The sequence below is a fragment of the Caldimonas brevitalea genome, assembly GCF_001017435.1.
GTDB classification, from domain to species: Bacteria; Pseudomonadota; Gammaproteobacteria; order Burkholderiales; family Burkholderiaceae_C; genus Caldimonas; species Caldimonas brevitalea.
The window spans coordinates 2,345,318-2,452,231 of record NZ_CP011371.1; the positions used below are offsets into that span (position 1 = coordinate 2,345,318).

Sequence of the window (106,914 nt, forward strand, 5' to 3'; positions counted from 1 at the left end):
CTTCGGTCGGCATGCCATCTTCCAGGTACTGGATCGCGTCGCCCATGTTCTCGGCTTCGACTTCGTACTGGTTGTACTCGGAGTCCATGAAGACGTACATCGGATCGGCGAAATAGGAGTAGGTGCACTCCTTCTTGTCCAGCACGATCTGGTCCATCTTGTCGTCGGCCTTGAACACCACCTCGGTGCCGGAGTTGTTCAGCAGGCTCTTGAGCTTCATGCGCACGGTCGCTGCATTGCGGCCGCCGCGGCTGTATTCGGTCTTCAGCACGACCATCGGGTCTTTGCCCTGCATGATCACGTTACCGGCGCGAATTTCCTGTGCGATCTTCATAACACTGTCCCTTGTGGGTGTCCCTTGCGGGCTCGTCGAGAAAGGAGAGATGGGGGCGCGCACCCTCCGATGCAAGCGCCGGGTCGGTGACTTTTGACTTCACTGCCAGGCTGGCTGCTGGATCATTCAATGGCTGGCCCCGGATAGACCGCCAGGATCGCGCGCAAAACCCGGCATTCTAGTGGGTTTCAGAGACAAAACCGATCAGCTGGGCAGAAAGATCGGCCTGGGCGAGAAGCGCTTCACGCCAGCGCTCACTGTGTGTCTGCCACGCTGCCGGCGCGCTGCCTGCGGGCGCGGTGTCGCCCAGGCCGTTCCAGAAATACCAGGCGGCCCGCACCTCGGCCGCGAGCGGGGCGGGCGCCCCGTCCAGGTAACGGCGCAGAAAGGCCAGCAGCTTGGCGACGTGCGCGTCGTCGTCTTGCGGATAGATGTGCCAGACGAAGGGTTTGCCGGCCCATTGCGCCCGGACGAAGGAGTCTTCGCCGCGCACGAAATTCAGGTCCGAGGCCCACAACAGGCGGTCGAACTCCGTCTGGGGCAGGGCCGGCAGCCAGCCGACGCGCAAGGCGCCGCGCGCGAGCACTGTGCCGGGCTGGGGCACGGCTTTCAGCGCCTGCCCGAGCGCCTCGCTGGCGGCTCCCGGCGTTGCCAGCAGCAGGGTGGGGCGCTCCGCCCAGGCGGCCAGCAGGGCGGGCAGCGGCGCGCCGGCATAGCAGAACAGGCTGACCACCTGCTCACCGGCCCGCGGGGCCAGGCCCAGGCGGTGCAGCCAGGCGGCGCCGTCGAAGCCCGCTTGCTGCTCGAGCAGGCCCGGCTCCCGCAGCAGGCCGCCGGTTCGAGGCGTGAACCCCGGGTAGAAAAAGCGCTTCTCGAGTCCGGCGCCAGGCCCTGACATCTGCGGCGACGGCAGGCCGTGGCTGCGCTCGACGTAGTCCTCGGCGCTGAGGTATTCGAGGTTGACCCAGCGGGGCGCCGGCGAGCGCGCCGCCATGGCGGCGAGAAAGGCGGGCGGCAGCTCGCAGCCGAAGGCCTCGATCACGACGTCGCCCGGGGTGGCGCCACCGGATTGCGGCCAGGGCTGGACCGCCACGCCCGGCGCTCCGGCAGGCGCCATCCATTGCAGCGGCGCCGGGTCGTCGATCCACAACCGCACGGCATGGCCACGCGACGCCAGATCGGCCGCCAAACGCCAGCAGACGCCGGCATCGCCGTAGTTGTCGATCACGCGGCAAAACAAATCCCACAACATGCTCGGATTATTGAAGATGCCCGACAAGCCCGCGCCCGGACCGCCGGGCGCGCGCCCTTGGCACAATTTGGGCATGAGCGATGTTGTCGATGTTGTGTCCCCCGAGCCGCCCGCCGACCCGGTGCGCGAGAAGCTGCTGGCCGAAGTGGCGGCGCTGCCGGCGCTGCCGGGGGTGTATCGCTATTTCGACGCCGACGACCAGGTGCTGTACGTCGGCAAGGCGCGCAACCTGAAGAAGCGGGTGTCGAGCTACTTCCAGAAGAACCACGGCGGCACCCGCATCGGGCACATGATCTCGAAGATCGTGCGGATGCAGACGACGGTGGTGCGCTCTGAAGCCGAGGCGCTGCTGCTCGAGAACAACCTGATCAAGACGCTCAATCCGCGCTTCAACATCCTGTTCCGCGACGACAAGAGCTACCCCTATCTGAAGATCGCGTCGCACGACTTCCCGCGCATGGCGTACTACCGCGGTTCGGTCGACAAGAAACACCGCTACTTCGGGCCCTACCCGAGCGCCTGGGCCGTGAAGGAATCGATTCAGCTGTTGCAGAAGGTGTTCCGGTTGCGCACCTGCGAAGACACGGTGTTCAACAACCGCACCCGGCCTTGTTTGCTGTACCAGATCAAGCGCTGCTCCGGCCCCTGCGTGCACTACGTCACCGCCGAAGAGTACGGCCGCGACGTCGCCAACGCCGAGCGCTTTCTGCTGGGCGGCCAGCAGGAGGTGATGGACACCCTGCAGGCGCAGATGATGGCGCACGCCGAGCGACTCGAGTTCGAGAAGGCGGCCGAGATCCGCAACCAGCTCGGCGCGCTGTCGCGCGTGCTGCACCAGCAGGCGGTCGACACCGGGTCCGACAAGGACGCCGACGTGCTGGCGGTGCGCGTGCAGGGCGGCAAGGCCTGCGTCAACCTCGCGATGGTGCGCGGTGGGCGGCACCTGGGCGACCGGCCGTACTTCCCGGCGCATGTCGAAGATGCCACCGCGATCGGCGCCGACGAGGCCGACGAGGGCGCGCCGGTCGAGGTGCAGGTGCTGGAAGCCTTCATCGCGCAGCATTATCTCGAAGGCGGCGTGCCGCCCTTGCTGGTCCTCAGTCATGCAGTCGACAAGGCCCTGATCGAAGCCCTGTCGGAGCAGGCCGGGGTGAAGGTCACCGCCTTGCACCAGCCGCGCGAGCAACGCCGGGCCTGGTTGGAGATGGCGATCAAGGGCGCCGAACTGGCGCTGGCGCGTCTGCTGGCCGAAGAAGGATCGCAGCAGGCGCGCACCCGGGCACTGGTCGAAGCGCTCGATCTCTCGCCTGAGAACCTCGACACCTTCCGCATCGAATGTTTCGACGTCAGCCACACCGCAGGCGAGGCGACGCAGGCATCCTGCGTGGTGTTCGACAGCCACAAGATGCAGCCGTCGCAGTACCGTCGCTACAACATCGAGGGTGTCACCCCGGGCGACGACTACGCGGCGATGCGCCAGGTGCTGACGCGGCGCTACGCCAAGCTGGCGGAAGCCGCCGAGAAAGGCGAAGCGCGCCTGCCGGACTTGGTGCTCGTCGATGGCGGGCGCGGCCAGGTGTCGATGGCGCGCGAGGTGTTCGAAGAGCTGGGGCTCGACCTCGGCTTGATCGTGGGTGTCGAGAAGGGCGAGGGCCGCAAGGTGGGCCTCGAGGAACTGGTGTTCGCCGATGGCCGTGACAAGGTCTGGCTCGGCAAGGATTCGGCCGCCTTGATGTTGGTGGCGCAGATCCGCGACGAGGCGCACCGGTTCGCGATCACGGGAATGCGGGCGCGGCGTGCATCAGTTCGCACTGGCGGCTCCCGATTGGAGGAAATCCCCGGTGTCGGGCCGAAGAAGCGGGCTAGACTTCTTCAACGCTTCGGCGGCCTGCGCGGTGTGACGAGTGCGAGTGTCGAAGACTTGCTGTCGGTCGAAGGCATCTCGCGGGAACTGGCAGAAGAAATCTATCGGGCCTTGCACTAGTGAGACAGTCGGGCCCACGGAGAGGGTCGGATGATGTCGGAATACAAGCGTGTGCGCGGCTTTGCCGCGTTGCCTGCGCTCGCGGGCCTGGCGGTGATCGCCGCGGCGGCGGGCGCTCTGGTCGGCTGTGCCCAGCAGGGCGGTGCCGGGTCGAAGGGTGAGGGCACGCCGCCCGGCGCCTCGAGCTCGGCGGGCCGCGGCTCACCTGGGGTCCAAGGCAGCGTGCGCAGCTGGGACCAATACCGGGAACGCGCGGGCCAACGTATTGCTCAGGTCAACGCCGACCGCGTCTACCTCGACACCCCGCCCGACATCCTGCTGGCGATCCCGGTGCTCGAGATCGACCTCAACGCCGATGGCAGCATCCGCCGCATCAACGTGCTGCGCTATCCGCGCCAGGCGCGCGACACCACCCAGCTGGCGATCGACGCGGTCAAACGGGCGGCGCCTTTCGGCGACGTGTCCAACCTGCCCAAGCCGTGGCGGTTCGCTGAAACCTTCTTGTACCGCGACGACCGCAAGTTCAAGCCGCGCTCGCTGGACTGACGCGACGCATGGCGGGCCCCGCGCGGCCCGCCGTGGCTGCAGCGAGAGGGTGGCCGGCCGCGCCACCTGAAACGCCTGCCGCTGCGCGCCTGAGGCACCGCCGCTGCCACGCCGGGCCCCGCCTTCAGGGCCGAAAGCCGGCGCCTGACGCTCGCGCCGAGGGCCTCCGGATCACCCCGGGCCCGGGCCTACACATCGTTGCGCTGGCGGCTGTCATGCGACTTGCGCCACAATCGTGCGCATGTTCTTCAATCTCCCCACGCTGCTGACCTGGGCGCGCATCGTCGCCATCCCCCTGATCGTGGGCGTGTTCTACCTGCCGCTCGAACGGCCGGTCGGCAACCTGGCGGCCACGGTGATGTTCATCGTCTTCGCGCTGACGGACTGGGCCGACGGCTGGCTCGCGCGGCGGCTCAACCAGACCTCGGCCTTCGGCGCTTTCCTCGATCCGGTGGCCGACAAGTTCTTGGTCTGTGCGTCCTTGCTGATCCTGGTGCAGCTCGACCGGGTCAACGCGCTGGTCGCACTGGTCATCATCGGCCGCGAGATCGCCATTTCGGCGCTGCGCGAGTGGATGGCCCAGATCGGTGCGCTGAAAAGCGTCGCCGTGCACATGCTGGGCAAGCTGAAGACGACCACCCAGATGATCGCCATCCCGTTCCTGCTCTACGACGGGCTGGTGTTCGGCATCGTCGACACCAAGATCTGGGGCACCGTGCTGCTCTACCTGGCGGCCGTGCTGACGATCTGGTCGATGGTGTACTACCTGCAGAAGGCGCTACCCGAGATCCGCTCGAAGGCGCGCTGACCCGGCACGTCCTGCTGCCCCAGCTGCTGCGCTCGCATGCCGGCCTGTCCGGCTGACCGGCCCCTCTGTTGTTCCGGTGGTTCCCGATGTCCGACCGTTCCCGCGCGCTGCTGCGCGCCGTGCCCTTGGTGTTCGTGCTCATCTGGAGCACCGGCTTCATCGTCGCGCGCTACGGCATGCCGTACGCGCCGCCGCTCACCTTCCTGTCGCTGCGATACGCGCTGTCGATCCTCTGTTTCCTGCCCTGGATCGTGCTCGCGCGCGCCGCGTGGCCACAGGGGTGGGCGCAATGGTGGCACCTGGGCGTCACTGGCGCGTTGATGCATGCGGGCTACCTCGGCGGCGTGTGGGCAGCCGTCAAGGCGGGCATGGGCGCGGGCACCATCGCCTTGATCGTCGGGCTGCAACCCGTGCTCACCGCGGTCTGGCTTGCGGTGCGCGCCCAAGACGCGTCGGCCAAGGCCAGCGCGAGGCAATGGGGCGGGCTGGCGGTCGGCTTCGTCGGTCTGGCCTTGGTGGTGTGGCACAAGCTGGGCGCTGGCGAGTTGAACCGGCTCAACCTGGGGCTGGCGGTCGCGGCGCTGTTGGCGATCACCGTCGGCACGCTGTATCAGAAGCGCCACGTCGCGCCTTGCGATGTGCGCACCGCCAACACGGTGCAGCTGATGGCCGCCTTGGTGGTGTCGCTGCCGCTGGTGGCCCTGGAGTCGGAGTCGGTCGTCACCCACCCGCATTTCATCGGCGCACTGGCCTGGTCGGTGGTCGGCCTGACGCTGGGTGGCAGCTCGCTGTTCTACCTGCTGATCCAGCGCGGGGCCGCCACCAGCGTCACCAGCTTGCTCTATCTGGTGCCGCCGTGTACGGCGGTGATGGCATGGGCGCTGTTCGACGAAACCCTCGCTCCCAGCACGCTGGCCGGCATGGCGCTGACGGCGTTCGGTGTGTGGCTGGTGGTTCAGCCTCGCTCAAGTCGGGTTGGTTAGCCACGGCGGCGTGGCAAACCACTGCAGCAAGTGGTCTTGCAGCAGCCGCAGCCGCAGCGGCGCGCTGTCGGCCTGTGCGCGCTGTGGGGCCACCCAGTGCACGTCGGCGTCCAGCATCGCGTAGCCCGGCAGCAACTGCACCAGGCGGCCGGCGGCCAGCGCTTCGTGCACGTCCCACAGACTGCGCAGCATGATGCCGTGCCCGGCCAGCGCCCAGTCCCGCACCACCTCGCCGCTGTTGCTCGACAACGGGCCTTGCACCCGCACGGTGACGGGCCGCGCGTCGCGCTTGCGCCCGAGCGGCGTCAAGCGCCATTGTGCGTAGCGGCTGTCGTGCTCGCGCACCACCAGGCAGTCGTGCTGCGCCAGATCGGCCGGCAGCCTGGGGGCGCCCCGTCGGGCCACGTAGTCCGGCGAGGCGACCAGCACGCGGCGGTTTGCCGCCAGCTTGCGCGTCACCGCTTGCCCATGCCGAGGTGTCCACAGCCACACGGCGCAGTCGATGCCGCCGCTCGTCAGGTCCGGCAGCTGCTCCATCAGGTGCAGTTGCAACTCCACCTGCGGGTGGCGTTGCTGGAAGGCTGACAGCGCCGGGGCGACCCAGCGCCGGCCGAATCCGAACGACGAGGCGATGCGCACGCTGCCGCGTGGCTCCACGCGCCGCGCCTGCAACCCGTCTTCGAGCGCCTGCAATCCGGCCAACAGGGTTTGCGCCTGCGCGCAGAACAACTCGCCTTCGTCGGTGAGCGCCAGGCGCCGCGTGGTGCGGTGGAACAGCCGCACGCCGAGCTGCGCTTCGAGTGCCGCCAGCCGTTTGCTGACGGCGGGTGGCTCGAGGTCGAGCTGCCGAGCGGCGGCGGCAAGGCTGCCCTGGGCTGCGACCTGGGTCACCAGCAACAGGTCCGGCCGGTCGATCATCAGTTCCTCCAAGGAAATAGTCGCTTGCCGGATTATTGCTTGCCGAGCCCAGCCCGATTCGCACAATGGCGCCATGTTCGAAGGCTACGTATCGCGCCACGTCGAGGTCGACGGCGCCCGCCTGCACTTGCGCCTCGGCGGCCGCGGGCCGGCCCTGTTGCTGTTGCATGGCCATCCGCAGACCCACGTGATGTGGCACCGAGTGGCCCACGCGCTTGCCGCCCGCTACACCGTGGTCGCGCTTGACCTGCCTGGTTACGGGGACTCCTGCCGCCCGAGCGCGGATGCCGAGCACGTGCACCACAGCAAGCGGCAGATGGCGCGGTGGATCGCGGCCGCCATGGTGCAGCTAGGCTTCGACCGTTATGGCGTGTGTGCGCACGATCGCGGCGCACGGGTGGCCCACCGTCTCGCCGTCGACGCGGCCGAGCAGGTGTCGCGGCTGATGCTGCTCGACATCGCGCCGACGCTGGCGATGTACGAAGGCACCACCGATGCGTTCGCACGGGCCTATTGGCATTGGTTCTTCCTGATCCAGCCACCGCCCTTGCCCGAAGCGCTGATCGAGCGTGACAGCCGCGCCTACCTGCACCAGGTGATCGGGCGTCGCCACGCCGGCCTGGCCGCGTTCGACCCGGTCGCCCTGGCCGAGTACGAGCGCTGCCTGGCGCTGCCCGGCACCGCCACCTCGATCTGTGAGGACTACCGCGCGTCAGCCGGCATCGACCTGCAGCACGACCGCCACGACGTCGCCCAGGGTGTGCGTCTGACGCAACCGCTGCGGGTGCTGTGGGGTAGCCACGGCACCGTGGGTCGTTGCTTCGACGTGCTGCGGCTGTGGCGCGAGCGGGCCGACGACGTCAGTGGGCGGGCGCTGGATTGCGGCCACTACATCGCCGAGGAATGCCCGGAGGCACTGCTCGGCGAAATGCTGGAGTACTTCTGAAGGCTGGAGTACTTCTGAAGGCTCGAATACTTTTGATGTGAAGTGAAGGAGTGAACATGACCACCGGCAAGTTGCGCATCGCAGTGATCGCAGGTGATGGCATCGGCAAAGAGGTGATGCCCGAGGGGCTGCGCGTGCTCGACGAAGCCGCGCGCCGCTATGGCATCGACCTGCAGTTCGACGAGTTCGATTTCTCGAGCTGGGACTACTACGAGCGCCACGGCAAGATGCTGCCCGACGACTGGCAGGACCGCATCGGCTCGCACGATGCCATCTTCTTCGGCGCGGTGGGATGGCCCGACAAGATTCCCGACCACGTTTCGCTGTGGGGCTCCTTGCTGCGTTTCCGGCGCGAGTTCGACCAGTACGTCAACCTGCGTCCGGCCCGGCTGATGCCCGGCGTGCGCTCTCCGCTGGTGCGCCGTGACGGCTCGCCGCGCCAGCCGGGCGAGATCGACATGATGATCGTGCGCGAGAACACCGAGGGCGAGTACTCGAGCATCGGCGGTCGCATGTTCGAAGGGACCGAGCGCGAGGTGGTGATCCAGGAGACGGTGATGACCCGCACCGGCGTCGATCGGGTCCTCAAGTTCGCCTTCGAACTGGCCCAGTCGCGCGGGCGCAAGCGATTGACCTCGGCCACCAAGTCGAACGGCATCTCGATCACGATGCCCTATTGGGACGAGCGGGTCGAAGCGATGGCACGGCACTACCCCGAGGTCGCGGTCGACAAATTCCACATCGACATCCTGACGGCGCATTTCGTGCAGCGGCCCGAGCATTTCGACGTCGTTGTCGCCAGCAATTTGTTCGGCGACATCCTGAGCGACCTCGGCCCGGCCTGTACCGGCACCATCGGCATCGCGCCGTCGGCCAACCTCAACCCCGATGGCCGCTTCCCGTCGCTGTTCGAACCGGTCCACGGCTCGGCGCCCGACATTGCCGGGCGCGCCATCGCCAACCCGATCGGGCAGATCTGGTCGGGCGCGCTGATGCTCGACTTCCTCGGCCACCGCGCCGCGCACGACGCCATCCTGAAGGCCATCGAGACCGTGCTCGATCCCTCGAACGGGGGGCCTCGCACGCCTGATCTCGGCGGCAATGCCCGCACGTCGGACCTCGGTCGGGCCATCGTGCAAGCCCTACGCTGACGCGGCGTTTGACCCGTCGCGCAAGCGAGGACCAGCGTCGCCGGCTGCGAACTTGTTCACTCTTTAACAACTTCGATTGGGCATAGAATCCGCAACCGCGCTTGACACCGAGTAGGGCGGTGGCTGTAATTGGTCGCGCAGTAAATCACACAAGCGCGCGGCCCTTACCAAGCGGTTTTCACCAGGCGTATTTCATGGGTCGCGCCAAGACCAATCGACACCTTTGAGAGGGGGTACTTCGTGAACAAGACCGAGTTGATCGAGCATATCGCCAAGCAGGCCGACATCTCCAAGGCCGCGGCAACGCGAGCGCTCGAGGCGGTGATCGGCGGTGTGCGCACCACGCTCAAGAAGGGCGGCACCGTCTCGCTCGTGGGCTTCGGTACCTTCGCCGTTGGCAAGCGTGCCGCGCGCAGCGGCCGCAACCCCCGCACCGGTGCGGCGATCAAGATCAAGGCGGCCAAGGTGCCGAAGTTCCGCCCCGGCAAGGCGCTCAAAGACGCACTAAACTAACGGCTGTGTTTTCTCGGGTGCTTAGCTCAGTTGGTAGAGCGGCGCCCTTACAAGGCGTAGGTCGGGAGTTCGAGCCTCTCAGCACCCACCACGAGAAATCCACCGCCGATATCCCGGGCAGCGCATCCAGCTCACGCAGACCGGCTGCCCGACACGACTCCCGAGCCCGAACAGACTTCAGCCGCCACCCGCGGTGGGACGTACACAACCGGTAGCTCGACGCGCCCGGCAGCACTGCCGGCGTCAGCTAGAATATCGGTCTGTCACGCCGGGGGGCGCGGATCGGAACCCAGATCGAGTCCAGCTTGCCGCAAGCGAGAGAGACATCGGCTGCGAGGAGTGTTCCGGCGGTCCCAACGCTAGCGATAGCACCATGACGAAGGCGAACCTAGGTTCGCCTTTTTGCTTTTCAGGTGTGCCGCTGGCGGGGTGGGGCAGGACGTGGCTACGGCCCGCGCTTGCGCGGTTCACCCTCATCGACTCTGAGACCGAGGTTCGTTCGATGTTTGATTTCGTTCGCAACAACACGCGCATCCTGTTCTTCGTGCTGCTGTTGCTGATCATTCCTTCCTTCGTCTTCTTCGGCGTCGAGGGCTACAGCCAGTTCCGCGAGGGCGCCAAGACGGTCGCCGAGGTCGCGGGCCAGGACATCACGGAAGCTGAACTGGAGGCCGCACACCGCAACCAGGTCGAGCGCATGCGGGCACAGATGCCCGGCATCGACAGCAAGATGTTCGACACGCCCGAGATGCGCCGCCAGACGCTCGAAGCGCTGGTCCGCGAGCGGGTAATGCTGACCGCGGCCGACAAGCAGCACCTGGTCACGTCGGACGAGCGCTTGCAGCGCATCTTCGCGACCGACCCTCAACTGGCGTTCCTGCGCAAACCGGACGGCACGCTCAACCGCGACATCCTCGCCGCCCAAGGCATGAGCCCGCAGGGTTTCGAACAGCGCTTGCGCCAGGACTTGTCGCTGCGCCAGGTGATGCTGGGTGTCAGCGACAGCACGATGGCATCGAAGACGGTCACCGAGACTGCACTAGACGCCTTCATGCAGCAGCGTGACGTGCAGGTCGCCCGCTTCGAGGCCAAGGACTACCTCGCCAAGGTGAACCCCACCGATGCCGACCTCGAGGCCTATTACAAAGACCCGAAGAACGTCGCGCAATTCCAGACCCAGGAGCAGGTGAAGATCGAATACGTCGTGCTCGATCTCGAGTCGGTGAAGAAGGGCATCACGGTGCCCGAAGACGAACTCCGCAACTACTACAAGGAAAACGAGGCGCGTTATTCGACGCCCGAGGAGCGACGCGCCAGCCACATCCTGATCAAGGCCGACAAGGGCGCCCCGGCAGCCCAGCGCGACGCCGCCAAGGCCAAGGCCGAGAAACTGCTGGCCGAGCTCAAGCAGAACCCCGACCGGTTTGCCGAACTGGCGAAGCAGAACTCGGAGGACCCGGGTTCGGCCGCGAATGGCGGCGACCTCGAGTTCTTCGGCCGCGGCGCGATGGTCAAGCCCTTCGAGGAGGCCGCCTTCACGCTGAAGCAGGGTGAGATCAGCCCGGTGGTGGAGACCGACTTCGGCTTCCACATCATCCGCGTCACCGGTGCGCGCGGCGGCGACAAGAAGTCTTTCGAGGCGGTCAAGGCCGAGATCGAAGACGAAGTGCGCACGCAGCAGGCGCAAAAGCGGTACGCCGAGGTGGCCGAGCAGTTCAGCAACATGGTCTACGAGCAGACCGATGCCTTGAAGCCGGTCGCCGACAAGCTGCAATTGCCGCTGCAGACCGCCGACAAGGTCACCCGCACCCCCGGCCCCGGCGCACAAGGTGTGCTGGCCAACCCCAAGTTGCTGGCGGCCTTGTTCACGACCGAGGCGATCAGTTCGAAGCGCAACACCGAGGCCCTGGAGGTCGCACCGAGCCAGTTGGTTGCCGCCCGGGTGGTTGAGCACCAACCGGCACGCACGCTGCCGCTGGAAGAGGTGAAGCCGCGGGTGCGCGAAGCGTTGGTGGCACGCCAGGCGGCGGAAATGGCCCGCAAGGAAGGCGAGGCGAAGCTGGCGGCGTGGCAGAAGGCCCCCGCGGAAGCGAACCTCCCCCCGGCGGTGAAAGTGTCGCGCCTGCAGCCGGGCGGCCAAAGCCGCGAGGTGGTCGAGGCGGCCCTGAAGGCCAAGACCGACAAATTGCCCAGCTGGGTCGGCGTCGATCTCGGCCCTCAGGGTTATGCCGTCGTCCGGATCAATTCCGTCGCGGGCCGGGCCGAGGTGCCGGCGGCCGACCAATTGCCGCGTCAGTACGCGCAGGCCTGGGGCGCCGCCGAGGCGCAGGCCTATTACGAGGCCTTGAAGAAGCGCTACAAGACCGAGATCACGTACGACCCGAAGGCGGCGCCCGCGCCCTGATCGTGACGGCCGCGACGCGATGTTTTTTGTCGCTGGCGCCGAAAGCGGCGGCAGTTGTGCAAAAGACGCAGAAGTTGTGGCTATAATCTCAGGCTCTGCGGTGGCTGTAGCTCAGTTGGTAGAGTCCCAGATTGTGATTCTGGTCGTCGTGGGTTCGAGTCCCATCAGCCACCCCACAAAACATCAGGCCCTCCAAGTGAGGGCCTGTTTACTTTGCGGGTTCTGAATTCCCAATTTGGGAATATTCATAGCGCCCGGCGTTTCACTTCCTTGTTCCGGTCGTAGACCCGTGCCGTGGTGGCCGGGTTCGCGTGCAGGTCGGGCAGCTTGCCTTGCTCACGCTTGTGCACCGTGGTGTAGTAGGCCCGCAGATCATGGAAGGTGAACCGCGTCTCCTCGGTGATGACCTTCTCCTCGATCGCCAGCAGCACGCTTCGTTGCCACAGCGTCTTGAAGCCGCGTGCGCTGTAGGCGTTGTTGTCTCGCGTCGGGAAGACGTAGAGGCAATCGACGCCTCGCTCCTCGCGCAGCGCCTCCAGTCGATCAAGGAGGGCGTCCAGCTGCGGTGTGATCTCGATAACCTCGATCACCTCGCCGCGCTTCTTGCCACGCTGCTTTGCCCGCTTTACGCGGATCTCGCCCAGGCTGAGCTTGACCCGCCCGGCCAAAATCTCCCGGCGGATCTCGGCGGGCGGCCGGTCGACCTGAGGCCAGCACAGGTCGAGGAATTCCACCTTTCGGTTGCCGGCCAGGCTGGCGTACTCCGCTCCCATGCCGATGATCCGCCGCTGGGGCGTCTGCTTCTCCAGCCACTCGAGGAACCGGCGCAAGACGCCAGGATCAGGCGCCTCCGTTCTGGGCTCGGTGGGAGGGGTTTCGACGCCAATCGTGGGGTTGGTCTTGCACACGCCCAGCGTGATACCGTGACGGCACAGGTTGGAAAGTAGGGACTTCTCGATGGCAGCGCGACGCGGCGCAGCAGCTCGCTCGATGTTGACGTAGCGGGCGACCATCGGGCTGTCAATCCGCGCGATCTGCATCTTCCCGAATGTCTTGTCGAGCTCCTTCCAAGCAAGCCGGTAGTCGTCTCGCGTTCCGTCTGCCATCTTCTTCCAGCGCGGCGCCGGCCGGTCCGGGTCGGTGAAGCGGTCCCACACCCATTTGACCGTTCCCATCGCATCGTTCTGGCCGATCATGTCCAGCACCTGGCGGCAGGCGTTTGCGTAGTCGCGCCCCAGGGGGATGGGCTTCCCGCCGAGTGGGTGATAGCGGTAGGAGAATCCTCCGTTCTTGAGCGGGCGGGCCTCCATGCGCGGGAGCAACTTCATCGAACTCAGCCGATCGCGTGGGCGACCCGGCCGTCCCATCAGTGCACCCCCCAGACCGGCCCGGCCCCGACTTCTGCCATGGGGAAGTCGCGCATACCGCCGCGCACTTCGTTGTAGTGCGCCCGGTTGACCAACGGGCGGCCGTTCGGCTTGCGTTCGACGTGCAGCCCGAGACTGCGGAGGTATCGAACCTTGGCGGCGTTCTGCGTGAGGCCGGCGCAGATGCGGTCGATTTCCTCGTCGGTGAGGTCCAGGTCCGGGTGTGGCAGGGTACTTCTCATGCCGTCTTCGTGGAATGTCGCGCTCATACAACAGAGTTTCAAAACGGAACGGGGGAGCAGGAATAGGGGAGCATCAGGGGGTGTGCCGGGATGCCGCCGGCGGCGACGCGCAGGGCCATGGGTTCGCAGCCCCAGGCCGCCAGCATGCGCAGCACGTCGACGGGGCGCTGCAGGCCTTTCGCGTTGGCACCCCACGCGCAGATCACCATCGGCGCCCATCGACACGCCGATTCGATGTGGCCGTTGTTGTCGGGCCCGACTGGATAGCCGGCGGCGCGGAGGTCGCACGGGTCGGTGGCACGGAACGCGAACAGGTTGACCACCTCGATCGCGTTGTAGCCCAGGCGCGTCGCGAAGCCGATGCACTTGCGGATGGTCGGATCGTCCTCGGTGCCATCGGCCGTCGACGGGTTGAGCATGACGAAGGCCAGCGGCTGGCCATCGCCCCATCGGCGGCCGAGCCGGTACCGGTAGCGCGAGCAGTCGGAAAGCATGGCGGTGCGTTGAATGTTGGCCATCTCTCACTCCGCACGATTGAACTGGACCACCCACACCCAAGGATTCGCATCCCAGCTGCAGGCGCCGTTGATCTGCTCCCACAGCCAGCGGTACTCGACGCGCGGGTCGTTCATGGTCGAGTGCTCGATGCCCTCGGCGAGGGCGTCCTCGGCGCTGATGTCCTGCAGCCGCTCGACGCGCACGCCTCTCACCTCCAGGGTGATGCGGCTGGCCGCCCGCGGCATGTGAATGCTCGGCCGCCACTTCAGGCCGTAGTCCTTCCGGCACTCGTCACCGTAGCTGCCGGGAGGTGTGTCCGCGGCGTAGGCGTAGCGGCTGAGGTCACCGGTCTGACGCTCGATGCGCACGCAGCCAAGGTCCATCCAGGTCTCCCGCACCCACAGTCGCTGCCCCGTCACGCCGTAGGGGCACTCAGCCTCCCAGCCCTCTATGTCCGAAGTCGTGTAGAGGTGCATGCCACGCCGGTACACATCCAGCAGCATCGCGCTCGGAGGCAGGTAGTCGGTATGGCAGGCAATGTCGTGACCGTTGAAATGGAACCCGTTCGAATAAGGCTGCAGCTTCATGGCCCGCCGCGTCTGCGTCTTCGTGCCGGCGAGCAAAGCTCTGACCATGGGCCCTGAGAAAATAATGGGTCGCTCCTTCATTGCTCGCACTCCGTCTCCACGATCCCGAACCGTTCCCGGATGGCGTCGGCGATCTGCTGGGGGTCGGCGTAGTTGCCGCCGGGCAGGAGGGCGATGCATTCGCGGGCGGTGGCCTCGGCGCATTGCCGGCCGTATTCGCGCGCGTAGGCTTCCGCGTACCGTCTTGCGTGGCTTCTATCCCACGGCTGGATGGCCAGGATCTCACGGCTCGACCAGTGATCCGGCAGCTTGATCTCTTCCATCACTTCTCTCCTCGTGCGCGGATGGTGGCGACCGCGGATGCATCGGCGTAGTTGCTCGGATCGCTCTCGTCTGTCGTGGCGGCCGGTATGTGTTCGAGTAGTTCCTCGATGCGCCTGACACCCAGGAAGCCGGTCCCGTATTCCGCTGCGTCGGCGCAGTTCTCCCGCAGGAGGTCAATCGCTTCGCGTGCCGCAAGGCATTCACGATGCCAATACTGGGCGGCCTGCCGCTCTGCCCCCTGGGCGAGCCGGGCGAACTGCAGAACTTGGGATTCAGTCGGCTGCCAGGGTGACCCGTACCCGATCCCGCAGATTGCAGCCCAATACTTGATCTGTTCATCCGTCGCCATCACTGCTCCTCGTACTCCACTGCCTCAACCCTCGGCCTGAAGCTAAGCCCCAAGTACCGAGACCCACCCGGAACCCGCATGTCGTTCTCCGGCAGCTGCGGCTCGACTGGCTTGCGCAGCTGATCCCAGGGGATGCCGTCGGTCTCCACTTCGCCGGCAAGCCAGGGCCGGGCGTTCTCTCGTGCTCGTGCTCGCCTAGACATTGCCGCCCCCTCCGCTTTTGGTGCCGCGCTCCCGGATATACGCCCGGACAATGCTTTCAAGCGACCATGCCACGGTGTAGTGCTCCTGCGCGTCCAGGCGGTCGAAGACGCATTGCCATTGGCCGTTCTTCGTCTTGACTTGCAAGACCTGGAATTCACCGCGCGGCGGGCGGTGCTCAATGCCCGCCTGATCTAGCCAGGCCTTGAAAGCGTCAAGCTTGGACTTGTGCAGCAGGTTCCTGCTCATGCCAGCCCCTTTGCGGCTTTCCAGCCCAGCCACGCGACCAAACGGGCATTGATGTTCGTGCAGTCGGCGGCTTCCGCCCACGCCTTGAACTTCGCCCGCTCGTCTTCCTCGCTCGGCTCTGCCTGCGGTGCGGCAGGAGCGGCGGCGAGCATGGCGCGGTAGACGGCCGCCGTCTTGTCGGTGCACGGCTCGTCATCGTCGGCCGATTGGCGCACCCACTCTGCCGTGCCGGCGATCCGTTGAGACGGGAAGGGCTCCGCCGGCACCAGCTTCCACCCCTCGGGCGCCTTCGCTGCTGGCGGGTGGGGGTAGAGGGGCGTCACGCATTCTGAAGAATCCGGCCGCTCCTCTGTCAGGTAGTGGCCAAGCTCGGGCTCGCCAGCAAACTCGACAAGCCACGCCACCGGCTCCCCCTGCTGTGCGACGTCCACGGGCCGCCAATGCGTCATCATCCCAAGGGGTTCGCGTTCGTTGAACGTTTCTTCCCACTCACCATTTGGCGCACGCCCGCGGATGCGCTGGCCATGGCTCGGCAGGCGGTCGCTAATGCTCACCCACATCTCCCCCTGCTGCGCGCCAGTCCCGCCCGAGCCTGTCGGTGCGCTGGCTGCGAGGGTGCGGAGCAGGGCTGCCGCCGCGCGCGGCTGCGACCTGTCCTCTACGTACACTCGCCGTCCCAAGGCTTCCAACTCATCAGCCAGCCGCTGCGCCTCCTTCACTTGTTCCGGTGTCATGCCCGCTCCTTGGCGTACTGCAGTGCCGCGTTGACTGCATCCTCCAGCGTTCCGTCGACGGCAAACTCCTCCGCGACTCCAAACCCGTCCGGGTTGTAGAGAGAGACGCCGCAGTAGCCCTGCTCGATTCCGATGTCGATCCACCAGCCCTCGGGGATCTCGCGTGCTACCTTGTTCGCCAGCTCGTTAAGGCTGAACTGGGTGGCGCTTGCCGTGTGTCGTTCCAGAGCTTCGAGCGCCTCCTTGACCCCGTCGAAGCCGAGGTTCAGTGCACGCTCCTGGATCTGTCGTAGCAACTCGACCGCATGGGCCAGTTGTGCTGCGGAGGGGGTCCCGTGCATAGATCCGCCCTCGGTCATCACTGCTCGAGAACGTGCTTCCGCACGACTTCGATCACCTGAGCAACGGTCTCGACGCCCTCCAGTTCCTCGTCGGGAATCTCGATAAGGAACTCGTGCTCGACGGCCATGCATAGTTCGACCAAGTCGAGGCTGTCGCAGCCGAAGTCCTCGCGGAGCTTTGACGTCGGCTGCAGGCTGCCGATCGGAACGCCAAGCTGCTGCTCCATTGCTTCAGTGGTGCGCTTCGCGATGTCGTCGGTCGTGGTGTTGTTGGCTGCGGTCATGTTCTTCTCCAATGCGCCCCGTTCGATGAGGGGCAGGGTGGTCAGCTTTGCGCTTCGAGGAAGGTGTCGGTCGCGTCCTTGGTGCCGAACCAGTCGCCGTCGCTGCTGGCGTCGATGGCTGCGCCAGGCTCACCAACTTCATTCGGAGGGAGCAGCGTGATCTCGACCTCACGGCCGATCAGAGAAGCGACCTTGCCGAGCACCGACGGCTGAAGCCCAGATGCCTGCACCCGGAACTTCAGGGTTACGCTGCCGCCTTCCTTGCAGTCGACAACGAAGTTGTTGACCTCGCACTGGCCCAGCTCGATGCAGCTGGTGTCGCTGATGCCCTGGTCAACCGTCAGCGTGTAGCCGGCGTACTCCTTCTTCAGCTTGAGCGGCTCGAGAATCGAGGTACGCAGCAGCGGCAGGTCGGTGACCGGCTCCACGCCATCGACGTAGGCTTGGCGATCCGCTTCCTCGTCGCGCTTGTAGAGCATCGACTTCAGCGCGCCATCAAACTCAGAGAGGATGTTGTTCGAGGTCGTCAGTTCGAACTTGATGTCGGCCGCCGGAACCTGATCGGGGCCGTGATGCTCGGCGCGGACGTTGACACCGGTGACCGTGACGGCGGTGAAATCTTCGAGGGAGAACTGGCTCATGATTGCCTTTCTTGGGGGGGGATCAGTCCGCGTCCGGCAGGTCCATCTGCTCGGCCTTGATCGTTTCGACCGGTATGCCCTTCAGCGTCAGTTCGATGCACTCGTCCTGACTGGCGACGGTCACGGTGAAGCTGTCCTGCGCGACGTGGCGCAGTGCATGGGAGGGATGGGTCGCGCGCACCAGGCGGGCCATGCCGGCGTCGTTGCTCACGAGGTAGATTCGGTTGTTGCTTGCCATGTGGCGTTCACGATTTGTTGTCGAAGTCGACGCCGAGATCGCTCGCGGCGTAGGCTTGGATCTTGTGCAGGTACTCGGTCATCTCTTCGACGTCGAGGTCCGTGGTGCTCATCTGAAGTCGGCGCTGGCCGTTGGGCAGGATTTGCCACTTCTTCTTGCCCTTTGAGTTCTCCTCCGGGAGGTACTCCTCCTTCAGCATCTCGTTCCAGGCTTCGGGGCTGAACCGCTTGCCCAGCACGTTCACCTGCTTCGAGATCGGCGTGAGTACCGCGACCCACATGAAGCGGTTCTGTGCGTCCGTTCGGTCTTCGACATGCGGAGCTATCACCACGCGCAGAGGCTTCCCCGCCTTGATCTGCGGCCCGGCGTTCTGATCGATGAAGCCGTGCACACGGGCTGCAATCGTCTCGTCGCGAACGATGAAGGTGCGCGGCATCATGTTCAGCCTCCAAATGCAAGGTCCATGAACCAGACCTGATCAACCTTGCGCAGGTCAACGAAACCCGGGTTGGACGCCAGCCATCGACGAAGCCCATTCCGCTTGATGACCCAGATGTCGCCTTGGTCCTCGGACCGGCGGGTACCGGCGCGGCTGGCAGGCAGACTGCGCCGCTCAATCCAGTCGACGACGGTTTTTCCCGTCACGCCGAGTAGGCCGCCAAGTTCGCGTGCGGACCATGTGTCCGGGTCCGTGCGGTCGATGTGGTTCCGCTTCAGCGCATTGCCGACAGCCGAAGGCGTGCGGCTGAAGCCAGCATCGCGGAGCTTCTTTGCGATATGCGTCACACTCATGTGACCGCACGCTTCCAGGATGGCAAGCTCCTCGGTCGACCAGGGCGGCTGCCTCAGCGGTGGTTTTGCGATTCCCAGTTCGGCAGCTCTTTTGCTGACCCACCATCGCGGACGACCAACCCTGGCTGCGATCTTGGCGACGTCTCCTCGCCCCTTGCACGCGGCATAGCCTTCACGGATTGCCGTGTCTACCGCATCATTGGGCGGGTACTTCGTTGCGAACCTCTTGCCGGCGGTCGGAGGTACCTTCGGTGCCCTCAGCCCGAGCAGCCGGGCCTTGGCGTAGATGGAGTAGAGGTTTCTCTTGGGCAGCAGCTCCACGCACTTGCGCGGGCCATCGACTGGATAGTGGAGCCGGAGAGTGGTCTCTTCGACCGTGGTCCAGGGCGCGAGTCGGTTCATCATGCTGCCTCCTTCCGCAGTTCCTTCTCGAACTGAGCGACCAGTCGGGCAAAGGTCATGAGGTCGTCTTCGAGAGCTTGGATGGCTGCCTCGTCGCGCACGACGCGTCGAATCGTCAGGTGCTTGCCGAGCGGCTCCAGATCCGGCGCCCACAGCACGAGGTCGACCCACTTGCGGCCGAGCAGCCACATTTCCCCGTTGATCTGGTCGATGTATTCGCTAATGTCGCCCTGGACGACGGCGCGGAAGAGGGTGTCGGACGACACCATCGTCTTGATCTCGATGACTCCGTCGGCGCCGACGAAGCCATCAACTGAGCAACCGAAGAGCCGGTCGTCGGTCGTGATGAAGCCAGCTTCCTCGACCAGATGGCCGGTCTCGGCCTCATACGCGATCCGTGCGGGCGGCTCTTCCTCCGTGCCGGCGCGCATGGCATGGGTCACGAACTTCGACGGCGCAATGCCGCCTACCCGCTCGCGCGCCACGTCCATGGCATACGCAAGCAGCGTCTTCGAAGGCTTGCCGCGGGTCTCGCCGGCCTTTTTCTCGGCCGCGGTCGGCTGGTTGTAGTCGCGGCAGTCCTTGAAGCGTGATCCGGTGATCACTCCGCGCCGGGCGGCGAGCCATTCGAGCGAGCCTTGGGGATCGGTGTAGACGATCATTCCCGATCCTCCGTGGCTTCGATCTCGTCGCCGACGTCGTTGCCGCCATCGCTGCCCGCACCATCCCGGGTCTGCGCGTCGATCGTTCGGTCGGCGTCGGCCTTTGCCGCCTGCTCCTTGAGGCTCGCGTGGTGGGGCGCGAGCAGTTTGCGGTTTGCAGCGCCGGTGGCTTGCCAGAACTCCTGGTAGGCTTGCACCCCCTTCGAGGCAGCGGCTTTCGCTGCCTCGACCAGTTCGGCCGGGACCTGCGAGGGCGGTGGATCGAGCGGCTCGTCGCTCTGCAGCGATTTGCCCTCCATCTCTTCCGCGGTCGCTTGCGATGCGATCTCGGGGAAGGCGATGCGCAGAGCCTGTGCGGCCGCGCACTTCGCAAGCTGCCCGCGTGGCCGCTTCTGCCACATGGCGTTGGGTGCCGTCGACTTCTCCTGCCCACCCTTCACCGCGTAGTTCTCGATCCAATACTCGCGCGCGGTGAACTCCGCGATGCGGCCATCAGCTAGCGCGCGTTTCACAGTCACCCGGCACCAGTCCGGGAAAGTGATCGTCACCCCGCCGACGTTCTGCGTTACGTCAGGCCCGAACTCGGGCTCCGACATGCCGGCGAACTGGCCGGATCTCGCAGCCTGGGTGCGATACAGGTTGATGCCTGGCATCACCACGTCACGCATCCGCTTGGCCTTGCCGTCCCACATGGGAACGATGTGCACCGGCTTTTGCATCGGGTCGAGGCCCGCTGCCTTGCAGTAGCCGATTACGAGCTTGATCGACTCGGGCGCGGCGCCCGGGTACAGCGACGAGGCGAGCACGTTCAGCAGTTCAGCCTCGGACAGCGCGAGTGCGCCGCCCTCTTGTTTCGTGAGGGCGTTGGTCATTCCTGCTCCCCCGTGGCGGCAAAGATGGACTGAATGACCTGCGCCTGCAGAGCACCGGGCAGGGCGTTGGCCGCGCGATCCCAGCGGTTCACCGCGCGCAGGGTGGTAAGCAGTTGGTGAGCGACGTCGCGCACACGCTTGTCGGCCTCGCTGCGCGCTTGCTCGTCGCGCAGGCGGGCTTCCTCCGCTTCTCGGGCCAGGCGCTCCTGTTCAGCGCGCACCGCGGCAAGCCGGCGCTCTTCGGCCTCGCGCGCCTCCTTGACGAGGCGCTCGGCTTCGGCGCGCGCCGCTGCGGCCTGGCGATCGGCTTCCTCCTGCGCCGCTCGCGCAGCGGCCTTCTCGCGCTCGAACACCTCTCGCAGGGCCCGCAGCTCGGCCTCCTGCTTCGCTCGCTCGACGGCCAAGCGGTCGGCTTCAGCCTTCTGCTCGGCCGCGATCCGGGCACGCTCCTCGGCTTCGCGTCGCGCCTGCTCGGCCCGCAGGCGCTCCAGTTCCTCTCGTTCGGCCTTCAAGCGAGCCTGCTCCGCTTCGTAGGCAACGGCCGCCGGGTGCATCTCACGCAGCCTTGTCAGCGTCTCGTCCTTGGCGCGCTGGGCGGCCGTGGCGTACTCTTCGAACGCGTCGGGGCCGACGACCCACGCCTCAAGTCGGTTGATCAGGGTCTGGATGCACGGCGCGGTTGCATTGACGGCGATCGACAGGAGCGCCCGAATCTCGCCGATCCGCACCTGATGCGCCTCGATGCGCGCGAGCTCCGCCAGCCGCTTCGCCTCCTTCTCAGCCTCTTTGCGTGCCTCCTCAGCCTTGATTTGCCGGTCGATCGGCTCTTCCAGCTGGAGCAGCTCGGCCGTGATGTAAGCGGCACGGGCGTCGATGTCCCGGCCGAGCGCCAGCACCGGAGCCTTGGCGGCCTTGCGCACCTTCTCGACCGCGTACCGGGGCGCACGAATCGCGGCGCGAGCGTCCGTCGCCTCCCGCAGCCCCTTCGGGCTGGCCACGTCGAAGGCCACGTTCGAATACTTCTCGCGGAGGTCGCGCAGACCGGCCGACACCTTGTCGAACTCCGTGATTGCGGACTGCACCTCTTCGATGCTGCTGAGGATCGCAACTGCTGTTGCGTCCTGGTCTTGCTCGACCGGTTTGAGGATGGCGTTCACGTGTTCTCCTTGTTCGTCAGTTCAACTTCGCCGGCTGCGACAGCAGCACGTCCTGAATCCACTCGCCGTACTTGGACGCCGGCCCGGTGGACTGCGGTTGGTGGCGCAGGCCGATGGCAACCCGGCCGGTCCAGTAGATGCGGCGGCCGCAGGGAAGCTGCATGGGACCGCGGTAGCCGGCGGGGGCCGGGATGTGTTCAAAACCAAGTGAAAGCAAACCAGTTCCCCGGATAGAAGATGGAACCAATCACGCCCACGGCGAACGTCGCGAGGTACAGCAGCCAGGTTTTCAGACTCTCGCGCTGCTCTTTACGGAAGCGGTCGGCGTCGTACAGGCGGGCCGGCTCGCTGGGCATCTCGCTCAGCTCCACCGCGTCGTCATATGAGGTGGTCATGTGGTCAAGCTCCGAACGATGCGAGCGACGAGGAAGAGGACGAAGCCAGCGATTCCGACCATCCCAACGGCCGCGACGATGCAGCCGGGGAGGGAGCGCAGCAGGTGCTCCTCGGTGTCCTCACCTCCCGCGCCTTCGAGACGGTCATCGTTCATACGAGCCACCTTGCAATCGTTCCGCTCAGGCAGCAGAGGGCGATATAGAGCCACATGCACCAGCCCAAAGGGGAGGGGTTGAACTTCATTCGCTGCTCCCGGCGGCGTCAAGTCGGCCCCGCGCGTCGTTTCTGCGACGCAGTAGCACGAAGTAGCCTTCGACATAGGGCCCTTGAAGTTCGCGGTTGTCGAGGGCGTCCTGCGCCTCAAGGAAGTCGGCTACCGCCTCCTCGAGATCGCCAAGCGTGTGTTTCGCGTCGCCCATCTCGGCCATCCTGTGCGGCGAAATGCCGCCGTGGTTTTCGCAGTGAGAGAACCCGTGGTCCCCCGGCCCGAAGTAGCGGCCGCACTGCGAGCAGCCGACGTTGCTGTACATGCTCATCCCCTTGTTCTCCCAACGACGCCCGTGCGTCGGTTCGCTTTGTCGAACTACTGGCCGGCGCTGGCGCGGATCAACGCCAGCGACGCGACTTGTTCTGTGGTCGGCAGCTGGGCCCCGAACGCGCACAGCTCTCGGCAAGCCAGGCGCTTGGCGTAGGCCTGCCGCACTTCGAGCACGATCTCGCCGATCGCTCTCGCGTTGCCTGCCTCAATCGCCAGCGTGAGGGGCCCCTCGGCGTCACACAGTTCGTCCAGCACGTCCGTCGTATTCAATTGCCGTAGCCAGCGGTCGGTTTCCGCCTGCAGTTCATGCTCGGTCAGTGGTTCGCTCATCAGGCCCATCAGAAGCTCCGCTCGACCATCAGGTGCACAAGATGGCTGCCGGCCTTCGGGTCGAAGCGAGGGCCGTAGGCGATGCGAACTCGGAACTCGTCGCCGACGACAACCGACGGCAGCAGGAGAGGGCGCACACCGGCCTTGTTCTTCTGCGTGCGGTAGCCGGTGACAGCTCCCAGCGTCAGGTCGAGGGAGACCGGGCCAGCCTCGGCCAGCGTCCAGGTCTTGCCGGCGTACACGGACAGCTTTCGCCAGCTGTTGCGGTACCCGCCAACGGTCCAGCCGCTGTCCGTGATCGCGTACAAGCCGGGGTTCACGTTGCTCTGGTCGCGCTGCGGAACGTGCTTCGAGGCGACATGGAGCCCGAAGGTCGTCTCCGCGCTGGCGGTGCCGCACAGGAGCGCGAGGATCACTGCTGCTGCTTTCACTGCTGTGCTCCCTCTGCGGCCTGGCCGTTCATGATCGAATCCGCGACTCGCGCGACGACCTCGCACTCGGTGCTGATCAGCTTCCGGTACATGGCCCGCTCAGCCGGGGAAGACTTCGGCGTGCAGGCGGTGCGGTAGCGCACCACGCGTTTCGCGCACTCGATGGCTGCGAGGTAATCGGGGAGGAGGACGACGTTGCTCATCGCGTGCTCCTAACGTCCATCGCCAAGTCAGCGAGGGCGAACGCCTGGAGCAATCGCACGTGTCCGTGCTGCCCAGCATCCGTATCGCTGGCAAGCAGGCCTTTCAGGGCGGCCATCGCGTATTCGTCGTGCAGGCCTCGGCGCTGAGCGCGGAGGGAGGCCACTTCGGCGCGCAGGGTGCGGCACTCGGCGTCGAATGCGCTTCGCTCCTTGAGCGCCGCCTCGATTACGGCGTAGTCCTTTCCGAGCTTGCGGCCGTGCTTCGTGAGCACCTCCAGCGCTGTCTCCGGCAGCCGGTCCATGGGGGTGCTCATACGCGACCCCCTGTCATTGCGGCCACAACGCGCTCCATAAAGGAGGCGCGAGGCTTCATCTGCATGACCTGCACGTAGTGACGAATGGCGACACGGCTCGGCTCCGCATACAGCGGCCGTGGCCGCGGCTCGAGCACCATGTTGGGAGGGAACTCGCTGCGGTTACGCTCGCTTGGGGCTGCGATCCGCTGTAGCCCGTGCTTGATGTCCATCTCTCTGCCTCCGTCGCGTTCGTTGATGCGATGGATAAAGCATAAAGCAATGATGGATGTTCATCAAGCGTTACTTGATGCGAAGCGGTGGAAAAAATACAGCAACGCTGTATTTTTCGGGGCCGTCGGCTCGCTCTTGGCTATCCTGTCAATATTGACAGTTGACTGAAAGTTGACGAGCGGCGTGAAAAAACCCGCACGAAGCGGGTTTCAGTGGGGAACGAAGGGCGCTTACAGTTGGCCTGCGGCGTCTCTGACCGTGTTCGCTTGCGTTGCTGCCTTCTTCGCGGATATCCCCGCGTCGGAGAACTTGACGTAGGACGTGCCGGCTCTCCCCGCCCTCTCGATCGCCACGATCGTCGTGGCGCTTCCGGCCCACTGCAGAGTTTGCGACGAGATCACGGCGCCGCTGCCCGTGGTGACGGGACCAACGGTCTCCTTGGTGGCGGGGCCGTAGCGTTCTACAAGGATCGCTTTAAGGCGCGCCCAATCTGCTTGCCGAGCCTCAATGCCGACGGCCTCGACGGCTCCCTCGTGCAGGTGAATGCTCGCGGAATACGGCAGCCCGAGGTCTGGAAGCCCTTGCAGTCCCATGATTCTGTCGGCGTACGGCCCGTTCCGCTGCAAGCAGAGTCCCCGCGAGGCGCCGCCGCCGGGGGCGGGGGGCGGGCACGATGGCAGGTCGAGCTGGTCGACGCGCGCGCCGAGTCGCACACCGAGCACCGCGGCCGGTTCTTCCGCCCACTCGGTGGCAACTGCCGCCCCCGCCAGCAGCAGCCCTGCGGCGCAAAGCGCGGGCCGGATCATGCTGCCCGGTGGGCGTGGCGGTCCATCCAGCCCATTACCGGGTAGAAAAACGCGATGTCCTCGCACAAGATTGTCACCCTGTTGGTGCGATGCCAGGTCTCCACCACGACGCTATCGCCGCGATCAAACAACAGCTTCATCAGCAGCATCTGTCCGTCCTTCTTGACGATCACTACACGCTGCTCCGGCAGAGGCTTTACGCCCGGCGCCACGATGAGGTAATGCCCGTCGCTGACGAGCGGCTCGAGGCTGTCACCTCGCACCTTCACGGCCTTGTAGCCAGAGCCACCACCCCACTCGACGAAACCACCTTCGTTGTTCTCGTATTTTTTTTCCGAGAAGCTACCGTCAGACTGCACGAACCACTCCCCCACTACCGCCACGTTCTTGGCGTGGAAGCGAGGATACCCCGCACTTGAGGGGGGTAATTCCCCATTTAGGGGGAATTCATGCCCCATTTCGGGGCTTCCGCTGAATCCGAGTGACTGTCCCGTGACTTTTTCCACGACTCCCAGCCAGGCCTTGTCCATCCGGCCGGTCGAGAACCAACCGCTCACAGTCTGCGGCGTGCACTTCTGACCAGACAGCGCTTCGCACTGACGCGCCAGTTCCGCCTTGGTGTGATTCCGAGGATCTTGGCTGTTCCAGACGTCGAACGCGCGCTGAAGCGCAATGCGCGTGCGTTCTCTAGTCGTGACTGACTTATCAAGCATCGCTGTATTTTCGGCGCGATGCTTGTCATCTACCAATGCTTGATCTACCATACAGCAATGACGTATGAGATCAGGCAATGAGCAAGCACCCACAGCCGCCACAGGCTCCCGCTAACGCTCACATCGAGCGAGCAATCCAGCTGCTTGGAAGCGGTGTTGAACTGGCGTCGGTGCTCGATCGAAGCCCTCAGTTCGTGAGCCAGCTTCGCAAGGGAGAGCGGCCCGTTCCGCAAGACCTTTGCCCGCTGATCGAGAAGGCCACCAAAGGCGAGGTTACCTGCGAGCAGCTGCTCGGCAATGTGCAGTGGTACCGGGTTCGAGACAAATCGTGGCCCCATCCCGCCGGGCGTCCGCTCGTCGACGTCGCCGCTTCTGCCCAACAGGCCTGAGTTATGAGCGCTGCAGCTGTCATCCATCAGCTTGTAGTAGGGCGGCCGGTCTATCGGCTGCAGCGCTCGCCCCTTTCCTCCGCTCGCATCAACACCCGTTCTGCGTTCAGCACCACCCTCCCTCACCTCATTACGCAGGGCGGGGCGGGCGGGGGCCTTTATGTCTCCTCCGTGGGCGCCGCAAGGCGCTTTCCGGCTCTCGCGAGCCGGCTTTTTGAAGGGCCCCTCCATGAGGCCCGTGCCGTCGAATCCTCCCATCGCTGCATGGGCGGATTGGGTGGGGCCCTTCAACAAGCCTGAAACCTTTTCTTCAACAAAAGCGATGGGAGTTGCTATGTCCATGTCCGCCAGTGTCGCGGCACCCGAATGGAAACCACAAGACAGCGTTGGAATGCATTCGCAAGGCGAGATGCCGTTCCTCGGTCAAGTCGGTGAATTCCACCAGTTGCCCCAAGCCTTGATCCACAAGGCGTCCTTCTCGGCCTGCCTCGGAAAGGCAGCACTTCACAGCGGCATGGATGACCACGAGATCGCTGACCAGATCCCGATCAGCCACGGCTACATGAGCAAGTTCATGAGGAACGTCGGCCAGCAATGGGCGAAGCGTCTCGTGAAGTTCATGCACATCACGCAAAGCCTGGCGCCGCTCCAGTGGATAGCCGAACAGATGGGCTGCGACGTGGTGTTGCGGTCCAGCAAGGAAGCCCGCATCCGCGCCCTCGAGGCCGAGCTGCAGGCAGCAAGGAGAGCAGCATGAGCAAGAACCCCTTCCAGGCGGCCGCTCGGCCGTCAGCCTTCCTCGTCACCTACGGCGACACGTCCAAGCATCAGTTCGCGATGCTGGACCGGGCTCGTGCCGAGCACCAGGCAGCGACCGTGCATGGCGTCCTGGACCCGCTGTCCCGCATGCCCGACTTGCGCGCTCTTTACGAGTGGGCGGCGGACCCAAAGCGCCAGCCCTACGGGGCCGCGTTCCCAGCCGGCAGCATCGAGCAAGACATCGCCATGGTGTTCACCCTGGCCGAAGAGCGGCGCCATCTGGAAGAGGTGTCCTCATGAACTGCCAGCAAGGAGACCTGGCCGTCATCGTGGGCGGGCAGTACGCCGAGAACTGGGGGCGCCTCGTCATGGTGAGGGAGGCCTACAACTTCCAAGGCATCTGGGATGGCGACTGCGGCCCCGCGTGGTACGTCGAGTCAGAGGGCGACAAGCTCTACACCGAGACCGTATCTGGCCGACCCTTCCGCATGTACCGGGTAGTTGTCCGCGATAGCGCGCTGCGTCCGATCCGAAACGACGATGGTATTGACGAGATGGTTCGGATCGCTGGACGTCCGAACTACGCGGACGCCGAGCCTGCGACGCGCCTGCAGCAACTCCGGCAGGCCGTCGAGGAGTTCAAGCGCAGCCAGGGGGCGACACGATGAACCGTATCGCCGCGGGCAGCGCCTTCGACCGCGAAGGGTACGTGAGCCAGGCCGACTGGGAGGGGAAGGGTGCACGCGAGGGGCTCGAGGCCTCCGAGCGTTCAAGCCGACTGCGCGCGCGTCTGCTGCAAAGCAGTGACCCGGTGCAGGTCGCTATCGCCCGCGGCACGGTGTTCGGCATGTCCAGCCCCGCCCAACCCATCGAACACACCAAGCGGCTGCTCAAGCCGTCCCAGCTCTGAGGTAGACAGGCAATGGCCGGCGACTGGATCAAGATGCGATCGGACCTGCACACGCATCCGAAAGTTGTCCGCATCGCGTCCGCATTGGGTGCGGACAAGTTCCGGGTAATTGGCGGACTGCATGCGGTCTGGAGCATCTTCGACGCGCACAGCGAGGACGGGTTGCTCGAAGGCTACACGCCCGAGGCGATGGACGATGCGATCGGCTGGCCCGGCTTTTGCGCTGCAATGCAGTGTGTCTCCTGGTTGGTGCACGCTGACGGCGAAGGCCTTGAAATGCCTGAGTTTGACGAGCACAACGGCCAGTCCGCCAAGCGTCGTGATACTGAATCAAAGCGCAAGCGGAAGGCGCGCGCAGCGGAAGAACATCCGCAAGATGACCTCTCCTTGTCCGCATCGGATGCGGACAAAAAGCGGACTAGAGAAGAGAAGAGAAGAGAAGAGAAAGAAATACCCCCCCAAACCCCCAAGGGGGAGGGTAGGTTCGTCGAGTTCTGGGAGGCATGGCCGAAGAGCACCCGAAAGGGTGGCCGGGCTGAATGCCTCAAGGTCTGGCAGTCCAGCCGCTTGGACGGAGCGGCCGACGCAATCCTGGCCCATGTCCGAGCCATGCGCGGCTCGACGGACTGGCTCAAAGACGAGGGCAAGTTCATCCCAGCGCCAGTCGTCTACCTCCGCGGCAAGCGGTGGGACGGAGCCGAAGTCGGTGGTACCGCTCCGGCTGAGCCCGACATCTTCGCGGGAGCCGTCTGATGCTGCGCCCGCTCCCCACACCCCGCAATGCACAGGCGATCGTCGAGGCCCGCGCCCGCGGCCTGCGCCCGGCAGACCTGGTCGTCGTGTCGCTCGTCGGGGCGCTCGATTGGTCGAACCCGACCGTCTATGCCGATCCCGCCGAGCGCTACTCCTGGGGATGGGCCCGGGGGCTTGATCTGATCGTCGCCGTGAAGCCCGGCATCGCCGCTTTGCGCCTGCTGTCCGACCTGCTCGACGTCGACCCGTGGTCCCTGTGCATGGCCGATGTCCAGCGGCAGGTTGGTAGCAACGTCTATCGCGGCAGCTATGTCAGCGGCACACGTCGAATTGGTAGCTACATCGCGACCGGACCACTGCTGTTCCAGCCGTGGCTGCCGGTGCGCAACAAGGAGTTCTTCGCGTGAGGCTCATCTCCGACACCATCGACTTGTCTGCCTACAAGCAAGGGCCGGATCTGGCGGTGAAGGTCCGCAAGGCCTCGGATTTCCGGGATGCGGTACAGGCCCGAAGGGCGGCGCGCAACAACCCGAACGGAAAGCGGCACGCGCGGATGCTGTCCGGTAAAGCGCAGAACCTGCTGGAGTTCCGCCCGGGTGAGACGACGGCCTGGGCCGGATACAACGGGCACCGCAAGTCCATGTTCACCGGGCAGATCGCCGTGGAGTTGGCGCTGCAGCGCGAGCGCGTGCTCATTGCATCGTTCGAGATGCTGCCGGCTGACACGATGGACCGGGCAGAGCGGCAGGCGCTCGCCACCGGTTCGCCCACTGAGGCGCAGTCCGATTTGTTCTACCGCTGGGCGGACGACCGGCTCTGGTTGTTCGACCACCTCGGCCGCGTTGACGCCGAGACGTGCCTTGCCTTGTGCCGGTACTTTGCCGACGAGCTGCAGGGTACGCAGGTGTTCATCGACTCGATGATGATGGTCTGCGACAGCGAGGAGCGCCTCGACGAGCAGAAGCGGTTCACCACGGACATCGTGCGCTGCGGTATGGAGACCGGGCTGCACATGCATCTCATCGTGCACTGCCGAAAGCCTCCCTCCGGCACCGAGGACAAGCCTCCCACCAAGTACGACATCAAAGGCTCCGGCTCGATCTCGGATCAGGTGCACAACGTGATGACCGTGTGGGCGAACAAGCCCAAGGAGCGCGCCCTTGAGCGCGACCCGAACGACATGGTCCACCTCGAGCAGCCCGACGCCCTCGTGACATGCGAGAAGCAGCGCAACGGCCCTTGGGAGGGCCGGCTGAAGTTCTGGTTCGACAAGCCGACCATGCGCTTTTGCGACGACCGTCACAGCCGTGTCGAGCCATACAACCTGGGGGCCATTGAATGAACACGCCTCACGACTGGGTGGTTCTGTGGTCCCACGACCGTAACCAGCTACAGGTAGCCCGCATGGCCGAGGCCATCGAGTTCTCGATCGGCTGCTTCCTCGACAACAAGCCAGCAATGGGCGTGGTCCGAAAGGACCTGACCCGCGACCAGGCCGAGCAGTTCGTGCGCGGCTACAGCGATCTGATCAAACACCGCGGGAAGCAGAAGGAAGCACAGGCATGAGCAGCGACAACACGAAGCGGCCGCCGGACGTTCGATTCCGGCCAGTCGGCACGGGGATGGTGATCCGACGTACTTGCGGCAGCTGCGGGAAGCGCACATCGGACCAGGCCGGTGGCCGAAAGCATCCAGTGCGGGGTTTCATCGGGCCGTGCTGCGCGAGAACGAAGGAGGCGGCGTGAGTTCGATCCGAATCATTCAGGGCGACTGCATCGAGATCATGAAGACGCTACCAGAATGCAGTGTCGACAGCGTCGTGACCGATCCGCCGTATGGCATCGGTTTCATGGGGAAGTCGTGGGACCACGCCGACATCTTGAAGCGAGTCGAGCGGCAAGCTGCCAAACCGAACCAATGCCCGCAGCCCAACGGCGCACCACGAAAGAACCCCCGTCGAGCCCCCGCGGAAGAGGCGGGGAGCTACGACCTGTCGCCGAAGGGCATGCGGGCCTTTCAGGAGTTTTCGGAGGATTGGGCCCGGGAGGCTTTCCGCGTTCTGAAGCCGGGCGGCCATCTGCTGTCCTTCTCGAGTACGCGAACCTACCACCGCCTGGTGTGCGGAATCGAAGCCGCGGGGTTCGAGATCCGGGACCAGATCGGATGGCTGTTCGGCAGCGGATTCCCGAAGTCGCTGGACGTGTCGAAGGCGATTGACAAGGCGCGCGACGACAGTGCGGACATCGTTCGAATAACCGCGTTCATGGCCGATGCTGCCGAGCGCGCAGGCGTAACCCGCTCCGATGTTGATGCGGCAATGGGTACGAGTGATATGGCCGGCTGGTGGCTGACGCGCCTGCAGCACCGCTGCCAGTGCCCGAAGTGGGACCAGTGGATGAAGCTGAAGGCGCTTCTGCGCCTCGGTGACGAGATGGACGCGGAAGTCTGGCGGTTGAATGGTCGCAAGGGTGAGCCAGGGAACGAGCGGTTAGACCGGGAGGTCAGCGGGCCGGCGGGGAATGACGTTTTCCAACCAACACAGCGCGTCATCAACCCCGGTACGCCGGTCACCGAAGCCGCTCGCCAATGGCAAGGCTGGGGGACCGCGCTCAAGCCCGCATGGGAGCCGATCTGCGTCGCCCGCAAGCCACTCGTCGGCACCGTCGCGGCGAACGTGCTGCAGTTCGGGTCCGGGGCGCTCAATATCGACGGGTGCAGGGTGCCGACCACCGACAAACTCGGAGGCGGCGCCGAGAACGCGGACCAGAAGGGTAACGACGGATGGGCTCGCCCATGGATGGAGGATGAGGCTGCCCGCGATGCGCATGCTTCCCGGGTGCGAGCAAACGTGGCTCGCGCCGAAGAACTGGGCCGTTGGCCCGCGAACGTCATTCACGACGGCAGCGAGGAAGTGGCGGCAGCGTTCCCGAACAGCGCAAGTCCCTGGATCGGCAACCCTGGCCAGGGGGCCAAGGGCGGCGCGATGTTTGGCGGGGGAGAACAGAACGCAGTCGGAAAGCCAGAGTACCCGGACGCCGGCAGCGCGGCTCGGTTCTTCTACAGCGCCAAGGCAAGCGCACATGACCGGCATGAAGGCGCCGGGAAGAACACGCACCCGACGGTCAAGCCCACGGACCTGATGCGCTACCTGTGCCGCCTTGTCACGCCACCCGGCGGAACCGTGCTCGACCCGTTCGCGGGCAGCGGCTCTACCCTGAAGGCGGCAGAGCTAGAGGGCTTCAACGCAATCGGCATTGAGTTGTCGCCCGAGTACATCGAGATCGCTCGGCGTCGCATTGCTGCGGATGCACCGCTGTTCGCGGACGTGGAGACAGCATGAAGAAGCGCTCCGCACACGCCCGCCAAGCGGATGCAACGCCGACGAGTTCTAGGGAGGACCAAGCCCGCATTGACTCCCGCGAGCCGGCGATGTCTACGACAGCGGCGATCAAGCGCGCCGCGGCACTCGATGACGCGGTGACCGCCATCGTTCGTGGGCAGGACATAACCTCCTGTTGGGAGGTGCTGTTCGAGGCGGCCGGCATCGTTGCGCAGCTGTGTGCACGAGGGATAGCCGAGGACCGCGACCAGATGCTCGAAGACCTGAACGGCGTTTTCGGTGCCGTCCGGGCGCGAAGGGCCCCCGGGGTCGCGGCCCTCTACCCGGCGGAGGTAGCGTTGCTGCGCGACTTTGTAGCGGACTACGCGACGGTCCTGTCCGGCACCACCGAGCAGCAGTTCCTGGGTGCCAAGACTCGCACGCACATGAAGGTGCTGGTGACCGCGGCCCGCATGAGGAGGCGGTCATGAGAGACCCGCTGGACGCTCTGAATCCTGAAGAAGATCTCTTCTGGGCGACGGTCCGGTCAATGCCCTGGGTCGAAGCTGAGGAGGTTCTACGCGCACGCCGCGGCGACACCCTCCGACGCATGAACGCAGCTCAACGGGCCGGGAACGGGGTGGAGCTCTCCTGCTTGGCGCGACTGACCGCAAGGCTGAACGACGAGATCCATCTGGTATCGCAGCGGGCGCAGCGAGCGCGGTGGTCTGCAGCGGTGAGGGCCGTGTACGGCGATGAAGGTTGGGCGCAGGTAATTCAATGGATGCGCGCAGAGGAGGCAACGGGATGAACGACCACCACTACCCCATCGAGCAGCTGCGCATCATTTCGCTCATACATCAATCGGGAAACGTTACGACCAAGCTGATCTGCGAGCGGCTGAGCAAGAACCCGCATACCGTGCGCGAGCTTCTCCAGCGTCTCAAAGACCAGAACTGTGTACAGAAGCCGAGCTGGGCGTTGTGGAGCTTGACGGACCGCGGCCGGCTGGCGGCCGAGAGGTTCCCGGTTCCGATCACGACAGCGGTCGACGACCTGCTGGGCTTTTTCAAGGCCAACCCGGACGAGGAACTCACCACCACCGACATCGAGCAAAAGTTCGCGATCGACGTGATCGACGAGGCGGCGCGTTTGCGTGCGGCCCGCACGGCGGGGAAGTTGCAGCGCGTGGGGCACCTCTGGGTCGCCGGCCCGAAGCTGAAGGAAGCGGCCTGATGCGCACCAAGAACGCCAAGGCCATCAGCGCGGCCGAGGGGCGCTACCTCGCGATGGTGAAGCGCATGCCGTGTGCGGTGTGCAGCAAGCCGGCCACGGAAGCGGAGCCGTCGGAGGCGCACCACATCGAGCAGGGCCTCCACTTCACAGCGATACCACTGTGCGACGACTGCCACCGCGGCAGCTTCAACGGCATTCACGGCCAGCGCCGCATCTGGTCCGTGCTGAAGAAGACGGAGTTGTCGTGCTTGAACGAGACGATCCGGGCGTTGCAGTCGTGAGCGCCCGCTGCAAGACGATGGACTGCTACCCAGCCTGGTCGGGCTCACGACGCGTTGCCCGATTTGGGGCACGGTATGGTATCCCTCTCCTGGACTGCCTCTATGAGCGCGGCCTGGGCCCGCTGGGATATGTCGAAGGCGACCTCGTCGACGTCTTGGAGGCGTTGGGAGGTTTCGGCCGAGTATGGATACTCCCGCAGCGCTACGCATTGAAGAAGTACTCCACGCATCTCGCCGATCAGCTTCTCTGCTTCCGGGTCTGGTGCAACGGCCTCCAAATCGGCAAGGCGCCGCCTAAGGTCCGTGATCGCGGCCGTGTCGAGAATGCCAGACACTGTTCGAGGGCCCTGAACGGCCGCCATGTTGCTGACCAAGAGAGTGAGTTCGGTCGCGGTACTGTGCAACCGTTGCTTCGACTGCAGACGTTGCACATAGGCGGCCTCGTCCTGCTCGCGTCTTTGTCGCCGCCTGTCCGCGGCAGGAAGCCAGACTGCCACCGCGATTGCCACCACCGAGCCTACAGCTTGGGTCCAAGCGGGCCAGTCAATCTCGGCTTCCATCAGCCAGTTGCTCACGCCCGTCATGTGAAGGGTGGCAAACAAGAGAAACGACGAAAGTGCGAGCATGACCCAGTTCATGGGACTTCGATACCAAGCGGGGTGTTTCATCAGTTCTGTCGGCGCATTGCTTTGCTGCGGCATCGTAGTTCAGACGACTCTGGGCAATCGAGGGCGGGCGGATTGAGAAAGCCTGTGTGTGAGGAACTTCACACGCGGCTAGGTGAGGGGAGAGCGAGTTGATTGTCTTGAAACTCCCCTATCCCCTATCTGCGAACCGCTACTGGCGCACCTACATGCCGAGAGGCTTTAAGGCGCCGGTGACCGTCGTCAGCGACGAAGCCAAGGCCTACAAGAACGATGTCCGCTGGATCGCGAAGGCCGCCGGCGTGACGAGGCCGCTGGCCGGCCGCGTTGCCATCGCCTACACCCTTTACCCGCAGCGCCCTCAGGACTGGCAGAAGCGCATGCGCCAGGACCCGCTCGGCTGGGACGACACCGTGCAGTGCATCGACCTGGACAACGCGCAGAAGGTGCTGTTCGACGCCCTCAAAGGGGTCGTGATCGAAGACGACCGCTGGGTGCGCAGCATCCGCGCCGAACGCGCCGAGCCGGACGGGGACGCCCGCCTGGTGGTGACCATCACGCCGCTGATCGCGGCCAACCCCCAACCCTCGCTTTTGGAGCCTGCATGAGCTCGACAAACTCCAATCCCGACGCACTGACCATCAAGGTGAAGCGCCTTCACCCGGACGCGGTGCTGCCGAAGCATCAGACGGCCGGGGCCGCGTGCTTCGACCTGGCCGCGGTGGCGGTGCACGAAGACGCCCCGGACTTCGAGATTACCGACGTTCTCAGCTTCTCCCGCTGCATCTGCCCGGGCGAGCGCGTGACGTTCCACGTCGGGTTCTCTGTGGAGCCCCCACCGGGCTACGCGCTCAAGGTCTATAGCCGCAGCGGGCACGGTGCACATCACGGCATCGTGTTGGCGAACGGTACAGGAGTGATCGACCCCGACTACCGCGGGCCCCTGAAGGTCTGCCTGCAGAACAACGGCAGCGAGCCGTTCCTCGTCAAGAAGGGCGACCGCATCGCCCAGGCGATGCTCGAGCGAGTGCATCCAGTGGAACTGGTCGAGGTTGACGAACTCACGGAGACGGCGCGTGGCGCCGGAGGCTTCGGCAGTACCGGACAGGGGGCTGCGAGCGAGGCGGACAGTGAAGGGGGCGAGCTGTGAGCAAAGTCGAGCAGGCCAAGGCGGCGCAGAACTACCGCGCCAAACCCGAGCACCCGAGCTGCAGTACCTGCCAGCACTTCTCAATGGAGACGGTCGAGAAAACCTACCAGGCGGCCAGCAGGCTGTACACCTGGACCGAAGAGAAGAACCTGCGCTGCACGCTGGGCGGCTTCAAGGTCTTGAAGAAGGGCGTGTGCGACAAGTTCGCGCTCCGGCAGGGGGACCAAAAGTGAAGAGGCTTTACATTGCAGGTCCTATGTCTGGCCTGCCTGACTTGAACTTTCCCGCCTTCCACGCAGAGGCGGCCCGCCTCCGTGATCTCGGCTATCGCGTGGTCAACCCGGCCGAGATCAACGTCGATCCTTCCTTAGGGTGGGCAGCATGCATGCGAGCCGACATTGCGCAACTTGTGACGTGCGACGGGGTGGCACTGCTGCCGGGCTGGGAGAACTCGAGGGGCGCGCGCCTGGAACAGCACATTGCGCAATCCCTGGGAATGCCGACGGTGCCGGCGGCAGCGCTTGTCGATCGAGTGACAGAGGTGGAACCGTGTACCTGCTGACCATCTTGCTCTGCCTGGCGCTGGGCTTCGTGCTCGGGCTCTGCTTCGACTCGGTCGCCGTCCGGGTTCTCGCCATCGCGTCCCCTGTCATGCACCTGTGGCGAGTGGTGAAGGGCGTCGCCAGCAAGCTCAAGGGGCACCGGTGAGTTGCCGGCCGTGCGCCGACGCCGAGGCCAACCCGCTTACGGGAAGCATCGGCTTCGAGGACAAGTGCGACGGCTGCGCCGCCCGCAGCCTGGCGCACAGCCCGCTGTACTTCGTCGCCGCCCGGTCGGGCGCGCTGACGCCCGCCTATCGAGACGCCCTGCAGTCACGATTCGGCCGCGCATGGAAGTCCGCGCACGAACAGGTGAAGGCCTGGGCTCAACGGATTGACCATGCAAGGAGGAAATCGTGAAGGAAGCAGCGACCAAGCCCGTCACGCCGGGGCAAACCGCATTCGAGGCGTTCAACGGTCCCGGCCCGCGTGGCGGCACCAGCTCTTGGCAGAACCTGCCCAAGGCCGTCAAGGAGAACTGGGAGGCAGCGGCGCGTGCCGTCGTGTCGGAGGCCGCCGGCCTCATGCTCAGTTGGGGGAGAAGGTGATGGGCGATATCGACTACACGGTGCGGCGGACCTGGGCCGAGCGTCTCTTCAGCCTGCCTTGGCGCCCGTGGGTGTCGACCAAGCAGGTGCGGGACACCGCCGCGGAACGCGATCGCCGGTGGCGCGAACTGCTCAAGAACTCACGGCTCGGCCTGGTTGACGCTGCGCCTGCGCCGGCCAAGCGAAGCCGATCGGGCCGCGAGTCAGCGGCGCCCGCGGCCACCAACAGCCGGGAGTCGACGATCACCGGGCTCGAGGTGGATTACCTGACCATCGCCGCAATCGAAGCCTGCTTTCACCGGCCGTCCGAAGAGCGGCCGGCGTTCGAGAGCGGCGGCGGCGGAAGCTACGCCGGCGGCGGCGCCTCGGGCAGCTGGTCTGATGACAGCCCCTCGTGCCCGGCGAGCAACTACAGCAGCACGTCAAGCACCCCTGAATGCAGTTCGAGCAGTGACAGCGGGTCTTCCTCCTGGAGCGATTGATGAGCCGTACAGACGAAGAGATCAAGCTGCCGGTGCGCGGCGACTTCAGCGAGAGATCGAACCTCGCGGCAGAGGCCGATGCTTCCATCGAGAAGACCCTCGCAAGGAGCAAGGCATGAGCCCGTTCGGCATCCGCATTCTGAGCAACCCGCTCGCCGAGACCGTGAAGGTGCGGTATGTGGTGGCGCAGGCCGGCGGGCCCAGGCCCAGGCGGCGCAAGGCTTGGTGCGTGCGCCGCGTAGAGGAGCGACAGCCGGCGGTGTGGCAGCTTGGCGAAGGAACGTTCGTCGCGCATCCGTCGCTCGTGGCGAAACTCAAGGCAGAGGTTCGAGCATGAGCACGGACCGCGAGATGCTGGAGCTGGCCGCGAAAGCGGCGGGGGCGCATTCGACGTTGAAGGCGTTCAAGGACGGCATTTGGGTGCAGTGGTCCCCGAACTTGCGCGGCTTTACCCGGTGGGACCCCCTCACCGACGACGGCGCTCGCTACCGGCTGCTGTCGAAGCTAAGGGGGCGGATCGACTTTGAGATCTGCGTTGTGCGCATCGGCAATCACGTGTGCGTGTGCTGGCCGGAAGATGAGCCCGACGAGGCCCGTGCTGTCGTGCGAGCAGCCGCCGAGATCGGGAGGGCGATGGGATGAGACGGCAGCTTTACGCCACCACATACGCCGTCTTTCAGCCGCAGCGGACAGACGACCTCCGACCTGGCGCGGCCGCCTTCATTGGCCAGGCCGGTGAGTTTATGGAGGGCTGGGAGATCGAGAGCGGCCCTTACGCCGGGCAACGGGCAATGCTGGTTCCGATGTCATGGGCGCTCAGGCTTGCGCCGATGTCCTGGGTTCCGGAATGCGATCTGGTCGAGGTGGCGAGATGACCGCCGAGGTCTTGTCGGACGACGACATATGGGAGATCGCCAAGGCCTACGGATTCGTCACCGGTGAGCGGTCTGCATACCTTCGACCGGAGCTGTGGCATATCCGTTTCGTAAGGGAACTCCAGTATCGGCACGCTGACTCGCTGGCCAGGGCAGCAAAGAACGTCGCAAGCCGAGACGTGCGAGCGCTCCTGCTGGGAGTGGCCGCGAACATGAAGCGAGCACGCTGAGCGTTGATCTAGACGAAGTCCATAACCCTGGGCATCCTCTGCCCGCGCGCATGCATCACAGGAGCAACCATGTCGGACGCACCCACCACCGCGGAACGCTACACGCGTGCCATGAACAGCAGTCACCTCGAGGTCGAGGACAAGCCGGGCGACGTCGACAAGTTGATCGCAGCGGGCTGGATTCGTGAAGGGCTCGCGACCTCGCTCTACCGTCTGCGTGCCGAGTTCGATCAGGCCGGCGGTGATGTGCGCCGGGTCGAGAGGACCTACAAGGTCATGCAGCAGGAGATCGACCGGGAATGCTTGGGCATGGCCCTCGGGCCGACACGCGCCAGGCAGTTGGCCGAAGAACTGGAGCGCCAGGTCGTCACCGACCGCGCGCTGATCTTGATCGAGTTGAAGACGCTGGCATCGACCAAGCACGCTCTGGGCTGCTACGCGCGGCAAGCGGCGGGGCGCCAGGGGCTGCAGAGCACGGCGGCCGAGATCAACGCTCTGACCGGTAAGGTGCTCGACATCTTCCTCGATCCGAACTGCCCGCACTGCGAGGGCCGCGGGTTCAACGGGGGCTACCGGGCGCCGCGGGTCTGGTGCACAAAGTGCGATCGCAGCGGCAAGCGACCGGTGAGGTTCGGCAAGGACATCGAGGAACAGCTGTTCGCGAGGTGGCTGCTCGCTGATCTCGACCGCAAGCTCTCAAATGTCGACAGCTTGATGAGGCGCTTCTTGCGGCAGCACGCCGGGTAGGGAAAGTCCGCAACTCTCGGTCTTCTTGCCTCTTGCGTATCAAGCATTGCTGTAATACAGTAATGCCATACACGCTGCAAACGGGGATCGACGATGGACAGCAAGCAAGTCAAGGCCGCATTCGGCGCCGCGGGCATCAAGGTTCGCGTGGCTGACCAGGGGTTGAAGTTCCGTGTGTGCACGCAGAACAGCGAACCCTACGCCGACCGTGCGGCAGCGAAGCGTGTGGCCGCCTCCTTGGGGTTGACCGACGTCTTCGCGGCACCGGGCGGGCAGTTCAGCCAGTCGCACGAGTTGATCGCTTACAAGCCGGGCTCGATCCGGCTCGTGTGAGACAGCTATGGCCGGATGGATCGTGATGCGACCGGTGTTTGTGCGAGAGCCCGGGCAAGCACCGCGCAGGGAATGGGAACCGGAGCCCGGGCTACCCGTGTTTGACACGCCGAACGCCGCGCGCCGGGCCTACATGGAGCGCTTGGACCCTGAGCTTGTGGGCACGCCGGACCAACACATCAAGCGCCATTTCGACGCGTGGCGGAGCAACGTTCGCGGCGCAAAGCTCGCCCGCGCCTGAGTCCGCCGCCCAGCATCGTGATCCATACAGCGAGACAACGCAGCAAGGACCGCAACATGAGCAAGACCCGCACCCTGTACCAGGTCCGCGTCAGCGAAGGCTTCGGCCGCTTCTTCACGCTGGGCCAGCGGTACACGACCCGCCGGCGCGCCGCACGCATCGCCCGGTGGCTGAACAAGCGCGGCCATGAAGCCCACATCAGCGCAGGCCAGGTGTACGTCACCGAAGGGATGCGCATCTAACCGCCCCGCAGGCCGCACCGGTATTCAACGCACTGCACATCATGAGCAACACGGAACACACGCCAGGGCCCTGGCTCTTCACCGACCCCGTAAAACCGTCCGGTGGTCGCTACATCCGGCAAGCACCGGAGACAGGCGGGGCGCATGAAATCGCCTTTGTTGGCTACTGGGAGACGCCGCGGGGAGAAGCCAATGCCCGCCTGATCGCCGCCGCGCCGGAGCTGCTGCGCGAGTTGCGGCGCGTTCACGCCGCACTAGGCGGCGAGTGCTTCGACTGGGGCCCGACGCTTGAAGTGATCGCCAAGGCCGGAGGTGCGGCATGAGCAACACGAAACACACGCCGGAGCCGGGCGACCTTCTCGACATGGCTTACATCAACAGCCTTCCGCAGCCGTTCATCGGCCGGATGTTGGGCGACGCCGAGTGGCCGATCTACGACATCGAGGTTCAAACCGGCCTTGTGCGCATCGACGTCTGCGGGCTGCTCGACGTAAAGCACATCGGCGATTTCAAACTCTTCCGAGACGACCTCGGCGTCGAGCACCGCGCAGAAAGCTTCTACGTCGATGCCCTGCCTGAGGAGCGGGCCTCCGGGGGCGCCGTGTGAAGCGACTCGGGGGCAAAGCGTGGTTCATCGCCCAAGGGCAGCGGGAGGCATCGCTTGGCCGCGCTCCGAAGTCCATCGCGCGCCAGCGGGACGTAGGCCTTGCGGGGTGGGCAATCGAAGCACGGCGACACGGCTGGCGGTTCCAGCGAATCGACCGATGGCGCGAGTGAGCTAAGGCACGAGGTCTGAGATGCCCCTGCTTTTTGGATGGAGGTTCGATCAGTGGTGCAAAGCGATCGACTACTACAACCGAGTGTCGGGGCAGGAACCGGTGGCGCCCGGGCTTTGGTATCAAGCGGCGCATCTTGATCGGGACGCACTGCAGGAGTTCTTCAAGGTCCGTCAGTTCTGGGCGTCGCGCCGAACTGACCAACCGCTCGACGTCGTGATCGAGATCGCATCCTGATCCCAGCTGCATGCCATGGAGGCATGCGAGTGTGATCCGCCGCCGGCCGGATGCCGGGAGACAACAAGGAGAGGTCGCTGTGGAAATGAGCAGCTACTACGTCGTCAGCGTGAACCACACGCACCGGCGGCACAAGTACATCACGTTCTGGCGCCCCGATGACCGCGGCTATTGCTGGGCGCTGAGCAACGCGGGCAAGTACGCAGAGGCCAATATCCGCGCGCACCTCGGCTACTACAACAGCGGTTGCAGCAGCATCGCGGTCCGATGCCAGATCGTCGACCCGCTCGGCGTCGCGCCGATCCCTGGCCATCATGACTTCGACGCTGGACCCGTGGTGGAGAACACCCGCGCCAACTGGAAGGTGCTGTTGGCCAACATGGTGACGCAGCCCCAATACAAGCCGCATCCCCTATTCAAGGGCGCCCGGCGGGCTGAATGGGAGATGGCATGAGCACGAGACAAAGCATGCTGGAACGTGTCGCTCGCGCGCTAACGCAGTCGCCGATCGAGGAACAGGAGGTGCTCATGAAGGACGGCCGCCCGTTCTGGCAGCTGTACCTGCCTGATGCCGTCGAGGCACTCAAGGCCCTACGGGAACCGACTCCGGAGATGGTGGATGCGTTTCACCGCGGCTTCTTGCAGGAGCTGCACAAGCCGGAGAAGAAGCGGACGTCCACCGCGGAGGCAGCGGGCATGAGGGCAATGATCGACGCGGCGTTGAAGGAACAGGCATGACACCGGAACAAGTGAAGGAAGCGCACCGCGTCGCGGACGAGCTGGACCTGTGGGCGGACCAGCTGCATAGCTTCATGGCCACAGCGAGTCGCTGTCGTGCCCGAACGGCGGCAACCCTTCTCCGCACCCTAGCGGCCGCGGCGCAGCGACTGGCGAAGGCAGAGCGCAGCCTAAGGCTGTCGGGCTACACGGACGAAGGCGGCGAGCTTTGGAAGCCCCCGCTAGGGCCGCTTCCTAAGTGGCTCAGGGCGGAACAGGAACCCCACGATTTCGAGATGTGGTGGAGCGAGCACGCCGCGGACAAGACACAAAGAGAAGCGTGGGCGGCGTACACGGCGGCGCGCGATGGCGCGACAGAGGTTTCGCCGGTGGCGGAAGATGGCTTCAGAGGCGACACGACCCACCTTGTGAACTGCATCGATGCTTTGCTGAAACTGGACGCCAAGGGCGTGTTGGTGCCTCACGGTATCGGCGGTCATGCGCGGCAGCTACTCGCGGCGGCATCTTCTCGATTGGCCGCTGCGCTCCCGCCGGCTGCGCAGCAGGGGGAGCCGGTGGGAGAGGTATTCACCATGGAAGCTCTCCATCCATCGGGCCATGTGCGAAGCCACGCCGCGCTGCGCAAGGCTCTGCCGGCCGGCACGCTGCTGTACACCTGCCCGCCGGCAGAGCCGGGCGAGGATCTGGCCGAATGGAAGCGTCGTGCGCTCGACGCCGAAGCCCGGGCGCGGGATTACGCGAACCGCATCGTTGCCATAGGGCATCTGTTTCTGGAGTCTGAGGAGTGCGCCGCGCCTTGCGAAATTGGCCGTGGTCTGGGGGTTGACGATGGGGCAGGGCAATGAACACTGAGACTCCTAGAGGAAACCTGCTCGCGCTGTCGTCCATGGTCTTCCCCGGTCAGAGCTACTGGACGAAGCAATTCGACTCGTACTACGGCGTTTGGGTCTGGACGATGCGCCGCCGACTACCAGGCGGTGACGTGCTGAAGTGCTGGTGCTCGGCCTCCCCTTGGGATCTGCAGGACCGCGCTCGCTTCGCCGCCCGGCTCCGGCGAGCCAGGGGGGATTTCAAGCGCCTGGCCGCGCTGGCGGAAAGGAAGACACCATGAAGCTACTCGCATCGACCGAGACCGTCCTCGTCTCGGCCCAGTCTCTCGACTCCCTGTGGCATGAGGCCGAGCATCTGGGCAAGGTGAGCGTGGACTCGACGTGGGGGGATGCCTACCGGGTTCGTATCTGCTTCGACCGGAAGTCGGGCACGACAGTATGGGCCGAGGGTCGGAACACGAAAATCGAGTTCGCGCTTGCCGACGCGATCAACGAGGCGCGCGAGATGGGTGCAGGCTGATGGATAGGAAGGCCCGACAGGAGCGATGGTGCTCGGCGTGCAAGCACTTCTCGCATGGCCAGTTTCCTCGGTATCACCGATGCCGGCACCCCGAAGGCGAGCTATTCGAGGCGGTCGCAAGGTGGCGGTCACAGAGCGAGGATTTCGGGCCTTGCGGCGCCTCGGGAAAGCTATTCGAGGCGAAGCACGTGCCGCTTGTCGAGCGAGTCGTGAAGTGGCTGGAGGAGTGATGAAACCGAGCCGGGTAGCGGTTGGTATGGCAGTGCGAGCGCTGCGTGAGGCGGCGCAGCTGTCGTCTGCAGGTCTGGCTGCGGTGGCCGGCGTGCACCCGAGCTCGCTGAGCAGGACCGAGAACGGGTTGCGAGATCTGGGGTTTGCCGAGGCTGTGGCAATTTCGGCGGCGACGAAGGTCAACCTCGGCGTGCTGGGCCAGATTGCCGCGTGCCTCGACGGCGGGCCGGTGGCTGAGATGGTGCGACAGAAGGCAGAGGCGGCCGCGCTTCTCGACGAACTGACGGCCGCCGCGCTCGATCACGCCGTGGCAGCCAGGCAGGAGGGATGAGTGATGGGCAAGAAGGTAAGCGAGCTAGAAGGCGCAGAGCTGGACCTGTGGGTGCTGCGGGCTGAGCGCGGCGACCCCGGGCTGGTGATCCGCGGCATCCCTCAACCGTACTCAACGGAGTGGAGCGTCGGCGGCCCAATCATCGAGAGGGAGCGGATTGAGCTGCATACGGGCTCCGCGGGGAAGCCGTTCTGGGTCGCCTACTGCGGCGCGGGCGACCTGAGAGGAACTGGAGACTCAGCGCTGACCGCCGCAATGCGCGCCTACGTCGCCTCGAAGTTTGGCGAAGAGGTGCCGGGATGAGAACCGGCGCTGCACCCGGAGACCGACAAGTGATCTCACTGCTCCAATTTCTGGTCAAAAGCAGCGTGGCAATCAGACGCTCCTGATATTGAGTAAATCCCTCGCGGGTATATTGTCTCTGCTATTTCTCTCAGATTACATCGCCGTTAATACGGATTAATCTTCTTCGGGATCAATCCTGATCGGAGAACGTTCGTGGCGCAACATGCCACCGGACGCGATGGATGTTCACATCCGAAGGAGATTTAGCATGACAAAACAATTGTCAGCAGCACTCGCATTGCTCCTCGCAACAGGCGGAGTGGCATATGCACAAACAATCCGCTTCGATAAGCCAAAGAGCGAGTTTCTTGCAACCTTTTGCGGAGGTGACGGTTATGAGGCCTCGGCAGAGTATTCCCGCTGGATGTCCCGCTCCCTCAATCAAACCCGGGCGGCGGGGATAAGCGACCGGGATGCCCTGGTGGCCCTCGAGATTTCGCACTGCGTCCCCGCCTTATGGGTCGACATGACCGCCACCGAGAAGTCGCAGTTCTGCAACGGCAATGAACTGTCCGGTACATACGCGGTTCGATTGAACGACGTCCTTCGTCGCGCTGAAGCTGTGGGCCTTGATTCACGGGAGGCTATCGCAGTAGTTCGGTCCCTCAACTGCGACACGGAACTTTTATCGGGGGCGCGATGAAACGACGAAAAGTTTTAAGCGTTGCTGGGTGCTCCTTGGTCGCTCAACTCGCCTGCCCGAGGCGGGTCAGCGCCGCACCGAAGCCAAGAGTTGCGCTGACGCTGCCAATGGAGGGGGTTCAAAGTGAAGTTGCGCGCGACCTCTTAACCGGGTACCAGCTCGCATTCGACCGCGCAGAAGATGAATACGATTTCCGCCTCCGTGTGTTGGTAGAAGAAGACCGGTCCAATCCGGCGCTGACTGCCAGGAACATTGAAGCATTCGCCAAGGATCGCACCATACTCGCCTCGACTGGAATCGTCGGCACCCCTCACGCAGAGGCCTGCCTTCCGATTGCCGAGGAGGCTGGCCTACCCATCATTGGGATTCGATCGGGCGCTGAGACGCTGCGAAAGGCGTCCACGACAGTGTTTCATCTCCGGGCGTCATATGAGGCAGAGATCACGCGAATGCTGGAAATGGTCCGTGGCGCGGGGCTTTCCAGAGTGTCCGTCTTGTACTCCGACGACAGCTTCGGCCAAGCGGCGTTGCACCACTTGGAGCGCGAGGCGGTGCGCCTGCAACTTGCCATACATCGATCCGTTGCCGCAGATCGAAATGGCGGCGACGTGAGGGAGAGGACGGCGACGCTGTTGGCTACGCCCGGCGCCCACGGTCTCATCCTGCTGATGATCACCCGGCCGATGCTCTCAGCGCTCGAGTTCGCGAGGAACGAGCACAGCTTTCTCGGTCCCATTTTCGCGATGAGCTTCGTGGCGAATCGCCAAGTTGGCTCGAGCCCCATGAAGGTGGCCACCGGTCTCGGCATGGTCTCGGCCTTTCCTTTGCCTCGCGTTGCGCGTGAAGCCCTGGCCGCCGACTTTCGGCAGCTTGCTATGGGGCGTGACGGGCTGGCAGAGAGCCTGACGGCGTTCGAGGGCTTCTTCTACGGTTCCACGATTGCCAGCGCGCTATTCTTGAGCAAGGCGCAGAGCCGCGAAGACCTGCTGTCGTGGCTCGAAAGGCGCCCGCTCAACGTGGGCGGGCTCGGGGTGTTGTTCGACGAGAAGCGTGTCGGCTTCCGCCACTTGCAGGTGGTCTACAAGAGCAATGACGGGACGCTCCGCATCTAGCGATGCTTCCCCCAGCGCGGCTCAACGCCGTGCTCGCGCAACTGCTTGCGAAGCGACCGGTTGTCGGCCGCCAGCGCGACAACGAGAAGCAGCAGAAGGGCCATCGACGCTCCCCCGCTGCCCAGCCATCTGGTCAGCAGGGCGAGCGAGCCCCAAGCGAAAGCCGCTGCGATGACCCCTGCGACGAGTAGCGCAGCCCTGTCCCGAACCGTCTTCATGCGATGGCCCGCGCTGCGTAGTTCGATCTCGAAGGCATCCGCGAGTCGTATATCTCCGGGTGCCGCGCCAAGTGGCCCGCGACGCGCGCCGTGTTGACACCTGCGTGGGACGCTGAAAACAGAATCTCGCTCAGCGTCAAGCCATTGCCCATGCATCGTGCTGTCGCAACGCCCAGGCTGCCGATCACGGCTCCCAAGTAGTACGACGCCTGCATTGCCCCCAGAGTGACCAGCTTATCGGCTCGAAGGCCGGCGCCGAGAAGTTCGCGCACCGTAACCTTGGAGCCGTACTTCTGGATGTACATCTCGAGGGCCGTGACGCTTCCCAGGGCCAAGGTCACGTTGCCATACATCTCCTTTGGAGCCGGTAAGTTGAGCGCTTCCATGTTCTCCCGGAAGTAGTCGAAGAACTTGTCGAAATTCGCCATGTACACCTCCCTATGGGTTGTTAGCGGACGCACACATGGTGGCACGGCCGGCTGGGCGCGGCGTCAGGAGATGTGACGCATTGCCTCATCTGGGGGGAGCCGTGCTGTCCAAGGTTGACAAACTGGCAATGTACGTATAATGGCGGTAGTCCAGAAAGGCAGAGCACCCCGGCCGCGAGCCGGAATCCTGAAAATCCGCAAGGGCCGTGCCCTCGAACGCCGCAAGCCGGCGCGCAGATTGGATGGGATTGCTCGCCCCTACAGAACCCGCTCCGGCGGGTTTTTGCGTTTCTGGGCCATCAGCGCAGCGCGTTGTTGGCAGCCCGCAAGGGTCCGCCCGACAGCCGAGAGATCGGAGCAAGCCGGGTCAGCGTGCTGCGCTGATGGTGCGGCGTGGAGAGAGAACACGCACATCTGGCGCGATGGCAATAGCGCCCTGTGAGACCTGCGCCTAGACAGCCGGCGAGCCCGGCCACCATCAACCATCACCGGTGCGGATTGAAGCCTGAAGAGTCCGGCGCCCGAATGCTTCGGCAGGGTCTAGGGCGGCATCTAGGAGACCGGTCCGGTCCGCAGCCGTGATGGTGAATGCGCAGTGCTGATGCGCGAGTCAGGGCGGACGCGCTAACCCCATAAGACACGCAAGCCGAGATCAGCGCCGGCCACCATCAAGGACTAGGCCCCTGCCCCTGTTAAGGGGGCGTCGTAAGTCGAGCCAGTGGTGCTCGTTGACGAGTGGTGAGAGCCCACCTGAGGGCACCAACCCAGCCCCTCGGCAGACACGCCGCGGGGCTTTCGCGTTTCTGGCGCTGCCTCACGAAGGCTGCCGCGCCCTCGTTGTGGAGTGACCCGAGCGGCAAGGGTCCCGGCTGTTAACCGGGCGTTCGGTGGTTCGATCCCACCCTCCACAGCCCCCTCATTCCTTCCGCGCGTGCGCCGCTCGGCGTCATGCGCACCGGTTGGGCCCGAGGCCAAGAGCGCCGGCGATCACCAATGCCGCAGTTGCTCGCTCGCGTAGCACATGAGCACGTCCATGCGCCTGGTTCTGCTCTTGAGCCTCGGTCCCGCCCACCTCTCCTCCTCACCCCCCCACGCCGAGCAGTACCTGGCGCCGTCCGAAGGACCTGCCATGCACATGACCGAGTTGTCCCTTTGCGTTGACGAGGGCGGGAAGTCATACCGCATACCGATTGGGAATGCGAGTGTGATGTCGCCGGCGTTGGACGCCCCTTCCGCGCTGGTGACCGTTGATGTCAATACCTACGTGCGCAAGGGCAAGACGGCCCCAGCTGCGGACCGAACGGGCAAAGACATCCTGCTGCTTGCCGGGAACCAGTACCGGCTCTACGGCTGGAAGCCGGGAGAGCGGCTGGCATTTGCGACGCAAGACGCGAGCGTCTCCGGCGTTGTTCATCTCACCGAGGGCGTCTGAGATGGCAATCGCTCGACTCCCCGGCGGCGGCCAAACCGGTGGCAGCGCGCCGGGCGACTCTCTTTTCACGGTGTCGGAGGCGTCTCGCGTCAAAGGGATGTTTCCCAGCCTACGCGACCACTTCCGCGATGCCGTCGAGATCCTGCTCGACATGTCGAACGCCGACACGCCTGAAGAGCAGACACAGCGGGTGCAGGCCGCGCTCAACGACGTCGGCGCGAATCGCAAGTACCGGATCAAGCTCTGCTCTGTGCGGCATGGGGTGGTGTTCCTGAGCGAGCCTCTGCGCTGGCGCAACGACACCCTGCTCGAGGGCGACTTCGGGCTCGGGTACGGATACATCTACTTCCGTCCCATCGGTCCGTTCCCTGCCTTCACGACCTACAGCAGCTTGGGCACGTACCGGCATCCGACCCACCCGGAGGTACTCGCCGGAACACACCCGGTCGGCTGGTCAGGCGCGCAGCGAACGAACGTCACCCGCATCGCCATGCGCAACATCGGGTTCAACGGCGCCGAACTCTCGCCGGGCGTGTCCGGGACCACCCTGGCGGAGCGCAAAACGCTGCTGAACGATGACTGGCCGTACCTGCTCGACATGGACGGCATGTCGCTCGTGTACCTCGAGAACATCTCGGTTGTCGGGGACATGGCGAACGGCTCGACGAAGCGGGTGTTCAACGGCATCCGGACCGGTCTCATGGACTGTTTCCGGGCCCGCAATTTGAAGATGATGGAGATCGCGGGCAAGTATTTCCACCTCGGCTGCGGCAACAGCGGCGAGATCCTGTTCGACGGCTGCAATTTCGAGTCGGTGCCAAACGACGAGGGAGCTCTCGGCGGCGTGATCGACGGACACACGACTGGCGGCCTCGAGCGCTCGATGCAGTACGCCGGCGGGCCAAGCGTGTCCTTCGTGGGCACGACGCAGTTCGAGCGCGCAGGGACGATCTACATCAACAGTGGCGGCGTCTTGATGCAGGGCGTCGCCGGTGCTGGCACGTCGCTGGTCCTTGGGCCGAAGTCAACAAACTGCCACATCGACGAGCGCTGCTCGTTCGGCACCATCCTGAACCTCGGGATGGGCAACAAGGTCGGTAGGTTCTACGACACAGACGGAAGCGCAGCCTTGTTCCCTGCGCCGGCGAGCGATCCCGTCAACAGCGTTTCCGTGCCGGGCCAGCCCGGGCAGGAGTGGCTGCTCCGCACGCAGTGGTGCCACAACACGACGCACAACGAACTGACGACGGACTACAAGGATTCGTTCATCAGCTATTGGGCCGACAACGGCGGCACGCCCACTCGGTTGCACACCTCGCAGACGGTCGATCTGAAACCGAACGGCGATGACACCGAGGCGATCAAGCGCGATCGCAGCACACACACCCAGCTGGTGCGCGTGCCGACGGGCAGCACCCGGGTGATGGTGCGCGGTGGCGACCCGGCGACGCTGCATGGCGGCCTGATCCTCAACGTCGCAGCATGGCCGAGCCATTTGCGCAACGGCCAGTTCTCAGGGCTGACGGGCGGGCAGACGTACACCGGCAGCCACGTGTCGAACTGGACCCTGTGGTCCGGCACGTCAGCGAAGTACGACACCACCGATCCGGAATGCCCGGTGCTGTTGCTGAACTGGGCGAGCGGGCCCGGTGAGATCGGGCAGCCGCTGCGCGGGCAGGTGGGCAAGACGTACAAGATCCTGGCCTTGGTCAAGGGTGACCTGAAACTGGCGATCGGCACGATTGCGGATGGCCGGGTCGGCTTCAAGCTCCTGATGGAGCAAGGCAACGAGCTCGCCTGCTACAAGCCCGGCCTGAAGCTGATCGAGCTGGAGTACCGGTTCAGGGCTGGATTCCAAGGCGCTCGGCTTTCGATCGGCAACGTCAAGGCGCCGGCTGCCGACAGCGCCGGCGTCGCCTGGGTGGCAATGATCGACCCGGAGGCCCCGCCCACGCTCTACACACGAGGCGCGCCCACCGCGACCAACGTCGTGCCTGGGACGATCGCCAAGGAAATCGCGCCGGCCGCCGGGCAGCCCACCGAGTGGGAATTCACCGTCGACAACGTGTGGAAGGCCAGGACCACCCTCGCCGCGTAACCCCCAACCTCAATCCTCCCGCCTCGCCGCTTCGGCCGCCCGGGCCATAGGCAACAAGGGAGGCCGAGCCGTGGATCGGAAACCGCGGCCCGTAAGCCGGTCAGTGGGCAAACACCGGCAGTCCCCCGATGTGGAACGAGCCGCCAGGTAGCCTCCCTACCCGGAGGGCGGCAGGCGGGGGCACCCCAACCAGGAGAGCGCCATGGCGAACACCTTCCGCAAACCCGGCGATCCGTTGCCGCCCGCAGGCGAACCGAGGTACGCCACCGGCGGGCCGGTGGCGGGCGGGCGCCGGTGGCTGCACGGTGAGCACGGCGAGCAGCGCATGCCGCCCCTCTCTTACGAGGCCGTGCAGCGCATGCTCGCCCGGCACGCGGTCCCCAACGGGCGGGTCAAGGTCGAGGTCGTGCTGCCGCCGCCCCCCGCGCTTCAAATCTGCACGGGCCCCAACAAGCCGCCCCGCACGCCAAGCGAAGCGCAGACCAACGCTCGCCAGAACGCGGAGACGGTGCGCTCGGTAGCCAGCAGGATGGCCGAGCAGGGGAGCACGGTGCACTTCAGCGATCAGGCGCTGCAATGGCTGCGTCAGCACGCCAAGCTGCTGCCGAACCTCCTCGACCTCCCCTCGCTCCCGCCGGCCGGCAAGAAGACGCCGAGCCCGAATGCAAAGCCGGCGATCTCCGGCCTCACAACCGTTCAAGAGGGCCGGTTCCGCGGCGCCGGCTTCTGCGATGGGGCGTAAGTCAAAGCTGACCGAGCGGCAATGGGAAGACATCGGCCGCCGGTTGCTGGCAGGTGAGAAGGGCAGGGCACTCGCCAAGGAATACGGGGTCGCAGAGTCGACCATCCGCGAACGCTTTTCCGCGCTGCACGGAAAGGTGAAAGACGTTGCAAATCAAATGGTTGCAACAGAGCAGGCGCTGAAGGCGTTGCCCATTTCCGCGCAAATTGCCGCGCACGACCTCGCTGCGCAGTTACGGTCGATCTCCATGCACCTGGCCAGCGCGGCGAACTACGGTGCGGCCACGGCGCACCGGCTCTCTGGGATCGCCCACGCCAAGGTGCAGGAGATCGACGACGTCTCGCCGCTGGACGACGACAGCCGCAAGGCACTCCAGGACGTGGCGGTGCTGACCAAGATGGCCAACGAGTCCAGCACGATCGGGATCAACCTGCTGAGCGCCAACAAGGAGACGGTGAAGGAGATCCAGCGGCAGCAGCGGCCCAGACCGGCGCGCGTGGCCGTCGATGTGGTCGACGCCGGTATCCCGGATGCCGACGCTTAACCGGCCGCAGGCCAGATTCCTCGCGCTTGAAACCAAGTTCAAGGCACTTGTCAGCGGGTTCGGTGTAGGGAAGACCTGGGCGGGCTGCGCCGAGTTGTGCAAGCTTGCGTGGGAGTGGCCGGGCGTCAACGCGGGGTACTTCGCCCCGACGTACCCGATGATCCGGGACATCTTCTTCCCGACGATGGAAGAGGTGGCCGCGGACTGGGGCCTCGAGGTCGACCTCAACGAGAGCAACAAGGAGGTTCACCTCTACGCCGCCGGCGAGTACCGCAGCACCGTGATCTGCCGCTCGATGGAGAACCCCGGCACGATCGTCGGGTTCAAGATCGGCCGGGCCTTGGTCGACGAGCTGGACATCCTGACCAAGGTGAAGGCCGAGCAGGCGTGGCGCAAGATCATTGCCCGCCTGCGCCAGACCGAGGATGGCCTGGTAAACGGGGTGAGCGTCACGACTACCCCCGAGGGTTTCAAGTTCGTCTATGACCAGTTCGTCAAGCAGGTGCGCGAGCGCCCGGAACTGGCGTCGCTCTACGGCCTGGTGCAGGCGAGCACCTACGAGAACGCGAAGAACCTGCCGGCCGACTACATCTCGTCGCTGCGCGCCAGCTACCCGCCGCAGCTGATCGAGGCGTACATCCGAGGCCGCTTCACCAACCTGACCAGCGGCAGCGTCTACCCCAACTTCGACCGCCGGCTCAACCACACCGACGACCAGATCAGGCCCGGCGACGTGCTGCACGTCGGCATGGACTTCAACGTCATGAAGATGGCGGCGATCCTGTTCGTGGTGCGCGACGGGCTACCGCACGCTGTGGCCGAGCTCACGGAAGTTCGGGATACGCCGACGATGGCGCAGATGCTGAAGGACCGGTACCAGGCGAAAGGGCATGAGTTGGTCGTCTACCCGGACGCCAGCGGCAAGAACACCAGCAGCAAGAACGCGAGCGAGTCCGACCTGTCCATCCTGCGCCAGGCCGGGCTGATGGTGCAGGCGAGCACGCAGAACCCAGCCGTCCGCGATCGCGTCAACGCCGTGAACGCGCTGATCCTCAACGACATGGGCGTCCGCCGGCTGAAGGTCAACACCCGCACCTGCCCGGTCTACACCGAGGCGCTCGAGCAGCAGCCGCTGGACACGCACGGCGAGCCGGACAAAAAAACCGGCCATGACCACCCGAACGACGCCGGCGGCTACTTCCTCGTCCATCACTGGCCAATCGCGCGCCCCACCGCCACCGTTTCGAGCCTCCGGGCCTGATGCCTATGACGAAATCCGTTGCCGAGTGCTCCCCGGCTGTCTCCGCCATGCAGGACGCGTGGAACCTCGTCGCCACGCTGCTCGGTGGCACCACCGCCATGCGCCACGCCGGCGAGCAGTACCTGCCGAAGTGGCCGAACGAGGACCCCGAGTCCTACCAGTGCCGCCTCCAGACCGCCACGCTTTTCCCGGCATTCAGCCGCACCGTCGAGACCCTCACCGGCAAACCGTTCTCGAAACCCCTCAAGGTGAACGACGACGTGCCGCCGCGGATCGCCGAGCTGCTCGCCGACGTCGACCTGCAGGGGCGCAACCTCCACAGCTTCGCGGCCGACATGATGCAGATCGCGCTGGGCTATGGCCTGGGCGGCATCCTTGTCGAGTTCCCTCGCGCCGAGGGCATCAAGACGTTGGAGCAGGAGCGCGCCGCCGGCGTGCGCCCGTACTTCGTGGCAATCCGGCCACAGCAGCTGCTGGGCTGGAAGTCTCAGCGCGTCAACGGCAAGGAGATGCTGACGCAGCTGCGGTTCATGGAGTGCGTCGAAGAAGACGAAGGTGATTACGGAACCAAGGTCGTCGACCAAGTACGCGTGCTCAAGCGCGATGGCTGGGAGACGCACCGCAAGAACGCTCGGAGCGAATGGGAGTTGCACGAGCAAGGGAAAACGACGATCGGATTCATCCCGTTCGTGCCGGTCTATGGCGCCCGCACCGCGTTCATGACCGCCAAGCCGCCGTTGATCGAACTGGCGCACATGAACGTGAAGCACTGGCAGTCTCAGTCCGACCAAGACACGCTGCTGCATGTGGCGCGCGTGCCGGTGCTGACGGTGATCGGCGGCCCACAGGGGATGAACCCGGACGGGACCCGCAAGCGGTTCGAACTCACCATCGGGGCCTCGGCCGCCGTCGAGCTTCCGCAGGGTGCCGATCTCAAGTACGTCGAGCACTCCGGCAAGGCGATCGAGGCCGGCAAGGTGGCGCTCGACGACCTGAAGGAAGAAATGCGGCAGGCCGGCGCGGAACTGCTGGTGATCAAGCCCGGCGACATGACCGCCACGGAGGCCTCGACGGAGAACGCGGTGGCGATGTGCGCGCTGCAGCGGATCACGAACGACCTGAAAGACGCCCTCGACCTCGCGCTGTCGTACATGGCCGCCTGGATCAAGGAGCCGAAGGGCGGGAGCGTGACGCTGTTCACCGACTTCGGCGCCGCCACGCTGGCCGATGCCTCCGCGCAGCTGCTGCTGTCGGCCAACATCGCCGGCAAGATCAGCGACGAGACCCTGCGCGGCGAGTTCAAGCGCCGCGCCATCCTCTCGCCCGAGGTAAACGAGGAAGAAGAGAAGCAGCGACTGGAAGAGCAGGGGCCGGCGCTGGGCGAGATGGGCGAGGACGATGCCGACGGTAAACGAGCAGCTGCGTGATGCCGAGGTCGGCCACCAGGTCGACCTGCAGCTGTACGCCAACGGCGTCGTCCGGCGCCTGATCGCGCTGCTCAACCGCGTCGACGCCGACCTGTTCGCCCAGCTGCAGGCCGCGCTCGAGCGGCTGGACGACGGGCGGTTCTCCGTCGAGCGTCTGGACGCGCTGCTGGAATCGGTGCGTGCGCTGAACGCCCAGGCCTACCAGGTGCTGCACACCGAGCTGCAGGGCGACCTGCGGGCGCTGGCCGAGTACGAGGCGGGCTACCAGTTCGAACTGTTCCGCGACGTCCTGCCGGTGCAGATCAGCGTCGCCCGGGTCTCCGCCGATCAGGTGTACGCCGCCGCGTTCTCCCAGCCTTTCCGAGGCCGGCTGCTGCGCGAGTGGGCGGCCGGCATCGAGCAGAACCGGATGGTCCGCATCCGAGACGCAGTGCGGATGGGCGTCGTCGAGAACCAGACGAACGCGCAGATCGTGCAGCGCATCCGCGGCACCCGGGCGCTGAAGTACACCGACGGCCTGATCGAGATCGACCGGCGCGACGCCAATTCGGTGGTTCGCACCGCGGTGCAGCACGTGGCGGCGCATGCCCGGGAGACGTTCTACGCAGCAAACGAGGATCTCGTGAAGGCGGTCGTGTGGTCGGCCACCCTGGACAGCCGGACCAGCGAGTTGTGCCGCATCCGCGACGGCCTGCAGTACACCCAGAAGACGCACAAGCCGATCGGGCACAAGATCCCCTGGCTGGGCGGCCCCGGCCGGCTGCACTGGTGCTGCCGCAGTTCCTCGACACCGGTGGTCAAGAGCTGGCAGGAACTGGGGCTCGACCTGGGCGAGGCGCCCGCGGGAACCCGGGCCAGCATGGACGGCCAGGTGCCGGCGGAAACGACCTACGCCGAGTGGCTGAAGCGCCAAAGCGGCGCCCGGCAAGACCAGATCCTCGGCCCGGAGCGCGGCAAGCTGCTGCGGCAGGGCGGGCTGACGCTGGACAAGTTCTACAACGAAAAGGGGCGGTACCTGACCCTCGAGCAGCTGCGCGAGCGCGACGCGGCGGCGTTCCGACGGGCCGGGCTGTAGCGGGCCGGCGGCGGCGGTAGACTTGCCGCGTGCCGAAACCCAGCCTCCACGTCATCTCCGGATCGCCGGCCCCCGACGGCCCGCATAAGCGCGCCAAGGAGCGCCGGAAGGCTGACGCCCGCCCGGCGGAACTGATCCAGTGCCACCGGTGCGGCGGCCGCGAGGTGATCGAGGCGAAGGTCGGGGTGCTGCTCAAGGACGGGCGGCCTACCGGCGGCACGAAGGCGCTGCTGTGCGCCTGCTGTCTGCTCAGGGGCGAAAGGGTGGTGCTGGGGTGAAGTACAAGCCGCGTATCCGGCGCACCGACAACGGCTGGTCGTGCATTGGCTTGGGCAAGGAAGGCAACGGCCGCACACCTCGCGGGGCGTACTTCGATTGGCTCAACGAAGCCAGTTTCTACCCCTACTTCTGAACCTCTGAAGCCCGCCATAGCGCCCGTCCATGAGCACTGTCACAGACATCATCCTCGTCACGTTCTTCAATGACGGTTCACAGGGCGATGACGGACATCAGAACGTGGATGCGCTCAACCAGTGGCTCCTCTCGACCCGCCCGAGTCCGCGTGATCAACTCGTTCGCGTTGACAACCGCGCTGGAGGCGGGAAGGTCATGCAGTGCGAGGTATGGATGGCCGCTATCAACTGGCTCGACGAGAAAGCGTTCGAGCAGGCTGTCCGCAGCATCAACTGGGCGCACCGAGACTGCGTGCAGCTCTTCATGAAGAGCGAGAACGCAGACCGGTTCCGCGTCATCAATTTCGACGACTGAGCCATACGGACACAAGAAGGCCGCCATAGCGCGGACTTTCGCCTGACCTGACCCCTGAACAACCGAAGCCCGCCCCGTGCGGGCTTCTTCGTTTGCGGCCCCGTGGAGCAATCCCCGGGGCCGTTTTCATTGCCTGGACGCGGATGCAGAAGGGCGCATCGGGCCGGATGGCCCACCCGCACTGAGGGCGGATGCCCAAGGAAACAGCACCAACCATGAAGCTGAAACTCACCCCCGAAGGCCACGCAGTTGTCGTCGACGGAAAGCCCGTCTACGTGCACGACGACGGGAAGGAGATCCCGTTCGACGCCGTGGGCACCGTCGCGCGCATCAGCGCGCTGAACGCCGAGGCGAGGGGCCATCGTGAAGCCAAGGAAGCGGCGGAAGCCAAAGCCAAGGCCTTCGATGGGCTCGACCCGGAGGCAGCGCGCAAGGCTGTGGAGACGGTCAAGAACATCGACGACAAGAAGCTGGTGGATGCCGGCCAGGTCGAACAGGTTCGCGCCGCCGCCGTGAAGGCCTATGAGGACCGCCTGAAGGCCGCCGAGACCACGCATGCGTCGCAGCTCAACGAGCTGAACAGCAAGTTGGAGAAGGTGGTCGGCCAACTCCACGGCGAACTGATCGGGGGCAACTTCGCTCGCTCGAAGTTCATCGCCGACAAGGTGGCCATCCCCGCCGACATGGTTCAGGCCGCCTTCGGCCGGAACTTCAAGGTCGAGGACGGCAAGGTCGCTGCCTACGACAACGCAGGCAACCGCATCTTCTCCCGCACCCGGCCCGGCGATCCCAACGTCGACTTCGACGAGGCGCTCGAAATCCTGGTGGACAGCTACCCGCACAAGGCAGCAATCCTCAAGGGCTCGGGCGCGTCGGGAGGCGGCGCCCAGGGTGGCAGCGGTGCTGGCGGGAAGAAGACGTACACCCGTGCGCAGATCGACAACATGTCGCCCGCCGATGCGATGGCCGCCTCCAAGGCAATCCGCAGCGGCGAAGCAGTCATCAGCGACTGATCCAACCCCTCCGCAACCACGAGCCCGCCATGAGCGGGCTTTTTCGTTTCTGAAAGGTCCCTCATGGCCAATACCCTCACCCGGATGATCCCGGACCTGTACGAGTCGCTGGACATCGTGTCGCGCGAGCTCGTCGGCCTCATCCCGTCGTGCACGATGGACGCCAACGCTTCGCGCGCCGCCGTGAACCAGGACGTGGTCGTCGACATCGCGCCCACCTCCGTCGCTTCCGACATCGTCCCGGGCGTCACTGCCCCGAACGATGGCGATCAGAACATCGGGAACACGACGATCCGCATCACCAAGTCCCGGGCCGTCCCGTTCCGCTGGAACGGCGAAGAGCAGAAAGGCGTGAACAGCGGCGCCGGCTACGCGAACATCCGCAACAAGCAGATGCAGCAGGCCATGCGCACGCTGACCAACGAGGTGGAAGCCGACCTGGCCGCCGAGCACATTCGCGCCTCCCGCGCCTACGGCACGCCGGGCACCACGCCGTTTGCGACCAACCTCGGCGAAACCGCACAGGTCCGCAAGATCCTGGCCGACAACGGTTCGCCGATGGGTGACCTGCAGCTGGTGATCGACACGACCGCCGGCGCCAACATGCGCACCCTCTCCAACCTGAGCAAGGCCAACGAGGCGGGCGACACCAGCCTGCTGCGCCAAGGCGTGCTGCTCGACGTCCATGGCTTCGCGATCCGCGAGTCGGCGCAGATCAAGACCCCGGCCAAGGGCACCGGTGCTGGCTATCTGGTCAACAACGGCGCGGGCTATCCGATCGGCGCCACCTCGATCGCGGTGGACACCGGCACCGGCACCATCGTGGCGGGCGACGTGATCACCTTCGCCGGTGACGCGAACAAGTACCTCGTCGCCACGGCGCTCGCCGGCGGTGTGGTGGTCCTTGCCGAGCCCGGCCTGCGCCAGGCGGTTGCGGACAACACGGCGATCACGGTCGCCAATGCCGCAACCCGCAACATGGCCTTCGACCGCGGCGCCCTCGTGCTGGCGTGCCGCGCCCCGGCCCGCCCGGAAGAGGGCGACCAGGCCGAGGACGTCGTGATCGTGACCGATCCGCGCTCGGGCCTGAGCTTCGAGGTTGCGCTCTACAAGCAGTACCGCCAGGTCCGGTACGAGATGTCCCTCGCATGGGGCAGCAAGCTCATCAAGCCGGCCCACTCCGCGCTGCTGCTCGGCTGATCGGCTGAGCCTGACGGGAAGCGCCTGGGGCTCCGGCCCCGGGCCTTTCTCCACCTCTTCAGGAGAACGACATGGCAGGAATCTCGAAGGCTGAGCGCGAGCGGCGTGCAGCAGAAGCGGCTGCGGCCGGGCAGGACGACGTGGAGCAGGTTGCACACGACGCAGAGCAGGACGCCGGCGAGCCCGAGCAGGCGACCGGGCAGGTCAAGACCGTCCGCATGGTGCTCAACGAGCCCGAGCCGACCGGCCGCCCGACCGCGGCGGACGTGCATCCCGACGAGGTCGAGAACTGGAAGGCCCACGGTTGGACCTTGGCCGAGTGATTCACCAGGAGCGCTGACATGGCCCTTGTGACCGAAGACGGAACCGGCCGGGCCGACGCGGAAAGCTACTGCTCCGTCGCGTTTGCCGACACCTACCACGACGCCCGCGGCCGGGCCGCCACCTGGACGGCGCTCCAACTCGACGTGAAAGAGCGGTGCCTGCGCCTGGCCACTGACTACATGCTGCAGGCCTACCGCGAGGCGTGGGCCGGGCAGCGTGCGACGTTCGATCAGGCACTCGACTGGCCCCGGGCCTGGGTGCCGAAGAAGGATGCGCCGAGCGGCTATGCGTCCCACGCTGCCTACTACGCGAGCGACGCAGTGCCGGTCGAGGTGCAGAAAGCCTGCGCGGAACTCGCGTTCAAAGCGGCCACCGGCACCGACCTGGCGCCCGACATCGGGCCGCAGGTGACCAGCAAGACCGTGGGGCCCATCTCTGTGACCTACGCCGCCGGCGCGCGGCAGCAGGTGGTCTACCAGGCGGTGGGCGGCCTGCTCGCGCCGCTGCTCGCGCACAGCGGCTCGCAGATCCGGGTGGTGCGCTCGTGATCGGCGGCTGGTTCGTCGTCAACACCGACTGGGCCCGCCGGCGCACGCCGGCCACGCAACTCCACGTGCTGCCGCTCGCCGACCTGCGAGAGCACCAGCCCAACGCTCGATGCTGGTGCCACCCGGTGCAGGACGAGGACGAGTTCAACGTGGTCGTGCACACCAGCCTCGACGGGCGCGAGGCGTTCGAATCCGGGGAAAGGAAGCCGTCATGACTTGCACGAGTTCGACCGTCCTCTCGCTCGCGCAGCCGGTGGTCGACAAGACGGAGGCGCTGGCCGTTCTCGAATCGCTCCGTGATGCCGTCGAGCGCGGTGAGATCAAGGCCTTCGCATGCGTCGGCCTGGCGTCGGATCACTCGACCCGGATGTGGTCGGCGACTGTGACGAAGACGACCCGACTCGAGCTGATCGGTGCCATGACCCACATGCTGCACTGCTACGAGGCGGGTCGGGCATGAGCTTCTACACCGAGATGGCGCAGACGGCGCAGGCTCTTCTGCAGGAGTTCGGCGCGGCGGCCACCATCAGCCGGCAGACGCCCGGCGAGTACGACCCGGCCGCCGGTGCTCCGTCAGTGGTGGACACGAGCCAGAACGTCGCCGCAGCTGTCTTCCCCTACGGGGACCGCTTCATCGACGGCACGCTGATCCTCGCCGGCGACCAGCAGGCCTTCGTCGGCGCCGTTGGCGCGACCGAGCCGCAGCCCGGCGACACCTTCCTCTGGGCCGGCACGGCCTACAAAGTCATCAAGGCCAAGATCCTCGGGCCGGCGGGCAGCGCCGTCCTGTACGAGCTGCAGGTCCGCCGTGGGTAAATGGTCGATCCCCATCGACCGCCTGGCCGAGAGCGCCAAAGGCGACATCGAGACGGTGACGCGCAAGGTCACGCTCGACCTGTTCGCCCGGGTTGTTCAGCGCTCACCTGTCGACACCGGCCGCTTCAAGGGCAACTGGAACGTCAACTTCGGCGCGCCCGACACCTCGACGACTGAGGTGGCGCATGCCAGCCGCGGCGACGCCGAGGCCCGCAAGGCGCTCTCGCTGCCTGTCGGCGGCACCGTTTACCTCACCAACAGCCTGCCCTACGCCCATCGGCTGGAGTACGGCTGGTCGAAACAAGCACCGCAAGGGATGGTCCGCTTGACCGTCCAGGAATACGCCGAGGCCATCCAGAAGGCCCTCGCAAGCCGCTGACGTCTCGCGTCTGCCGGCACCGCGGCCGCGTCCTACGGCGCGCCCGTCATCACAGATCCCCTGTCTGAAGGACTGCCCATGCCGACATTGCTCTGCGGAAATCGCACGACCACCTGCGTCGATCCGCTGCACACCATGACCATCACCGCCGGCACGGCATCGGCCGGCACCGTGCGGGTGCTCGACACCGACGCGGCGGGCACCCTGCTGCGCACCGCCACGATCGACGACTCGCAAACCGTGGAGGTGGGCGGCTACCCGAAGCGGGTGCAGGTGCACATCGACTGCACGGCCGGGTCGCTCGACTACTCGACAGCCCTGTCCGCGCTTCCTGTCGCGCAATGGGGGAGTGGCGAGACGCTGAAAACCATCCCGCCCCGCTCCGTCAGCCGGCCGAGCGCGGTGCGCAACAGCGTCGTCTTGCTCGGCAGCAGTTCGATGGCTTTCACCAACGACATCGTCTACACCGGCGCCGCCCGATACAACCACTCGGCCGCCGGCCCGCTGACCTGGCTCGCAGCCCTCTCGAAGCGCAAGTTCACGCTGCTCAAGAACCTTGCCCAGGGCGGGTTGGACACGGACGGCGTCTATGCCCGTCTGGGTCAGGCGCTCGCGCTGCGCCCCGAGATCGTCATGTACCACGCCGGTACCAACGGTGTATTCCAGCTGGGCCGCACCGCCGACCTCGTGTGGTCCTACGCGAAGAAGACCTTGGATGCACTGCGCGAGGCAGGCATTCGGGTCGTGCTGCTGGTACCGCAGAAGTGGAACACCGCGGATGCCGCCTATTCCACAGCGAAGCGCGACGAGTATTTCCTGTACTGCGCTTACCTGCGCCAGTACGCCGCGGTCAACCGAGACGTCATCCTCGTCAACATCCCGCAGATCGTTCAGGACGGCGCCGACGCGAACGGCAACCAGCTCTCGAACTACTTCATCGACACGAAGCACCTGAGCAACCTGGCGGCGTACTACGTCGGCAAGGCCATCTATGAAGCGGTGGACCCGCTGTTCCCCGAGCCAGGGCTGGTCGAAGGCGAGGAGATCAACTACCTGACCGATGCGGCGATGACGACGACGGTAGCCGCTGGCACGCCGTTCTCCGGCACGCTGTGGAGCAAGTTCACTCTCAGCCGGACGCAAACCCCAGGCGTCGTGGCCTCCATGGTGCCGGCGCCGGACGGTAGCGGCATGGCGCAGCGGCTGCAAATCACGGCGAACGCCAACAACGACCGTGTCAACGTCCAGATCCCGAGCGCGAACATCCTGCCGCTCGTTGCCCCAGGTGAGCGCATCACGTTCGAGATGAACGTCCGGATCAACTCGTCGACGGCCCTGCGCGCGTTCCCGCAATATTTCAGCCGCACGAACCTTGCCGTCACCGACATGGGCCGGGACATCGACACCCCGACGAACGACAAGGCCATGCCGAACGAGGTGATCGACGTGGTGCTGCAGACACCGGCGTGGGACGTCTGGGCCGGAACCACCGCGCTGGACGGGTTCATCGCATTCCTGTTCAACGGCGCCGGCAGTGCCGACGTCACGCTGTGGAACCCGCGCATCCGCAAGGTGCCGAGCATGCCGCTGATCTACTGATCGGACCCCGCCCATGAGTCAAGCGCTGATCCGGCAGGCATTCGAGACGCGGCTGAAGACCTGGGCCGACGCCCAGGCCCCCGCCATCCCAATCGCCTGGCAGAACGTGACGATGACGCCGCCGGCGGGCCGCTACCTGCGTGCGTTCCTCTTGCCGGCCAGCACCGGCAGCGATGACCTCGCCGGCGAGCACCGGGTGTTCCGTGGCCTGTTCCAGGTCACGGTCGTTACGCCGATCGGTACCGGCCCGGGGCAAGCCGAGCAGCTGGCTGGGCAGCTGGATCTGCTGTTCCCGCTGACCGAGCCGCTGGCCGTCGGCGGGCTACTGGTCTACCTCACCTCCCCGATGAGCGCCGGGCCCGCCATCCAGGAACCCGACCGCTACGCCGTCCCTGTGTCCGCCGGCTACCGCGCCGACACGATCTGACCCCCTCCTGACCGCCCGTTTCGGGCTCCCCTCCTGGCCGCCTTCGAGCGGCCGTTTTCATTCCCGAAAGGAAAACCATGGCTGTCTCGCTCCCGAACGGCGCAACCGTCTCCATCGCCTCGACGTATGCGACCTTGAAGAACATGACCGCGATCACGAACGCCGCGCAGGCGGTCGCGACGCTCGAGGCATCGCACGGCGTGGCGGTCTCCGACATCCTGGAGGTGTCGTCGGGCTGGTCGAAGCTGAACAACCGGATCGTCCGCGCCAGCGCCGTCGCAACGAACGACGTCACGTTCGAAGGCATCAACACCACCAGCACCAGCCGCTACCCGGCCGGATCTGGCACCGGCAGTGTCCGCAAGATCACCGCCTGGACGCAGATCACCCAGGTGCTGGACTCGTCGACCTCCGGCGGCGAGCAGCAGTTCACCTCCTACTCGTTCCTCGAAGACGACACCGAGCGCCAGATTCCGACGGTGAAGAGTGCTCAGTCGATCACCTTCAACGTGGCCGACGACTCGACGCGCCCGCACTACACCGTGCTGGTGACCGCTGACGAAGACCGCATCCCGCGCGCGATCCGCGTGGTGCTCCCCACCGGGGCCGTCCTCTACTACAACGCCTACGTCACCTTCAACAAGACGCCGACGCTGACGAAGAATGAGGTGATGGCCAATCAGGTCACGCTGTCGCTCGTCGCTGACCCGACTCGCTACTGATCGGGGGGCGCATGCTGAAGCTCAAGGCAAACCCGACGTTCAAGGCGAAGGTCGAGATCCCAATCCCCGGCGGGGAGAAGGTCGCGGTCGAGTTCGAGTTCAAGCACATGCCGCGATCCGAGTTCGAGGGCTGGCTGAACGAGCGGCGGGCGCAGATCGAGGAAGGCATCAAGCCGAACCAGGACGTCGACACCATCATGAAGGTGGCGTGCGGCTGGTCTGGCGTTGATGGCGACTTCACCCGGGACAACGTCGCGCTGTTCCTCGACCAGTACCACGCGGCCAGCCGGTGCATCGGCGAGGCCTACGGCCGGGAGCTCATGCAGCTGCGCTTGGGAAACTGAAATCCGTGGGGGCCGGGCTGTACCGGCAGCGGCCAACCGAGAACGAACTGGCGGCGGTGGGGCTCACCTGGGCCGACGTCGCTGACCAGTTCGAAGTCGAGGTCTGGCCCGACAACTGGCCCGCCGCGGTCGTCTTCTCATCCCTGCAGACGCAATGGCGCGTAGGCCCGGGCGGGCCCTATGGGCTCGACTACAGCGCCATCCCCGACGTGCTGCGCATGTCCAGCGTTCCCCGATCTCAGTGGCCCGAAGTGTTCGAGGCGGTCCAGGTGATGGAAGCCGCGGCGCTCGGCGCCATGCACAAGAAGTGAGCCGGTATGCAATGTGAAATCTCGACCCTCGGCCTTGCCGTCGACAGCAGCCAGGTCAAGACCGCGACCGAGGCGCTGGACCGAATGGCCGCGGCCGGCAAGCGCACGGAGACGGCATCCGCGCGCCTGGAGCAGGCGTGGAACCAGATGCTCGCTGAGACGCGGGGCATCAAAGGGGGCATCGATGAGTTGGTGCGCCTCGCTCAGGTGGAGAAGTCCGCGGCCTCGGCGGCTGGTGCACTCGCGGCGGCGCACAAGGAGGTGAACCGAGAGGCAGCGGCGGCAGCAACGACCGCCGCCAAGACGGCACGGGACGCCGAGCAAGCCGCCAGGGCACAGGCCGCGGCGGTGCAGAAAGCCGCGAAGGACGCCGAGCGTGCGTCCCGGGAGCAGGCGTCCGCCGCGCAGAGGGCCGCGAGCCGGACCGCCATGCAATACCAGCAGCTGGCCTTTCAGCTCAACGACTTCGGCGTTCAGGTGCTGAGCGGCTCGAACCCGTTCGTTGCGCTGATCCAGCAGGGGTCCCAGCTGTCAGGGACCTTCGGTGGCGTGACGAATGCCATTCGGGCCGTGGCGTCGATCTTCACCGTGGCACGCGTCGCGATCGGCGGCGTCGCCGGCGCCCTCGGCGCGGTGGCGCTTGCCGCATACAAGGGTGAGCAGCAGAGCGTCGCGCTTTCCCGGGCGATCGAAACGACGGGGAATGCTGCCGGCGTGACCGCGGGTCAGGTGCAGCGCCTTGCGGAGACGATCGGCGACGAAACGAAGAGCGGCACCCTGGCCGCCCGGGAGGCGCTGCAGCAACTGGTCGCAAGCGGCCGGTTCAGCGGCGACGCCCTGATCGAAACAGCACGTGCGGCCAAGCTGTTCGAGCAAGCGACGGGCGCGTCGAGCGACGAGGTCCTGAAAGACTTCGTGTCGATGACGAACGGCGTTGCGCGGTGGGCTGAACAGGCCAACCGCAGCTATCACTTCCTGAGCGCCGCGCAGCTGGAGTACATCCGCACCCTCGAGGAGCAGGGCGACCAGCAGCGGGCAATCTCCGTGACGATGCAGGCGTTGTCTGAGCGGGTGAGCGGGGCGGCCCAGCGTGTTGGCCTGCTCGAAGGAGCGTGGCGCGGTGTCAAGAACGCTGCTCAGTCCGCACTCGACACGATGATGTCGATCGGCCGGGAGGGGACCGTCGATGACGCACTCACCCGGGCGCAACGGGACCTGGCGCGGCTGCAGGGCGCGCGCGACGGCAAGGCTATCGCAGGCTTCCGCGAGACGTTCTCGCACTTCTTTGGCGGGAAAGACGGAAGCATCGACGCGCAGATCGCGGCGCAGCACGCGTTGGTCGCGCGCCTGAAGGAATCGAGGGATCTGGCCGAGAACGTCGCACGCAGTTCCGCGCAGCAGGTGGAGCGCGAGCAGGCCCGCATCGGCTTCATGAAGCTGCAGGAAGACAGCCTGTCCAAGCAGGAGAAGCTCGCCAAGGAACTGGCCAAGGCCAATGCCATCGCGGACAAAGCGGGCGTGTCCGAGGCAGACCGCAAGAAGGTGCTTGACGGAATCCGCGAGAAGTATGCGACGCGGACGCCGAAGGGGCCGAGCCTCCCCAAGGCCGAACTCGCTGCGGACATCTCCGACATCCAGCGCGAGCTCACGAAGCTCACGAGCATGTACGCCAGCGCGGAGGCGATCCTCGAGGCACAGCGGGCTGCGAGCCTCGTCGATGAGCGGAACTACTACGAAGCGAAGCGGGCCTTCGTCCGCCTCGATCAGGAAGCGAAGGTCCGCGCCCTGGAAGAGGAAAACGCTCGCTACGCGCAAGAGAAGACGTCGGGCAAGGATCGGATCGAGACGCAACGCAAGATCGCGGACAACGAGGCGAGGATTGCGACCGCAAAGTCCGAAGCGGTGTCGAAGACGATCGTGCTGGACACCCAGCAGGCCGCAGCACTCGACGCTTTGCGCAAGTCCTACGAGGAGGCCGAGGCCGCGGCGGAGGCCTACCTCGACACCATGCGCCGCCAGCAGCAGCGTGATCTGGAGGGCATGGGCCGCGGCGAGCGCTTCCGCGAACGCAACGCCGGTAGGGCGCAGATCGAGGACCGCTACCAGCAGCAGCTTCTGCAGCTGGAGAGCGACCGGCGGTCCAGGAACATGCCGGACGAGCAGTACCAGCAAGAACTCGAGCGCATCCAACGGTTCCAGTCCGCCGCGCTCCAGGAATGGGAGCGGTACTTCGCCACCCGGACCGAGATGGAGCAGGACTGGAGCGTCGGCGCCTCGGAGGCCATGGCCAACTACATGGACCGGGCGCGGGACAGCGCAGCGCAAACAGAGGACCTGTTCACTTCCGCGTTCCAGGGGATGGAAGACGCCCTGGTGGACTTCGTTATGACGGGAAAGCTGAGCTTCGCCGACTTGGCGAAGTCGATCATCGCGGACCTTGTGCGTATCCAGGTGCAGCAGATGATCGTCGGCCTGGTGGGTCAGATCACCGGTGCCGGTGGCACTGGCGTCGCCGGAGCGCGTGCGATCGGCGGCCCGGTTTCCGCCGGCAACATGTACCGAGTCAACGAGAACGGGCCCGAACTGCTCGACGTCGGCGGCCGCCAGTACCTAATGATGGGCGACCAGAACGGGAAGGTGACCCCGAACGCCGGCGGCACCGTCATTAACCAAACCGTCAATGTTGGCCAGGGCGTCAGCCGGGCCGAGGTCTACCAAGCCGTCAAGACCGCCAACGCCCAGTTGGAGGGCAAGTTGATGCGCTCTCGCACTCGCGAAGGGGCGTTCTCGCAATGACCGTCTACACCTGGCCCACCGCGTGGGCGCCATCCTCGATCGAGTTCTGCTCGGTCCCGAACAACCGCGCGCACACCAGCCCGTACACCCGCGGCGTGCAGGTGGTCGACATGCTGGGTGAGCGCTGGAAGATGGCGTTCACCCTTCCTGCTCGCGCGTACAGCGAGGGCGCTGCTCTCGAAGCGTTCTTTGCACGGCTGCGCGGGTCGGCGAATGAGGTTGCCCTTTGGCACTTCCGGCGGCCGGTCCCCCGAGGGAACATGCGCGGCACGACCACGTTGAACGCGGCTGTTGCACAAGGGGCGCAGTCCTTGGCAATTGCCGGTGCCATCGGCAAGAACATGCTTGTTCGCACGCAGCAGTTCGACGTCAGCCCGTGGGTCAAAAACGAGGTGACTGTGACAGCTGACGCCACCGCCGCGCCGGATGGCACAACGACGGCGGACAAGGTGATCGACGGCGTTACCTCGGGCCAGCACTACGTGCGGCACTCTTTTACGACGAACATCAACCAGACCTACACGGCGTCGGTGTACGTCAAGGCTGGCGAGCGCGGCAGGGTGGGGATGATCTTCCGGGACGCGACGACCACCCTCAATCAGGCGCGTGCGAGCTGGAACCTGTCGACGGGGGACATGGACTTCACTGGCAATGTCGGGGTTGGTACGTTTGCCCCTTCTGTTGCGCCAGCTGCAGAGCCAATCGGAGACGGATGGTGGCGGTGCTCGGTATCTGGCAACGTTGGCAATGTGCCTTCCTGCCAGTTGCGCATTCACGTTCTCGATGCTTCCGTTCCGATCAACACGCCCACCTACACCGGAGATGGCGTGAGCGGCCTGTATCTCTGGGGTGCACAGGTGGAGGCAGGCGCGTCGGCAACCGTCTATGAGACGGGCGCGACCCTAAAGGCGGGTGACCTGATCGGCGTCGGCGGGCAGCTGCTGATGGTGGCCGAGGACTGCATGGGCCCGGGCGACAACACGATAACCGTGCCGCTCGCAAACCGCGTGCGCGCTGCCTTGGCGTCCGGCGCCGCTGTTACCTGGGATCGGCCGACAGCGAACTTCCGTCTCACCAGCGACACCGTCCCCTTCTACTACTCCCCAGGCGTGTTGAACGAGTTGCAGCTGGAATTCCTGGAGAGCTGGGCATGAGGACTCTCTCTTCCGAGGTGACAGCGGCCCTGTCGGCCGACCGCGTGGCCATCGCCCAGCTTATCTACATGGCGCTGTCGCAGCCCGTGTACCTCAACACGTCCAGCTGGGACCTGCAGTGGAACGGCGAGACGTGGCGGGGAGCCGCCGGCGCGGGCCGCGTCGACGTGATCGACGACAGCCCGGGCGAGATCAAAGGGCTGAACTTCGAGCTCTCCGGCGTACCGAGCGAACAGATCGCGCTCGCACTGGCCGAGCCGGTGCAGGGGAAGACGGTCGAGATTCGCACCGCCATCTTCGATCCAGATACCTATGAGGTGCTGGATGCTCCGGTGGAGTGGGCCGGGCGCCTGGACACGATGAGCATCGTCGAGACGCCTGAGGGTGGGGCGGCCATCGCCGTCACCGCCGAGCACGTCGGGATCGACCTGCTGCGCCCGTTGGTTGTCCGGTACAGCAACCCGGACCAACAACGCTTGTATCCAGGTGACCGGAGCCTGGAGTACGTGATCGATCAGGTCGAGCAGTCCATCGTCTGGCCCGCTGCCAGCTTCCACCGCAGATGAATCTCCAGCGTCTACCCGACTGGCCCGACAGGTTGGCCAGGCTCATTGCTGCGCGTCTCACTCATCCGTTCATGTGGGGTGTCCACGACTGCGCCCTGTGGGCAGCCGACGTCGTCGAGGCGCTTACCGGTGTCGACATCGCCGCCGGCGTGCGAGGCACGTACAGCACGGCACTCCAGGCCGAGCGCGTCCTCCGCGTGCACGGCGGCTTGAAGGGATTGGGCGATGACACCCTTGGCCAACCAATCCACCCGCTCGAGAGCCGCGTCGGCGACGTTGGCCTGGTTATGTCGGGAGGTCGTGAGGTTTGCGCGGTGTGCAACGGCGATCACTGGCTAGCCCCAGCAGCCGACGGCCTTGCTGCGCTTGATCTGTTCGCGGCGACGACCGCATGGAGGGTTGGTTCATGAACCTGAGAGCCCGCATCGTTATCGCGGTCGCCTGCCTGTGCGCTGCTGCGCCAGCCATGGCAATGCCACAGGCCATTGCGGCGGTGCTGGTCGCCGCTGGCGTGTCCACCACTGTCGCCATCGTCGTCGGCTACGTCGTCACGATCGCAGCCGTTGGACTCTACGCACGGCACCAGAAGCGCAAGGCGGAGCGAGCCGCACGAGACGCCCATAACGCCAGCCTACGAGATCGCCACTTGATGGTTCGGGCGGCGACGGAAGGCCGCGATCTGGTGCTCGGCCGCGTCCGCAAGTCTGGTCCGCTCATCTTCTTCGCCACGACTGGGCCGGACAAGGAGCGCTTCGTCGCAGTCATCGCGCTGGCTTCCCATGAGATTGACGCCGTCGAGCAGATCTACTTCAACGACGAGCCCGTGGAACTCGACCCCGACGGATGGGTGCGGAGCGAACCGTATGTGAAGTGGCGGAAGGTCGCCGGGTCAGCCGTTGGCTCCATGGTGAATAACGTCGGTTCGATCTCCCTGCCGCACAACCCGATCCCCGGTTCCATCAACGCATGGTGGGGCAGTGACGAAAACTCGGCGGTGATCCCCACGTCCGTCTCCGGCAACATCATCACCTTCACCCGCAACGAGTATCCGCCGCTCACCGGGCCGGTTTACGTCAACTACCAGTATTGGTACGGCGAGTCCAAGGCGCGGGTGCGTTCGAACCTCGGGTATCACTGGAACGTCACCGACCCACGGCTGCAGGACCTATTCCCGGGTCAGTGGACTGACGCCCACCGGTTGCGCGGGATCGCGCACCTGATTGTCGAGTTGATCTACGACACCGACGCATTTCCGACATCACTGCCCAATATCAGCGCCACGGTCCGCGGCGCGAAGGTGTCGGACCCTCGGAACGGAAATTTCGCGTGGAGTGACAACCCGGCGCTCCTGATGCGCCACTACGCCTACGACGAGCTTGGCGCCAACCTCGCACCTGGGACGGTGAGCGATGCCCACGTGATTGCGGCTGCCAACGTATGCGACCAAGTGGTGACTTACAACGTAGGGGGGAACTTGTCCTCGCGGAAGGTCTACACGGCGGGCACCGTTGCGAGGAGCGGCACACGGCCGATCGATGTACTCGGAGAGTTGGCCGAGGCCATGGCGGGCAAAGTGGCCTTTGTCGGAAACTCCCTGATCATGCGGGCGGGCGCGTACACCGCGCCAGCCCTGTCGCTGACGGATAACGACTTCAGCGATGCGAGCGAGGTGCGCATCCAACCGCGGCGGCCACGAGACCAGTTGGTGAACGCAGTCACCGGGGTGTTCGCCGATGAGGGGAACAAGTTCTCCGTTGTCGACTTTCCTCGGGTCTCCTTCGCGTCCTACGCACAGGAGGATGGCCGGGTACTCCCGGTCGAGGTGGAGTTCGGCGCGATCACATTCGTCGGCCAGGCGCAGCACGTCGCTCGCGTCATGCTAAGGGACGCGCGGCAGGCGCTGACCATCACGGCGAGCTTCAAGCTGCGGGCGTACCCGGCGCAGCTATTCGACGTCGTATCGATCACGAACGCGCGATACGGTTGGAATGCCAAGCCGTTCGAGGTGCTCGGGCGCCGATGGACGCTGGATGGCCTGATCGAGCTGACGTTGAAGGAAACGGACGCAGCGGTGTATGCGTTCGATCCCAACGTGGATGCGATCAATGCGGCGCCGAACACGAATCTGCCGAAACCCTGGGTGGTGGCGGATGTGGGCCCGATATCGGTTCAGAGCGGTACGGATCAGTTGGTGCGGCAGTCGGACGGTACGGTGCTGACACGGGTCCGCGTATCGTGGCCCGCTCTGACCGATCAGGCGGTGCTGACGAGCGGTCAGATCGAGGTGCAGTACCAAAAGGCTGGCCCGGTGCTCACCGCATGGACGACCGCGACCGTGCCTGGCGACAGCACCGAGGCGATGCTCGGCGGCCTGGACGACGGCGTGCTCTACCTCTTCCGTGCGCGCGCCCGCAACAACCTCGCGTCTGGGGATTGGTCATTGCAGGTGATGCACAGGGTCGTCGGCAAGACGGCCCCGCCGAGTGATGTCCCGTGGGCACTGATCGCCGGGAACAGGCTCACGTGGGGGCCGATCGATGACATCGATCTGGCAGGCTACCGGTGGCGCTACGTCAGCGGGGCGTCGAAGAACTGGGCCGCCGGGCAGCCGATGCACCAAGGCTTGCTGACCGAGACCAGCTGGCTCATGTCCACGCGGCCCGTCGGACAGAACACGCTGATGGTCAAGGCGGTCGACACCACCGGCAACGAGAGCGAGAACCCCGCCTATGTCATCACGGACCTCGGCGACCCGGCGACGCTCAACGTGCTGATCAGCTGGCCTCAGGCCCCGAGTTTCAGCGGCACCAAGCTTGGCGGGACGGTTACCGGTGGCGTGTTCGAGGCGGACTCCACGACGCTGTTCTGGGAGGGAGATTCGGGGCTGCATTGGGGTGTGAACGCTGCGAACTACTGGTCTGTGACCAGCTATGCCTCGCTGTCATACGAGTGCTACTTCACCACCCCTGCGGAGGGCACGCTGCTTGTCGAGCACGAGATTGAAGGCACGGACGTCCGCATGGAGTACCTCAGGCAGTCGCAGACCGCCTTCTGGGAGGGCAGTGACGAGACCTTCTGGTCGCTGAACGCCGACGCCTTTTGGCCTTCGGGCCCGGGTTGGCAGCCGTGGCCGGGGAACCTCGTGCTTCTCGGCAGCGAGCCTATCGGCATTCGCGTGACGACCGCGGCCAGCACAACGCGTGGCCGAATTGTCACCCTGACGCCGCACCTCGATGTGCCCGACATCGCAGAGCGTCTCGACGACATCTCCATCTCGGCCGCCGGTACACGCCTACCCGTGACCAAGGCCTACCGCGTCATCAAGAACATACAGCTCACCATCCAAAGCGATGGCGGGAATGGCGTGGGGGTGCGGATCGTCGACAAGCAGGTGTCGCCCGGCCCGCTGGTTCAGGTTCTCGACAGTTCGAACACGCCTGTTTCCGGCGTGCTGGACGCCTACATCCAAGGCTACTAAGGAGCCACGCATGGCAATTCTTCCGACAGAAGCATCGTTGATCAGTGACGCCACAACGAACGCGCAACAGAAGGGCAACTTCTCCAACTGGCGAAACTTCTGCGCCGACCTCCTTGGCACGGACAGCAGTAACAAGGCGGCCGCGCGAACGGCTCTGGGGTTCTCCGCCAGCGGCGATGCAATTAACGTCGCCAGCCTCTCGTCGACAGGGAACGTCAGTGCGGGCGGGCGCGTGACCGGCGGAGTTGCGACAGTCGCCTTCAGCGCGACGCCGACCTTCAACGCCGCGGCGGTGAACACGATCTTGTTTGGCACGTTGACCGGCAACGTGACCAGTTCGACGATCTCCAATCTGGCTCAGGGCCAGTACGTCTCGATCAGGTTCAAGCAGGACGCGACCGGCGGGCGCACCGTCGTCTTGCCGGCGACGGCCAAGGTCGCCGGGTCGGTGGGTCTGCTGGCAAACCAGGTCAGCTACCTCAACGTCACCTTCAACACGGCCGACGGTCGTGTCGAAGGGGCATGGACGGTCCTGCCGGCGTGAGGTAGCGATGCAAACCAGCATTTTCTTGGGGCGGGCGACCGTGTTTCGGGTCACCGCGGGCCAGCAGCTGACGTCTCGGGGCTACTTCTCGGGCGGCGGCTCGGTCTCGCCCAATGGCGGCGGCGGCCTGCACTTCCAGGGATGCCGCGTGACCGAGATCTATGACGACAACTCGAACGACCCTGTGCCGGCGTTTGCCGTATGGCTACGAACGCCCTCGGGTACCGGGACGATCGCGCAAAACCACTTCCTTCAGATCGAAGTGGCCGGCACGGTCTACCGCACAAACGCCGTGTCGGACTTCTTCCAGTTTGCAGGCCTCTCGGTGTGGCGCTGGAACTCACCGCGGGGGTTCGTGAACGGTTCCACCTACGACGGCCACATCTGCTGACCCACTCGTCACGGTTTACGCAAGCGCCTGCTGCGCAGGCTCCCGCATCCTCACAAAGGACCGCCATGTCCGATCCCACTTCGTCGAGCCCTCCGACGGCCTCGCGCCGGCCAATCTTCGACCCCACGGTCAATCTCGGCCACGTGCTGACGTTCGTCGGTTTCATCGCCACCGGCTTCCTTGCCTACAGCACGCTCGACAAGCGGCTGGCGGTGCAAGAGCAGAAGAGCGTGGCCCAGGAGCTTCGCCAGCACGAGCAGGAGCTGCGCGTGAAGGAAAGCCTGAACGAGATCAAGGGCGACGTGAAGGAAGTCCAGCGCTCGCTCAACGACTTGAATCGCAACCTCAGCCAGACGAGGCACCCATGAAGATGATTCCCAACTGGCGCCAGGCCTGGCGCATGTTCTCCGTGAACGCCATGGTGGTCGCGCTTGCGCTGCAGGGCACCTGGGCGGCCATGCCGGACGACCTGAAGGGCAACCTGCCGGCGTGGCTGCTGCAGGGCCTGACGGTCAGCCTGCTGGTGCTCGGCATTGCCGGGCGCTTGGTTCAGCAGCCGAAGCTGAGCGACGAAAGCGAGCAATGATCACCGTCGAGCGACTCGTCGCCGCAGGCATCGCGCCTGCACCGGCGGCTGCTTTCGCTGCGCCTCTGGAAGGCGCCTGCCGGCGCTTCGGCATCACCAGCCGTCAACGCCTGGCGGCCTTCGTCGCTCAGGCGGCGCACGAGTCGAACGGCTTCGAGCGCCTCGAGGAGGATCTGCGGTACACCTCCGCCGCGCGCGTCTGCAAGGTTTTTCGCGGCCGAGTGAAGACCCTTGCTCAGGCCGGCCCGCTTCTTCGGAATCCGCGGGCGCTGGCCAACGTGGTGTATTCCAACCGCCTCGGCAATGGCGACGTCGCCAGTGATGACGGGTGGCGGTACCGCGGGCGGGGCCTGTTCCAGCTGACTGGACGTGCCAACTACATGGCTGCGGAGGATGCGATCGGACGCCCCTACAAGGCATCGCCGGAACTCGTAGCCGAACCGGTCGATGCCGCACTGACGGCGGCATGGTTCTGGGCTGCGGGCGGGATGAACGACTTGGCAGACCGGGGCCGCTTCGACGACATCACGCGCCGCGTCAACGGTGCGGCGATGCTCGGCAGTAAGGAGCGGCAAGACCTGTTCATCCGCGCGCTTGGAGCCTTCTCATGATCCCCATCCCCTGGACCTCCCCGCGTTTCTGGCTCGCGATTGGACTCGCGGCGGCCCTGGCCGTGTCTCACGGCTGGGCCTATCACCGCGGCGGGGCCAGCGTGCAGGCAAAGTGGGATCGCGCGGAACTGGAGCGGGAGCGCGAGCTGTCCGAGGCCCGGAGCGAGCAGCAAAGGCTGGCCGCGCGCGCTGCGGCCAGGTTCGAGGCCTCACGCGAGGCTATCCGCCAGCAGCTGGCGACAACCCAGGAGGCGCTCCAAGATGCCCTCGATCAACCGGTTCCCGTTTGCCCGCGCACCGTGGGTGATGCTGTTGTGCCTGGCGCTCTCGGCGTGCGGCTCAACGCAATCGATGAGGCAGGCGCGACCGGAGCCGCCGCAGGAGAGCTTGCTCGCTGAATGCCCGGTGCCGCCGGCGTACCCCACGGAGGACACGCCGCTGCGGAAGTGGGAGGCGCTTCTCGCCCTGCGCACGGCGATGGACGCCGAATGCAGGGCGAAGCAGAAGCGGCTCAGCGAGTGGGCACGCGCCGTCTCAGAACCAGCGCCAGCAGGCCAGCGCCCATAAGAGCGTAGGTTTCCGGTTCTGGCACCGGCTGCGCGAAGCCCCACACCTCCGCGTCGGCATGCAGTCCCAGGCTCTCCTTGGCAGCGCCGGTCGAATACTCGAACGAGAACGACTTGCTGTCGGTCCCTCCACGGCTTGAGGCGACCGCGTCTGCAATCGCTTCGCTTCCGTCCGGCCACACTCCAGTAGGCCGAGACAAGCCGATGGTGGCCCCGGCAATCCCTTGACCTCGCCCGACGACTGACGCGGAGAGCAGACCGGTGATGCGGATCTGGGTGTTCTGCGTCACGTCGAGCCCGAACGCGAAGTTCCAGGGCTCGGAAGTCGCGGTAGCCCGGCCCGTGAACCCCCCGTTGCTCGTGCTGCCGTGGAGGGAAATCGAGTCCTCTGTCAGCTCCGCCCGGATCGATCGCACCGCGCCACCGGTTGGCTCCCACGCGAAATCGGTTACGCCACTGTCGCGGCCGCCGCGGTAGTTGTCGATGGCCCAGGACGAGTACCCGGCCCTGAAGCTGAAGTCTGGCTCTATGCCATCGTCGGGCGCCAAGTCGATCAACTCGATCCGCACGTTGCTGACCGAGGCGCTGACGTCGATCGCAAGCGCCGGCGCCGCGGCGAGTGCGAGAACAAGCCCAAATGCTGCTTTCATTCATCCTCCTGTTATCTCCCGGTCGGGCCGGGGCACCAGGCTAGACGGCAAGCAACGGGCCGAACCCCCCTCTTTCGGGGGGGCGCCCCCGATTGTTGCCAATGCGACACGCCCCCCTCAATCCGGGGAATCAGCCGGCTTTGGGCGGTAACGATTCATAAACCGGCGTCGACCGGTGGCCGACGCTTCCTATACTGCCGCCCAAACTTAGATCCGGGAGGGTGTGACAAGATGGGAAGGCCGCTGATCGTCTTGGGGGACAAGACGAGCCACGGGGGCGTAGTGATCGGCGCTTCCGACTCCACTGACACGCACGGCAAGCGCATAGCGCGGGTGGGTGACAAGGTCACGTGCCCGAAGAAGGGTCACGGGCGGGTCACAACGATTGCGACCGGCGATCCGACCTTCATCATCGACGGCGCCCCGGCTGCCAGACACGGTGACCTCTGCGCGTGCGGCGCACAACTGCTCGCTGCTCAGTACGTGACGGACGTCCGCGAAGGCGACGCAGTAGGCCTTGGTGGCGCGGCACAAGCGGAGGAGCTTGCGAACCTCGCGCCTCAGTCGACTCCTGACGCACCGGAGCCGCACATGGTCCGGTTCCAGGCGATCGACGATGCGACCGGCGAGGCGCTGGCCAAATGCCCATACATCATCACGAGGGCAGACGGCACGGAGCACGGTGGCTTGACGGACAGCGAGGGGTACACAGCACCACTTCAAGCCGATGAGGCGGAGACGGTGGCCGTGCACTTCATGTTCAAGTCCGAACTGCAGACGATCGAGCGGGAGGATTTGGCGTGACCGGGATCAAGACCGACGACCTCAAGATCGACCCGTTTGTCACTACCGCTGAGATGTGCCGGGCGACGGACAACCCACCGACGGTGTTCGTGAAAGTCGACAACCGAGCTGCGACCCGCCAAGCCGTCATCGTGAAGCTCCGCCGTGAAGGATTCGAGTTCAAGACGCGATCTGATTGGAAGGCGCGGGAGGCGAAGACCGCAGGCATGAAGCTGGACTGGAGTTACACCGGCATCGCAATACATCATGCCGGTAACAGCGCGTCGTGCAACGCTGATGGCGCCGCGCAAATGCGCAAGGTCCAGGACCTGCACATGGACGTTCAGGATTACGCTGACGTAGGCTACCACTACGCTGTCGACTGTCAGGGCGTGATTTATGAAGGGCGGGACATCCGCTATCTGGGAGCGCACATCGGCGAAGTTCACGGCGTGGCAGGCATCGTGTTGCTGGCGGATCTTTCAGTGCGAGGCGAGGAAAGGCAGCAGGCTGCCGACAGGCCATTCTGGAAGCGCCCTGGCTTCGGGATCTTCACTGTGGACGATGCCGACGTCGCCCACGACGAGCCGACGGGAGAGCAGATCGGCGCTCTCGAGGCTCTTGTGAAAGCATTGCGGCACCACTTTGCGATAGAGCGACTTGGTGGCCATCGCGAGTGGGCTGTACTCAAGCAAAATGACGTCCGGGCCTGCCCCGGCGTGCACGGAATGATCGTCGTGGAGATGCTGCGCAAGGACTTGAAGCTCGGAGCCCCGAAGTGACGAGACGAGCAAAGCGAGCAGTCGTTGCCGTAGGGGTGCTTTTGCTGGCCTGGGCCTTCTTGGGGGTAGAACGGCAGCGGAGTGAGTTCGACGCAAGCTACCACCCCTTCATAAAGGTGCGTCCAACGTTCGGCATTGTCTTTGTGAACCCGCTATCAACGGACGATGCGTATGAGGTATCGCGGTATGACCAGCTCGACGCAGAGGCTCGCGAGAAGTTCGCGGCATTTTGCTGGTCCAAGCATGGGCTGAAGGACTTACGCGCCTGCGCCGAACCCTACGAGGCCGAATTCCTGCGCGTGTATCCCGATGCCGCAAAGCCGTCCCCATGAAACGACGCGTATGGGGCTGCTCAGCGGCTCTGCTCGTTGTGACGTGGTTGGGTGTTGGCATCGAGCACGATTTGCCAGGCGACCACGAGGACCAAGATGCCTACATGCTTTTCCTCAAGGCAGAACCGACGCTGAAACTGCTCTTCGTGAACCCCTTCACTCGGGGCGACGCTCCCTCTGACCCGCGGCGGTTGACCGGTGCGCAGCAGGAGGACTTTCTGCTGTACTGCCGGCACCGGCTGGGCATGCGGTGGCCCACGCTCCACGCATGTTTTGATGCCTACAAGAGGCCGATATGCGAGCGCTTCCCGACGGCCGACCCATGCCTCGGCGAGCGCTAGGCCCGCAGCTCACTTGAAGCTGTCCGGGGTCCTGTCACCCGACGTGTTGCTCGCATCTCGCATGGTCGGCGTTCACGCCCTCGGCCCCGAGGCCTGGCGCGCTGATGCTGGCCGGCGCCGCGCCAACCCGAAGCGTCGGTTTCCACTCGGACACCTTCGTCGGACGATGAAAGCGATGCGCCACGATGGGGGCCAGACGTTGCGGAATCGACGGCAGCGACAACGCCCCGTCATGCGATGGGCCGCGCCGCTTCAGGATGCGAACCTGCAGCGTCCACGCGTCTTCCAAGCGGACTTCGACCCGCAGAGGCGCGGCCGAGGAGTCCTGGTGCGCTGTGACGGCGCGCATGAGGAAAACCGGCATGTCGGCGGCAGCGGCGCAGCTCTGTAGTCGGCGAATCTGCTCCGAGCGGACCTGCGGCAGCCAAGCGAGGACGGCTCCTAGGCCGGTTGCCTTCACCGCCTGTTCGGTCGCCCAGAGGCGTTGGGCCGGCGCTTGAGCGTCGACGCGGATCAGCTGGTTCTCGTCGATCCCTGCATCGCGCAGCCCGGGGCAAAACGGAATCATCGGCGCGCCAACAAGCCATAGGGGCCGTTTGGCAAGAGAGAGGGCGCGCAGCGCTGGGGCAAGCAGCCGCCACTCGGCCAGGGCGGGATGAGGTTGCAGGATTTCGGTCACTGCTCCACAGGGCCACCCGCCGCCGGGCAGTTCTTGGTCGAGCGGGGCAAAGCCCGTGGACACGGTGCGGTGCTCAGTCCGGCCCAGTTCGGAGCCTCGCCACAGCACCTTCTCCAGTTCCGGGCGGAGCGATTTCAGCACGACATCGGAGCCCTGCTCGGCGCCGTCGGTCGGCTCTGTCAGTCGGGTCGGGTCCATGTCGAATACTGTAAATCCGTACAGTACCGCGGGAGGCTTGAGGCTGCAAGAATTGACAGGTGGACGAAGAGGAGATCCGTGACTTGCTTGGCGACCCCGACGAAGTGGGGTGGGGCGGTATGACTTCGCGCGTCTGGAAGTGCTCGAGGTGCGGGTTGGTGCACATGTTCAGAAGCCTGGTGCGGCCGCCGGCCCCGTGCTCCAACTGCGCCGGAATCGCGTTCGAGAGGCTATCCGGACGCGGGAAGGACCCGCTTGCAAGCCAGCAAATGCGTGCCTGATTTTTCAGCATTTGTTCCCACAAACCGGCTGGAAACCCGCGCCAATCCTAGCTTTGCGCCTTAGATTGTGATTCTGGTCGTCGTGGGTTCGAGTCCCATCAGCCACCCCACCCGAACATGAAAACGAAGGCCCTCCTTGCGAGGGCCTTTTTGTTTGTGCGTCGTGAGTGGTCCGTTGGGCGCCCCTTGCCGGGCGCCTGGCCACCGCCCCGGGGCAGCAGATGAGGGTCCAGTGTGGCGTCAGCAGCAAGCTGGCGTCGAGGGCGTCGACGGGGCTGCCGGCTGCTGAGGACCGCGACGCCGCCGCGGCCCGCGTACTTGTACTTGGCTTGTACCGCGCATCCTCGGCCAACATGATCCGCGCCAGGTCGCCGCATGAATCATCGTTGCGGCACCGATTCGGGCTTTCACCCTGCGACTCCCATATGGCGGTGGGCAGATAAGCCCGTCCACGGCCCGTCTGTCCTGAGCGGCCCCTTGTTCCGCGTGCAGCTGCCTGCTTCAGGCCGGCCACCCTCGCACCGGGTGGCAAGGTCAACCCGTATCGCTCGTGGCCCGCCTTGTCCCTCAAGGCCCGACTCAGCAGCGCCGAGCCGTCTGTGCATTCGGCACGCAGAGACAGCACGTCGTCGCGCGCAGCGCCCAACCCGGTCCTCCGCACACCCATGCGCAAACACGCTGACCTCGCGTAGATGTTGGCGCATCGCGTTGATGCGCTCGAGGTTGATGCTGGTTGTCCGCGGCCGCTCAGGTGTCGCCAACGTGACGCCGACGACACGCACACAGTGCTGCCGACCACCGCATGCGGAGCATGACGCCGCCGCTCGTTTCACCTTTGAAGTATTCGGACGGCGCACGCCCCATCTCCTGCATCGCACTGCACGCAAAGATCACGCGTCATCGGTGCGAGTCGTTGCAGTGGTACTGCATAGAACCAGGCGCAGAGCTCGTGAACGACAGTTGACGCAGCAGAGTACCCCTCAAGTGAGGTGCAGCCAGCACGACGGCGCACGCGTTCGCTTGCGCGAGTCACGCCGACATCGCCTGGTCTCGCTAACGGGTCGACTGCTTCACCGCGCACTGCAAGGCGTGGCGCGGCGCGCAGCCGTGTCGCAGCCGCGCGCATCGGGCCGACGCGGCAGCGTCATGCTGCTGCGTCGCGGTGGTCTTGCTCGTGGCGAGCCACCTCTGCGCCCATCGAAACGTGGCGCAATGTTCCTGCACCGAGCACAGGGCAAAGCGTAGACGGCGGAACGGCTTCTACAATGAGTTTTTGCGCCGGGCGCCGCGCGACACAACTCAGAGGGCAAGACAAGATGCTGGCAAAGCAGATGGAAGCTGAATCTCTGGATCACAAGCAGCCCGAATCGGTTGCAGCGGTATTGAAGGTGTTTGCCATCCTGCAGGCCCTGACGGAACAAGAAGAGGTCGGGATATCAGAGCTGTCGGTTCGGATGGCAATGCCCAAGGCCACGATCTACCGCTTTCTCCAGACCATGAAGAGCCTGGGCTATGTGCGCCAGGCCGCCGACAGCGAGCGTTACAGCCTGACGATGAAGTTATTCGAGTTGGGCACGCGGGCACCGCGCTACCCCGACCTCGTCGAGCTGGCGAAACCCGAGATGGAGCGGCTGTCCGCGTTGACCGCGGAGACGATCCATCTGGGAATGCTGATCGAAAGCGAAATCATCTACGTGCACAAGGTCGACTCGCGTCACATGCTCGGCATGTACTCGCGCATCGGCCGCCGTGCGCCGCTGCACTGTACGGCGATCGGCAAGGTGTTGATGGCCTGGGAAGATCCGGGCCGTCGCGAGGCGCTGCTCGCCAACGTGCAGTTCAAGAAATATCGCGACAACACCATCACCTCGCGCGAAGCATTCGACGTCGAACTCGATCGCACCCGCGTCCAGGGCTATGGCGAAGACCGGGAAGAGTTCGACGACCACATCCGCTGCCTCGGCGTGCCCGTGTTCGATCGACACGGCAAGGCGGTGGCGGGGCTGAGCATCTCCTTTCCGACCTTCCGCTATCACGAAGAGCGCAAGGCCGAGATGGTTCAGTTGCTGCACGAGGCCGGGCAGGCGATTTCCGCAGGCCTCGGGTGTGCGGGCTATCCGCCGGCCCTGCGGCGCTGACCTTGCGGCGCTGGCGGCCACCGGGGCGCCGGCGCGGGTGCCCCTCACGAAAGCGATGTTTTTAGGCCGGTCGGCGCGGGTGGCCGGCGACACCGCGGTACCGTCAAGCCTCTGATCCTGCGGGGACCCCATGTTCGACAGTGCCGCCGACCGTATTGCCTACAGCCAGGCCGTGGACTACCTCGACCAAGGCCGTGCCGACCTGATTCCGCCCGAGACGGTGGAGGACTATGTGAAACGAGGGCTGCTCGAGCGCCACGGGGGCGGCCTGAGGCTCACGCCCGAAGGCGAGCGTGAGTTCCAGAGCGCCAAGACCGAGCGCTCCACCGACGGCTGAGCCGCGCGCGGCACACGGCCGCCGGCGTCCGGGCCGCGGCGGCTCAGACGACCACGTTCAACATCTCGGTGTACGACTCCGGTGCCGGCAGGCCCTTGAAGGCGCGCATCACCGTCACGCCACCCGGCATCGGTGCCCACCACAAGGTGGCGCCGCGCAGGTAGTGCGCCATCAGGTCGAGCCCGAGCGTGTCCACCGCGCTGCCCACGCTCGGCAGCACGAGTGGCAGCGCCTGCTGGAAGACCGCGCTCCAATCGACCTGCACCCCGAGGTCGAGGGCGTCCGCGTCGCCCGGAGGTGGCGGCGCGCCGGCCAGCAAGGCCTCGAACTGCTCGTGCGTGAACTGGGTGTTCAGCACCTGCGGCAGGGCCTGGTGCACGTAGTGGTACCAGCCATCGCCAGGGCGCTGCAGTTCTCGCAGCAGCGCGCGGGTGTAGGGCACCTCGGTGTAGACCGTCAGCGGGAAGTAGCGTCCCACCCGGTCGACGCTCGACATCAACACGCCGGCATAGGCTTCTTCGCCGCACACGCCGGGAAAAAACGCGAAGCTCCACAACGGCGCGCTGGCATAGGCCTGGGCCCAGCCGTCCTGCAGCCGGGCCCGGCTGGCGGGCAGGGCACGCTGCAGCCACGCGTCGAGCATCGCGTTGAACTGATCGCTGCCGCGGCGGTGCGCGAAGTCGCCCAGCGCCGGGAGCTTGCCGAACCAGGCGGGGCCCGCGCCGCCACCGGGGCCGCCGGCGGGGGGCGACAACCAGTCTTCCAGGCCGCTCATAGCTTGCCCGGGCAGGCGAAGTTCGCCAGTTCGTTCATGCGGAACGGGTTGAGCACGCTGCTGGTGGTCACCTCGAACACCGCTCGCCGGCCGTCGATGTTGAACGTCGCGCGGAAGCGCTCGGGCTGGCCCGCGCCGTCGATCTGCACCTTGTCGAACATCCGGAACAAGGCCCACGGCCCTTCGAAGACGGCTCCCGAAGTGCCCGACGGCGAGGGTGGCGACAGCTGAATGCGCACCTGCCCGCGCCCGCCGCTGCCCGGCCATTGCACGCTCATCGGCACTGACGGGCCGTGCCCGTACTTCACGATCTGCCCGTCGACGTCGAGGATGAACTGCGTGATCGACGCGTCCATTTCGAGCGGCTTGAAGTCGAGCCGCAGGCCGGGCGCCTTGCCGCCGGAGCGGAAGAAGGTGTCGCGGATGGCCTGGGCACGCTGGAACTGCAGCAGGGCGCTGGAGTCCTTTGACGACCCCATCTGGCCGCCGCCGATCTCACGGAACGACCAGGGCCGGGTGGTGGTGTCGACGAACTGCATCAGGTTGCGCTGGAAGAAGTCGTCCATCAACCCGCCGGGCGAGAACAGCCGCGAAAAATCATCCTGCGTCACGTCACGCCCGCTGCCCCGCGCGAACGGGTAGCGGCCGTCGATGGCCTGGCGGCAGAAGTCGGAAACGCTGGCCTTCAGGTTGTTGCTGATGTTCTCCCGCGTGGCCCCGAGGGCCTGCGTGACGCCGCTGGTGACCATCTGGTTCATCAAGCCGCGCATCGGCTCGGGCAGCTGGCCCGCTTCGGCGCGCACCTTGTTCGGCACGTCGCTCTGCGGGGGTGCGGCGCCGCCGCGCACCGCCGTCTCGGTGGCCAGCATCAGCGTGTACAACTCGTTGAGCAGCTGCAAGGACGTGTCGATCGGCGCCGGCTGGCCCTGCGCCGGGCTCAGCACATAGCGGCGCAGGGACTCGAAGCGCAGGTCGACGATGTCTTCGAGCCTTTGAGGCTGCGCGGACGTGCCGGGCTGCGGCTGGTCGCTCGACAGCAAGCGCGCCAGGCTTTCTCGCGTGTCGGACACCCGTTCGCGCACGCTGCTGGAGGCGCGCTCGACGGTGTTGCCTTCGATCTTCTCGCCCAGCGTCACCTCCTTGACGACGGCGCGCAGCAAGGGCGGCAGCGGCGAGTCGGGGGCGGCCAGCGTGCGCGTCACCTGGATGGTCTGCTGCAGCGTGCCGTGGCTGGCCAGCTTGATGTCGTTGAGGAAGGCCTCCCAGATGCGGGCGTAGTCTTCCAGATAGAGGCGGCGCACTTCGTTCAGCAGCTGTCCCTGACTCTGCGAGTCTTTCGGGTTGAAGCTGCGCTGCTGCTCGTTGAGGCCCAGCACCCAGCCCTCTTCATCGAACAGCTGGCGCGCCACGCTGTCGGCCTGCTTCAGGAACCCCTGGTGGTAGCCCTCGTAGGTGTACAGCGCCGGGATGCCCTTGGTCAGCGGCGCACCGCTGGCGCGGGTGAACACCAGCCCGGCGGCCGGCCCTGCCGCCTCGGTCAGCTTGAACTCGCGCAGCTTGGGGTCGACACCGACCCGCTTGAGGCGGCTGTAGACACGTTGCGCCAACGACATGCGCTGCAGCGCCTGGCGCGATTGTTCGATCAGCGCCTTGTCCTGCGGCACCGGCGACATCACCATGCCGCGGTCGAGCAGCACGTTGAGGTGCTGTTCGAGCAGCGCACGCTGCTCGTTGTTCACCTCGCGCGGCAGATTGGCTTCCCAATCGGCCAGCACCAGGTCCTTCAGCGCCGCGGCGGAGTAGTGCTCGGTGTCGTAGAGCATCAGATACGCCTTCAGCGCCTCGTACATCAGCTCCGGGTTGCGGCTCTGCGCCGAGCGCAGCAGGTCTTCGACCCGCCGCGCCACCTTGGGCAGCATTGCGTCGGTGAGCAGGCGCTGATAGGCGGCACGGGCGCCGGCATCGACCTTGTCGCCCTGGAACAGGCCGAAGCGGTACGAGGCCGGCGCATGCAGCTCGGCCGTGACCGGCTCGACGATGGCCAGCGTGCGCAGCTCGTTCAGGGCCGGCAGCAACTGCACCACGTCCGCCCCCGTGCTCGGGTCGATGGCCTGCACGGTCTTGGTGGCCGGCGGAATGCGCTCCTCGACCGCGGACAGGTAGTTCTTGTTGTTGACGTAGCTGATGCTCCAGGCCGCCAACGCCCCCACCGCGAACAGCGCCGTCACGGCATAGGCGGCCCGCTGCAGCCAGGCGCGGCGACGTTCCCACACCATGTTCGTGCCGGCCAGCTCCGACTCCTGGAAGATCACGCCTTTGAGCGTGCGCGTCAGGAAGTAGCTGCGACCGGTCGATTTCTGCGCCGGCAAGGCGCGCCGCTCAACCTTGAAGCTGCGCGCCAGCACGCCCATGATGCGGTCGATCGGCGAGTCTTCCTGGGTGCCGCTGGTGAAGTAGACGCCGCGCAGAATCATCGCTTCGTCGAACTGGGACGCCGAGAAGGCGTGGCCCAGGAACTCGCCCAGCACCTCGCGCACCGCGGCGAACTGCTGCGGGAAGCTGTAGATCAAGGCGCGCCGGGTCGGGTCGCGCTCAGCCTCGAGCCGCTCCAGCGAGCCCTCGAACAGCCGCTTGGACAAGGCTTCGAACTCGGTCGCGAAGGTTTGCGCCAGGGCGGCCTTCTCGATCGCCGGAGCGCGGTCCTGGTAGGGCAGCGTGAAGCCCAGCACCTGCTCGCGCTCTTCCTTGGTCAGGTGGTCGAAGTACTCGATGAAGCCGGGCAGCAAGTCGGTCTTGGTGACCAGCAGGTAGATGGGAATGCGCACGCCCAGCTGCTTGTACAGCTCCTGGACGCGCTGGCGCACCGTTTGTGCATACCGTTCGCGCTCGGGCGCCGCATGCGAAAGCATGTCGGACACGCTGATGGTCACCAGCACGCCGTTGATCGGGCGGCGCGGGCGGTTGCGGCGCAGCAACTGCAAGAAGCCCTGCCACGCGGTGGCGTCGTCCTGCTGGTGGCTGTCTTGCGTGGTGTAGCGACCGGCCGTGTCGAGCAGGATGGCTTCGTTGGTGAACCACCAGTCGCAGTTGCGGGTGCCGCCCACGCCGCGGATGGCTTCCTTGCCGAAGGTGTCGGCGAGCGGGAACTCGAGGCCCGAGTTGATCAGCGCAGTGGTTTTGCCCGAACCGGGCGCGCCGATGATGATGTACCAGGGCAGGTGGTAGAGGTAGCCGCGGCCGAAGTTGCGGCGCACGCCGGCGCGGCTGCCCAGCTGGGCCTTCTTGAGGGTTTCGAGGGCTTCCTTGAAACGGCCCTCGATGACGGCGACTTCCTGGCTGCCGGCGCTCGGGGCGGCGGGCGTCGCAGCGGCTTGCTGCGCGAAGCCCTGCACCAGCTTCTCGCTCGCCTTGCGCGCGCGCCAGGCCGACCAGACCTGCTTGCCGACGATGAACAGCGCGATCAGCGCGATCAGCAGCGCGCGCGACCAGACGGTTTCGAGCGGCCGCAAGTCGCCGATGGCCACCAGCGGCCCGACGATCCAGATCACCAGGGCCAGGGCCAGCAGCCCCAGCGCCAACATCACCCAGCGGTTGAAGATCCAACCCAATATCTTCTTCATCATCTTTTCCTTGGCCGCGACCTGGGGTCAGGCGCCCGGCTTGGTGACGAACACCGTGATCTCGACGCGCCGGTTCTTCGCGCGCCCGTTGGCCGAGTCGTTGGGCGCCACCGGCTCGGAATCGGCACGGCCTTCGGCCTGCAGACGCGAGACGTCGGTGATGCGACGACCCAGCAGGGTGGCGACCGACTTGGCTCGCTCCTGTGAAAGATGCCAGTTCGACGGGAAGCGTGCCGAGCGGATCGGCTGGTTGTCGGTATGCCCGGTCACGAGGGCGAGGCCGGTGACCGACTGCACGGCGTCGGCGATGCGCAGCATCAGCGCCTCGCGACCGCTCTCGAGCGTCGCGCTGCCCGGCTCGAACAAGCCGTCGCCGCGGATCGTCACGATGCTGCGGTCGTCGAAGTCGCGCACCTCGACCAGCCCCTGCTGGATTTCGGGCGCGAGAAACTGGGCCAGCCGCGGCTTTTGTGCCGGCACCGGTGCCGGCAGTGCGGCCGCGCGGGCGCGGATGCCGGTGATCGACGCGAACAACGGGTCGGAGGCCCGGTTCAGCGCATAGCTGAAGCCCATGTAGCCGCCGAGGAGCACCAGGGCCGTCACCGCCCCGAAGATCCACAGCGGCATCGCGGTCGCCCACTTGCGCTTCGGCAGCACCGCCGGCGCCCAGTTCTTGGCCAGCGCCTGCTCGAACGCGCCGCGTTGGCGGCGGATCAACTGGGCCAGCCGCTCGCGTAGCAACTGCAGCTCGCTGCGGCCGTTCTCGATCACCCGGTACCGCCCCTCGAAGCCGAGCGTGATGCAGGTGTAGATCAGTTCCAGCAGGTCGAGGTTGTCGGCCGGGTTCTGGGCCAGCCGGGTCAGCAACTGGAACACTTTCTCGCCGCCCCAGGCCTCGTTGTGGAACATCACCAGCAGGCTGTGGCGGCCCCACACCCCCGAGCCACCCCAGGGCGTGCTGGCGGCCGTCTCGTCCAGCACCGTGCACAGGATGTAGCGGGCGGCAATGACCTTTTCGTTGGCGATGTTGGCCGCCCGTGCGGTGTGCTCGAACTGCCGTATCCCCTGCGCCAGGTTGTCGCGCAAGCCGGCGACGTCCTGGTGCACGGTGATCGAGCGCATCTGCGGGATCAGGTTGAGGAGCGGATTGGCCGCGGCGATGAGCGGGTTGAAGCCGGCCGGGTGGTAGGCGATGTCCTGCGCCGCTTCACGCGTGAAGCCGGCGCCGCCCCCGGTGGGGAGGCCTGCCGGACGCGCGCCGGGCGTGGGCATCACGAAGGTCTTGCCGTTGTCGAAGCCGGCGAACGGGTCGTGGGAGGGGCTCATCAGAGGTCGCCTTCAAGGTGGCATGTAGGGATCGGCGCGGCAGCGAGGGACAGAAGACCCGGGGACAAGGCGGATGCCGGCCGCCTCAGCGCTCGCGGATGGCCCAGAACTCCAGTTGCAGGCCGGGGAACTCGCCGGCGATGTGCATCGCCATGGCGCCCGATTTCTTCAGTTGTTCCCAGAGGTCGCCGTGGCGCTCCAGCTCGAAATAATGAAAGCCGGCGTGGTAGGGCAGCTCGCGCGGCGCCACCGCCAGGCCTCGCAGCCCGATGCCCGGCAGCTGCAGATTGACCAGGTCGCGGATCTTGTCGACCGGGCCCAGCTTGACCTGGGTCGGGAAGCGCGAGCGCAGTTGCTCGCCCGGCAGTTGCGCATTGACCGCCAACACGAAGTTGGCCCCCTTGAGCAGTTCCAGGTCGGCGATGGTTGCGGTGCGCACGCCGTATTTGCGGTCGATCAGGTCGATCGGGATCGCGCGCTGTTCCAGGACCGTGCCCAGCAAGGCGCGCAACTCGGCGACCACCGGGGCGAAGCAACGCTCGACGTCTTCGTGCAGGTACTCCGGCATCGGCCGCGGGCGCCGGGTCGGGCTGCCGAACACCGCCAGGTCGCCGGCGGCTTCCAGACAGGTGCGGTAGAGCAGTTCCGGGTGCACCAGGTAGAGCTGGGCGAGGTGGGCGAAGACCGGCTCGTAACGGTTGACACTTTGCAGCATCAGGAAATCGGCAATCTCGGCGACGCCGCCCGAACCCGGTTTGCCCAGCCGTCCGGCGAGCGCCTCGCCGCGTTGCGACAGCAGTGCCTGGATCTCGCGTGCGTAGCCGGCGAGGCGGGCGTGGCCGGCCACGGCCAGCATCGGCGGGATGTAGCTGCGGTCGACCAGCAGCTGGTTGTCGGCCTTGCGCTCGACCACGCGCAGCACGCCGGCGGCCTGATAGGCCTGGGTCGCGTCGCGTTGCAGCATCAGCCGCGCATTGAGATCGCCCACCTGCAGGTCGGCCAGGTTTTCGAAGTCGGCCGACGCATCCTGGACCTGCGCGTCGCGCGCGGTGTAGCGCAACAGCGCCGCGTCGGCTTCGCCATCCAGCCCGGCTTCCTGGGCGCCGGGGCGGCGCGACGGCACGGCCAGCACCACCACCGCATCCTTCACGTCGGTCGGGAAGTCGAACGCGGGCGGCAGCGGGTCGAGTGCAGGCGCGTCGATGGGCGTGCCATCGGGCAGCACACCGCGGATCTTCAGCAGCTGCACGCGGCCGAGCATCAGGCTGGCATCGTCCAGCTCGTACTCGACCCAGCCCCAGCGGTATGCGGCGGCCGAGGCCAGGCGCTGGTCGACCCAGCGTTCGATGTGGCGGTCTTGTTGTTGAAAGTGCTGGGGCTGGAGGAACATGCCCTCCGTCCACACCACTCGGCGAAAGCTCGACATGTATCCGCTTCCCTGCTGAGGACGTGATGTTTTGGAATGAGGTGAGCCGGCGGCTGTGGCCTCGCCTTACTTCCGCGCGACGGCCAGTTCGACGGCGCGCGGACCTGCGTTGATGCGCACCACCTGCGACTTGCCCAGGTTCAGGGCGCCGACCGCGCGCCAGCGTGCATGCTCGAGATCGCGGTAGGCGACCATGACCGCCACATAACGTGTGTCGGGCTTGGTATCGCGCTTGAAGCTGAGGGTTTGGCCCGGTTGCAGCACGAACTCGTCGCGAGCGTTGAGGTCGGCCGCCAGCGTTTCGCGGTCTTTGTCGAACAACGAAAAGAAATCGGCCGATTCGAAAGCGGCCGGCGTTTTCAGTTCATACACCCGTACCATCGCCGGCGAGGGACGGTTGCGGCTGTCGGGGTTGAGCAAGGCGTTGCCCGCCAGCTGCACTTCGACCCGCGTGGGCTTCGGGCCGCCCGCGCACGCTGCCAGCAACAGGCCGAGCAGTGCCGCGAACAGCCATTTGAAGAGCAGGTGAAGGCGAGGGGACGTCATAGGGTGGTGTTCCGTTCGGACTGCCTGAGGGCAGCGGAGGGTGACAGCAGAAGGGGAGGGGTGTCCAGCGGACACGGCGAAAGATGCCGCACGGCTGCCCCGGTGCCGCACGATTATGGGTCGCGCGAGGTCCGGAAGAAAGCTTTGACAGGCGCGAACACCAAGAACTAGGGGGCCCCCGCGCGGGGGTGTACGGGCCCGCACGGGCGTTTCCTGCTGGGGCCGAGGCCCCGCCGCCAGGCCGCATGGAGCAAGGGCTGACACCGATCCCCTAACCCTTGGGGTAGCGGCTTCAGGTGGGCCCTCCTAGACTGCCCGCAATCCTGACAACTTGGCGTGCTGCACGCTCTACCGAGGTTCTTCCGTGATCGATGTCGATGCTTTGCTGGCTCCCGTCTCCGAGTCCGCCCCTTGCGGGGAAGACCTGGAGTACGACGCCCACTTCATGGCGCTGGAGCAGGCAGCCCGCGGCAAGGCCGAGCAACAGTTCGGCGACACGGTGGTGGCCGCGGAAGAGCCCGACTGGACCGGCGTGGTCGACGCTGCCACTGCCTTGCTGGCCCGCACCAAGGACCTGCGCGTCGCCACCTATCTGGCGCGCGGCCTGGCCCGCACCGGCGGCCCGGTCGGCCTGGGGCAAGGCCTGCAGGTCCTGGTGGGGCTGTGCGAACGCTACTGGGACCAGCTCTATCCGCAGCTCGATCCCGACGATGGCAACGACCCCATCATGCGCATGAACGCGCTGGCACCGCTCGCCCATCCCGAAGCGGGCCTGCGTGAGTTGCGCGACGCCAACTGCGTGCGCACCCGCGCTGGTGCCATCACCGTCAAGCAGATCGAGTACGCGCTCGCACTCAAAGAGGCGCCGGCCGGCCAGAGCGTGCCGTCCGAGCCCGAAATCCTCTCCGCCTTGCGTGAGGCGGCGGCTGCCGACGCCGGTTTCCTCGACGCCGTCCGCGCCGCAGGGCAGCAGGCCAATGCGCTGCAGAACTGGCTCAACGAGCGGGTCGGTTCCGAGCAGGCGGTGGACCTGCGTCCGTTGCGGGTGATCCTGAACGCGGTGGGCAAGCTGGTCGACCAGGTGGCGGCCGAAGCGGCGCCGGCCGCGACTGCGCCGGCCGACGGCGACGCGAGCGAGGCCGCCGCGGCGTCGGGCCAGGCGGTGGTCAAGCCCGTTGCGGCGGGCGAACTGCGCAGCCGCGACGACGTGATCCGCCTGATCGACCGTGCGATCGAATTCCTGGAGCGCAACGAACCGACCAATCCGGCGCCGTTGCTGCTGCGACGTGCCCAGCGCTTGATGACGATGAACTTCCTCGAGATCATCGAGGACATGACGCCCGACGGTGCCAGCACGGTGAAACACCTCGCCGGCATCCGCGAATGAGGCGACGGCTTGCAGCCCGACCGCCCTGGCGCGCCACCCTTTTGATGGCTGCCCCGCAGCTTGTTTGATTTCGACGACCTGGACCGCCGCGACTGCACGCGCCGTTCCGCCTCTCAACCGTAGGAGAACTCCATGGCCACCAGCAGCCAGAAATTCATTGCCAGGAACCGTGCGCCGCGCGTGCAGATCGAGTATGACGTCGAGTTGTACGGCGCCGAGAAGAAAGTCCAGCTGCCCTTCGTGATGGGGGTGTTGTCCGACCTGTCCGGCAAACCCGCCGACCCGCTGGCGCCGGTGGCCGACCGCAAGTTCCTCGACGTCGACGTCGACAACTTCGACTCGCGCATGAAGTCGATGAAGCCGCGCGTCGCCTTCCAGGTGCCCAACACACTGACCGGCGAAGGCAACATCGCCGTCGATATCACCTTCGAAAGCCTCGACGACTTCTCGCCGGCCGCCGTGGCCAAGAAGGTCGACGCGCTGAACAAGCTGCTCGAAGCTCGCCAACAGCTGGCCAACCTGGTCACCTACATGGACGGCAAGACCGGCGCCGAAGAGCTGATCGCCAAGGTGCTGAACGACCCCGCATTGCTGCAGTCGCTGGCCGTGAACAAGAAACCCACCGAGGAAGGCGGGGCGGCCTGAAGGCGCTCGTGAACTCGCTCGTATCACTCAGGAGTCACTGATGGCTGACATGCAACAACAGCAAACCCAGCTCGAGGGCGTCACCCTCGAGGGCAACGAGCTGACCTCGCTGCTGCAAAAAGAATTCAAGCCCAAGACCGACGAAGCCAAGTCGGCGGTCGAGCAGGCCGTGCAGACGCTGGCCCAGCAGGCTTTGTCGCAGACCAAGCTGATCGGCAACGACGTGGTCAAGTCGATCGAGGCGATGATCGCCGAGATCGACAAGAAGCTGTCGGACCAGATCAACCTGATCCTGCACAACCCCGATTTCCAGAAGCTCGAAGGCGCCTGGCGCGGCCTGCACTACCTCGTCAACAACACCGAGACCGACGAGCAGCTGAAGATCCGCGTGATGAACATCTCCAAGGTCGACCTTGGCAAGACGCTCAAGCGCTACAAGGGCACCGCCTGGGACCAGAGCCCGATCTTCAAGCGCGTCTATGAAGAAGAGTACGGCCAGTTCGGCGGCGAGCCGTTCGGCTGTATGGTGGGCGACTACTTCTTCGACCACAGCCCGCCCGACGTCGAGCTGCTGGGCGAGATGAGCAAGGTCTGTGCGGCCGCCCACATGCCCTTTATCAGCGGCGCGTCGCCGACGACGATGCAGATGGAGACCTGGCAGGAGCTGGCCAACCCGCGCGACCTGACCAAGATCTTCACGACGCCGGAATACGCGGCCTGGCGTTCGCTGCGCGAGTCCGACGATTCGCGCTACATCGGCCTGGCGATGCCGCGCTTCCTGTCGCGTTTGCCGTACGGTGCACGCACCAACCCGGTCGAAGAGTTCGACTTCGAGGAAGACACCGGCGCGGCCGACCACCACAAGTACACCTGGGCCAATGCCGCCTATGCGATGGCGACCAACATCAACCGCTCCTTCAAGGAGTTCGGCTGGTGCTCGCGCATCCGCGGCATCGAGTCGGGCGGCGCGGTCGAGGGCCTGCCGGCCCACACCTTCCCGACCGACGACGGCGGTGTGGACATGAAGTGTCCGACCGAGATCGCGATCTCCGACCGGCGCGAGGCCGAGCTGGCCAAGAACGGCTACATGCCGCTGGTGCACCGCAAGAACAGCGACTTCGCCGCCTTCATCGGCGCGCAGTCCCTGCAGAAGCCGGCCGAGTACGACGACCCGGACGCGACCGCCAACGCCAACCTGGCCGCGCGCCTGCCGTACCTGTTCGCGACCTGCCGCTTCGCGCACTACCTGAAGTGCATCGTGCGCGACAAGATCGGCTCGTTCAAGGAACGCGACGACATGCAGCTGTGGCTGCAGAACTGGATCACGCAATACGTGGACGGCGACCCCGCCCACTCATCCGAATCGACCAAGGCGCGCAAGCCGCTGGCTGCCGCTGAAGTCGTGGTGGAGGAAGTAGAAGGCAACCCCGGCTACTACACCTCTAAATTCTTCCTGCGACCGCACTATCAGCTCGAAGGCTTGACCGTCTCCTTGCGGTTGGTGTCCAAGCTGCCGTCAGTCAAGGGGGCATAAGCCGCACCTGGGCTTACTGAGGGACCGGCTCATGAGGGGCCGGCGAAGAAGACGCAGTACTTTTATCAACGCTGTCATTGCAAATAGGAGCGCGACATGGCTGTAGATATGTTTTTGAAGATTGACGACGTCAAGGGCGAGTCGGTTGATGCGAAGCACAAGGGCACGATCGACGTGCTGGCCTGGAGCTGGGGCTTGTCCCAGTCCGGCACCACCCACCTGGGTGGTGGCGGCGGCTCGGGCAAGGTGTCGGTGCAAGACATCTCCCTGACCAAGTACGTCGACAAGTCGACCCCGACCCTGATGCTGGCCTGCTGCAACGGCAAGCATTACAAGGAAGCCGTGCTGACGGTGCGCAAGGCCGGCGAGAAGCCGCTCGAGTACATCAAGATCACGATGAAGGAAGTCATCGTGGCCAACCTCAGCACCGGCGGTTCGGGCGGCGAAGACCGTCTGACCGAGAACCTGACGCTGAACTTCGCCGAGTTCAAGGTCGAGTACACCCCGCAGAAGCCGGACGGTTCGGGCGAAGCGGTGGTCGAGTCGGCCTGGAACATCGCCGAGAACGTCAAGGTCTAACGCAACCGCGTGACCCTGCGCAGGCCCCATGTGGGCCTGCGCCTTCTTGTTAACGCGCCGTGCGTGGACCAAGACGCCACGACGCGGACCACGTCTGTTGAACGGAAGCCTGCCATGTCTTACGGCGATATGTTTCTCAAGGTCGACGGCACTCGCTCAGGGGGCATCAAGGGCGAGGCGAACGACCAGATCCACCGCGACGAGATCGACGTCGTCGGCTGGTCCTGGGGCATGCGGTCGGCCAGCGCGATGAGCGGCGCGGGCACGTCGGCCAAGACCACCGTCGAATCCCTGCACGTGACCAAGGAAGTCGACGCCGCGTCGACCGCCCTGATGTCGGTCATGCGCAACAACGAATTGCTGAAGAAGGTGGTGCTGTCGGTGCGCAAGTCGGGCGGCCTGCCGATCGACTATCTCGTCGTCACGCTCGAGCAGGCGCGCATCACGTCCTACGACGTGACCACGCTGAGCGACGCCAACGACATCCTGGCCGAGCGCATCACCTTCTCGTTCCAGAAGATCCTGGTCGAATACAGCGCCCAGGACGACAGAGGCATCAAGAAGGGCAGCAGCAGCTTCACCGCGGAGGTGAACTGACATGGCCGACCTGCTCAACTCCGAAGCCCATTTGCGCGCGGGCGACCCCGCGGCCGCCCTCAAGGCGCTGCAAGACGAAGTGCGGGCCAAGCCGGCCGATGCGAAGAAGCGCGTGTTCTTGTTCCAGCTGCTGTGCGTGCTGGGGCAATGGGAGCGCGCGCTGAACCAGCTCAACGTCGCCGCCGAACTCGACCCGTCCACGCTGGCGATGGCGCAGACCTATCGCGAAGCGATCAAGTGCGAGCTGCTGCGGGCTCAGGTGTTCGAGGGCCGCAAGGTGCCGATGCTGTTCGGCGAGCCCGAGCCCTGGATCGCGCTGCTGCTCGAAGCACTGCTGCGCGAGGGCCAGGGCCAGGCCGCCGATGCGCGCGCCTTGCGCGACCAGGCGTTCGAGCAGGCGCCGGCCGGCACCGGCAAGCTGGGCGAGACGCCGTTCGCCTGGATTGCCGACGCCGACATGCGGCTCGGCCCGGTGCTCGAAGTCATCATCAACGGCAAGTACTACTGGGTGCCGTTCGCCCGGCTCGCCAAGCTGACGCTGGAAGCGCCCGCCGACCTGCGTGACGCGGTCTGGATGCCCGCCCACCTGCAATTCGAAAACGGCGGCGAAACGGTCGGCTTGATCCCCACCCGCTACGCCGGGAGCGAGAGTGCCGGCGACGGCCTGCTGGCGCTGTCGCGCAAGACGGTCTGGCAGGAGCCGTCGGCCGGGTTTTATGTCGGTAGCGGCCAGCGTGTGCTGACCACCGACGGCGGCGACGTGCCCTTGATGGACGTGCGCTCGATCGAGTGGGACCTTGCGCCCGCCGACACGTCCGCCGAAACGCCGGCAACGGAGTGAGCACGACGTGGCAGAACTGACCCCGCAGGAGCGGCTCCAACCGGCCTTGCTCGACCGCCTGACCGACGACGATCCGTCGAAGACGGTCGAGCCGCGCGAACAGCGGGTGCTCAGCAAGACCCGGCTGCGCGAGGCGGTACTGCGCGACCTGGCGTGGTTGTTCAATGCCACGCGGATGTCGGGCGAGGTCGATTGGGCACGGCATCCGCATGCCTGTCGCTCGGTGATCAACTTCGGCCTGCCGGCGCTGTCGGGCGAGACCGCGTCGACGCTCGACATCGTCAACCTCGAAAGCGAGGTCAAGCGCTCCATCCTCGACTTCGAGCCGCGCATCATGGCGTCGAGCCTGAAGGTCGAGGCGCTGGTGTCGGAGCTGCAGATGGATCACCACAACGTCGTCAGCCTGAAGATCTCGGGTCACCTGTGGGCGCAGCCGGTGCCGTTCGAGTTGCTGCTGCGCACCGAGGTCGACCTCGAAACCGGGCAGGTCGAGATCCAGGAACTGACCCGCTGAGTCGCTTCCCGTGCCGATGTATTTGCCCCTGCTTGCCCGCGCGGCCCATGCCGCCCGGCACCTTTGATCGAGTCGTAGGACACCATGGACCCCCGGCTGCTGCGCTACTACAACCAGGAACTGCAACATCTGCGCGAGATGGGGGCCGAGTTCGCCCAGCAGTTCCCCAAGATCGCCGGCCGCCTCGGCATGGACGGCATCGAAGTCGCCGACCCGTATGTCGAGCGCTTGCTGGAAGGTTTCGCCTTCCTCGCCGGCCGTGTGCAGCTCAAGATCGACGCCGAGTTCCCGCGCTTCACGCAGCGGCTGCTCGAGATCGTCTACCCCAATTACCTCGCGCCGATGCCGGCGATGGTGATGGCGCAGTTCCGGCCCGACCTGAACGACGGCAACCTGGCGCGCGGCTTCAAGATCGCGCGCGGCAGCACGATGCGCAGCCTGCTGGGCAAGGGCGACGAGACGCCGTGCCAGTTCCGCACCGCGAGCGACGTGACGATGTGGCCGATCGAGATCGCCTCGGCCGCGTACTTCTCGTACGCCCCGGACCTGCCGCTCAACCAGGTGCCGGGCGGTCGCCGTATCAAGGGCGGCGTGCGGCTGCGTCTGCGTTGCACCGCCGGCCTCAACTTCAACCAGATCGAGCTGGACTCGCTGCGCCTGCATTTGTCCGGCGGCGACGACATCGCCTACAAGCTCTACGAGGCCATCCTCGGCAGCACGATGGGCGTGATGGTGTTGCCGCCGCAGCGGCCGGTGGTGTGGCAACAGATGCTGCCGTCGACCACGGTGGTGCCGGCCGGCTTCGGCGACGACGAGGCGCTGCTGCCGACGGGGCTGCGCAACTTCCAGGGTTACCGGCTGCTGCAGGAGTATTTCAGTTTCCCGCAGCGCTTCATGATGTTCGACATCCAGGGGCTGGCCCCGGCCCTGCGCCGCCACAACGGCAACGAGATCGAGGTCGTGCTGCTGCTGGAACGCGGTGACGCCTCGCTCGAAAACGTCGTCGACGCCGGCAACTTCTCGCTCTATTGCGCGCCGGCGATCAACCTGTTCGAGCGGCGCTGCGACCGTATCCACATCAGCGACAACCAGCACGACTACCACGTGGTGCCGGACCGCACCAAGCCGATGGACTTCGAGGTCTACGACGTGCTCTCGGTCACCGGCTACGGTGTCGGCGCCGACAGCGAGCACCGCTTCCTGCCGTTCTATGCCGCCTTCCATGCCAAGGAAGCGGGGCACCAGGCGTATTACAGCCTGCAGCGCGAGCCGCGCTTGCTGTCGACCGAACAAAAGCGCCGCGGCGCCCGCTCCAGCTACGTGGGCAGCGAGGTCTATCTGTCGCTGGTCGACCCGAAGGAGGCGCCGTTCAGCGAAGACCTGCGCCAGCTGGCCGTCACCGCCTTGTGCACCAACCGCGACCTGCCGCTGCACATGCCGCTGGGCGCCGGCAAGACCGACTTCGTGCTCGACATGGCCGCGCCGGTCGAGAGCGTGCGGGCCTTGCGCGGGCCGTCGCGGCCGCATTCGGCCATCCGCGAGGGCACGGCCAGCTGGAAGTTCGTCAACCAGCTGTCGCTCAACTATCTGTCGCTGGTCGACACCGACGAGCGCGAAGGTGCGGCCGCGCTGCGTGACCTGCTGTCGCTCTATGCGCAAAGCGGCGACGCCAGCCTGCTCAAGCAGATCGACGGTCTGCGCAGCGTGCGCACCCAGCCGACGGTGCGGCGCTTCCCGGTGCCCGGCCCGATCACCTTCGGCCGCGGCCTCGAGATCCAGCTCGAGGTTGACGAGTTCGCCTTCCAGGGCGCCAGTGCCTTTTTGTTCGGCGCGGTGCTGGCAAGCTTCTTCGGCCGCTACGTCTCGATCAATTCCTTCACCGAAACCGTGCTGCGCTCGACCAGCCGCGGCGAGCTGATGCGTTGGGTGCCGAAGTGCGGAAGCCGAGCCATCCTGTGAAACTGTGGCAAGCCCTCGAGGCTGCCCCGTACCGCCACGATTTCTATTGGGCGATGCGGCGCATCGAGTGCCATTACACCGACAAGCCGCGCCTGGGCCTGGGCCAGCGCCCGGTCGACGAGCCGATCCGTCTCGGCCAGGAGCCGGCGCTCGACTTCGCCCCGGCCTCGCTGTCGGGCTTCAAGCCGGCGACCGGCGGTTATCCACCACGGCTAGAGGTGCGATTTTTCGGCGTGTTCGGCCCCAACGGCCCGTTGCCGCTGCACCTGACCGACTACGCCCGCGAACGCCTGCTGCACCACGGCGACCGCAGCATGGCGCGGTTCGCCGACGTGTTCCACCACCGCATGCTGCTGCTGTTCTACCGCGCCTGGGCGCAGGCGCAGCCGACGGTGGCGCTCGACCGTCCGAAGGATGACCGGTTCGCGAGTTATGTCGGCTCCCTGTTCGGCATCGGCGCGCCCACCTTGCAGCGGCGCGACGCGATGCCCGACAACGCCAAGCTGCATTTCGCCGGGCTGCTGGTGCGCCAGGCCCGCAATGCCGACGGCTTGTGCGCCTTTTTGCAAGGCTATTTCGGGCTGCCGACGCAGATCGAACCGTTCGTCGCGCACTGGATGCAACTGCCGCAGCACCAGCGCACCCGGCTGCAGCGCGAGCCCGACACCGGCAAGCAGCTGGGCGTGGGCGCCGTGCTCGGCAAGCGGGTCTGGGACCGCCAGCACAAGTTCCGGGTCCACCTGGGCCCGCTAACGATGTCCGAGTATCTGCAGTTCCTGCCCGGCGGCGAGGCGCTCGAGCCGCTGGTGGCCGCGGTGCGGCAGTACATCGGCTTCGAGCTCGACTGGGACGTGCGCTTGATCCTGCGCGCCGACCAGGTGCCACCCGGCCGGCTCGGCAAGCACGCGCGCCTTGGCTGGACCTCCTGGGCCGGCCGGCGCCGCGACGCGAGCGACGCCCACCCCTTGACCCTGAACCCCGAGCAGGTGCGCAGCCGGATGACCCGGCGGCCCGCCACGCCCACCCACCCCACGACCACCCCCCGCGCGGATGCCGCTGGATGACGAACCGTATCGAAGGAGAGAACCATGAGTGAGATCAGCCGAGTGGCGCTGTTCGGCAAGCTGAACAGCGTGGCCTACAAGGCCGTCGAGGGTGCAACCGTGTTCTGCAAGCTGCGCGGCAACCCTTACGTCGAGCTGGAGCACTGGGTGTCGCAGATCGTCCAGGTGCAAGACAGCGATTGGCACCGCATCATCCAGCACTTCGGGCTCGACGTCTCGGTGCTGGCCAAGGACATCACCAATGCGCTCGACCGGCTGCCGCGCGGCGCAACGGCCATCTCCGACCTGTCCGACCACATCACCAATGCGGTGGAGCGTGGCTGGGTCTACGGCTCGTTGAAGTACGGCGAGTCGCAGGTGCGCACCGGCCACGTGCTGGTCGGCTTGCTGAAGACCTCGTTCCTGCGCAGCGCCTTGCTGGCGATCTCGCGCCAGTTCGAGCGCATCCGCCCCGACGATCTGGCCGAAGACTTCGCCAAGATCGTCGCCGGCTCGCCGGAAGAGGGCATGCGCCCCACCGACGGCACCGGCATGGCCGGTGCCGCGCCGGGCGAGGCGAGCGGCGCGATGGCCGCGCCGCAGATGGGCAAACAAGAGGCGCTGAAGAAGTTCACCGTCGACCTGACCGAGCAGGCCCGCGCCGGCAAGATGGACCCCATCGTCGGCCGTGACGACGAGATCCGCCAGGTGATCGACATCCTGATGCGTCGGCGCCAGAACAACCCGATCCTGACCGGCGAGGCCGGCGTCGGCAAGACCGCCGTGGTCGAAGGTTTCGCTCAGCGTATCGTCAAGGGCGACGTGCCGCCGGCGCTCAAGGATGTCGAGCTGCGCACCCTCGACATCGCGCTGCTGCAGGCCGGTGCCAGCATGAAGGGCGAGTTCGAGCAGCGCTTGCGCCAGGTGATCGAGGAAGTGCAGGCCTCGCCCAAGCCCATCATCCTGTTCATCGACGAAGCCCACACGCTGGTCGGCGCCGGCGGCGCGGCCGGCACCGGCGACGCGGCCAACCTGCTGAAGCCGGCGCTCGCGCGCGGCACGCTGCGGACCGTGGCGGCCACCACCTGGGCCGAGTACAAGAAATACTTCGAGAAAGACCCGGCGCTGACGCGGCGCTTCCAGGTGGTGCAGGTCGACGAGCCGTCGGAGCAGAAGGCCATTTTGATGCTGCGCGGTGTCGCCAGCATGATGGAGAAGCACCACAAGGTGCAGATCCTCGACGAGGCGCTCGAAGCCGCGGTCAAGCTGTCGCACCGCTACATCCCGGCGCGCCAGCTGCCGGACAAGGCCGTCAGCCTGCTCGACACCGCGTGCGCGCGGGTCGCCGTGAGCCTGCACGCCACCCCGGCCGAAGTCGAAGACAGCCAGCGCCGCATCGAGGCGCTGGAAACCGAGCTGGCCATCATCGGCCGTGAAAAGACCATCGGCATCGACACCACCGAACGCGAGGCGGCCGCCAACACCTTGCTCACTGCCGAGCGCGAACGGCTGGCCGTGCTGAGCGAACGCTGGACGCAGGAAAAAACCCTGGTCGACCAGCTGCTGGCGATCCGTGCCCAGCTGCGCGGCGGCGTGCGCGCCGTCGAAGGCACCGGCAGCACGCTCGAAGCCAAGGCCGAGGCCGCGACGCCCGACGAGCACAAGCTGACCGACACCGACCGCGCCGCGCTGCTGGAGCAGCTCAAAGGCGTGCAGGCCCAGCTGGTCGCGCTGCAAGGCGAGAGCCCGCTGATCCTGCCGACGGTGGACTACCAGGCGGTGGCGAGCGTGGTGGCCGACTGGACCGGCATCCCGGTCGGCCGCATGGCGCGCAACGAGATCGAGACCGTGCTCAACCTGCCCAAGGCGCTGGGGCAGCGCGTGATCGGCCAGGACCATGCGATGGAGATGATCGCCAAGCGCATCCAGACCACGCGCGCCGGGCTCGACAACCCCAACAAGCCGATCGGCGTGTTCATGCTGGCCGGCACCTCGGGCGTCGGCAAGACCGAAACCGCGTTGGCGCTGGCGGAAGCCTTGTATGGCGGCGAGCAGAACCTGGTCACGATCAACATGAGCGAGTTCCAGGAAGCCCACACGGTGTCGACGCTGAAGGGCGCCCCCCCGGGCTATGTGGGGTACGGCGAAGGCGGCGTGCTGACCGAAGCGGTGCGACGCAAGCCCTACAGCGTGGTGCTGCTCGACGAGGTCGAGAAGGCTCACCCCGACGTCCACGAGATGTTCTTCCAGGTGTTCGACAAGGGTTTCATGGAAGACGGCGAGGGCCGCTTCATCGACTTCAAGAACACGCTGATTTTGCTGACCACCAACGCCGGCACCGAGCTGATCTCCAGCATGTGCCGCGACCCCGAGCTGCTGCCCGACCCGGAAGGCCTGGCCAAGGCACTGCGCGAACCGCTGTTGAAGATCTTCCCGCCCGCGCTGCTGGGCCGGCTGGTCACCATTCCCTACTATCCGTTGTCGGACGAGATGCTGGGCCGCATCGTCAAGCTGCAGCTGGGCCGCATCAAGAAGCGCATCGAAGAGCGCCACAAGGTGCCGTTCGAGTATTCGGACGAGGTGATCCAGCTGGTCGTCTCGCGCTGCACCGAGAGCGAGTCGGGCGGCCGCATGATCGACGCCATCCTCACCAACACCATGCTGCCCGACCTGTCACGCGAGTTCCTGACCCGCATGATGAAGGGCGAGACGGTGCCGAAGGTGAAGGTGGGCGTCGCCGACAACAATTTCTCGTACAGCTTCGAGTGACGCGGCCCGGTCGGCGTGAGCACCACCACGGAAAGGACAGGTAGGCGATGAAGCGGCGCAAAACCCTCAAGAGCCCGGCTCACCTGAGCCTGCCCGACGCGATGCGCGTGGCCATCGAGTTGCACCGCAAGGGCGCGCTCGGCGAGGCCGAAACGCTCTACGGCCGTATCCTCAAGCTCGCGCCGCGGCACGCTGACGCGACCCACTTCCTCGGCGTGCTCAAGCACCAGCAGGGGCGGGGTGAAGAGGCCTGGGAGCTGATCGAGCGTTCGCTGGCGCTCAACCCCAAGCTGCCCGACTGGCACAGCAACGCCGGCAACGTGCTGCTCGAGATGGGCCGGCTCGAGCCGGCAGCCGAAGCCTACGAGCTGGCGGCCGCGCTGTCGCCCGAGCGGGCCGACATCCACAACAACCTGGGCGTGCTGCGGCGCGCGCAGCGACGCCTCGACGAGGCGGAAGTCGCCTACCGGCGCGCGATCGAACTCGACCCGCAATTCGCCGATGCGTACAACAACCTCGGCAACCTGTTGTCCGACCGCGGCCAGACGGGCGATGCCCTGGACCAGTTCCGCACCGCCCTCCGGTTCAAGCCCGGCCACGCCGAAGCGCGCAAGATGCTGGGGATCGGCTACTACGCCGTCGGCCGTATCGCCGAGGCGGCCGAGGTCTACCGGGAATGGCTGGCCCAAGACCCGGGCAACCCGGTCGCACAGCATTACCTGGCGGCCTGCTCCGGTGAACAGGTGCCCGAGCGCGCGTCCGATGCGTACGTCGAAAACACCTTCGACCGTTTTGCGCACAGCTTCGACGGCAAGCTGGCGCGTCTCGGCTACCGAGCGCCTCAACTGATCGCCGACGCGGTCGTGGCCGCCTGCGGCGAGCCCGCGAAGGCGCTCGCCGTGCTCGATGCCGGCTGCGGTACCGGGCTGTGCGGCCCCTTGCTCGCGCCGTATTCCCAGCGGCTGGTGGGTGTCGACCTGTCGGCCCAGATGCTGGCCAAGGCGGCACCGCGGGAGGTCTACGACGAACTGGTGAAGGCCGAGTTGACCGCCTTCATCGAGGCCGCGCCGGCCACCTACGACCTGATCGTCTCGGCCGACACCTTGTGCTATTTCGGCGACCTTGCCGCCGTGTGCCGCGCCAGCCGCCGTGCCCTGCACACGGGGGGCTGGCTGATCTTCACGGTCGAGGCCTACCCGGACGACACGCCGGGCCCCGGCTTCCACCTCAACCCCCACGGCCGCTACAGCCATCAAGCCCGCTACCTGAAGCAGGTACTCGCCGACACCGGCTTCGAGGTGCAGCACCTCGACGGCCAGGCCTTGCGCAACGAAAACGGCAAGCCGGTCGAAGGCTGGGTGGTGACCGCAAGGGCAGTTGTCCCGCCAGGTTAGGGATACAGCCCGCGCCCGACCTTGCGCACAATGCAGCCACTCGAACACGAGCGCTTCGAATCGGTCGTTCTGGGTTTGGACAAGGCGCCGCTGCGCATGGGGAAGGTCGGAAGTTATGTCACGCGTGATGGAGATCAGCACGCCTCTGGGTGAGGACGTGCTGCTGTTCCGCTCGATGAGCGCGAACGAGGAACTGGGCCGCTTGTTCGAGTTCCACATCGAAGTGCTCTGCGAGCGCGACGACATCAACCCCGACGACCTGCTCGGCCAGAACGTCACCGTGAAACTGGAGCTGCCCCACGGCGGGCAGCGCTGCTTCGACGGCTACGTGACGCGCTTCGGCTACAGCGGCTACCTCGGCCGCTACCACCGTTTTCAGCTGACCGCCCGGCCGTGGTTGTGGCTGCTGACACGCACCAGCGACTGCCGCATCTTCCAGAACAAGACGGTGCCCGAGATCCTGGCCCAGGTGTTCGACAAATACCCGGCCGCCGCGTTCGAAAGCCGATTGACGGGCAGCTACAGCCCCAAGGACTATTGCGTCCAGTACCGCGAGACCGACTTCAACTTCGTCAGCCGGCTGATGGAGCAGGAGGGGATCTACTACTTCTTCGAGCACCAGGACGGCAAGCACACGCTGGTGCTGGCGGACGGGCCCAGCGCGCACGTCCCGTTCCCGGGCTATGACAGCATCCCCTTCGTCCCGCACGACCGCGGCGGGCGGCTCGAACAGGAATACGTGGCGGGGTGGTTCTACTCGCGCGAGATCCAGCCGGGCGCCTACGTCATCGACGACTTCGACTTCATCAAGCCGAGCACCGATCTGCGCGTGTCGACGCGGCGCCAGCGCGAGCATGCGCAAGCCACCGGCGAGTACTACGACTACCCCGGCGAGTACCGCAACGCGGCCGACGGTGAGCACTACGTCAAGATCCGGCTGGAAGAGCTGCAGGCCCGCCACGAGTTGGTCGAAGGCGCGGGCAACGCGCGCGGCCTCGCGGTCGGTGCGCTGTTCTGCCTGACCGGCCATCCGCGTGTGCAGGCGGCGCGCGAGCATCTGGTGGTGCGCTCGACGCTCGAGCTGGAATACAACGAATACGAAGCCCAGGCGTCGACCGGCGCCAGCTTCCGCTGCAGTTTCGCCGTGCTCGACAGCCGCGAGACCTTCCGGCCGATGCGCGTCACGCCCAAGCCGACGGTGCAGGGGCCGCAGACGGCCATCGTGGTCGGCCCGTCGGCAGACGAGATCCATACCGACGAGTTCGGCCGCGTCAAGCTGCAGTTCCACTGGGACCGGCGCGGCGAGTCGAACGAGAACAGCTCGTGCTGGGTGCGCGTGTCGCATCCGTGGGCCGGCAAGAACTTCGGGATGATCGCGATCCCGCGCATCGGCCAGGAGGTCATTGTCGACTTCCTCGAAGGCGACCCCGACTGCCCGATGATCACCGGCCGCGTCTACAACAAGGAGCACATGCCGCCTTGGACGCTGACCGAGCACAAGACCCGCACCGGCATCGTCACCCGCTCCACCAAGGGCGGCTCGACCAGCAACGCCAACGAGCTGCGCTTCGAGGACAAGAAGGGCGAGGAAGAGGTTTATGTGCATGCCGAGCGGCAGCTGCGCACCGAGGTCGAAGTCGACGAACTGCGCGACGTCGGCCGTGACCGTACGACGAACATCCACGGCCACGACAAGCTGACCGTCGACAAGGAGCGCCACGAGCATGTCAAGGGCGACCAGCGCAAGCTGACGGTCGACAAGCTGAGCGACCGCACCATCAAGGGCGGCGAGGTCGAGGACATCTCGAAGGGCTTGAAGACGACCATCCACGGCGGCCACCAGCACACGGTGACCGACGGTGGCCAGATCATCAAGGTGACCGGCGACGTGCAGGAAGACATCATCGGCGGCTTCTTGCAGACGGCCAGCAACGGCATCGACTTCACGACGCCGATGAACTTCATGGCCACGGCCACCGCGGGGATCACGTTGAACACGCCGGCGGTGGCGACCGTGATCGGCGGCACCGGCGTCGTCATCAACACGCCCAAGCTCGACATCATCGGCGGCGCCAAGATCACCGCGGTCACGCCGGACGAGAGCAACATCAAGGGCAACGAGTTCGCCGTGGTCGGCATCAAGGGCGAGATGGTGGGCGTTGCGATGTCGACCACCGGCGTCAACATCGAGCAGAAGCAGCTCGAGATGGCGGCGACCACCTGCAAGGTCGAGGTGGTGAACGTCGACGTGGAAAGCGAAACGCTCAAGTCGATCACCGCAGCGCTGCACGTGTCCAACCCCGCGACCCAGATCGTGATGGGTTCGCTCGCGTTGGCCAAGGTCGGCATCAAGATCATCGGCTGAGCCTGGAGGCGGAGTGCGTCGCATGAGTGTCTGGTGGGGTTTCGGCATTGCCTTTGTCGTGCTGATGTTGGTGGTGGTGGTGGTCGCCCGTGACCAGCACCGGGTGGAGAAGCTGCGCCGCGAGGGCATCGCGGCGCGGGCTACGGTGCTGCAGGCTCGGCAGACCGGCACCTGGGTCAACAAGAACCCCGAGATCGAGTTCCGCCTCGGCGTCGAGAAGCCGGGGCAACCGCCCTATGAGGTCACGCTGAAGAAGACGGTGCCGGTGCTGAACCTGACGTCGGTGCAGGTCGGCTCGGTGCTGCAGGTGCGCGTCGACCGCGAGAACCCGCAGCGGCTGGCGTTCGACGAGCCGTGGGCGCGCTGAGCCGACATGAGGGTTTTGAAACCGCAACACCTGTCGGTCCTGCACCGCTGCTTCGAGCGCGAGGGCAAGGCCTGGTTGTGCGTCACCACCATGGCGATGCTGCAGCTCGGCGACAGCCCCCGGCTGCGCTCCGAGCAGGAGCTGTGGCAGGCCGTGCCGCCGCTGCTGCCGCCCGACGTGCCGCTCGACGCTTGCATGCCCAAGACCGGCGGCGAGTATCTGGTCACCGGCCGCGCCCATGCGCCGGCGGGTGATGCACCACGGGGTGGCGTCGAGGTCGAGGTGCGCCTCGGCTCGCTGTCCAAGCGACTGCATGCCTTTGGTGAACGCGTCTGGGCAGGTGACCGTGCCTGCGACCCGGCGCCGTTCACCCCGGTACCGCTCGATTGGACCCAGGCCTATGGTGGCGCCGGCTTCGAGGCCAACCCGCTCGGCATCGGCCTGAGCCCTGCAGCCGACGGTCAGCCCCAGGCGTTGCCGCGCCTCGAGTACCCGCATGCGCCCAGCCGCGGCCCGCAAACGGCCATCACGCCCGCCAGTTTCGCGCCGCTGCCGCCGATGTGGCCGCAGCGCAAGCGGCACGACGGCACCTATGGCGAGGACTGGTTGAAGCAGGACTATCCCGGCTTCCCGCGCGACCTGAACTGGCGTTTTTTCAATCTCGCCAGCGAAGACCAGTGGCAGCCGCGGCCCTTCACGGGCGACGAGCCCTATGAATTGCGCCATCTGCACCCCGAGCTGCCGGTGCTGTCCGGCCGACTGCCGGGCATCCGTCCGGTGGTGGCGGTGCAGACGCATGCGATGGACGCCGAACGGGCCCGCTTTCTCGACTCGCAGCTGACCACGGTCTGGTTTTTCCCCGAGCTGCAGGCCGCGGTGCTGGTCTGGCACGCGCTGATGCAGGCCGAGAACGAGTTTGCCGACGAGGTCAGCCGCATCCTGGTGGCCGCCGAATGGAGCGCACGGCCGCGCGAGCGCGCGCACTACCTGCGCGCCATCCGCGAGCGCCTCGACGAGACCATCGGCGGCATCAAGATGCTCGAAGACGAAGAGCTGCTGCCCGACGGCCTGGTGACGGTCAACGAGGCGCTCGATCGCCACCGCCGCCTGCTGGGCGCCGCGCCGATCTCGCTGCAACGGGTGGACGAGAAGCTGGCACAGGCCCAGGCCCAGCTGCGCGAACGCCTGCAGAGCCAGTTCGGCGCCGCTGCGGCGCAAGGCCTCGATCAGTCGCAGGCGCAGCTGCGGCGTGAGCTGTCGCTGCCCGATCTGGCCGCCGCAGCCGCCCACGACCCGAAAGCCTTGATGGGCCTGGCCAAGACGCTGCAGCAACAGGCGCCGGCGCTGACGGCCAAGGCCGCGTCGCTGGTCCAGCAGCGCGGCGCCGCCAGCCTGCAGGCGCTGCGGGCGTCGGGCGGTGCGCACAACACCGCGCTGCAAGCCATCCTGCCCAAGCTGAAACCGTCGGCCGCCAGTGCCGCGCAGGCCAGCGGCCCCAACCTGGTGGCCGCGCTCGAAGCCGGTTTGGCCGAGCTGAGGGCCGGGCTGCCGCCGGCGCAGGCTGAGGGCCTGCCCAACATCGACCCGAAGCTCAAGGCGCTGGCGTCACAGTCGGGCGGACAGCACGAGCGCATGGCGCGTTTGGTGGCCCACATGCAGGCGCCGCCCTCCGCGGTGGACGCTGGCATCGCGGCGCGCTGGCGCGACGGCGCCAGCCGGGCCCGCGAGCAAGGCCGCAGTTTCGCGCGCCTCAAGCTCGGCGGCGGCAATTTCGCCGGCATGGACCTGTCGGGCGTGGACTTCACCGAGGCCCAGCTGGAAGGCGTCGACTTCACCGGTGCCAACCTCACCGCGGCCATCTTCAAAGGCGCGTCGCTCGCGCACGCGGTGCTGCGCCAGGCCAAGCTCGACAACGCCGTGTTCGACGACGCCAACCTCGGCAAGGCCGACCTGCAAGGCGCGAGCTGTGTCGGCGCGAGCTTCGCCAATGCGACGCTGCACCACACCCGCCTCGACGAGGCAGTGATGTTCGGCAGCCGGCTCGCGAAGCTGACCCTGCTCGAGGTCTCCGCACTCAAGACGCAGTGGGTGCAGGTGGACCTGAGCCACGCGGTGTGGGTCAAGTCCCAACTGGCCGGCGGCAATTTCACCCGGGCCCGTTTGCCGCGCGCGTCGTTCATCGAGTGCAGCTTGCCCGAGGCGGTGTTCGCCCAGGCCAACCTCGAGTCGGTCGATTTCGTCACCTGCAACCTCGAGCGCGCCGTGCTCGATGGCTGCGAGGCGCCCAACGTGCGTTTCGTGCACGGCAGCCGGCTCAACGGCGTGTCGCTGCGCGGCAGCCAGGCGCCGCGCAGCAGCTGGCGCGGCATGCCGCTGCAAGGCGCCGATTTGTCGCATGCGGTGCTCGACGGCGCCGACCTGGCCGAGGTGCAGGCGAGCGGTGCCAATTTCTACCGCAGCAGCCTGAAGGGCGCGATGCTGATGAAGGGGCAGTTCCAGCAGGTGTCGTTCGCCGGCAGCAACATGATGAATGCGATCGTGCAGCACGCGCAGTTGCAGGGCGCCGACCTGCGCGGCACCAACCTGTTCGCCGCCGACTTGATGCGCATCGACGTCGACGCCGACACCCGCTTCGACGGCGCCTTGCTGAGCAAAGCCCGGACACAGCCGCAACGTAAGGTCGAGCGCCCCGAGCCGCGCAAGGGGGCGGCGTGAGCACCATCACCTTGCACGAGATCCAGCGCCGTATCGCCGATCGGCACCCGGTCCACGAGGTCAGCCTGGCCGGCGTCTCGCTGGCCGGTGCGCAGCTGGCGGGCGGCGTCTTCCTGCGCGTCGATTTCAGCGGTGCAGACTTGAGCGGTGCCGATTTCACGCAGGCCACGCTGACCGAATGCCGCTTCGACGGTGCCCAGCTGCGCCAAAGCCAGTGGCGCATCGCCACCGTGCACCGTTGCCGCTTTGCCCGCGCCGGGCTCGAGCAAGTGCAAGGCGTCGGCGCCACCTTCAGCGAATGTGCCTTCGATTCGGCACGCATGACGGGTGCGCAGCTCGAGCTCGCCAACTTCGCGAAGTGCCGCATGAGCCAGGCCTCGCTGCAGGGTGCGGACTTGC

General features: G+C 65.9%; 139 protein-coding genes, 3 tRNA genes and 1 pseudogene (2 of these 143 only partly in view). 103 read left to right on the top strand and 40 right to left on the bottom strand.

Translation table 11 applies throughout. The features are described 5' to 3' along the window. Positions 1–334, bottom strand: the 5' portion of a protein-coding gene (gene efp, locus AAW51_RS10230; protein ID WP_047194537.1) for an elongation factor P. The gene continues 221 nt to the left of window position 1, outside the view; only the first 334 of its 555 coding nucleotides appear in the window; its start codon is at positions 332–334; its stop codon lies beyond the left edge, outside the window. A gap of 178 nt (positions 335–512) precedes the next feature. Next, the gene (gene earP / locus AAW51_RS10235; RefSeq protein ID WP_047194538.1) at positions 513–1,586 is read right to left on the bottom strand and encodes an elongation factor P maturation arginine rhamnosyltransferase EarP; all 1,074 of its coding nucleotides are present in this window, start codon (positions 1,584–1,586) and stop codon (positions 513–515) included. A 73-nt stretch (positions 1,587–1,659) separates the two neighbouring features. On the opposite strand from earP, the gene uvrC reads away from it, so the two are divergent. The 4 genes from uvrC to AAW51_RS10255 all read left to right on the top strand — a co-directional run bounded on the left by uvrC (position 1,660) and on the right by AAW51_RS10255 (position 5,907). Next, positions 1,660–3,570: an excinuclease ABC subunit UvrC gene (uvrC, locus tag AAW51_RS10240; protein ID WP_047197629.1), complete on the top strand. Its 1,911-nt coding sequence runs from the start codon at positions 1,660–1,662 to the stop codon at positions 3,568–3,570. 30 nt (positions 3,571–3,600) lie between these two features. Beyond that, complete coding sequence (locus tag AAW51_RS10245; RefSeq protein WP_083438204.1) at positions 3,601–4,116, top strand: hypothetical protein; 516 nt, start codon at positions 3,601–3,603, stop codon at positions 4,114–4,116. Positions 4,117–4,357: 241 nt separating this feature from the next. Continuing rightward, positions 4,358–4,924, top strand: coding sequence for a CDP-diacylglycerol--glycerol-3-phosphate 3-phosphatidyltransferase (gene pgsA / locus AAW51_RS10250; RefSeq protein WP_047194539.1), 567 nt, complete (start codon positions 4,358–4,360; stop codon positions 4,922–4,924). Between the two features lie 86 nt (positions 4,925–5,010). Further along, positions 5,011–5,907 (top strand): DMT family transporter, encoded by an 897-nt coding sequence (locus tag AAW51_RS10255; protein WP_047194540.1) that lies wholly within the window; start codon positions 5,011–5,013, stop codon positions 5,905–5,907. Here AAW51_RS10255 and AAW51_RS10260 read toward each other — a convergent pair. Continuing rightward, positions 5,890–6,825, bottom strand: coding sequence for a LysR substrate-binding domain-containing protein (locus AAW51_RS10260; RefSeq protein WP_083438205.1), 936 nt, complete (start codon positions 6,823–6,825; stop codon positions 5,890–5,892). The two genes, AAW51_RS10255 and AAW51_RS10260, sit on opposite strands and share 18 nt — an antisense overlap. A gap of 73 nt (positions 6,826–6,898) precedes the next feature. Here AAW51_RS10260 and AAW51_RS10265 point away from each other — a divergent pair, with 73 nt between their 5' ends. The 6 genes from AAW51_RS10265 (at position 6,899) to AAW51_RS10290 (ending at position 12,015) form a co-directional block, all read left to right on the top strand. After that, the gene (locus AAW51_RS10265; RefSeq protein ID WP_047194541.1) at positions 6,899–7,771 is read left to right on the top strand and encodes an alpha/beta fold hydrolase; all 873 of its coding nucleotides are present in this window, start codon (positions 6,899–6,901) and stop codon (positions 7,769–7,771) included. A gap of 56 nt (positions 7,772–7,827) precedes the next feature. After that, positions 7,828–8,922: a tartrate dehydrogenase gene (locus AAW51_RS10270; protein ID WP_047194542.1), complete on the top strand. Its 1,095-nt coding sequence runs from the start codon at positions 7,828–7,830 to the stop codon at positions 8,920–8,922. Between the two features lie 240 nt (positions 8,923–9,162). Next, the gene (locus tag AAW51_RS10275) at positions 9,163–9,435 is read left to right on the top strand and encodes an HU family DNA-binding protein (protein ID WP_047194543.1); all 273 of its coding nucleotides are present in this window, start codon (positions 9,163–9,165) and stop codon (positions 9,433–9,435) included. 15 nt (positions 9,436–9,450) lie between these two features. Then, positions 9,451–9,526, top strand: a tRNA-Val gene (locus tag AAW51_RS10280). Between the two features lie 411 nt (positions 9,527–9,937). Then, positions 9,938–11,839 (top strand): SurA N-terminal domain-containing protein, encoded by a 1,902-nt coding sequence (locus AAW51_RS10285; protein ID WP_047194544.1) that lies wholly within the window; start codon positions 9,938–9,940, stop codon positions 11,837–11,839. Between the two features lie 100 nt (positions 11,840–11,939). After that, positions 11,940–12,015 (top strand) — tRNA-His (locus tag AAW51_RS10290). Between the two features lie 69 nt (positions 12,016–12,084). Here AAW51_RS10290 and AAW51_RS30720 read toward each other — a convergent pair. The 28 genes from AAW51_RS30720 to AAW51_RS10420 all read right to left on the bottom strand — a co-directional run bounded on the left by AAW51_RS30720 (position 12,085) and on the right by AAW51_RS10420 (position 25,774). Next, positions 12,085–13,167 carry a site-specific integrase gene (locus AAW51_RS30720; protein WP_238947818.1) on the bottom strand — a complete coding sequence of 361 codons (1,083 nt, stop codon included), beginning with the start codon at positions 13,165–13,167 and terminating at the stop codon, positions 12,085–12,087. Between the two features lie 38 nt (positions 13,168–13,205). Then, the gene (locus tag AAW51_RS10300; protein ID WP_157359755.1) at positions 13,206–13,448 is read right to left on the bottom strand and encodes a DUF4224 domain-containing protein; all 243 of its coding nucleotides are present in this window, start codon (positions 13,446–13,448) and stop codon (positions 13,206–13,208) included. Positions 13,449–13,486: 38 nt separating this feature from the next. Then, on the bottom strand, positions 13,487–13,966 hold the full coding sequence (locus tag AAW51_RS10305; RefSeq protein WP_047194546.1) for a DUF1643 domain-containing protein: 480 nt from the start codon (positions 13,964–13,966) through the stop codon (positions 13,487–13,489). Between the two features lie 3 nt (positions 13,967–13,969). Continuing rightward, entirely contained in the window at positions 13,970–14,614 is a 645-nt protein-coding gene (locus AAW51_RS10310) for an ASCH domain-containing protein (protein ID WP_047194547.1), read from the bottom strand. Continuing rightward, entirely contained in the window at positions 14,611–14,856 is a 246-nt protein-coding gene (locus tag AAW51_RS10315) for a hypothetical protein (RefSeq protein WP_047194548.1), read from the bottom strand. The genes AAW51_RS10310 and AAW51_RS10315 overlap by 4 nt, the downstream gene beginning before the upstream one ends. Further along, positions 14,856–15,206 (bottom strand): hypothetical protein, encoded by a 351-nt coding sequence (locus AAW51_RS10320; protein ID WP_047194549.1) that lies wholly within the window; start codon positions 15,204–15,206, stop codon positions 14,856–14,858. The genes AAW51_RS10315 and AAW51_RS10320 overlap by 1 nt, the downstream gene beginning before the upstream one ends. A 195-nt stretch (positions 15,207–15,401) precedes the next feature. Then, entirely contained in the window at positions 15,402–15,656 is a 255-nt protein-coding gene (locus tag AAW51_RS10325; protein ID WP_047194550.1) for a hypothetical protein, read from the bottom strand. Then, entirely contained in the window at positions 15,653–16,390 is a 738-nt protein-coding gene (locus AAW51_RS10330) for a hypothetical protein (RefSeq protein WP_047194551.1), read from the bottom strand. The genes AAW51_RS10325 and AAW51_RS10330 overlap by 4 nt, the downstream gene beginning before the upstream one ends. Continuing rightward, positions 16,387–16,749 (bottom strand): hypothetical protein, encoded by a 363-nt coding sequence (locus tag AAW51_RS10335; RefSeq protein WP_047194552.1) that lies wholly within the window; start codon positions 16,747–16,749, stop codon positions 16,387–16,389. Before AAW51_RS10335 ends, AAW51_RS10330 begins: the two co-directional genes overlap by 4 nt. Next, entirely contained in the window at positions 16,749–17,015 is a 267-nt protein-coding gene (locus AAW51_RS10340) for an acyl carrier protein (protein WP_047194553.1), read from the bottom strand. Before AAW51_RS10340 ends, AAW51_RS10335 begins: the two co-directional genes overlap by 1 nt. A gap of 41 nt (positions 17,016–17,056) precedes the next feature. Further along, a complete protein-coding gene (locus tag AAW51_RS10345) occupies positions 17,057–17,656 on the bottom strand; it encodes a hypothetical protein (protein ID WP_047194554.1) in 600 nt (199 codons plus the stop codon). 22 nt (positions 17,657–17,678) lie between these two features. Continuing rightward, positions 17,679–17,894, bottom strand: a complete 216-nt coding sequence (locus AAW51_RS10350) for a hypothetical protein (protein ID WP_047194555.1) — start codon at positions 17,892–17,894, stop codon at positions 17,679–17,681. Between the two features lie 7 nt (positions 17,895–17,901). Continuing rightward, entirely contained in the window at positions 17,902–18,333 is a 432-nt protein-coding gene (locus AAW51_RS10355; RefSeq protein ID WP_053013463.1) for a recombination protein NinB, read from the bottom strand. A gap of 2 nt (positions 18,334–18,335) precedes the next feature. Next, a complete protein-coding gene (locus AAW51_RS10360) occupies positions 18,336–19,091 on the bottom strand; it encodes a hypothetical protein (RefSeq protein ID WP_047194556.1) in 756 nt (251 codons plus the stop codon). Continuing rightward, complete coding sequence (locus AAW51_RS10365) at positions 19,088–19,750, bottom strand: lambda exonuclease family protein (RefSeq protein WP_047194557.1); 663 nt, start codon at positions 19,748–19,750, stop codon at positions 19,088–19,090. The genes AAW51_RS10360 and AAW51_RS10365 overlap by 4 nt, the downstream gene beginning before the upstream one ends. After that, on the bottom strand, positions 19,747–20,622 hold the full coding sequence (gene bet, locus AAW51_RS10370) for a phage recombination protein Bet (RefSeq protein ID WP_053013464.1): 876 nt from the start codon (positions 20,620–20,622) through the stop codon (positions 19,747–19,749). The genes AAW51_RS10365 and bet overlap by 4 nt, the downstream gene beginning before the upstream one ends. Beyond that, positions 20,619–21,779, bottom strand: coding sequence for a coiled-coil domain-containing protein (locus AAW51_RS28030; protein WP_053013465.1), 1,161 nt, complete (start codon positions 21,777–21,779; stop codon positions 20,619–20,621). The genes bet and AAW51_RS28030 overlap by 4 nt, the downstream gene beginning before the upstream one ends. Before the next feature lie 16 nt (positions 21,780–21,795). Next, positions 21,796–21,942, bottom strand: coding sequence for a hypothetical protein (locus AAW51_RS29855; RefSeq protein ID WP_157359757.1), 147 nt, complete (start codon positions 21,940–21,942; stop codon positions 21,796–21,798). Positions 21,943–21,976: 34 nt separating this feature from the next. Beyond that, on the bottom strand, positions 21,977–22,174 hold the full coding sequence (locus tag AAW51_RS10380) for a hypothetical protein (RefSeq protein WP_047194558.1): 198 nt from the start codon (positions 22,172–22,174) through the stop codon (positions 21,977–21,979). Then, positions 22,171–22,329 carry a hypothetical protein gene (locus AAW51_RS29860; protein WP_157359760.1) on the bottom strand — a complete coding sequence of 53 codons (159 nt, stop codon included), beginning with the start codon at positions 22,327–22,329 and terminating at the stop codon, positions 22,171–22,173. Before AAW51_RS29860 ends, AAW51_RS10380 begins: the two co-directional genes overlap by 4 nt. An 85-nt stretch (positions 22,330–22,414) precedes the next feature. Next, positions 22,415–22,705, bottom strand: coding sequence for a hypothetical protein (locus AAW51_RS10385; protein ID WP_157359762.1), 291 nt, complete (start codon positions 22,703–22,705; stop codon positions 22,415–22,417). 53 nt (positions 22,706–22,758) lie between these two features. Then, entirely contained in the window at positions 22,759–23,052 is a 294-nt protein-coding gene (locus AAW51_RS10390; protein ID WP_047194560.1) for a hypothetical protein, read from the bottom strand. Further along, a complete protein-coding gene (locus tag AAW51_RS10395) occupies positions 23,052–23,474 on the bottom strand; it encodes a hypothetical protein (protein WP_157359764.1) in 423 nt (140 codons plus the stop codon). Before AAW51_RS10395 ends, AAW51_RS10390 begins: the two co-directional genes overlap by 1 nt. Then, entirely contained in the window at positions 23,471–23,677 is a 207-nt protein-coding gene (locus AAW51_RS10400) for a hypothetical protein (protein WP_047194562.1), read from the bottom strand. The genes AAW51_RS10395 and AAW51_RS10400 overlap by 4 nt, the downstream gene beginning before the upstream one ends. Beyond that, entirely contained in the window at positions 23,674–23,991 is a 318-nt protein-coding gene (locus tag AAW51_RS10405; RefSeq protein WP_047194563.1) for a hypothetical protein, read from the bottom strand. The genes AAW51_RS10400 and AAW51_RS10405 overlap by 4 nt, the downstream gene beginning before the upstream one ends. Next, positions 23,988–24,203: a hypothetical protein gene (locus AAW51_RS10410; protein WP_047194564.1), complete on the bottom strand. Its 216-nt coding sequence runs from the start codon at positions 24,201–24,203 to the stop codon at positions 23,988–23,990. Before AAW51_RS10410 ends, AAW51_RS10405 begins: the two co-directional genes overlap by 4 nt. 231 nt (positions 24,204–24,434) lie before the next feature. Continuing rightward, on the bottom strand, positions 24,435–25,010 hold the full coding sequence (locus tag AAW51_RS10415) for a hypothetical protein (protein ID WP_047194565.1): 576 nt from the start codon (positions 25,008–25,010) through the stop codon (positions 24,435–24,437). After that, positions 25,007–25,774, bottom strand: a complete 768-nt coding sequence (locus AAW51_RS10420) for a S24 family peptidase (RefSeq protein WP_157359766.1) — start codon at positions 25,772–25,774, stop codon at positions 25,007–25,009. Before AAW51_RS10420 ends, AAW51_RS10415 begins: the two co-directional genes overlap by 4 nt. Before the next feature lie 26 nt (positions 25,775–25,800). Here AAW51_RS10420 and AAW51_RS29055 point away from each other — a divergent pair, with 26 nt between their 5' ends. From AAW51_RS29055 to AAW51_RS10495, 13 genes are all read left to right on the top strand, one after another. Next, positions 25,801–26,112, top strand: coding sequence for a transcriptional regulator (locus AAW51_RS29055; protein ID WP_083438206.1), 312 nt, complete (start codon positions 25,801–25,803; stop codon positions 26,110–26,112). Between the two features lie 334 nt (positions 26,113–26,446). Next, on the top strand, positions 26,447–26,869 hold the full coding sequence (locus AAW51_RS10430) for a hypothetical protein (RefSeq protein ID WP_238947820.1): 423 nt from the start codon (positions 26,447–26,449) through the stop codon (positions 26,867–26,869). Beyond that, entirely contained in the window at positions 26,866–27,171 is a 306-nt protein-coding gene (locus tag AAW51_RS10435) for a hypothetical protein (protein WP_047194569.1), read from the top strand. The genes AAW51_RS10430 and AAW51_RS10435 overlap by 4 nt, the downstream gene beginning before the upstream one ends. Continuing rightward, positions 27,168–27,539 (top strand): hypothetical protein, encoded by a 372-nt coding sequence (locus AAW51_RS10440; protein WP_047194570.1) that lies wholly within the window; start codon positions 27,168–27,170, stop codon positions 27,537–27,539. The genes AAW51_RS10435 and AAW51_RS10440 overlap by 4 nt, the downstream gene beginning before the upstream one ends. Then, positions 27,536–27,781, top strand: a complete 246-nt coding sequence (locus AAW51_RS10445; RefSeq protein ID WP_047194571.1) for a hypothetical protein — start codon at positions 27,536–27,538, stop codon at positions 27,779–27,781. Before AAW51_RS10440 ends, AAW51_RS10445 begins: the two co-directional genes overlap by 4 nt. Before the next feature lie 12 nt (positions 27,782–27,793). Further along, positions 27,794–28,534 carry a hypothetical protein gene (locus AAW51_RS10450; RefSeq protein WP_047194572.1) on the top strand — a complete coding sequence of 247 codons (741 nt, stop codon included), beginning with the start codon at positions 27,794–27,796 and terminating at the stop codon, positions 28,532–28,534. Continuing rightward, positions 28,534–28,941, top strand: a complete 408-nt coding sequence (locus AAW51_RS28035) for a hypothetical protein (protein WP_053013466.1) — start codon at positions 28,534–28,536, stop codon at positions 28,939–28,941. The genes AAW51_RS10450 and AAW51_RS28035 overlap by 1 nt, the downstream gene beginning before the upstream one ends. Continuing rightward, the gene (locus tag AAW51_RS10460) at positions 28,938–29,876 is read left to right on the top strand and encodes a DnaB-like helicase C-terminal domain-containing protein (RefSeq protein WP_053013467.1); all 939 of its coding nucleotides are present in this window, start codon (positions 28,938–28,940) and stop codon (positions 29,874–29,876) included. Before AAW51_RS28035 ends, AAW51_RS10460 begins: the two co-directional genes overlap by 4 nt. After that, positions 29,873–30,100, top strand: a complete 228-nt coding sequence (locus tag AAW51_RS29865) for a hypothetical protein (RefSeq protein ID WP_157359771.1) — start codon at positions 29,873–29,875, stop codon at positions 30,098–30,100. Before AAW51_RS10460 ends, AAW51_RS29865 begins: the two co-directional genes overlap by 4 nt. Before the next feature lie 175 nt (positions 30,101–30,275). Continuing rightward, positions 30,276–31,874 (top strand): DNA-methyltransferase, encoded by a 1,599-nt coding sequence (locus AAW51_RS28040; protein ID WP_053013468.1) that lies wholly within the window; start codon positions 30,276–30,278, stop codon positions 31,872–31,874. After that, entirely contained in the window at positions 31,871–32,344 is a 474-nt protein-coding gene (locus tag AAW51_RS10480) for a hypothetical protein (RefSeq protein ID WP_047194573.1), read from the top strand. The genes AAW51_RS28040 and AAW51_RS10480 overlap by 4 nt, the downstream gene beginning before the upstream one ends. A 316-nt stretch (positions 32,345–32,660) precedes the next feature. Then, positions 32,661–33,089, top strand: coding sequence for a helix-turn-helix domain-containing protein (locus tag AAW51_RS10490; RefSeq protein ID WP_047194575.1), 429 nt, complete (start codon positions 32,661–32,663; stop codon positions 33,087–33,089). After that, positions 33,089–33,370, top strand: a complete 282-nt coding sequence (locus AAW51_RS10495) for a hypothetical protein (RefSeq protein WP_047194576.1) — start codon at positions 33,089–33,091, stop codon at positions 33,368–33,370. The genes AAW51_RS10490 and AAW51_RS10495 overlap by 1 nt, the downstream gene beginning before the upstream one ends. A gap of 44 nt (positions 33,371–33,414) precedes the next feature. Here the strand turns inward: AAW51_RS10495 and AAW51_RS10500 are convergent, their stop codons facing one another. Beyond that, positions 33,415–34,008, bottom strand: a complete 594-nt coding sequence (locus AAW51_RS10500; protein WP_047194577.1) for a hypothetical protein — start codon at positions 34,006–34,008, stop codon at positions 33,415–33,417. 215 nt (positions 34,009–34,223) lie between these two features. Here AAW51_RS10500 and AAW51_RS10505 point away from each other — a divergent pair, with 215 nt between their 5' ends. The 24 genes from AAW51_RS10505 to AAW51_RS10625 all read left to right on the top strand — a co-directional run bounded on the left by AAW51_RS10505 (position 34,224) and on the right by AAW51_RS10625 (position 45,224). Beyond that, complete coding sequence (locus AAW51_RS10505) at positions 34,224–34,622, top strand: RusA family crossover junction endodeoxyribonuclease (RefSeq protein WP_047197641.1); 399 nt, start codon at positions 34,224–34,226, stop codon at positions 34,620–34,622. Next, a complete protein-coding gene (dut, locus tag AAW51_RS10510) occupies positions 34,619–35,164 on the top strand; it encodes a dUTP diphosphatase (protein ID WP_047194578.1) in 546 nt (181 codons plus the stop codon). Before AAW51_RS10505 ends, dut begins: the two co-directional genes overlap by 4 nt. Next, a complete protein-coding gene (locus AAW51_RS10515) occupies positions 35,161–35,397 on the top strand; it encodes a hypothetical protein (protein WP_047194579.1) in 237 nt (78 codons plus the stop codon). Before dut ends, AAW51_RS10515 begins: the two co-directional genes overlap by 4 nt. A gap of 23 nt (positions 35,398–35,420) precedes the next feature. Beyond that, complete coding sequence (locus AAW51_RS29065) at positions 35,421–35,726, top strand: DUF4406 domain-containing protein (protein ID WP_238947821.1); 306 nt, start codon at positions 35,421–35,423, stop codon at positions 35,724–35,726. Continuing rightward, positions 35,714–35,872, top strand: coding sequence for a hypothetical protein (locus AAW51_RS29870; RefSeq protein WP_157359773.1), 159 nt, complete (start codon positions 35,714–35,716; stop codon positions 35,870–35,872). Before AAW51_RS29065 ends, AAW51_RS29870 begins: the two co-directional genes overlap by 13 nt. 247 nt (positions 35,873–36,119) lie before the next feature. Then, on the top strand, positions 36,120–36,311 hold the full coding sequence (locus AAW51_RS10530) for a hypothetical protein (RefSeq protein ID WP_047194582.1): 192 nt from the start codon (positions 36,120–36,122) through the stop codon (positions 36,309–36,311). After that, positions 36,311–36,793 (top strand): hypothetical protein, encoded by a 483-nt coding sequence (locus AAW51_RS10535; RefSeq protein WP_047194583.1) that lies wholly within the window; start codon positions 36,311–36,313, stop codon positions 36,791–36,793. The genes AAW51_RS10530 and AAW51_RS10535 overlap by 1 nt, the downstream gene beginning before the upstream one ends. A gap of 115 nt (positions 36,794–36,908) precedes the next feature. Further along, entirely contained in the window at positions 36,909–37,130 is a 222-nt protein-coding gene (locus AAW51_RS10540; RefSeq protein WP_047194584.1) for a hypothetical protein, read from the top strand. Then, complete coding sequence (locus AAW51_RS10545; RefSeq protein WP_047194585.1) at positions 37,127–37,435, top strand: hypothetical protein; 309 nt, start codon at positions 37,127–37,129, stop codon at positions 37,433–37,435. The genes AAW51_RS10540 and AAW51_RS10545 overlap by 4 nt, the downstream gene beginning before the upstream one ends. A gap of 229 nt (positions 37,436–37,664) precedes the next feature. Next, entirely contained in the window at positions 37,665–37,898 is a 234-nt protein-coding gene (locus tag AAW51_RS10555) for a hypothetical protein (RefSeq protein WP_047194587.1), read from the top strand. Positions 37,899–37,967: 69 nt separating this feature from the next. Then, complete coding sequence (locus tag AAW51_RS10560; protein ID WP_047194588.1) at positions 37,968–38,645, top strand: hypothetical protein; 678 nt, start codon at positions 37,968–37,970, stop codon at positions 38,643–38,645. Between the two features lie 93 nt (positions 38,646–38,738). Continuing rightward, a complete protein-coding gene (locus tag AAW51_RS10565) occupies positions 38,739–38,978 on the top strand; it encodes a hypothetical protein (RefSeq protein WP_047194589.1) in 240 nt (79 codons plus the stop codon). 297 nt (positions 38,979–39,275) lie between these two features. Then, on the top strand, positions 39,276–39,461 hold the full coding sequence (locus AAW51_RS10570; protein ID WP_047194590.1) for a hypothetical protein: 186 nt from the start codon (positions 39,276–39,278) through the stop codon (positions 39,459–39,461). A 41-nt stretch (positions 39,462–39,502) separates the two neighbouring features. Next, on the top strand, positions 39,503–39,784 hold the full coding sequence (locus AAW51_RS10575; RefSeq protein WP_047194591.1) for a hypothetical protein: 282 nt from the start codon (positions 39,503–39,505) through the stop codon (positions 39,782–39,784). Beyond that, entirely contained in the window at positions 39,781–40,068 is a 288-nt protein-coding gene (locus AAW51_RS10580; RefSeq protein ID WP_047194592.1) for a hypothetical protein, read from the top strand. The genes AAW51_RS10575 and AAW51_RS10580 overlap by 4 nt, the downstream gene beginning before the upstream one ends. 190 nt (positions 40,069–40,258) lie before the next feature. After that, on the top strand, positions 40,259–40,474 hold the full coding sequence (locus tag AAW51_RS10585) for a hypothetical protein (protein WP_047194593.1): 216 nt from the start codon (positions 40,259–40,261) through the stop codon (positions 40,472–40,474). A gap of 79 nt (positions 40,475–40,553) precedes the next feature. Beyond that, complete coding sequence (locus AAW51_RS10590; protein ID WP_169788004.1) at positions 40,554–40,928, top strand: hypothetical protein; 375 nt, start codon at positions 40,554–40,556, stop codon at positions 40,926–40,928. Positions 40,929–40,942: 14 nt separating this feature from the next. Further along, a complete protein-coding gene (locus AAW51_RS10595) occupies positions 40,943–41,212 on the top strand; it encodes a hypothetical protein (protein ID WP_047194595.1) in 270 nt (89 codons plus the stop codon). After that, complete coding sequence (locus AAW51_RS10600) at positions 41,209–42,057, top strand: hypothetical protein (protein WP_047194596.1); 849 nt, start codon at positions 41,209–41,211, stop codon at positions 42,055–42,057. The genes AAW51_RS10595 and AAW51_RS10600 overlap by 4 nt, the downstream gene beginning before the upstream one ends. A 262-nt stretch (positions 42,058–42,319) precedes the next feature. Continuing rightward, positions 42,320–42,562: a hypothetical protein gene (locus AAW51_RS10610; RefSeq protein ID WP_047194598.1), complete on the top strand. Its 243-nt coding sequence runs from the start codon at positions 42,320–42,322 to the stop codon at positions 42,560–42,562. Between the two features lie 229 nt (positions 42,563–42,791). Beyond that, complete coding sequence (locus AAW51_RS30435) at positions 42,792–43,124, top strand: helix-turn-helix domain-containing protein (RefSeq protein ID WP_047194599.1); 333 nt, start codon at positions 42,792–42,794, stop codon at positions 43,122–43,124. A gap of 3 nt (positions 43,125–43,127) precedes the next feature. Further along, complete coding sequence (locus tag AAW51_RS10620) at positions 43,128–43,427, top strand: phage protein NinX family protein (protein ID WP_083438682.1); 300 nt, start codon at positions 43,128–43,130, stop codon at positions 43,425–43,427. A 250-nt stretch (positions 43,428–43,677) separates the two neighbouring features. After that, positions 43,678–44,112 (top strand): hypothetical protein, encoded by a 435-nt coding sequence (locus AAW51_RS29875; protein WP_157359775.1) that lies wholly within the window; start codon positions 43,678–43,680, stop codon positions 44,110–44,112. Positions 44,113–44,147: 35 nt separating this feature from the next. Next, positions 44,148–45,224, top strand: a complete 1,077-nt coding sequence (locus AAW51_RS10625; RefSeq protein WP_169788005.1) for an ABC transporter substrate-binding protein — start codon at positions 44,148–44,150, stop codon at positions 45,222–45,224. A gap of 214 nt (positions 45,225–45,438) precedes the next feature. Here AAW51_RS10625 and AAW51_RS10635 read toward each other — a convergent pair whose 3' ends face one another. Next, positions 45,439–45,870 carry a hypothetical protein gene (locus tag AAW51_RS10635; protein ID WP_047194602.1) on the bottom strand — a complete coding sequence of 144 codons (432 nt, stop codon included), beginning with the start codon at positions 45,868–45,870 and terminating at the stop codon, positions 45,439–45,441. 838 nt (positions 45,871–46,708) lie between these two features. Between AAW51_RS10635 and AAW51_RS10640 the strand changes: the two genes are divergently transcribed. The 35 genes from AAW51_RS10640 to AAW51_RS10805 all read left to right on the top strand — a co-directional run bounded on the left by AAW51_RS10640 (position 46,709) and on the right by AAW51_RS10805 (position 73,424). Beyond that, positions 46,709–46,781: transfer RNA gene (locus AAW51_RS10640), tRNA-Asn, on the top strand. 218 nt (positions 46,782–46,999) lie between these two features. Next, positions 47,000–47,302, top strand: a complete 303-nt coding sequence (locus tag AAW51_RS10645; protein WP_157359777.1) for a hypothetical protein — start codon at positions 47,000–47,002, stop codon at positions 47,300–47,302. After that, positions 47,277–49,400 carry a hypothetical protein gene (locus AAW51_RS10650; RefSeq protein ID WP_157359779.1) on the top strand — a complete coding sequence of 708 codons (2,124 nt, stop codon included), beginning with the start codon at positions 47,277–47,279 and terminating at the stop codon, positions 49,398–49,400. Before AAW51_RS10645 ends, AAW51_RS10650 begins: the two co-directional genes overlap by 26 nt. A gap of 202 nt (positions 49,401–49,602) precedes the next feature. Further along, a complete protein-coding gene (locus AAW51_RS10655) occupies positions 49,603–50,142 on the top strand; it encodes a hypothetical protein (RefSeq protein WP_047194605.1) in 540 nt (179 codons plus the stop codon). After that, positions 50,132–50,686 (top strand): helix-turn-helix domain-containing protein, encoded by a 555-nt coding sequence (locus tag AAW51_RS30725; protein ID WP_238947822.1) that lies wholly within the window; start codon positions 50,132–50,134, stop codon positions 50,684–50,686. The genes AAW51_RS10655 and AAW51_RS30725 overlap by 11 nt, the downstream gene beginning before the upstream one ends. Next, the gene (locus tag AAW51_RS10665; RefSeq protein WP_047194606.1) at positions 50,673–51,947 is read left to right on the top strand and encodes a terminase large subunit domain-containing protein; all 1,275 of its coding nucleotides are present in this window, start codon (positions 50,673–50,675) and stop codon (positions 51,945–51,947) included. Before AAW51_RS30725 ends, AAW51_RS10665 begins: the two co-directional genes overlap by 14 nt. Positions 51,948–52,045: 98 nt before the next feature. After that, positions 52,046–53,374: a DUF4055 domain-containing protein gene (locus AAW51_RS10670; RefSeq protein ID WP_238947823.1), complete on the top strand. Its 1,329-nt coding sequence runs from the start codon at positions 52,046–52,048 to the stop codon at positions 53,372–53,374. Continuing rightward, positions 53,346–54,449, top strand: a complete 1,104-nt coding sequence (locus AAW51_RS10675) for a phage minor head protein (protein ID WP_047197644.1) — start codon at positions 53,346–53,348, stop codon at positions 54,447–54,449. Before AAW51_RS10670 ends, AAW51_RS10675 begins: the two co-directional genes overlap by 29 nt. Before the next feature lie 29 nt (positions 54,450–54,478). Beyond that, positions 54,479–54,727, top strand: coding sequence for a hypothetical protein (locus tag AAW51_RS10680; RefSeq protein ID WP_047194608.1), 249 nt, complete (start codon positions 54,479–54,481; stop codon positions 54,725–54,727). Then, positions 54,724–54,861, top strand: a complete 138-nt coding sequence (locus AAW51_RS29885) for a hypothetical protein (protein WP_157359781.1) — start codon at positions 54,724–54,726, stop codon at positions 54,859–54,861. Before AAW51_RS10680 ends, AAW51_RS29885 begins: the two co-directional genes overlap by 4 nt. Positions 54,862–54,890: 29 nt before the next feature. Next, positions 54,891–55,217, top strand: coding sequence for a hypothetical protein (locus AAW51_RS10685; protein ID WP_047194609.1), 327 nt, complete (start codon positions 54,891–54,893; stop codon positions 55,215–55,217). Between the two features lie 191 nt (positions 55,218–55,408). After that, a complete protein-coding gene (locus tag AAW51_RS10690; RefSeq protein WP_238947824.1) occupies positions 55,409–56,230 on the top strand; it encodes a DUF6651 domain-containing protein in 822 nt (273 codons plus the stop codon). A 63-nt stretch (positions 56,231–56,293) separates the two neighbouring features. Continuing rightward, entirely contained in the window at positions 56,294–57,430 is a 1,137-nt protein-coding gene (locus AAW51_RS10695; protein WP_047194611.1) for a major capsid protein, read from the top strand. Positions 57,431–57,501: 71 nt separating this feature from the next. After that, entirely contained in the window at positions 57,502–57,753 is a 252-nt protein-coding gene (locus AAW51_RS10700; RefSeq protein WP_047194612.1) for a hypothetical protein, read from the top strand. An 18-nt stretch (positions 57,754–57,771) separates the two neighbouring features. Beyond that, entirely contained in the window at positions 57,772–58,302 is a 531-nt protein-coding gene (locus AAW51_RS28045) for a DnaT-like ssDNA-binding protein (RefSeq protein WP_053013471.1), read from the top strand. Beyond that, a complete protein-coding gene (locus tag AAW51_RS10710; RefSeq protein WP_053013472.1) occupies positions 58,299–58,517 on the top strand; it encodes a hypothetical protein in 219 nt (72 codons plus the stop codon). The genes AAW51_RS28045 and AAW51_RS10710 overlap by 4 nt, the downstream gene beginning before the upstream one ends. Further along, positions 58,514–58,762 carry a hypothetical protein gene (locus AAW51_RS10715; protein ID WP_047194613.1) on the top strand — a complete coding sequence of 83 codons (249 nt, stop codon included), beginning with the start codon at positions 58,514–58,516 and terminating at the stop codon, positions 58,760–58,762. Before AAW51_RS10710 ends, AAW51_RS10715 begins: the two co-directional genes overlap by 4 nt. After that, a complete protein-coding gene (locus tag AAW51_RS10720; protein WP_053013473.1) occupies positions 58,759–59,118 on the top strand; it encodes a hypothetical protein in 360 nt (119 codons plus the stop codon). Before AAW51_RS10715 ends, AAW51_RS10720 begins: the two co-directional genes overlap by 4 nt. Continuing rightward, positions 59,111–59,497, top strand: coding sequence for an HK97 gp10 family phage protein (locus AAW51_RS10725; protein WP_047194614.1), 387 nt, complete (start codon positions 59,111–59,113; stop codon positions 59,495–59,497). Before AAW51_RS10720 ends, AAW51_RS10725 begins: the two co-directional genes overlap by 8 nt. Before the next feature lie 177 nt (positions 59,498–59,674). Further along, positions 59,675–61,096 (top strand): SGNH/GDSL hydrolase family protein, encoded by a 1,422-nt coding sequence (locus AAW51_RS10730; RefSeq protein ID WP_157359783.1) that lies wholly within the window; start codon positions 59,675–59,677, stop codon positions 61,094–61,096. Positions 61,097–61,109: 13 nt separating this feature from the next. Then, positions 61,110–61,523 (top strand): DUF4128 domain-containing protein, encoded by a 414-nt coding sequence (locus AAW51_RS10735; RefSeq protein ID WP_047194616.1) that lies wholly within the window; start codon positions 61,110–61,112, stop codon positions 61,521–61,523. A gap of 77 nt (positions 61,524–61,600) precedes the next feature. After that, positions 61,601–62,245, top strand: coding sequence for a phage tail protein (locus tag AAW51_RS10740; protein ID WP_047194617.1), 645 nt, complete (start codon positions 61,601–61,603; stop codon positions 62,243–62,245). A gap of 11 nt (positions 62,246–62,256) precedes the next feature. Then, positions 62,257–62,589 carry a phage tail assembly chaperone gene (locus AAW51_RS10745; RefSeq protein WP_047194618.1) on the top strand — a complete coding sequence of 111 codons (333 nt, stop codon included), beginning with the start codon at positions 62,257–62,259 and terminating at the stop codon, positions 62,587–62,589. A gap of 5 nt (positions 62,590–62,594) precedes the next feature. After that, the gene (locus AAW51_RS10750) at positions 62,595–62,900 is read left to right on the top strand and encodes a DUF1799 domain-containing protein (RefSeq protein WP_238947825.1); all 306 of its coding nucleotides are present in this window, start codon (positions 62,595–62,597) and stop codon (positions 62,898–62,900) included. 6 nt (positions 62,901–62,906) lie between these two features. After that, on the top strand, positions 62,907–65,696 hold the full coding sequence (locus AAW51_RS10755) for a phage tail tape measure protein (protein WP_047194619.1): 2,790 nt from the start codon (positions 62,907–62,909) through the stop codon (positions 65,694–65,696). Next, positions 65,693–66,850, top strand: coding sequence for a phage head spike fiber domain-containing protein (locus AAW51_RS10760; protein WP_157359786.1), 1,158 nt, complete (start codon positions 65,693–65,695; stop codon positions 66,848–66,850). Before AAW51_RS10755 ends, AAW51_RS10760 begins: the two co-directional genes overlap by 4 nt. Further along, positions 66,847–67,416, top strand: coding sequence for a beta-propeller fold lactonase family protein (locus AAW51_RS10765; protein WP_047194621.1), 570 nt, complete (start codon positions 66,847–66,849; stop codon positions 67,414–67,416). Before AAW51_RS10760 ends, AAW51_RS10765 begins: the two co-directional genes overlap by 4 nt. Further along, complete coding sequence (locus AAW51_RS10770; RefSeq protein WP_047194622.1) at positions 67,413–67,826, top strand: DUF6950 family protein; 414 nt, start codon at positions 67,413–67,415, stop codon at positions 67,824–67,826. The genes AAW51_RS10765 and AAW51_RS10770 overlap by 4 nt, the downstream gene beginning before the upstream one ends. Beyond that, on the top strand, positions 67,823–70,894 hold the full coding sequence (locus AAW51_RS10775) for a phage tail protein (RefSeq protein WP_169788006.1): 3,072 nt from the start codon (positions 67,823–67,825) through the stop codon (positions 70,892–70,894). The genes AAW51_RS10770 and AAW51_RS10775 overlap by 4 nt, the downstream gene beginning before the upstream one ends. A gap of 10 nt (positions 70,895–70,904) precedes the next feature. After that, on the top strand, positions 70,905–71,438 hold the full coding sequence (locus AAW51_RS29890; RefSeq protein WP_157359788.1) for a hypothetical protein: 534 nt from the start codon (positions 70,905–70,907) through the stop codon (positions 71,436–71,438). A 7-nt stretch (positions 71,439–71,445) separates the two neighbouring features. Further along, positions 71,446–71,829 carry a hypothetical protein gene (locus AAW51_RS10785; protein WP_047194625.1) on the top strand — a complete coding sequence of 128 codons (384 nt, stop codon included), beginning with the start codon at positions 71,446–71,448 and terminating at the stop codon, positions 71,827–71,829. 65 nt (positions 71,830–71,894) lie between these two features. Next, complete coding sequence (locus AAW51_RS10790) at positions 71,895–72,197, top strand: hypothetical protein (RefSeq protein WP_047194626.1); 303 nt, start codon at positions 71,895–71,897, stop codon at positions 72,195–72,197. Further along, on the top strand, positions 72,194–72,415 hold the full coding sequence (locus AAW51_RS10795; RefSeq protein ID WP_047194627.1) for a DUF7940 domain-containing protein: 222 nt from the start codon (positions 72,194–72,196) through the stop codon (positions 72,413–72,415). Before AAW51_RS10790 ends, AAW51_RS10795 begins: the two co-directional genes overlap by 4 nt. Next, a complete protein-coding gene (locus tag AAW51_RS10800; protein ID WP_053013474.1) occupies positions 72,412–73,026 on the top strand; it encodes a glycoside hydrolase family 19 protein in 615 nt (204 codons plus the stop codon). Before AAW51_RS10795 ends, AAW51_RS10800 begins: the two co-directional genes overlap by 4 nt. Continuing rightward, a complete protein-coding gene (locus AAW51_RS10805; RefSeq protein WP_047194628.1) occupies positions 73,023–73,424 on the top strand; it encodes a hypothetical protein in 402 nt (133 codons plus the stop codon). Before AAW51_RS10800 ends, AAW51_RS10805 begins: the two co-directional genes overlap by 4 nt. Positions 73,425–73,537: 113 nt before the next feature. Here AAW51_RS10805 and AAW51_RS10810 read toward each other — a convergent pair whose 3' ends face one another. Beyond that, positions 73,538–74,242 carry a PEP-CTERM sorting domain-containing protein gene (locus AAW51_RS10810; protein ID WP_047194629.1) on the bottom strand — a complete coding sequence of 235 codons (705 nt, stop codon included), beginning with the start codon at positions 74,240–74,242 and terminating at the stop codon, positions 73,538–73,540. Positions 74,243–74,473: 231 nt separating this feature from the next. Here AAW51_RS10810 and AAW51_RS30730 point away from each other — a divergent pair. The 4 genes and pseudogenes from AAW51_RS30730 to AAW51_RS10830 form a co-directional block, all read left to right on the top strand. Next, positions 74,474–74,731, top strand: a pseudogene (locus AAW51_RS30730) (PAAR domain-containing protein); the annotation flags it as partial. Positions 74,732–75,042: 311 nt separating this feature from the next. Further along, positions 75,043–75,807, top strand: coding sequence for a peptidoglycan recognition protein family protein (locus tag AAW51_RS10820; protein ID WP_053013475.1), 765 nt, complete (start codon positions 75,043–75,045; stop codon positions 75,805–75,807). After that, positions 75,804–76,139, top strand: a complete 336-nt coding sequence (locus AAW51_RS10825; RefSeq protein ID WP_157359790.1) for a hypothetical protein — start codon at positions 75,804–75,806, stop codon at positions 76,137–76,139. The genes AAW51_RS10820 and AAW51_RS10825 overlap by 4 nt, the downstream gene beginning before the upstream one ends. Then, on the top strand, positions 76,136–76,480 hold the full coding sequence (locus tag AAW51_RS10830) for a hypothetical protein (protein WP_047194631.1): 345 nt from the start codon (positions 76,136–76,138) through the stop codon (positions 76,478–76,480). Before AAW51_RS10825 ends, AAW51_RS10830 begins: the two co-directional genes overlap by 4 nt. Before the next feature lie 34 nt (positions 76,481–76,514). Here AAW51_RS10830 and imuA read toward each other — a convergent pair whose 3' ends face one another. After that, positions 76,515–77,357 (bottom strand): translesion DNA synthesis-associated protein ImuA, encoded by an 843-nt coding sequence (gene imuA / locus AAW51_RS10835; RefSeq protein ID WP_053013476.1) that lies wholly within the window; start codon positions 77,355–77,357, stop codon positions 76,515–76,517. A 1,597-nt stretch (positions 77,358–78,954) separates the two neighbouring features. Here imuA and kdgR point away from each other — a divergent pair. Together kdgR and AAW51_RS10850 are read left to right on the top strand one after the other, a co-directional pair. Then, complete coding sequence (kdgR, locus tag AAW51_RS10845; protein WP_238947826.1) at positions 78,955–79,776, top strand: DNA-binding transcriptional regulator KdgR; 822 nt, start codon at positions 78,955–78,957, stop codon at positions 79,774–79,776. Positions 79,777–79,906: 130 nt separating this feature from the next. Further along, the gene (locus AAW51_RS10850; RefSeq protein ID WP_047194634.1) at positions 79,907–80,113 is read left to right on the top strand and encodes a hypothetical protein; all 207 of its coding nucleotides are present in this window, start codon (positions 79,907–79,909) and stop codon (positions 80,111–80,113) included. Between the two features lie 43 nt (positions 80,114–80,156). On the opposite strand, the gene tagF is transcribed toward AAW51_RS10850, so the two are convergent. The 5 genes from tagF to tssJ all read right to left on the bottom strand — a co-directional run bounded on the left by tagF (position 80,157) and on the right by tssJ (position 87,806). Continuing rightward, positions 80,157–80,888 (bottom strand): type VI secretion system-associated protein TagF, encoded by a 732-nt coding sequence (gene tagF, locus AAW51_RS28050; RefSeq protein WP_053013477.1) that lies wholly within the window; start codon positions 80,886–80,888, stop codon positions 80,157–80,159. Next, positions 80,885–84,511, bottom strand: a complete 3,627-nt coding sequence (tssM, locus tag AAW51_RS10860; RefSeq protein ID WP_047194635.1) for a type VI secretion system membrane subunit TssM — start codon at positions 84,509–84,511, stop codon at positions 80,885–80,887. The genes tagF and tssM overlap by 4 nt, the downstream gene beginning before the upstream one ends. Before the next feature lie 24 nt (positions 84,512–84,535). Then, positions 84,536–85,834, bottom strand: a complete 1,299-nt coding sequence (locus tag AAW51_RS10865; protein WP_047194636.1) for a DotU family type VI secretion system protein — start codon at positions 85,832–85,834, stop codon at positions 84,536–84,538. Between the two features lie 85 nt (positions 85,835–85,919). After that, positions 85,920–87,260: a type VI secretion system baseplate subunit TssK gene (gene tssK, locus AAW51_RS10870; RefSeq protein ID WP_047194637.1), complete on the bottom strand. Its 1,341-nt coding sequence runs from the start codon at positions 87,258–87,260 to the stop codon at positions 85,920–85,922. Positions 87,261–87,326: 66 nt separating this feature from the next. Next, positions 87,327–87,806, bottom strand: coding sequence for a type VI secretion system lipoprotein TssJ (gene tssJ / locus AAW51_RS10875; RefSeq protein WP_047194638.1), 480 nt, complete (start codon positions 87,804–87,806; stop codon positions 87,327–87,329). A gap of 364 nt (positions 87,807–88,170) precedes the next feature. Between tssJ and tssA the strand changes: the two genes are divergently transcribed. The 15 genes from tssA to AAW51_RS10950 form a co-directional block, all read left to right on the top strand. Beyond that, complete coding sequence (gene tssA / locus AAW51_RS10880; RefSeq protein ID WP_047194639.1) at positions 88,171–89,193, top strand: type VI secretion system protein TssA; 1,023 nt, start codon at positions 88,171–88,173, stop codon at positions 89,191–89,193. 132 nt (positions 89,194–89,325) lie between these two features. After that, complete coding sequence (tssB, locus tag AAW51_RS10885; protein WP_047194640.1) at positions 89,326–89,838, top strand: type VI secretion system contractile sheath small subunit; 513 nt, start codon at positions 89,326–89,328, stop codon at positions 89,836–89,838. Between the two features lie 49 nt (positions 89,839–89,887). Continuing rightward, positions 89,888–91,372, top strand: a complete 1,485-nt coding sequence (gene tssC, locus AAW51_RS10890) for a type VI secretion system contractile sheath large subunit (protein ID WP_417903616.1) — start codon at positions 89,888–89,890, stop codon at positions 91,370–91,372. A gap of 96 nt (positions 91,373–91,468) precedes the next feature. Continuing rightward, positions 91,469–91,951 carry an Hcp family type VI secretion system effector gene (locus AAW51_RS10895; RefSeq protein ID WP_047194642.1) on the top strand — a complete coding sequence of 161 codons (483 nt, stop codon included), beginning with the start codon at positions 91,469–91,471 and terminating at the stop codon, positions 91,949–91,951. A gap of 114 nt (positions 91,952–92,065) precedes the next feature. Then, entirely contained in the window at positions 92,066–92,548 is a 483-nt protein-coding gene (locus tag AAW51_RS10900; protein ID WP_047194643.1) for an Hcp family type VI secretion system effector, read from the top strand. 1 nt (position 92,549) lies between these two features. Further along, complete coding sequence (locus tag AAW51_RS10905) at positions 92,550–93,389, top strand: type VI secretion system accessory protein TagJ (protein WP_157359792.1); 840 nt, start codon at positions 92,550–92,552, stop codon at positions 93,387–93,389. A gap of 7 nt (positions 93,390–93,396) precedes the next feature. Continuing rightward, on the top strand, positions 93,397–93,903 hold the full coding sequence (gene tssE / locus AAW51_RS10910; RefSeq protein ID WP_047194644.1) for a type VI secretion system baseplate subunit TssE: 507 nt from the start codon (positions 93,397–93,399) through the stop codon (positions 93,901–93,903). An 84-nt stretch (positions 93,904–93,987) separates the two neighbouring features. Further along, positions 93,988–95,862: a type VI secretion system baseplate subunit TssF gene (gene tssF / locus AAW51_RS10915; protein ID WP_047194645.1), complete on the top strand. Its 1,875-nt coding sequence runs from the start codon at positions 93,988–93,990 to the stop codon at positions 95,860–95,862. Next, a complete protein-coding gene (tssG, locus tag AAW51_RS10920) occupies positions 95,859–96,926 on the top strand; it encodes a type VI secretion system baseplate subunit TssG (RefSeq protein ID WP_238947827.1) in 1,068 nt (355 codons plus the stop codon). The genes tssF and tssG overlap by 4 nt, the downstream gene beginning before the upstream one ends. Positions 96,927–96,950: 24 nt before the next feature. Continuing rightward, positions 96,951–99,674 carry a type VI secretion system ATPase TssH gene (gene tssH / locus AAW51_RS10925; RefSeq protein ID WP_047194646.1) on the top strand — a complete coding sequence of 908 codons (2,724 nt, stop codon included), beginning with the start codon at positions 96,951–96,953 and terminating at the stop codon, positions 99,672–99,674. Positions 99,675–99,721: 47 nt separating this feature from the next. Continuing rightward, positions 99,722–101,068 (top strand): tetratricopeptide repeat protein, encoded by a 1,347-nt coding sequence (locus AAW51_RS10930; RefSeq protein ID WP_047194647.1) that lies wholly within the window; start codon positions 99,722–99,724, stop codon positions 101,066–101,068. A gap of 115 nt (positions 101,069–101,183) precedes the next feature. Continuing rightward, positions 101,184–103,433, top strand: a complete 2,250-nt coding sequence (locus tag AAW51_RS10935; RefSeq protein WP_083438213.1) for a type VI secretion system Vgr family protein — start codon at positions 101,184–101,186, stop codon at positions 103,431–103,433. 22 nt (positions 103,434–103,455) lie between these two features. Next, positions 103,456–103,800, top strand: a complete 345-nt coding sequence (locus AAW51_RS10940) for a DUF3592 domain-containing protein (protein ID WP_047194648.1) — start codon at positions 103,456–103,458, stop codon at positions 103,798–103,800. Between the two features lie 6 nt (positions 103,801–103,806). After that, the gene (locus AAW51_RS28055) at positions 103,807–106,515 is read left to right on the top strand and encodes a DUF2169 family type VI secretion system accessory protein (RefSeq protein ID WP_083438214.1); all 2,709 of its coding nucleotides are present in this window, start codon (positions 103,807–103,809) and stop codon (positions 106,513–106,515) included. Beyond that, positions 106,512–106,914 carry the 5' portion of a pentapeptide repeat-containing protein gene (locus AAW51_RS10950; protein ID WP_047194649.1) on the top strand. 659 nt of this gene lie beyond the right edge of the window, so the window shows 403 of its 1,062 coding nt (coding positions 1–403); its start codon is at positions 106,512–106,514; its stop codon lies beyond the right edge, outside the window. Before AAW51_RS28055 ends, AAW51_RS10950 begins: the two co-directional genes overlap by 4 nt.

Excerpts from the sequence above, each read along its gene's own strand:
- AAW51_RS10350 (WP_047194555.1), bottom strand. The coding sequence starts at position 17,894 with ATGGCAAGCAACAACCGAATCTACCTCGTGAGCAACGACGCCGGCATG.
- AAW51_RS10265 (WP_047194541.1), top strand. The coding sequence starts at position 6,899 with ATGTTCGAAGGCTACGTATCGCGCCACGTCGAGGTCGACGGCGCCCGC.
- AAW51_RS10865 (WP_047194636.1), bottom strand. The coding sequence starts at position 85,834 with ATGAGCCCCTCCCACGACCCGTTCGCCGGCTTCGACAACGGCAAGACC.
- AAW51_RS10435 (WP_047194569.1), top strand. The coding sequence starts at position 26,866 with ATGAGCAAGAACCCCTTCCAGGCGGCCGCTCGGCCGTCAGCCTTCCTC.
- AAW51_RS10800 (WP_053013474.1), top strand. The coding sequence starts at position 72,412 with ATGATCACCGTCGAGCGACTCGTCGCCGCAGGCATCGCGCCTGCACCG.
- AAW51_RS10555 (WP_047194587.1), top strand. The coding sequence starts at position 37,665 with ATGACCGCCGAGGTCTTGTCGGACGACGACATATGGGAGATCGCCAAG.
- AAW51_RS29860 (WP_157359760.1), bottom strand. The coding sequence starts at position 22,329 with ATGAACGATGACCGTCTCGAAGGCGCGGGAGGTGAGGACACCGAGGAG.
- uvrC (WP_047197629.1), top strand. The coding sequence starts at position 1,660 with ATGAGCGATGTTGTCGATGTTGTGTCCCCCGAGCCGCCCGCCGACCCG.
- AAW51_RS10345 (WP_047194554.1), bottom strand. The coding sequence starts at position 17,656 with ATGAGCCAGTTCTCCCTCGAAGATTTCACCGCCGTCACGGTCACCGGT.
- AAW51_RS29865 (WP_157359771.1), top strand. The coding sequence starts at position 29,873 with ATGAACACGCCTCACGACTGGGTGGTTCTGTGGTCCCACGACCGTAAC.
- AAW51_RS10305 (WP_047194546.1), bottom strand. The coding sequence starts at position 13,966 with ATGGCCAACATTCAACGCACCGCCATGCTTTCCGACTGCTCGCGCTAC.
- kdgR (WP_238947826.1), top strand. The coding sequence starts at position 78,955 with ATGCTGGCAAAGCAGATGGAAGCTGAATCTCTGGATCACAAGCAGCCC.
- AAW51_RS10445 (WP_047194571.1), top strand. The coding sequence starts at position 27,536 with ATGAACCGTATCGCCGCGGGCAGCGCCTTCGACCGCGAAGGGTACGTG.
- AAW51_RS10330 (WP_047194551.1), bottom strand. The coding sequence starts at position 16,390 with ATGACACCGGAACAAGTGAAGGAGGCGCAGCGGCTGGCTGATGAGTTG.
- AAW51_RS10450 (WP_047194572.1), top strand. The coding sequence starts at position 27,794 with ATGGCCGGCGACTGGATCAAGATGCGATCGGACCTGCACACGCATCCG.
- AAW51_RS10325 (WP_047194550.1), bottom strand. The coding sequence starts at position 15,656 with ATGAGCAGGAACCTGCTGCACAAGTCCAAGCTTGACGCTTTCAAGGCC.
- AAW51_RS10570 (WP_047194590.1), top strand. The coding sequence starts at position 39,276 with ATGAGCAAGACCCGCACCCTGTACCAGGTCCGCGTCAGCGAAGGCTTC.
- AAW51_RS10645 (WP_157359777.1), top strand. The coding sequence starts at position 47,000 with ATGCACATGACCGAGTTGTCCCTTTGCGTTGACGAGGGCGGGAAGTCA.
- bet (WP_053013464.1), bottom strand. The coding sequence starts at position 20,622 with ATGACCAACGCCCTCACGAAACAAGAGGGCGGCGCACTCGCGCTGTCC.
- earP (WP_047194538.1), bottom strand. The coding sequence starts at position 1,586 with ATGTTGTGGGATTTGTTTTGCCGCGTGATCGACAACTACGGCGATGCC.
- AAW51_RS10385 (WP_157359762.1), bottom strand. The coding sequence starts at position 22,705 with ATGTACAGCAACGTCGGCTGCTCGCAGTGCGGCCGCTACTTCGGGCCG.
- AAW51_RS10480 (WP_047194573.1), top strand. The coding sequence starts at position 31,871 with ATGAAGAAGCGCTCCGCACACGCCCGCCAAGCGGATGCAACGCCGACG.
- AAW51_RS28055 (WP_083438214.1), top strand. The coding sequence starts at position 103,807 with ATGAGGGTTTTGAAACCGCAACACCTGTCGGTCCTGCACCGCTGCTTC.
- AAW51_RS10400 (WP_047194562.1), bottom strand. The coding sequence starts at position 23,677 with ATGAGCAACGTCGTCCTCCTCCCCGATTACCTCGCAGCCATCGAGTGC.
- AAW51_RS10850 (WP_047194634.1), top strand. The coding sequence starts at position 79,907 with ATGTTCGACAGTGCCGCCGACCGTATTGCCTACAGCCAGGCCGTGGAC.
- AAW51_RS10695 (WP_047194611.1), top strand. The coding sequence starts at position 56,294 with ATGGCCAATACCCTCACCCGGATGATCCCGGACCTGTACGAGTCGCTG.
- tssF (WP_047194645.1), top strand. The coding sequence starts at position 93,988 with ATGGACCCCCGGCTGCTGCGCTACTACAACCAGGAACTGCAACATCTG.
- AAW51_RS10905 (WP_157359792.1), top strand. The coding sequence starts at position 92,550 with ATGGCCGACCTGCTCAACTCCGAAGCCCATTTGCGCGCGGGCGACCCC.
- AAW51_RS10700 (WP_047194612.1), top strand. The coding sequence starts at position 57,502 with ATGGCAGGAATCTCGAAGGCTGAGCGCGAGCGGCGTGCAGCAGAAGCG.
- AAW51_RS10420 (WP_157359766.1), bottom strand. The coding sequence starts at position 25,774 with ATGGTAGATCAAGCATTGGTAGATGACAAGCATCGCGCCGAAAATACA.
- AAW51_RS10315 (WP_047194548.1), bottom strand. The coding sequence starts at position 14,856 with ATGGAAGAGATCAAGCTGCCGGATCACTGGTCGAGCCGTGAGATCCTG.
- AAW51_RS29055 (WP_083438206.1), top strand. The coding sequence starts at position 25,801 with ATGAGCAAGCACCCACAGCCGCCACAGGCTCCCGCTAACGCTCACATC.
- AAW51_RS29875 (WP_157359775.1), top strand. The coding sequence starts at position 43,678 with ATGACAAAACAATTGTCAGCAGCACTCGCATTGCTCCTCGCAACAGGC.
- AAW51_RS10940 (WP_047194648.1), top strand. The coding sequence starts at position 103,456 with ATGAGTGTCTGGTGGGGTTTCGGCATTGCCTTTGTCGTGCTGATGTTG.
- AAW51_RS10390 (WP_047194560.1), bottom strand. The coding sequence starts at position 23,052 with ATGGGCCTGATGAGCGAACCACTGACCGAGCATGAACTGCAGGCGGAA.
- AAW51_RS30725 (WP_238947822.1), top strand. The coding sequence starts at position 50,132 with ATGGGGCGTAAGTCAAAGCTGACCGAGCGGCAATGGGAAGACATCGGC.
- AAW51_RS10545 (WP_047194585.1), top strand. The coding sequence starts at position 37,127 with ATGAGCACGGACCGCGAGATGCTGGAGCTGGCCGCGAAAGCGGCGGGG.
- AAW51_RS10260 (WP_083438205.1), bottom strand. The coding sequence starts at position 6,825 with ATGATCGACCGGCCGGACCTGTTGCTGGTGACCCAGGTCGCAGCCCAG.
- AAW51_RS10565 (WP_047194589.1), top strand. The coding sequence starts at position 38,739 with ATGGACAGCAAGCAAGTCAAGGCCGCATTCGGCGCCGCGGGCATCAAG.
- AAW51_RS28035 (WP_053013466.1), top strand. The coding sequence starts at position 28,534 with ATGCTGCGCCCGCTCCCCACACCCCGCAATGCACAGGCGATCGTCGAG.
- AAW51_RS10355 (WP_053013463.1), bottom strand. The coding sequence starts at position 18,333 with ATGATGCCGCGCACCTTCATCGTTCGCGACGAGACGATTGCAGCCCGT.
- AAW51_RS10830 (WP_047194631.1), top strand. The coding sequence starts at position 76,136 with ATGAAACGACGCGTATGGGGCTGCTCAGCGGCTCTGCTCGTTGTGACG.
- AAW51_RS10575 (WP_047194591.1), top strand. The coding sequence starts at position 39,503 with ATGAGCAACACGGAACACACGCCAGGGCCCTGGCTCTTCACCGACCCC.
- AAW51_RS10585 (WP_047194593.1), top strand. The coding sequence starts at position 40,259 with ATGCCCCTGCTTTTTGGATGGAGGTTCGATCAGTGGTGCAAAGCGATC.
- AAW51_RS10300 (WP_157359755.1), bottom strand. The coding sequence starts at position 13,448 with ATGAGAAGTACCCTGCCACACCCGGACCTGGACCTCACCGACGAGGAA.
- AAW51_RS10685 (WP_047194609.1), top strand. The coding sequence starts at position 54,891 with ATGAGCACTGTCACAGACATCATCCTCGTCACGTTCTTCAATGACGGT.
- tssC (WP_417903616.1), top strand. The coding sequence starts at position 89,888 with ATGCAACAACAGCAAACCCAGCTCGAGGGCGTCACCCTCGAGGGCAAC.
- AAW51_RS10335 (WP_047194552.1), bottom strand. The coding sequence starts at position 16,749 with ATGACCGAGGGCGGATCTATGCACGGGACCCCCTCCGCAGCACAACTG.
- AAW51_RS10935 (WP_083438213.1), top strand. The coding sequence starts at position 101,184 with ATGTCACGCGTGATGGAGATCAGCACGCCTCTGGGTGAGGACGTGCTG.
- dut (WP_047194578.1), top strand. The coding sequence starts at position 34,619 with ATGAGCTCGACAAACTCCAATCCCGACGCACTGACCATCAAGGTGAAG.
- AAW51_RS10310 (WP_047194547.1), bottom strand. The coding sequence starts at position 14,614 with ATGAAGGAGCGACCCATTATTTTCTCAGGGCCCATGGTCAGAGCTTTG.
- AAW51_RS10690 (WP_238947824.1), top strand. The coding sequence starts at position 55,409 with ATGCCCAAGGAAACAGCACCAACCATGAAGCTGAAACTCACCCCCGAA.
- AAW51_RS10655 (WP_047194605.1), top strand. The coding sequence starts at position 49,603 with ATGGCGAACACCTTCCGCAAACCCGGCGATCCGTTGCCGCCCGCAGGC.
- AAW51_RS10600 (WP_047194596.1), top strand. The coding sequence starts at position 41,209 with ATGACACCGGAACAAGTGAAGGAAGCGCACCGCGTCGCGGACGAGCTG.
- AAW51_RS28045 (WP_053013471.1), top strand. The coding sequence starts at position 57,772 with ATGGCCCTTGTGACCGAAGACGGAACCGGCCGGGCCGACGCGGAAAGC.
- AAW51_RS10255 (WP_047194540.1), top strand. The coding sequence starts at position 5,011 with ATGTCCGACCGTTCCCGCGCGCTGCTGCGCGCCGTGCCCTTGGTGTTC.
- AAW51_RS10765 (WP_047194621.1), top strand. The coding sequence starts at position 66,847 with ATGAGGACTCTCTCTTCCGAGGTGACAGCGGCCCTGTCGGCCGACCGC.
- AAW51_RS10790 (WP_047194626.1), top strand. The coding sequence starts at position 71,895 with ATGTCCGATCCCACTTCGTCGAGCCCTCCGACGGCCTCGCGCCGGCCA.
- AAW51_RS10715 (WP_047194613.1), top strand. The coding sequence starts at position 58,514 with ATGACTTGCACGAGTTCGACCGTCCTCTCGCTCGCGCAGCCGGTGGTC.
- AAW51_RS10755 (WP_047194619.1), top strand. The coding sequence starts at position 62,907 with ATGCAATGTGAAATCTCGACCCTCGGCCTTGCCGTCGACAGCAGCCAG.
- AAW51_RS10365 (WP_047194557.1), bottom strand. The coding sequence starts at position 19,750 with ATGATCGTCTACACCGATCCCCAAGGCTCGCTCGAATGGCTCGCCGCC.
- AAW51_RS10775 (WP_169788006.1), top strand. The coding sequence starts at position 67,823 with ATGAACCTGAGAGCCCGCATCGTTATCGCGGTCGCCTGCCTGTGCGCT.
- AAW51_RS10495 (WP_047194576.1), top strand. The coding sequence starts at position 33,089 with ATGCGCACCAAGAACGCCAAGGCCATCAGCGCGGCCGAGGGGCGCTAC.
- AAW51_RS10620 (WP_083438682.1), top strand. The coding sequence starts at position 43,128 with ATGGGCAAGAAGGTAAGCGAGCTAGAAGGCGCAGAGCTGGACCTGTGG.
- AAW51_RS10535 (WP_047194583.1), top strand. The coding sequence starts at position 36,311 with ATGGGCGATATCGACTACACGGTGCGGCGGACCTGGGCCGAGCGTCTC.
- pgsA (WP_047194539.1), top strand. The coding sequence starts at position 4,358 with ATGTTCTTCAATCTCCCCACGCTGCTGACCTGGGCGCGCATCGTCGCC.
- AAW51_RS10410 (WP_047194564.1), bottom strand. The coding sequence starts at position 24,203 with ATGGACATCAAGCACGGGCTACAGCGGATCGCAGCCCCAAGCGAGCGT.
- AAW51_RS10735 (WP_047194616.1), top strand. The coding sequence starts at position 61,110 with ATGAGTCAAGCGCTGATCCGGCAGGCATTCGAGACGCGGCTGAAGACC.
- AAW51_RS10320 (WP_047194549.1), bottom strand. The coding sequence starts at position 15,206 with ATGGCGACGGATGAACAGATCAAGTATTGGGCTGCAATCTGCGGGATC.
- AAW51_RS29855 (WP_157359757.1), bottom strand. The coding sequence starts at position 21,942 with ATGCAGCTTCCCTGCGGCCGCCGCATCTACTGGACCGGCCGGGTTGCC.
- AAW51_RS10810 (WP_047194629.1), bottom strand. The coding sequence starts at position 74,242 with ATGAAAGCAGCATTTGGGCTTGTTCTCGCACTCGCCGCGGCGCCGGCG.
- AAW51_RS10805 (WP_047194628.1), top strand. The coding sequence starts at position 73,023 with ATGATCCCCATCCCCTGGACCTCCCCGCGTTTCTGGCTCGCGATTGGA.
- AAW51_RS30435 (WP_047194599.1), top strand. The coding sequence starts at position 42,792 with ATGAAACCGAGCCGGGTAGCGGTTGGTATGGCAGTGCGAGCGCTGCGT.
- AAW51_RS10580 (WP_047194592.1), top strand. The coding sequence starts at position 39,781 with ATGAGCAACACGAAACACACGCCGGAGCCGGGCGACCTTCTCGACATG.
- AAW51_RS10720 (WP_053013473.1), top strand. The coding sequence starts at position 58,759 with ATGAGCTTCTACACCGAGATGGCGCAGACGGCGCAGGCTCTTCTGCAG.
- AAW51_RS10500 (WP_047194577.1), bottom strand. The coding sequence starts at position 34,008 with ATGAACTGGGTCATGCTCGCACTTTCGTCGTTTCTCTTGTTTGCCACC.
- tagF (WP_053013477.1), bottom strand. The coding sequence starts at position 80,888 with ATGAGCGGCCTGGAAGACTGGTTGTCGCCCCCCGCCGGCGGCCCCGGT.
- AAW51_RS10895 (WP_047194642.1), top strand. The coding sequence starts at position 91,469 with ATGGCTGTAGATATGTTTTTGAAGATTGACGACGTCAAGGGCGAGTCG.
- AAW51_RS10760 (WP_157359786.1), top strand. The coding sequence starts at position 65,693 with ATGACCGTCTACACCTGGCCCACCGCGTGGGCGCCATCCTCGATCGAG.
- AAW51_RS10440 (WP_047194570.1), top strand. The coding sequence starts at position 27,168 with ATGAACTGCCAGCAAGGAGACCTGGCCGTCATCGTGGGCGGGCAGTAC.
- AAW51_RS10380 (WP_047194558.1), bottom strand. The coding sequence starts at position 22,174 with ATGACCACCTCATATGACGACGCGGTGGAGCTGAGCGAGATGCCCAGC.
- AAW51_RS10340 (WP_047194553.1), bottom strand. The coding sequence starts at position 17,015 with ATGACCGCAGCCAACAACACCACGACCGACGACATCGCGAAGCGCACC.
- AAW51_RS10285 (WP_047194544.1), top strand. The coding sequence starts at position 9,938 with ATGTTTGATTTCGTTCGCAACAACACGCGCATCCTGTTCTTCGTGCTG.
- tssH (WP_047194646.1), top strand. The coding sequence starts at position 96,951 with ATGAGTGAGATCAGCCGAGTGGCGCTGTTCGGCAAGCTGAACAGCGTG.
- tssM (WP_047194635.1), bottom strand. The coding sequence starts at position 84,511 with ATGATGAAGAAGATATTGGGTTGGATCTTCAACCGCTGGGTGATGTTG.
- AAW51_RS10360 (WP_047194556.1), bottom strand. The coding sequence starts at position 19,091 with ATGATGAACCGACTCGCGCCCTGGACCACGGTCGAAGAGACCACTCTC.
- AAW51_RS10665 (WP_047194606.1), top strand. The coding sequence starts at position 50,673 with ATGCCGACGCTTAACCGGCCGCAGGCCAGATTCCTCGCGCTTGAAACC.
- AAW51_RS10635 (WP_047194602.1), bottom strand. The coding sequence starts at position 45,870 with ATGGCGAATTTCGACAAGTTCTTCGACTACTTCCGGGAGAACATGGAA.
- AAW51_RS10595 (WP_047194595.1), top strand. The coding sequence starts at position 40,943 with ATGCTGGAACGTGTCGCTCGCGCGCTAACGCAGTCGCCGATCGAGGAA.
- AAW51_RS30720 (WP_238947818.1), bottom strand. The coding sequence starts at position 13,167 with ATGAAGTTGCTCCCGCGCATGGAGGCCCGCCCGCTCAAGAACGGAGGA.
- AAW51_RS10740 (WP_047194617.1), top strand. The coding sequence starts at position 61,601 with ATGGCTGTCTCGCTCCCGAACGGCGCAACCGTCTCCATCGCCTCGACG.
- AAW51_RS10505 (WP_047197641.1), top strand. The coding sequence starts at position 34,224 with ATGCCGAGAGGCTTTAAGGCGCCGGTGACCGTCGTCAGCGACGAAGCC.
- tssK (WP_047194637.1), bottom strand. The coding sequence starts at position 87,260 with ATGTCGAGCTTTCGCCGAGTGGTGTGGACGGAGGGCATGTTCCTCCAG.
- AAW51_RS10745 (WP_047194618.1), top strand. The coding sequence starts at position 62,257 with ATGCTGAAGCTCAAGGCAAACCCGACGTTCAAGGCGAAGGTCGAGATC.
- AAW51_RS10245 (WP_083438204.1), top strand. The coding sequence starts at position 3,601 with ATGATGTCGGAATACAAGCGTGTGCGCGGCTTTGCCGCGTTGCCTGCG.
- tssJ (WP_047194638.1), bottom strand. The coding sequence starts at position 87,806 with ATGACGTCCCCTCGCCTTCACCTGCTCTTCAAATGGCTGTTCGCGGCA.
- AAW51_RS10770 (WP_047194622.1), top strand. The coding sequence starts at position 67,413 with ATGAATCTCCAGCGTCTACCCGACTGGCCCGACAGGTTGGCCAGGCTC.
- AAW51_RS10270 (WP_047194542.1), top strand. The coding sequence starts at position 7,828 with ATGACCACCGGCAAGTTGCGCATCGCAGTGATCGCAGGTGATGGCATC.
- AAW51_RS10560 (WP_047194588.1), top strand. The coding sequence starts at position 37,968 with ATGTCGGACGCACCCACCACCGCGGAACGCTACACGCGTGCCATGAAC.
- AAW51_RS10610 (WP_047194598.1), top strand. The coding sequence starts at position 42,320 with ATGAAGCTACTCGCATCGACCGAGACCGTCCTCGTCTCGGCCCAGTCT.
- AAW51_RS10405 (WP_047194563.1), bottom strand. The coding sequence starts at position 23,991 with ATGAGCACCCCCATGGACCGGCTGCCGGAGACAGCGCTGGAGGTGCTC.
- AAW51_RS29890 (WP_157359788.1), top strand. The coding sequence starts at position 70,905 with ATGGCAATTCTTCCGACAGAAGCATCGTTGATCAGTGACGCCACAACG.
- AAW51_RS10930 (WP_047194647.1), top strand. The coding sequence starts at position 99,722 with ATGAAGCGGCGCAAAACCCTCAAGAGCCCGGCTCACCTGAGCCTGCCC.
- tssB (WP_047194640.1), top strand. The coding sequence starts at position 89,326 with ATGGCCACCAGCAGCCAGAAATTCATTGCCAGGAACCGTGCGCCGCGC.
- AAW51_RS10900 (WP_047194643.1), top strand. The coding sequence starts at position 92,066 with ATGTCTTACGGCGATATGTTTCTCAAGGTCGACGGCACTCGCTCAGGG.
- AAW51_RS10415 (WP_047194565.1), bottom strand. The coding sequence starts at position 25,010 with ATGATCCGGCCCGCGCTTTGCGCCGCAGGGCTGCTGCTGGCGGGGGCG.
- AAW51_RS10785 (WP_047194625.1), top strand. The coding sequence starts at position 71,446 with ATGCAAACCAGCATTTTCTTGGGGCGGGCGACCGTGTTTCGGGTCACC.
- AAW51_RS10670 (WP_238947823.1), top strand. The coding sequence starts at position 52,046 with ATGCGCCACGCCGGCGAGCAGTACCTGCCGAAGTGGCCGAACGAGGAC.
- imuA (WP_053013476.1), bottom strand. The coding sequence starts at position 77,357 with ATGGACCCGACCCGACTGACAGAGCCGACCGACGGCGCCGAGCAGGGC.
- AAW51_RS29065 (WP_238947821.1), top strand. The coding sequence starts at position 35,421 with ATGTCTGGCCTGCCTGACTTGAACTTTCCCGCCTTCCACGCAGAGGCG.
- AAW51_RS10540 (WP_047194584.1), top strand. The coding sequence starts at position 36,909 with ATGAGCCCGTTCGGCATCCGCATTCTGAGCAACCCGCTCGCCGAGACC.
- AAW51_RS10675 (WP_047197644.1), top strand. The coding sequence starts at position 53,346 with ATGCCGACGGTAAACGAGCAGCTGCGTGATGCCGAGGTCGGCCACCAG.
- AAW51_RS10795 (WP_047194627.1), top strand. The coding sequence starts at position 72,194 with ATGAAGATGATTCCCAACTGGCGCCAGGCCTGGCGCATGTTCTCCGTG.
- AAW51_RS10430 (WP_238947820.1), top strand. The coding sequence starts at position 26,447 with ATGTCCATGTCCGCCAGTGTCGCGGCACCCGAATGGAAACCACAAGAC.
- AAW51_RS10490 (WP_047194575.1), top strand. The coding sequence starts at position 32,661 with ATGAACGACCACCACTACCCCATCGAGCAGCTGCGCATCATTTCGCTC.